General features: G+C 43.6%; 82 protein-coding genes and 2 pseudogenes (1 of these 84 running past the window's edge). 17 read left to right on the forward strand and 67 right to left on the reverse strand.

What is annotated here, in order from left to right; translation table 11 throughout:
• Window positions 1–105, forward strand: a 105-nt coding sequence (locus IFO66_RS24360; protein ID WP_192025633.1) for an IS3 family transposase, incomplete at its 5' end; no start/stop codon positions are given.
• Here the strand turns inward: IFO66_RS24360 and IFO66_RS13405 are convergent.
• The 9 genes from IFO66_RS13405 to IFO66_RS13445 all read right to left on the reverse strand — a co-directional run bounded on the left by IFO66_RS13405 (window position 89) and on the right by IFO66_RS13445 (window position 9,344).
• The gene (locus IFO66_RS13405) at window positions 89–286 is read right to left on the reverse strand and encodes a hypothetical protein (RefSeq protein ID WP_225445754.1); all 198 of its coding nucleotides are present in this window, start codon (window positions 284–286) and stop codon (window positions 89–91) included. The two genes, IFO66_RS24360 and IFO66_RS13405, sit on opposite strands and share 17 nt — an antisense overlap.
• A gap of 212 nt (window positions 287–498) precedes the next feature.
• On the reverse strand, window positions 499–1,443 hold the full coding sequence (locus tag IFO66_RS13410; protein WP_192025634.1) for a DUF5643 domain-containing protein: 945 nt from the start codon (window positions 1,441–1,443) through the stop codon (window positions 499–501).
• A gap of 1,003 nt (window positions 1,444–2,446) precedes the next feature.
• A complete protein-coding gene (locus IFO66_RS13415) occupies window positions 2,447–2,944 on the reverse strand; it encodes a hypothetical protein (protein ID WP_192025635.1) in 498 nt (165 codons plus the stop codon).
• Window positions 2,945–2,952: 8 nt separating this feature from the next.
• Entirely contained in the window at window positions 2,953–4,695 is a 1,743-nt protein-coding gene (locus tag IFO66_RS13420) for a sensor histidine kinase (RefSeq protein WP_337913042.1), read from the reverse strand.
• Window positions 4,696–4,709: 14 nt separating this feature from the next.
• Complete coding sequence (locus tag IFO66_RS13425; RefSeq protein WP_192025637.1) at window positions 4,710–5,390, reverse strand: response regulator transcription factor; 681 nt, start codon at window positions 5,388–5,390, stop codon at window positions 4,710–4,712.
• Between the two features lie 109 nt (window positions 5,391–5,499).
• Window positions 5,500–6,288 carry a hypothetical protein gene (locus IFO66_RS13430; protein WP_192025638.1) on the reverse strand — a complete coding sequence of 263 codons (789 nt, stop codon included), beginning with the start codon at window positions 6,286–6,288 and terminating at the stop codon, window positions 5,500–5,502.
• Between the two features lie 248 nt (window positions 6,289–6,536).
• Window positions 6,537–7,574, reverse strand: coding sequence for a DUF5643 domain-containing protein (locus IFO66_RS13435; protein WP_192025639.1), 1,038 nt, complete (start codon window positions 7,572–7,574; stop codon window positions 6,537–6,539).
• Between the two features lie 35 nt (window positions 7,575–7,609).
• A complete protein-coding gene (locus IFO66_RS13440) occupies window positions 7,610–8,788 on the reverse strand; it encodes a DUF4179 domain-containing protein (protein ID WP_192025640.1) in 1,179 nt (392 codons plus the stop codon).
• Window positions 8,763–9,344, reverse strand: coding sequence for an RNA polymerase sigma factor (locus tag IFO66_RS13445; RefSeq protein WP_192025641.1), 582 nt, complete (start codon window positions 9,342–9,344; stop codon window positions 8,763–8,765). The genes IFO66_RS13440 and IFO66_RS13445 overlap by 26 nt, the downstream gene beginning before the upstream one ends.
• Before the next feature lie 481 nt (window positions 9,345–9,825).
• Here IFO66_RS13445 and IFO66_RS13450 point away from each other — a divergent pair, with 481 nt between their 5' ends.
• The 3 genes from IFO66_RS13450 (at window position 9,826) to IFO66_RS13460 (ending at window position 12,521) form a co-directional block, all read left to right on the forward strand.
• Window positions 9,826–10,698 carry a LysR family transcriptional regulator gene (locus IFO66_RS13450; RefSeq protein WP_192025642.1) on the forward strand — a complete coding sequence of 291 codons (873 nt, stop codon included), beginning with the start codon at window positions 9,826–9,828 and terminating at the stop codon, window positions 10,696–10,698.
• Window positions 10,699–10,764: 66 nt separating this feature from the next.
• Window positions 10,765–11,988 carry an MFS transporter gene (locus IFO66_RS13455; protein ID WP_192025643.1) on the forward strand — a complete coding sequence of 408 codons (1,224 nt, stop codon included), beginning with the start codon at window positions 10,765–10,767 and terminating at the stop codon, window positions 11,986–11,988.
• Between the two features lie 113 nt (window positions 11,989–12,101).
• The gene (locus IFO66_RS13460; RefSeq protein WP_192025644.1) at window positions 12,102–12,521 is read left to right on the forward strand and encodes a VOC family protein; all 420 of its coding nucleotides are present in this window, start codon (window positions 12,102–12,104) and stop codon (window positions 12,519–12,521) included.
• Between the two features lie 413 nt (window positions 12,522–12,934).
• On the opposite strand, the gene IFO66_RS13465 is transcribed toward IFO66_RS13460, so the two are convergent.
• Window positions 12,935–13,891, reverse strand: a complete 957-nt coding sequence (locus IFO66_RS13465; RefSeq protein ID WP_192025645.1) for a DMT family transporter — start codon at window positions 13,889–13,891, stop codon at window positions 12,935–12,937.
• A 269-nt stretch (window positions 13,892–14,160) separates the two neighbouring features.
• Here IFO66_RS13465 and IFO66_RS13470 point away from each other — a divergent pair, with 269 nt between their 5' ends.
• Window positions 14,161–15,507: an aminotransferase-like domain-containing protein gene (locus tag IFO66_RS13470; RefSeq protein ID WP_192025646.1), complete on the forward strand. Its 1,347-nt coding sequence runs from the start codon at window positions 14,161–14,163 to the stop codon at window positions 15,505–15,507.
• 157 nt (window positions 15,508–15,664) lie between these two features.
• On the opposite strand, the gene IFO66_RS13475 is transcribed toward IFO66_RS13470, so the two are convergent.
• From IFO66_RS13475 to IFO66_RS13535, 13 genes are all read right to left on the reverse strand, one after another.
• Window positions 15,665–16,519, reverse strand: coding sequence for a diguanylate cyclase domain-containing protein (locus tag IFO66_RS13475; protein ID WP_192025647.1), 855 nt, complete (start codon window positions 16,517–16,519; stop codon window positions 15,665–15,667).
• Window positions 16,509–18,599 (reverse strand): cellulose biosynthesis cyclic di-GMP-binding regulatory protein BcsB, encoded by a 2,091-nt coding sequence (locus IFO66_RS13480; protein ID WP_225445758.1) that lies wholly within the window; start codon window positions 18,597–18,599, stop codon window positions 16,509–16,511. Before IFO66_RS13480 ends, IFO66_RS13475 begins: the two co-directional genes overlap by 11 nt.
• Before the next feature lie 19 nt (window positions 18,600–18,618).
• Window positions 18,619–19,869, reverse strand: a complete 1,251-nt coding sequence (locus tag IFO66_RS13485) for a glycosyltransferase family 2 protein (RefSeq protein ID WP_192025649.1) — start codon at window positions 19,867–19,869, stop codon at window positions 18,619–18,621.
• 10 nt (window positions 19,870–19,879) lie between these two features.
• Window positions 19,880–21,436, reverse strand: coding sequence for a hypothetical protein (locus IFO66_RS13490; protein WP_192025650.1), 1,557 nt, complete (start codon window positions 21,434–21,436; stop codon window positions 19,880–19,882).
• A 30-nt stretch (window positions 21,437–21,466) separates the two neighbouring features.
• A complete protein-coding gene (gene wsfD, locus IFO66_RS13495; protein WP_192025651.1) occupies window positions 21,467–22,960 on the reverse strand; it encodes a glycan biosynthesis hexose transferase WsfD in 1,494 nt (497 codons plus the stop codon).
• Window positions 22,961–22,988: 28 nt separating this feature from the next.
• Window positions 22,989–24,140 (reverse strand): glycosyl hydrolase family 8, encoded by a 1,152-nt coding sequence (locus tag IFO66_RS13500; protein ID WP_192025652.1) that lies wholly within the window; start codon window positions 24,138–24,140, stop codon window positions 22,989–22,991.
• Between the two features lie 31 nt (window positions 24,141–24,171).
• Window positions 24,172–25,152 carry a glycosyltransferase gene (locus tag IFO66_RS13505; RefSeq protein ID WP_192025653.1) on the reverse strand — a complete coding sequence of 327 codons (981 nt, stop codon included), beginning with the start codon at window positions 25,150–25,152 and terminating at the stop codon, window positions 24,172–24,174.
• A gap of 513 nt (window positions 25,153–25,665) precedes the next feature.
• Window positions 25,666–26,376, reverse strand: coding sequence for a lysoplasmalogenase (locus tag IFO66_RS13510; protein WP_192025654.1), 711 nt, complete (start codon window positions 26,374–26,376; stop codon window positions 25,666–25,668).
• A gap of 138 nt (window positions 26,377–26,514) precedes the next feature.
• Window positions 26,515–26,952: a GtrA family protein gene (locus tag IFO66_RS13515; RefSeq protein WP_192025655.1), complete on the reverse strand. Its 438-nt coding sequence runs from the start codon at window positions 26,950–26,952 to the stop codon at window positions 26,515–26,517.
• Window positions 26,953–26,991: 39 nt separating this feature from the next.
• A complete protein-coding gene (locus IFO66_RS13520) occupies window positions 26,992–27,897 on the reverse strand; it encodes a Gfo/Idh/MocA family protein (RefSeq protein ID WP_192025656.1) in 906 nt (301 codons plus the stop codon).
• A 246-nt stretch (window positions 27,898–28,143) separates the two neighbouring features.
• Entirely contained in the window at window positions 28,144–28,812 is a 669-nt protein-coding gene (locus tag IFO66_RS13525) for an ABC transporter ATP-binding protein (RefSeq protein WP_192025657.1), read from the reverse strand.
• Complete coding sequence (locus IFO66_RS13530; RefSeq protein WP_192025658.1) at window positions 28,809–30,461, reverse strand: ABC transporter permease; 1,653 nt, start codon at window positions 30,459–30,461, stop codon at window positions 28,809–28,811. The genes IFO66_RS13525 and IFO66_RS13530 overlap by 4 nt, the downstream gene beginning before the upstream one ends.
• Before the next feature lie 2 nt (window positions 30,462–30,463).
• A complete protein-coding gene (locus IFO66_RS13535) occupies window positions 30,464–31,558 on the reverse strand; it encodes a Fe(3+) ABC transporter substrate-binding protein (RefSeq protein ID WP_192025659.1) in 1,095 nt (364 codons plus the stop codon).
• A gap of 391 nt (window positions 31,559–31,949) precedes the next feature.
• Between IFO66_RS13535 and IFO66_RS13540 the strand changes: the two genes are divergently transcribed.
• On the forward strand, window positions 31,950–32,243 hold the full coding sequence (locus tag IFO66_RS13540; RefSeq protein WP_192025660.1) for an RNA polymerase alpha subunit C-terminal domain-containing protein: 294 nt from the start codon (window positions 31,950–31,952) through the stop codon (window positions 32,241–32,243).
• A gap of 72 nt (window positions 32,244–32,315) precedes the next feature.
• Here the strand turns inward: IFO66_RS13540 and IFO66_RS13545 are convergent, their stop codons facing one another.
• From IFO66_RS13545 to IFO66_RS13555, 3 genes are read right to left on the reverse strand one after another with little or no spacing between them, the layout of a single operon-like run.
• Complete coding sequence (locus IFO66_RS13545; RefSeq protein WP_192025661.1) at window positions 32,316–33,422, reverse strand: extracellular solute-binding protein; 1,107 nt, start codon at window positions 33,420–33,422, stop codon at window positions 32,316–32,318.
• A gap of 28 nt (window positions 33,423–33,450) precedes the next feature.
• Complete coding sequence (locus IFO66_RS13550) at window positions 33,451–34,887, reverse strand: HAMP domain-containing sensor histidine kinase (protein ID WP_192025662.1); 1,437 nt, start codon at window positions 34,885–34,887, stop codon at window positions 33,451–33,453.
• Window positions 34,884–35,561, reverse strand: a complete 678-nt coding sequence (locus IFO66_RS13555) for a response regulator transcription factor (protein ID WP_192025663.1) — start codon at window positions 35,559–35,561, stop codon at window positions 34,884–34,886. The genes IFO66_RS13550 and IFO66_RS13555 overlap by 4 nt, the downstream gene beginning before the upstream one ends.
• 262 nt (window positions 35,562–35,823) lie before the next feature.
• Here IFO66_RS13555 and IFO66_RS13560 point away from each other — a divergent pair, with 262 nt between their 5' ends.
• The gene (locus tag IFO66_RS13560) at window positions 35,824–36,423 is read left to right on the forward strand and encodes a DUF2238 domain-containing protein (RefSeq protein ID WP_192025664.1); all 600 of its coding nucleotides are present in this window, start codon (window positions 35,824–35,826) and stop codon (window positions 36,421–36,423) included.
• Between the two features lie 298 nt (window positions 36,424–36,721).
• On the opposite strand, the gene IFO66_RS13565 is transcribed toward IFO66_RS13560, so the two are convergent.
• From IFO66_RS13565 to IFO66_RS13620, 12 genes are all read right to left on the reverse strand, one after another.
• Window positions 36,722–37,690: a FecCD family ABC transporter permease gene (locus IFO66_RS13565; RefSeq protein WP_192025716.1), complete on the reverse strand. Its 969-nt coding sequence runs from the start codon at window positions 37,688–37,690 to the stop codon at window positions 36,722–36,724.
• 62 nt (window positions 37,691–37,752) lie between these two features.
• Window positions 37,753–38,850, reverse strand: a complete 1,098-nt coding sequence (locus tag IFO66_RS13570; protein WP_192025665.1) for a FecCD family ABC transporter permease — start codon at window positions 38,848–38,850, stop codon at window positions 37,753–37,755.
• 285 nt (window positions 38,851–39,135) lie between these two features.
• On the reverse strand, window positions 39,136–40,587 hold the full coding sequence (locus IFO66_RS13575) for an MDR family MFS transporter (RefSeq protein ID WP_192025666.1): 1,452 nt from the start codon (window positions 40,585–40,587) through the stop codon (window positions 39,136–39,138).
• A gap of 2 nt (window positions 40,588–40,589) precedes the next feature.
• Complete coding sequence (locus IFO66_RS13580; RefSeq protein WP_192025667.1) at window positions 40,590–40,811, reverse strand: MbtH family protein; 222 nt, start codon at window positions 40,809–40,811, stop codon at window positions 40,590–40,592.
• Window positions 40,804–48,024, reverse strand: coding sequence for an amino acid adenylation domain-containing protein (locus tag IFO66_RS13585; protein WP_192025668.1), 7,221 nt, complete (start codon window positions 48,022–48,024; stop codon window positions 40,804–40,806). The genes IFO66_RS13580 and IFO66_RS13585 overlap by 8 nt, the downstream gene beginning before the upstream one ends.
• 13 nt (window positions 48,025–48,037) lie before the next feature.
• Window positions 48,038–49,039, reverse strand: coding sequence for an isochorismatase family protein (locus IFO66_RS13590; protein WP_192025669.1), 1,002 nt, complete (start codon window positions 49,037–49,039; stop codon window positions 48,038–48,040).
• A 64-nt stretch (window positions 49,040–49,103) separates the two neighbouring features.
• Window positions 49,104–50,744: a (2,3-dihydroxybenzoyl)adenylate synthase gene (locus tag IFO66_RS13595; RefSeq protein ID WP_192025717.1), complete on the reverse strand. Its 1,641-nt coding sequence runs from the start codon at window positions 50,742–50,744 to the stop codon at window positions 49,104–49,106.
• A gap of 40 nt (window positions 50,745–50,784) precedes the next feature.
• Window positions 50,785–52,008 (reverse strand): isochorismate synthase DhbC, encoded by a 1,224-nt coding sequence (gene dhbC, locus IFO66_RS13600; protein WP_192025670.1) that lies wholly within the window; start codon window positions 52,006–52,008, stop codon window positions 50,785–50,787.
• A 102-nt stretch (window positions 52,009–52,110) separates the two neighbouring features.
• The gene (locus IFO66_RS13605; RefSeq protein WP_225445760.1) at window positions 52,111–52,881 is read right to left on the reverse strand and encodes a 2,3-dihydro-2,3-dihydroxybenzoate dehydrogenase; all 771 of its coding nucleotides are present in this window, start codon (window positions 52,879–52,881) and stop codon (window positions 52,111–52,113) included.
• A 28-nt stretch (window positions 52,882–52,909) separates the two neighbouring features.
• Complete coding sequence (locus tag IFO66_RS13610) at window positions 52,910–53,752, reverse strand: alpha/beta hydrolase (protein ID WP_192025672.1); 843 nt, start codon at window positions 53,750–53,752, stop codon at window positions 52,910–52,912.
• A gap of 10 nt (window positions 53,753–53,762) precedes the next feature.
• The gene (locus IFO66_RS13615; protein WP_192025673.1) at window positions 53,763–54,794 is read right to left on the reverse strand and encodes an ABC transporter substrate-binding protein; all 1,032 of its coding nucleotides are present in this window, start codon (window positions 54,792–54,794) and stop codon (window positions 53,763–53,765) included.
• Between the two features lie 44 nt (window positions 54,795–54,838).
• Window positions 54,839–56,056, reverse strand: a complete 1,218-nt coding sequence (locus IFO66_RS13620; protein WP_337913053.1) for an ABC transporter substrate-binding protein — start codon at window positions 56,054–56,056, stop codon at window positions 54,839–54,841.
• Between the two features lie 251 nt (window positions 56,057–56,307).
• On the opposite strand from IFO66_RS13620, the gene IFO66_RS13625 reads away from it, so the two are divergent.
• Together IFO66_RS13625 and IFO66_RS13630 are read left to right on the forward strand one after the other, a co-directional pair.
• Window positions 56,308–57,696: an MATE family efflux transporter gene (locus tag IFO66_RS13625; RefSeq protein ID WP_192025675.1), complete on the forward strand. Its 1,389-nt coding sequence runs from the start codon at window positions 56,308–56,310 to the stop codon at window positions 57,694–57,696.
• Between the two features lie 108 nt (window positions 57,697–57,804).
• Window positions 57,805–58,968, forward strand: coding sequence for an acyltransferase (locus IFO66_RS13630; RefSeq protein ID WP_192025676.1), 1,164 nt, complete (start codon window positions 57,805–57,807; stop codon window positions 58,966–58,968).
• A 156-nt stretch (window positions 58,969–59,124) separates the two neighbouring features.
• Here the strand turns inward: IFO66_RS13630 and IFO66_RS13635 are convergent, their stop codons facing one another.
• Window positions 59,125–60,789 (reverse strand): glycoside hydrolase family 19 protein, encoded by a 1,665-nt coding sequence (locus IFO66_RS13635; protein ID WP_192025677.1) that lies wholly within the window; start codon window positions 60,787–60,789, stop codon window positions 59,125–59,127.
• A gap of 437 nt (window positions 60,790–61,226) precedes the next feature.
• Here IFO66_RS13635 and IFO66_RS13640 point away from each other — a divergent pair, with 437 nt between their 5' ends.
• From IFO66_RS13640 to IFO66_RS13655, 4 genes are read left to right on the forward strand one after another with little or no spacing between them, the layout of a single operon-like run.
• A complete protein-coding gene (locus IFO66_RS13640) occupies window positions 61,227–62,729 on the forward strand; it encodes a spore germination protein (RefSeq protein ID WP_192025678.1) in 1,503 nt (500 codons plus the stop codon).
• 4 nt (window positions 62,730–62,733) lie between these two features.
• Window positions 62,734–63,900 (forward strand): Ger(x)C family spore germination protein, encoded by a 1,167-nt coding sequence (locus IFO66_RS13645; protein WP_192025679.1) that lies wholly within the window; start codon window positions 62,734–62,736, stop codon window positions 63,898–63,900.
• Between the two features lie 18 nt (window positions 63,901–63,918).
• A complete protein-coding gene (locus tag IFO66_RS13650) occupies window positions 63,919–64,158 on the forward strand; it encodes a hypothetical protein (protein ID WP_192025680.1) in 240 nt (79 codons plus the stop codon).
• 18 nt (window positions 64,159–64,176) lie between these two features.
• Window positions 64,177–65,268, forward strand: coding sequence for a GerAB/ArcD/ProY family transporter (locus IFO66_RS13655; protein ID WP_192025681.1), 1,092 nt, complete (start codon window positions 64,177–64,179; stop codon window positions 65,266–65,268).
• Between the two features lie 82 nt (window positions 65,269–65,350).
• On the opposite strand, the gene IFO66_RS13660 is transcribed toward IFO66_RS13655, so the two are convergent.
• The 5 genes from IFO66_RS13660 to IFO66_RS13680 all read right to left on the reverse strand — a co-directional run bounded on the left by IFO66_RS13660 (window position 65,351) and on the right by IFO66_RS13680 (window position 67,987).
• Window positions 65,351–65,905, reverse strand: a complete 555-nt coding sequence (locus IFO66_RS13660; RefSeq protein ID WP_192025682.1) for an NADPH-dependent FMN reductase — start codon at window positions 65,903–65,905, stop codon at window positions 65,351–65,353.
• A gap of 102 nt (window positions 65,906–66,007) precedes the next feature.
• Window positions 66,008–66,223 carry a hypothetical protein gene (locus IFO66_RS13665; protein ID WP_192025683.1) on the reverse strand — a complete coding sequence of 72 codons (216 nt, stop codon included), beginning with the start codon at window positions 66,221–66,223 and terminating at the stop codon, window positions 66,008–66,010.
• 25 nt (window positions 66,224–66,248) lie between these two features.
• The gene (locus IFO66_RS13670) at window positions 66,249–66,644 is read right to left on the reverse strand and encodes a hypothetical protein (protein ID WP_192025684.1); all 396 of its coding nucleotides are present in this window, start codon (window positions 66,642–66,644) and stop codon (window positions 66,249–66,251) included.
• Window positions 66,645–66,845: 201 nt separating this feature from the next.
• The gene (locus IFO66_RS13675; RefSeq protein WP_192025685.1) at window positions 66,846–67,448 is read right to left on the reverse strand and encodes a hypothetical protein; all 603 of its coding nucleotides are present in this window, start codon (window positions 67,446–67,448) and stop codon (window positions 66,846–66,848) included.
• Between the two features lie 128 nt (window positions 67,449–67,576).
• Window positions 67,577–67,987, reverse strand: coding sequence for a GNAT family N-acetyltransferase (locus IFO66_RS13680; RefSeq protein ID WP_192025686.1), 411 nt, complete (start codon window positions 67,985–67,987; stop codon window positions 67,577–67,579).
• Window positions 67,988–68,102: 115 nt separating this feature from the next.
• On the opposite strand from IFO66_RS13680, the pseudogene IFO66_RS13685 reads away from it, so the two are divergent.
• Window positions 68,103–68,225 (forward strand): annotated as a pseudogene (locus tag IFO66_RS13685) (DJ-1/PfpI family protein); the annotation flags it as partial.
• Window positions 68,226–68,315: 90 nt separating this feature from the next.
• On the opposite strand, the gene IFO66_RS13690 reads toward IFO66_RS13685, so the two are convergent.
• The 4 genes and pseudogenes from IFO66_RS13690 to IFO66_RS13705 form a co-directional block, all read right to left on the reverse strand.
• On the reverse strand, window positions 68,316–68,927 hold the full coding sequence (locus IFO66_RS13690; protein ID WP_192025687.1) for a flavin reductase family protein: 612 nt from the start codon (window positions 68,925–68,927) through the stop codon (window positions 68,316–68,318).
• Window positions 68,928–68,994: 67 nt separating this feature from the next.
• Window positions 68,995–70,068 carry an undecaprenyldiphospho-muramoylpentapeptide beta-N-acetylglucosaminyltransferase gene (locus IFO66_RS13695; protein ID WP_192025688.1) on the reverse strand — a complete coding sequence of 358 codons (1,074 nt, stop codon included), beginning with the start codon at window positions 70,066–70,068 and terminating at the stop codon, window positions 68,995–68,997.
• Entirely contained in the window at window positions 70,065–71,045 is a 981-nt protein-coding gene (locus IFO66_RS13700) for a polysaccharide biosynthesis protein (RefSeq protein WP_192025689.1), read from the reverse strand. The genes IFO66_RS13695 and IFO66_RS13700 overlap by 4 nt, the downstream gene beginning before the upstream one ends.
• 40 nt (window positions 71,046–71,085) lie before the next feature.
• Window positions 71,086–71,942: pseudogene (locus IFO66_RS13705) on the reverse strand (hypothetical protein).
• Window positions 71,943–72,137: 195 nt separating this feature from the next.
• Between IFO66_RS13705 and IFO66_RS13710 the strand changes: the two are divergent.
• Window positions 72,138–74,207 (forward strand): DUF5693 family protein, encoded by a 2,070-nt coding sequence (locus IFO66_RS13710; RefSeq protein WP_192025690.1) that lies wholly within the window; start codon window positions 72,138–72,140, stop codon window positions 74,205–74,207.
• Between the two features lie 198 nt (window positions 74,208–74,405).
• Here IFO66_RS13710 and gntK read toward each other — a convergent pair whose 3' ends face one another.
• The 15 genes from gntK to IFO66_RS13785 all read right to left on the reverse strand — a co-directional run bounded on the left by gntK (window position 74,406) and on the right by IFO66_RS13785 (window position 107,487).
• A complete protein-coding gene (gntK, locus tag IFO66_RS13715; RefSeq protein ID WP_192025691.1) occupies window positions 74,406–75,953 on the reverse strand; it encodes a gluconokinase in 1,548 nt (515 codons plus the stop codon).
• An 82-nt stretch (window positions 75,954–76,035) separates the two neighbouring features.
• Window positions 76,036–77,397 (reverse strand): GntP family permease, encoded by a 1,362-nt coding sequence (locus tag IFO66_RS13720; protein WP_192025692.1) that lies wholly within the window; start codon window positions 77,395–77,397, stop codon window positions 76,036–76,038.
• 92 nt (window positions 77,398–77,489) lie between these two features.
• Entirely contained in the window at window positions 77,490–78,167 is a 678-nt protein-coding gene (locus IFO66_RS13725; protein ID WP_192025693.1) for a GntR family transcriptional regulator, read from the reverse strand.
• A gap of 137 nt (window positions 78,168–78,304) precedes the next feature.
• Window positions 78,305–79,201 (reverse strand): phosphogluconate dehydrogenase (NAD(+)-dependent, decarboxylating), encoded by an 897-nt coding sequence (gnd, locus tag IFO66_RS13730; protein WP_192025694.1) that lies wholly within the window; start codon window positions 79,199–79,201, stop codon window positions 78,305–78,307.
• A 269-nt stretch (window positions 79,202–79,470) separates the two neighbouring features.
• Window positions 79,471–80,742 carry an APC family permease gene (locus IFO66_RS13735; protein WP_192025695.1) on the reverse strand — a complete coding sequence of 424 codons (1,272 nt, stop codon included), beginning with the start codon at window positions 80,740–80,742 and terminating at the stop codon, window positions 79,471–79,473.
• A gap of 297 nt (window positions 80,743–81,039) precedes the next feature.
• On the reverse strand, window positions 81,040–82,416 hold the full coding sequence (locus tag IFO66_RS13740; RefSeq protein ID WP_192025696.1) for an MATE family efflux transporter: 1,377 nt from the start codon (window positions 82,414–82,416) through the stop codon (window positions 81,040–81,042).
• Window positions 82,417–82,435: 19 nt separating this feature from the next.
• Complete coding sequence (locus IFO66_RS13745) at window positions 82,436–83,197, reverse strand: thioesterase II family protein (RefSeq protein ID WP_192025697.1); 762 nt, start codon at window positions 83,195–83,197, stop codon at window positions 82,436–82,438.
• Between the two features lie 25 nt (window positions 83,198–83,222).
• Window positions 83,223–91,214, reverse strand: a complete 7,992-nt coding sequence (locus tag IFO66_RS13750; protein WP_192025698.1) for a non-ribosomal peptide synthetase/type I polyketide synthase — start codon at window positions 91,212–91,214, stop codon at window positions 83,223–83,225.
• A complete protein-coding gene (locus tag IFO66_RS13755; protein WP_225445755.1) occupies window positions 91,207–93,429 on the reverse strand; it encodes an AMP-binding protein in 2,223 nt (740 codons plus the stop codon). Before IFO66_RS13755 ends, IFO66_RS13750 begins: the two co-directional genes overlap by 8 nt.
• A gap of 42 nt (window positions 93,430–93,471) precedes the next feature.
• Window positions 93,472–98,478 (reverse strand): non-ribosomal peptide synthetase, encoded by a 5,007-nt coding sequence (locus IFO66_RS13760; RefSeq protein WP_192025699.1) that lies wholly within the window; start codon window positions 98,476–98,478, stop codon window positions 93,472–93,474.
• Between the two features lie 80 nt (window positions 98,479–98,558).
• Complete coding sequence (locus IFO66_RS13765; protein WP_192025700.1) at window positions 98,559–99,287, reverse strand: VOC family protein; 729 nt, start codon at window positions 99,285–99,287, stop codon at window positions 98,559–98,561.
• Window positions 99,274–101,619, reverse strand: coding sequence for a Gfo/Idh/MocA family oxidoreductase (locus tag IFO66_RS13770; protein ID WP_192025701.1), 2,346 nt, complete (start codon window positions 101,617–101,619; stop codon window positions 99,274–99,276). Before IFO66_RS13770 ends, IFO66_RS13765 begins: the two co-directional genes overlap by 14 nt.
• Window positions 101,616–102,716: a saccharopine dehydrogenase NADP-binding domain-containing protein gene (locus IFO66_RS13775; protein ID WP_192025702.1), complete on the reverse strand. Its 1,101-nt coding sequence runs from the start codon at window positions 102,714–102,716 to the stop codon at window positions 101,616–101,618. Before IFO66_RS13775 ends, IFO66_RS13770 begins: the two co-directional genes overlap by 4 nt.
• A complete protein-coding gene (locus tag IFO66_RS13780) occupies window positions 102,713–106,300 on the reverse strand; it encodes an amino acid adenylation domain-containing protein (RefSeq protein ID WP_192025703.1) in 3,588 nt (1,195 codons plus the stop codon). Before IFO66_RS13780 ends, IFO66_RS13775 begins: the two co-directional genes overlap by 4 nt.
• A gap of 200 nt (window positions 106,301–106,500) precedes the next feature.
• Window positions 106,501–107,487 (reverse strand): helix-turn-helix transcriptional regulator, encoded by a 987-nt coding sequence (locus IFO66_RS13785; RefSeq protein ID WP_192025704.1) that lies wholly within the window; start codon window positions 107,485–107,487, stop codon window positions 106,501–106,503.
• A 310-nt stretch (window positions 107,488–107,797) separates the two neighbouring features.
• Between IFO66_RS13785 and IFO66_RS13790 the strand changes: the two genes are divergently transcribed.
• On the forward strand, window positions 107,798–109,549 hold the full coding sequence (locus tag IFO66_RS13790) for an ABC transporter ATP-binding protein (RefSeq protein ID WP_192025705.1): 1,752 nt from the start codon (window positions 107,798–107,800) through the stop codon (window positions 109,547–109,549).
• 1 nt (window position 109,550) lies between these two features.
• Window positions 109,551–111,338 (forward strand): ATP-binding cassette domain-containing protein, encoded by a 1,788-nt coding sequence (locus IFO66_RS13795; RefSeq protein WP_192025706.1) that lies wholly within the window; start codon window positions 109,551–109,553, stop codon window positions 111,336–111,338.
• Window positions 111,339–111,512: 174 nt separating this feature from the next.
• On the opposite strand, the gene IFO66_RS13800 is transcribed toward IFO66_RS13795, so the two are convergent.
• From IFO66_RS13800 to IFO66_RS13815, 4 genes are all read right to left on the reverse strand, one after another.
• Window positions 111,513–112,226, reverse strand: coding sequence for a GTP pyrophosphokinase (locus IFO66_RS13800; RefSeq protein ID WP_225445756.1), 714 nt, complete (start codon window positions 112,224–112,226; stop codon window positions 111,513–111,515).
• Between the two features lie 333 nt (window positions 112,227–112,559).
• Entirely contained in the window at window positions 112,560–113,984 is a 1,425-nt protein-coding gene (aspA, locus tag IFO66_RS13805) for an aspartate ammonia-lyase (protein ID WP_192025721.1), read from the reverse strand.
• 160 nt (window positions 113,985–114,144) lie between these two features.
• Entirely contained in the window at window positions 114,145–115,005 is an 861-nt protein-coding gene (locus tag IFO66_RS13810) for an amidohydrolase family protein (protein WP_192025707.1), read from the reverse strand.
• Window positions 115,006–115,008: 3 nt separating this feature from the next.
• Window positions 115,009–115,343, reverse strand: partial view of a GNAT family N-acetyltransferase gene (locus IFO66_RS13815; protein WP_192025708.1) — the final stretch only. 2,806 nt of this gene lie beyond the right edge of the window; 335 of the gene's 3,141 nt are visible here — the last part of the coding sequence; the start codon falls outside the window, past its right edge; it ends in the stop codon at window positions 115,009–115,011.

A 115,343-nucleotide genomic window follows, 5' to 3' on the forward strand; every position in this document is an offset into this window, starting at 1 on the left:
TTATATGACTATGTCAATTGGTATAACAAGCACCGCATACATGGAACATTAGGCTATATGAGCCCAGTTAATTACAAAAGAAAAGCCCTTAAAAAAGTTGTTTGATTTTGTGTTGACAGTCCAGATCATCACATACCACAACTACAGCGTACACAGAGTTAGCAATTGATCGCTCCGTCATTTCTATATTAGCGTTTCCCCAGCCTACTGCCTCCCATAATCTCTTATGTTCTAACACAGTTGGACGACGCTCGATAATTTCGTATTGTTTTTGTTTGTTGACCATTTATGAACCTCCTAAATTGGACAAAACAGATATCCTAGTTACTGGAGAGGACGAATATAATCGGCGTACTATGGAAAAAGGATTCGCAATCGCGAATCCTTAGTATAACTCGTAGATAACAATAAAAGAGTTCATTGTTCATTTCGATAATGGGACTACATTCACCTTCCATAATATCGAATAACATGCTCTCATTACATGTAATAAATGAACTAATTAACCGGAACCTCAAATTGCAGCTCTTGAATATATATTTTTCCAGGCTTTCCAGTAGTAGATTTCACACTCTCAACGTATGGCATAATTGTTATTGTTTTAGGCAACGACTTGAATGGTGAAAAATTCAATTTTAGCTTATATTCACCTGCTCCTTTGCCAAACCCGTAGTAACAGCCATTATTCATCAGATGATTACCTTGCTCGTCTATTATATCAAAACTCAAATCTATGAGACTATCAATTTCAGTAAAATCCTCACCTATATTTCCAACAAGCGGAAGAGGTAAATCCTTTACCTCACCATATCCAACTAAATCGATGGTTGTTGCCAGTGGGCTTATCTCCACACGTTCAAGAATAAATTGAAAATTTTTGTATGCTTTTATCATATCGGGCTTAAGTATAGTGCTTCCCTTGGATTTCATAGGTATTTTAATCGTGTATGGGTTCTTCATTTTACTTACTTTCAATTTAATCATGAGATCGAATTTGTCAGGCAGTGGCTTTTCTGTAACATATTCAAAAGTATAAATATTGCTACCCTCATCTAGTTTCATAGATTTCTTAATAAATCCATGCCGCTTCCCATTAACATAAAACTCTAGATTTTCTAGAACTCCTTTCTGGGAATGTTTCGTTTTACCATTTGGAAATTCTCTGCCAATCATAGTTGGAGATGACTTAGTTCCACCTTTACGTTCCAACTCAAAGGTCAACATTTTCGAACCATGAATTGCGTTTTTCACATAGAAAGTGAATCCGTCCTGCTTGTTACTGCTGTAATGATGTTGCACTTCTGCTTGTTTTCCTAACTTCGATTGCACTCCAGATGCATCTACCTGACCTATCCCCAGTATCGTGGATATAAAAAGTACAAGAGCTGTAACGCCAAAACCCACCTTTTTACCAAACGATAAGGACTGTTCTAGTTCAGTCATTCGTCTATCACTCCAAATTATCTAGTATGTTGTGATCAGGATGGATATGATTTGCCCCTAAATAACAGCAACGATATCGTTAGATGTTATCGCAAACAAATATAGACAAAATCATTATTCCACCACAATTTCCCACTCTAACTAATATATCTTATTTCGTCCCAATCGACCAGCCTATCTTAAAATATATCGATAATTTTTACTAACATTTATCCCCATCATTTAGGCGCAACCTCGATTGTCCGTGAAATAAACAATCAATTTTTCCAAACTATTTTATTGCATGAGTATTCGAATAGGACAGAATGAGGCAATGAACCGGACATAGAAGAGGCCATCCCACGTCTCATTCAGCAACTGCTGAAGGCTCAAGCCACTGATGGCTCATGGCGGCTTTGTTTTGAGAGTGGGACAATGACAGACAGCTGAATGAATATTGTCGTTCGCCTGTTGAAGCTAGATGAGGAAGATTTAATGAAGCAATTAAGCCAGCGCATCATATCGAGATAGCATTCGATGGTTATTGGCGTGTATATCGGAATGAAATAAACGGCATTGTATCAGTTACAGAAGAGGCCTAATATGCTCTCCATTATTCTGGGACGATGAAAAAATAATGCTATCCTAATAAAAGCAAAAGCATATATACGAATCATCGGTGAGATGCAGCAGGCTCATAGTGTGTTGACAAAAACGATGTTAGCAGCCACAGGGCAGCGCCCATGACCTCGCTCCTATACGATGCCAATTGAATTTCTACTGCTTCCCTATTCTTATCATGAGTAGTCTTACTGATACGAAAATACCTGAATGAGCCCCTTATCTTTCCGAATTTAATGTTGCCAAATAGAAGTTGGGACGACGTGGGCCTTGGATGCAATCATTGCTGTTGCTCCACAGCCAACTGATGCAATAGAACGTGGAATTAAGGCTCTATTAGAATAAAATAAAAGGCTGCTGTCGCAGGGAAAAACGCGAATAGTAGCCTTTTGTAAACGAATGACTATTTAAGTGTAATATTCTGTTTCCAAGTTAATTCTTCTTTATCGTCATTACGGAATACAAATACAACTTGGCCATGTTCACCCTTCATTTTATCATCATATATGAACCCAGAATATTGACCATTGCCACTTATATAAAATCCATATCCTTCTCCAGTCGCTCCATTTTTAGAGGCCTCTTCGGATGTACTTACAATTTGATGATTATCGGATATCCACTTCATTTCTGCTAATAAGTATCCTTCAGGAACTTGTTCAACGGTAAAGTAAAACATATTCCCTTCAAATCCCTCTTGTTTGGTCTGGTCAATGATCATCAAAATTGGCACCTGTTTGATAGGTGATTGTGTTCGTTCTTTCTTTACTTGTTGATCAGCAGGCTTTTGTTCAGCTGGCGTAGAAGACGGAGCCCCGGATTGCGGCGCATTTCCACATGCGCTTGTCAACAGTAATATAGCAACTGCTCCCCATACATAAATGAATCTTAATTTCTTCATCTGTATCATCAACTCCCATTATCGAGGACGGTGCTGTCACTCTTCTTCAAACTAAAATAAAACATAACGCCCTTACTCGTATTTTTCACCCCGTAATTACTGCCATGAAGCTCAAGAATATGCTTAACCATAGCAAGTCCAAGACCCGTACCACCTAATTTTCGATCGCGTGAACGTTCCACTCGGTAAAATTGATCCCAGATCCGATGCATGTCTTCTTCGCCAATAGACGATCCTTCATTTTCGATACAGGTCATCATTTGACCCGACACTGTTTCATACATATGGATTCGAATCATGCTTTGTGCTACTCCATGCCGAATGGCATTGCTCAACAAATTCACAATTACTTGCTCGATCCACTTAGGATCAGCATATATAAATACAGAAGCTTCTCCATTCATCTGTACCTGCAGCTGCTTACTTTCCAATTGACGAGTAAAACAAGCACACACTTTCTGTACTAGCATTGGTAGATCAATCGTTTGAGGTGCTAAACGAATGACTTTGGCCTCGAATTTGGAAAGCTCCAACATTTCCATAATTAGTACGTTCATGCGATCTACTTCATTCAGTATTAAAGATAAATAACGCTCTCGCTTCTCTTCCGCCACATCATCCTGCAGCCCTTCCGTAAACCCTTTTACAATACCCAAAGGCGTCTTTAGCTCATGCGAAATATTCGCGATTAGCTCTTTACGAAGCTGTTCTAGGCGTTGTTTCTCCACCATATCATCCTGTAATTTAGCATTCGCTACTGTCAGCTCATATAAGGCAGTATCCAAATTCCGCGCCATCGTATTCATGCTCTGGGAAAGTTCACCGAACTCATCTTTCGAATGAATAGCAGCTGGCATGGTGAAATCCAACTGCGCCATACGTGTAGCTGTATGGTTTAACGTCAGTAAAGGTTTCGACACAATTCTAGAAAATACAAAGGAAAGAAACATAACAAGCAATAATATCGGAAGCGCCAAATAAATCATATATTTATCGAGTATCACCACTGCTTCTCCAACAGGTTGTAGAGATGTAAGTGCAAATAAGTAACCTCTACTCTGATCTACGTTAGAAAATGGAAAAGTCACAACAACATATTTTACACCACTCCATGGATCCATCCATTCCGACTGAATAGGTTCTCCATTTTGCATACGAGACTCATCCAGATCTGCCTGTATCATCCAATCCCAAAGTGCATCATTTAAGAGCGTATCTTGGTAGTAAGGATTATAGGAGTGCTGATCAGGTAGCATCTTTTCAACAATTTTCCCTTCTATACGGACTAATCCATCTACTAATTCAAATTTTTGTGATTGAAATTTAACGGGTGACAAGATGGTAGATTGTTGATCCATAAAAATACCATCTACTGTAAGATTATCTCCGATGTGCAATCCTTGAGGAATATCTTTCATCGACATTGCTTCAATTTGAAGCCGAATCGTGACCACTTTAGTTGGAGTTTGAAGTTCGATAAAATACGGGTTTATTCTAATTCTATTCATCTGTTCATCTAGAATGGCTATACTTGCACTCGTTTCATTTGAAAACTGTCCTAGCAAATAGGAAACATCACGTTCACTCGCGTGCCCCTGTCCATACTGCTTACTTAACTGAATCATACTTTGTTTCAATTCACTAATTTTGAATTCGCGGTAATAACGTTCGAAGAACAGTCCTTGCGCTAGCATGATTAGCATAAATATAATGGCTATTAAGGCAGATGTCGCAATGAAAAGCTTGCTCACTACACCATATTTTCTCATGGCTCAAGTTCGAACTTATAGCCCGCGCGAATGACGGTACGAATATATCGTCCTTCATTTCCCAGCTTAGCTCGTAATTTTTTGATATGGGTATCTACAGTGCGCAGATCTCCGAAGTAATCAAATCCCCATACCGCATTTAAAATATACTCTCGCGACATCACCGCACCCTCATGCTTGGTCAGAAATAGTAGTAGCTCGTATTCTTTCGGTGATAAATTGATGATTTCTTCTCCTACAAATACCGTATGTGAGCGCTTGTTGATAGAAAGTTCGCCATAGCTCATCATATCTCCTTCACGACCGATCGATCCTTCTGATCTTTTCAGCAGAGCCTTCGCACGGGCAACCAGCACTCTTGGGCTAAATGGTTTCGTAACATATTCATCTGCACCTAGTTCATACCCCATCACTTGATCATCATCTTCCGTTCTAGCCGTAATAATGATGATAGGCACATCTGACTTCTGACGAATGCGCCTACACACAGTCCAGCCGTCAATTTCAGGCATCATGATGTCCAACACAACCAAATCCATAGAAGCCTGCTCAAACATCTCTAACGCCTGTCTTCCATCCTCAGCTTCGTAAACTTTCCATTGCTCTTTCTTGAAATAATCCGTTATAAATTCACGCATTAACGGATCATCCTCAACAAGCAATATGGTTCTGTTCATCGTCATGCACTCCGCATCTTCCTAAATGTTTATCATTCCATTTTATTGGATATGGGAGAAGCATGTCAAAAGATCAACTTCCTACATGTTGACCGAATACACCGCAATTCTATCGCAAATTGATCGCGTATACAGCAATTTTAGTTCCGAACTGGCTAATCCATATTTGCCCATCGCCAATCATGACACCTTCAGCATTAACAAATACACGATCTATTTTTTGTGCAAAAAGTTTTTGTTTCACTTCTTTCGTCATAATTTTGTTGTATTTTTTTATAAATTCCTGTTTTGATTTGATTTTTGTAGTCTTACCATTTTTGTTGACATTCAACGGGTAATCGATCATTTCTGCTACTGCTTTTTTGTTGCTGGCAGCTACTTCTTTTTTCAATTTGTTAAAAAACTGAACAAATGCCGTGGGGTCATCAATACCCGCCACCTCATATGGATTATCAAATGTGTTGATGGAGTATACGAGCATTTGATTGTTAATTTCACTCACCCACATGACACCTTCACCAATCATATAACCGTATTGATTATGGAATGTATGCTTCGCTTTCTGCTTGAGCAGCTGTTTTTTCACATCGCTAGTAATGATACGATCATATTTTTGTACAAACTGTTCCTTTGTAGAAATCGTTGTTTTCTTGCCGTTTTTAATTACAATTAAAGGATAAGACATCAAGTCGGCTACATCTTTATGGCGATCTTCTTTTACAGCTTTCTGCAAATTTTCAAGGAAGGATTCAAATTCCTTTGACACTGTATTTGTTTGAACGATGGGCTTTGTTGGTGCTGGTGCTTCTGTTTTCGTAGTTGTCGGTTCAGCCCATACTTGACCTACCAAGGTAGTTGCGGCAATGGCCACACTGATAAATAATGCTGTTTTTTTCATGTCATGATTCCTCCATTTCGTAGTTACAAGCTAAGTATAGAATGCTCATGTGACCGACGTGTGTACACGGTGTGATGATTAGGAGGTATTTTATCACCAGATACACAAATAAATGCCACCTCCTTCATGGAAGTCAACATTTTGAAATCTCCTCGATAGCAGCATAAAAAAAGCGACCGTCTCATTTGTGAGTACGATCGCTATGTATAACATTCATATCAACTTCCCGGTTACTCACTCTGCAATTTTTATAAATTCGATAACGACACTTTGTACTCCAGCTCTGGAATGAACTTTTTATCAACTTTCCCCTTTTTAGGATCAGTTACGTCAAATACATATGGCTTAATCGTTATCGTTTTAGGTGTAGATTTAAAAGGTGAATAGACATAGTTAAACTTGTATTCGCCATCCTTCTGAGCCCTAGCACCACCTAGACCAAACAAGAACGTGCCTTTCAAGTTTTGACCTTTTTCATCTACGATATCAAAATCCATTTGGATAAGCCCTTCATTGCGTTCTCCCTTTTTACCTCGATACTTTTGCGGTAAATCTTCAATATCTCCCATTCCCGTAAGATCAATATAGGTGGCAAATGAACTTACTTCCACCTGCTCGAGTGTTAATGCAAAGTCTCCATGTGCTTTTGTTATATTTGGTGAGATTATTGTGCTTTTTTCTTTACCTTTAACAGATGCTTTTAAGGTAAATGGCTTCTTTACCTTGCTAAGAGTCGCTTTAATGGTAAGTTCAAATGTATCGGGAAGCGACTTGTATGCCCCTAAATGTGGGTTAGACCGATCCGTAGCAGTTTGGTACTTTAAAATAACGCTGTTAGCATCTTTTCCAGGCGAATGGGAGCCGCCTGAAAAACGAAATAATTCGCCATTGATATATATTTCTACATCATCCAGAACGCCTTTTTTGGAGTAGTCCGTTCGGCCGTTCGGTAGTGGCTCTCCAAGGAGTGTTTTGGACAGATTGCTTCCCCCTGAACGATCTAGTTCCACCTCAATTTGCCTACCATCATGCTTCACATTTTTCATTGTAAGTGTAATCCCATCTTGGGTATTGCTTTGCTGCTTTGCTGCAATGGCTTGTAAAGCCGAATTCGTGCCATGAAGTTGCTCTGCAAACGATTCAAATCGCTTCGCTTCCTCATAAGATTCAAGTGCTGACGCGTACATCTGTCCGCTGCTCCACAACATGCCGCTAATTAGTACAGCACCAGATAGAACTAAAGTTGTTTTCTTTATAAATGAGTAACCTTTTTCTCGTTTTATCATTGCGTTATCTCTCCGTTTCATATGAAAGTGATAAGTCATTTCGGTACAGGTACGATAAATTCAAGATCAGGAATATATTTTTTAGTGACGGTATGGTTGGTTAACGTAATGGCCTCATACAAATATGGTTTAATGGTAATCTGCTTCGGCTTCTCAGAAAAAGGATTATACATAAAATCAAGGTAGTAGACCCCTTCGTAGAAGTTAATTCCTCCACCCATTCCATGGTAGCTCAAACCTTTCAATCTATTTCCATGCTCATCCACGATATCTGCACCCAGATTTAGTTTACCTTCGTAGTAATCACCTTTTGGAGCTCTATATATTTCTGGAAGTGCTTCAATGTCTCCCTTACCAACGAGCTGCATGCGGGTTGTAATAGGTGTGAGCTCTACTTGCTCTAAACTTAGACTAAAGTTACTATAAGTGGACTTCATGCTTGGCTTAAGCACTATATTTTCTGTATTTTTCTTAACAGGCACAGTCATAGAAAATGGAGTTATGATTTCTGTCAATGTCGCCTCAATTGTTAGATCAAATTGGTCTGGGAAACGCTTAATTGTTGTATCCATTCCTTTCATAGCACCAGGTGACAACATAGGGCGGGCATCATTAAATTTGACGATAATCGTATGTTCATTAACTGGATATAGCGAGGTTAGGCTCATAGAGCGTTCGTCACCGTTCACTTTGAAACGAATATGATCTAACACGCCTTTCCCCGCTCCAAACGTACGGCCATCTGCATCAAACTCACCGAGAAACGTTTCTGTAAAGCCATCTCCTGATCTTTCAAGAACCAATGATAGTCTACTTCCATCATAAATCATTTCTTTTGCTGCAAGCGTTACACCATCATGCGTTACACTTTGTTGAAGCGGTGCTACCAGATTTTTTTCTACTGCCCTTCTCAAACCAGCATCATTATGATTTTGGAACACACTTCCGATGAGTGGGATATGTTTCAATGCTTCTGCCATAACTGGTGAGATAAATCCACTCCCCAATAATATTCCGCCTACTAGAGCTGCTGCCGAAGTACCGATGAGGGCTTTTCTCCATATGTTCGTTTTTTTATGCCCACGCCTCTCTCCTATCTTTTTCATAATTTCATAGCTATACGTATCGACTGGCATTTGCGTCTCTCGAACGAGACGCTCGACATGCTTCATCCGGGTTTCCGCTAACTTATCCTGATTCGACCAGCGCTCCATTCACCGCAGCCTCCTTATTCGCACTTATCAATTTCTTGCGTATTCGTTCATATCGCTTCCGTATCGCTGCTGGATTGCTGTCCATAATGTCTGCAATTTCATTAAAATTGTACTGTTCCACTGCTTTTAACAAGAGCACATGTCTCTCTTCTAGAGTAAGGCATTCCAGCATCTCATCGATCATTTGCTCATGATGATTCGCATAGGCCGGCCGCAGCACAACTTCCTGTTTGTAACGAGAAAATAATCGATTCCAGCGATTCCTCTTCTTCATCACGTTCAAACTATGATGATAAGCAATCTTGTTCAGCCATGCGGAAAAGGAAGTCTTCTGCTCGTACTGCTCGATCTTGTCGTAAGCGATAATAAAAATGTCTTGCAATACGTCCTCTGCTTCTTCTCGGCTTTTAAGAAGATAGTAGCAGTATTGATAGATTTGCTTTTCAAAGTGTCGAATAATATCGGCAAAAGCTTGTTGGTCGCCAGCTTTCACTTGTTCAACCAGCCATTCGATATGCTGCTTGCTATCTTTCTCCCCGGGGATGAGATGTGCCAAAGGACCACCTCCTTGTTTATTTACTATATATAACAATATGAATAGGTCGATTTGTGACATTAGAAAAAGTTAATGTATATCCTGCAACAAATTTCTATGGAAATTTATAGCGCCTGCTGATTACACACAAATAATCATTTTCAAAAACATATCTCCGGATGCACTAAATCATCGAGTATCTGTGAAAGTGTCTGTAACGAGGGCCATGGGCGTTATTTGGGCAACGGTTACATTTCAAAATCTACTGATACCATAATATAGCCTCCGAAAAAATATTTATAGCAGTTGTTTCCATACTTTACTCTACAAGAAAGACACTTGACTATTTCCCAACACAAACACGAAACATCATGGTATGATGGGAGGCGACTATATAAGTAAAAAGTTACGTATATATGTATGCAAAATGCTATGTATCTTCATGCATCTACTAACGACGACCAACGAGTACTAACATCCCAATGGAGTGAGTGAGTAATCAATGAATACAGATTGGCTGCAAAGCTTTATTGAAGCTGCTAGACAAAAAAGCTTATCTAAAGCGGCTTATGCGTTGAATCTTTCTCAGCCTGCAATTAGTAAGCACATTCGCAATCTTGAACATCACTATAACGTGGTGTTGTTTCATCGAACGTCGAGCGGGATTGAACTGACGGAAGCGGGTGAACATTTTCATACCCGAATTGCACCTGTATTTACAGAACTACTCGACATACATCAAGAAATGCGGGAATACGATAAAACGGCACCTATCGCGTTAGGAACTCTGCCTAGTTTAGCGACCTATTATTTGCCGCAAAGAATGAATCATTCATCGTTACCGGATCAAGTCGTAAGCGTCATGATTCAAAACACTTCCGTTGAGCTTGTACATTCGTTAAAAGAAGGAAGACTCGACGCTGTATTGGTTGATCAAGGTTATGTCACTGCATCGCTTTGGAAAAAAGAGCTGTTTAATGAAGGTTACTACGCAGTGTTTCCTTTGAATCATCCATTTCATTCACGCAGTTCCATTAAGCTCGCGGATCTGAATCAAGAATCCTTGCTCGTACATCAATCGCCTTGTGATACGAGAACATTTATCCTTGCACAATTCGATGCTGCTGGTTATAGACCTCTTGCGATAACTGAAGTCGCCTCTGGAGACTTTATTTTTGGTGCTGTTGCAGCTGGAATGGGCATTACTATCGTTCCAGAATTGAATGCTCAAAACCTGGGGCATCTCCAATTGTTCGCGCTACCGATCGAAGACTTGGATGGAAGACGCTCTATTACATTGATTGCTCAAGATGCACAATTAGGATCAAAGCTCTACAATTGGATTACATCGTATTCGGAATCTGCGACTAAGTAGTTATACAGCGCTACTAGCTGTTCTCTGCATAGTCAAGAAAATAAACTTAAGGTGGCTTCACAGGTAATGGCAACATTTTTCTTACTGATTATTTATTTAGCCTTTATTAGCTTAGGTCTGCCGGACTCCTTGCTCGGGGTTGCATGGCCAATTATGCACAAGGAATACGATGCATCGTTCGAAACTGCTGGCTTCCTGTCTATGATCATTGCAGGCGGTACCATTGTCTCCAGTTCAATGAGCGGCCTCATGCTTAAGTGGTTAGGAACTGGAAAAGTAACCTTTATTAGTAGTCTCATGACCGCTGCTGCACTACTTGGATTTGCATATGCGCCGTCATTGATCTGGCTGATTGTACTGGCTATTCCTTTAGGCTTAGGAGCTGGTGCAGTTGATGCAGCTTTAAACAACTATGTAGCTTTGCACTACAAAGCCCATCATATGAGTTGGCTTCACAGCTTCTGGGGTGTAGGTGCAACAATTGGCCCATTCATTATGTCTTACTATATGGTTGGCAGTAGCGGCTGGAGAGATGGATATTTTACAATCGCGATGATTCAGTTTGCGTTGGTTGCTATTTTACTGCTCACTCTCCCTCTCTGGAAACGAGTTGTGCATAAAGAAAACGATGAGTCTCATACTGACACGACTGCTATTCATAGCGAGATTGATGTAACGATATCTGCTCACGATGCACAAAACAAAAAAGTCAGTCCTTTAAAAATGAAAGGTGTTAAAGCAACGCTACTTGCCTTCTTATTCTATTGCGGAACAGAAGCAACGATGGGACTTTGGGGCAGTAGCTTTCTCGTAAATGTGAAAGACTTACCCGCTTCCGTAGCAGCACAATGGGTGTCGATGTATTATGCAGGCATAACAGTCGGCAGATTCATCACCGGATTTATTACTTTAAAAGTGAGCAACAAAATTTTGATTCGTTCCGGACAATTAATAGCTTTGACGGGTGCAATCATGCTATTGCTACCGCTACCAACCACGTTTTCGTTGATTGGCTTTATTATGGTCGGCTTAGGTTGCGCACCCATTTATCCATGTATGCTCCATGAGACACCTGTACGCTTCGGAAAAGAGCAATCTCAACATCTTATGGGTTATCAAATGGCCGTCGCTTATACTGGTGCTACCTTGCTACCTCCTTTACTCGGATGGGCGGCGTCATTAACTACGATCGCGATTATGCCATATGTCGTCGTATGCTTTATAGTCGCCATGCTGTTTGGTTCTGAGAGAGGAAATGCTGTATGGAAAGGACTTAAGCAGAAAGTATAATAATACAATTTGACAGGCTCACCTAACTCTTGGATAATAAATGATATGAGAACGTATGTTTCATTTCTATTTGAAGCATACTATATCCATTGTTCCTAAGGAGTGAATCAACGATGAGCAGCAATTCCATGCAAAAAATTTCTACGTTTCTGATGTTTACAGGTCAAGCTCGAGAGGCTATGAACTATTATATGTCCATCTTCGACAATGCCGAAATCGTAAGTGCAAAGTACTATGGACCGAACGAGGATGGCCCTGAGGGCACGGTGATGCAGGCGATATTATCCATTCATGGGCAGCAGTTTATGTTCTTTGACAGTTTCGTGAAGCATGACTTTGGTTTTACGCCAGCTATCTCGTTATTCGTTAATTGCGATACAGAGGCTGAAGTTGACCACGCTTTCGAAAAGTTGTCTCAGGATGGAAAAGTGATGATGCCTTTAGCCGCTTATCCATTTAGTAAGAAATTTGCATGGGTGGCCGACAAATTCGGTGTAACATGGCAGCTCAATCTAGTGGATAGCGAAGCATAATTCCAACATAGTATGAACGATTAAGAACCGAGCAGCAAAGACAGTGTTGTCCTTGCCTACTCGGTTCTTTTGTTTTTCAATCTAGACAATGGAATAAAATAAAGGGATACTATCATCAATATTCGAATTCAAATGTAAAGGAGGCCTCACGATTTGATATCGTTATTAGCAGCATTACCTATTCTACTTGTCCTTGTGATAGCTGTCTGCTGGTTCATTTCAAGGAAGCTCAAACCCCTACAAGCCATTCTCTTAGGAATACAATTTACTATATTAGCAATATTCATTTTATTAATTGGGAAGTTTGTCTATAATGGCTCTGGCTTTCTTTTAGCTATCTCCATGTTTCTTTGTGTGTTCGGAACGACCTTGTCTGTTGTTCATATCTTTAAGAAAAATTAGCGTGAACTTGTTTACTTTACCGCATGGCTGGGTTGCACAACAATAGGCTGCTGCTGCACGCCTTTCTTTCTACCCAAGTAATTCGCTCCTACTACACCAGCAATAATAAGTACAGAGCCAATAAGATGATACACCGTTATTTCCTCACCTAAGAACATTGCTCCTGCCGCCATCGAGACAATCGTTGATAAATTCGAGAACACGCTCATTTTAGACGCTTCCATTTTCGATAAAATATAGTTCGCCGCCAACGCTGTACCAAGTGAAGATATGACACCTAAAAATAGAATCGATACGACAAATGTGCTGTTTGTGATTGGCGCTAAGAAATGAGCTGTAGTTCCAGCGCTGATATGCTGGACCATCGAAACGACTAAAAATGTAACAAATCCTACTCCAAGCATCAGATAAGTGAGTTCTGCGGGACTAAACTGCTTCGAAAGCGATCTTGCCATTACACTATATCCCGCGAAAGCAACACATGTCATAAACAATAGAAGCAATCCTGTCACATTCGAGAAGTCGATCGTGCTCCCCATCATTACGAAAATAAATACAACTCCGAAAACAGACAAAAATATTGAACATTTTTGCAGCAACGACGTTTTTTCTTTCAAAAATATCGATGCAAGAATTAGGGTTACTACAGGGGTGCATGCATATAAAATTCCACCTTCTGCTGAGCTAGCATATTGAAGCCCAAATGCTTGCAAAGTGAAAAATCCTAACGGGTACATTAATGAAAGAAGCAATGCTTTATACAGTGCCTTCCCTCGATATTGAAGCTTAATCCAGCCGAATACAACTGGTATCGACATCACGATAAAAGAAGCTGCAAAGCGATATGTCAATGTGTCCAGCGGCGCTGCGTAGTCCAATGTAACTTTGGCAAATAAAAATGAAAATCCGATAATAATGGCATTTATTACTGCTAGAAAATATGCGAGCTTAATCCCTGTTCTGTTCATGTGTATTCTCCCTTTCTCTCTGTGTAGCCATAACGGGAACAAGTGATATCCAACTCCCTTGTTCGTTACGTTTCACGATACAATAGATTCGATTCGCAGCCGAGAAGCAAATTGCGCAACTGTATCGATACACGTAACACGGTTATTACTGTCAGAATGGAATCAGCATGGTAACATATACACTAGAACGAAAATGCACACCTTTCGTTGCCTCACAAGTGCGGGCTTACGTCAATGAACTGCTAAAGGGCATACATAGAGGAGTAATTATGAAAAAATATCAGGCCATCACTGCGGATATTGAATCTAAAATCCGAGAAGGACATTACAAATCAGGTCAGAAGCTGCCATCTGTTCGCCAAGCCATGCAAATGTATCACTGCAGCCAAAGCACGATCACGCAAGCCTATACAGAGCTTGAACAACGACACGTGATTTATACGATTCCACAGAGCGGTTACTATGTAGTAGATCGATTCGGCTCCGATCAAACTAACAGAGGCAGTTTCAATGACGGGAACGGGATTGACTTTTCATCTGCATCACCCGATCTTCATTTATTCCCGTATCGAGACTTCCAACATTGCATGAACAAAGCAATCGATACGCATAAATACAACTTATTTACTTACGGCCATCCACAAGGACTCTGTTCCCTCAAACAAGCGCTCGTATCGCTCTTAGCGGATGATCAAGTGTTTGCACGTACAGAACAAATTATAGTTACGTCTGGCATTCACCAAGCACTAGAAATAGCAGCAAAAATGTCGTTCCCGAACCAACGCTCCACCATACTTGTCGAACAGCCTAGCTATGATCTCTATTTGCGTTATTTAGAAAGAGAAGGAATCCCAGTTCGCGGAGTTGCACGCACGGCACAAGGGATCGACTGGCAAGCACTAGAGGAAGCATTCAGCAGCGGAGAGATCAAATTTTTCTATACGATGTCACGCTGCCAGAACCCGCTCGGTACCTCTTACCGCACTGAAGAAAGGCGAAAATTAGCCAAGCTTGCCAGCACCTACGATGTGTATATTATCGAAGATGACTATATGGCAGATCTGGGCGTGGGCCGACAGTTCGATCCTATTTATTCATATAATCAGAGTTCTCACGTGATTTATTTGAAGAGTTTCTCTAAAATGATATTCCCGGGATTACGACTCGGCGTTGCTGTTCTTCCAGAGCAGTTAGTACAAACATTTCAATCCTATAAAAGTTATGGCGATACTTCCCTTTTATCTCAAGCGGCACTTGAAGTGTACATCCGAAATGGCATGTATCAACGTCATAAGCAGCTTCTAAGCAAAGAATATAGTGCCCGTATGCAGGCGCTGCATGCAGCAGTTAAGCGATATAACGATAAAGGACTTGTACAGCTTTCAGAAACAAGCTCGAGCATGTATACGCAATTCAAATTGCCACTAACGATCAATATGGATCAACTTATAAAGCGACTTGCAACAAAGCAAATTACAGTCGCTCCTGGGAACCCCTTCTATTTGTCTAGTTGGCTGAATCGGGAAAAATTTCTACGGATGAGCATATCCAGAACATCTATTGAACAAATGGATCAAGGGATAAAGGACCTAATGGAAGAGATACAACGAGGATAAACATAGTGTTAGACGACGCTCAAAGATAAGTGCAGCAGTAAGAAAACAACGTACACCTACCGCAAAAATCCCCTTTAAGCATGCATGTTGCAACGACATCATTTTGATGCGTCAGCTGCACGGCCTAAAGGGGATTCATTATGTTATTTATGAGCAGCTACACATCATACTCCAACTGTTTCCTTGCCTGAGCAATGAAATCCAACGGAGTCGAGACCGTCTCCGCCTCGTACTCAATCGCGCCAATTATCAAATCCAAATCAATTTTGTACTTGCCTGTAGATTCAACCGCATTAAATGCTGCTACTTTATCCTTAATTCGATTGATAACGATAGAAGCGCCTTCACGGTCAGTAAACAGCAGCAGCCCCCATGTCGGATCGTCGGAATTCAGCATATAGAGCGAGTCATTCATACGTATGCTTGTCTCACTCAATTTGGACAAATCGTAAATCAGCTCCGTCATTTGTTCCCTACTGACCATCTGCTTCAATTCATCCCAATACCTTACCTTTACGACAAGCAGCGTAAGCTCTATTTGATAACGCTTGGATAGCGCCATAAATATCGTCGCATCCTTTTGGAATGATCGACTGTTTTTTAGATCGGTATTTTCATCCATCGTTGCTAACGATTGATTTCTCTTCAGGAGCTGCTCATTCTCAGCCTGCATCTTCTGGTTACTAAATGTGATCATCCACGCAACAATCGTAAACACAGGTGTCATGATGAGCCAGAAATAATGATGACCTTCCAGCGCACTGCCTTGCATTAGTGTTTGATAAAGCGTGAATGTACCATAACCGAAAATAAACAGGACATTGAGGATAAGCCCGATGGTCAGCGATGTAAAGTACGTAATAATCGCAACGAGCAAAGCCACATTTAACAATATAATATTCAAGATATAACGGTTCGGATCTCCCGCAATGAATATGATACTGACAAACGTCATGACGATCCACAGTAAGAAAGCTCCATCGGACAGCAGATTACTTTGATTACGTTTCATTATTCTGCCTCCGCTTCTTTCTATATTTGCGAATCATGAAAATAAGTGATACGAGAATCAGCACAATGACGAGCATTACTGCAACCATAAAGCCAAGCACATCGCTGCGCTCCATAATATTACTTACAAGTGACTGTTCATTTTGCTCTGCCTGCTTCTTAAAGCGATGGGCAAATACTTGTCCATCCTTATCAGCTGCCACACTGTCTCCAAATACTTTCCACTTCTGTTCTTCGCTGGCGAGCAGCTTGGAAGCCAAGTAATAATATTCAGAGCTCGCTCCAGTGACCGCTAATAGTCCATGACCTTCTTTATACGGAGATTCAATGAGCTGCAATGTACCTAATCGCTTACCGTAATCCTGATCAATGCTCATTTTTTCATTCGAGATAAATCCCCCACCATCCGCAGCATATTGGAAGTAGAGCTTTGCATTCTGATCACGAATTACTTTATTGTTAGCATAGCTGCCAATCGCAATAACATTGTAGTCTGTCAACTCAGAAGAAGCTACGGTGTCGTCAAAGAAGCGAATATTGCCTGTGTTCCCCTCTGCATATTGCCCAAGAAGATTAAACATATTCGATAGTGCCAAATACGTATAGCTATCTCGCTCCTTTGGCATAACGACTGCAACTTGATTGAAGCTTCCATCGCGCAAGAACGGGCTTGGATAGTTGTTAAATAGTAATTCTGTCTTGTCCTTCGTATTCAATTGCAGTAAAGAATCCTTAGTAATATAAGCCCACGGCATCTCGTCCTGAGGTCGAATACATACACTGTGTTTCATTTCCAAATCAAATGCCACCGTCACCATAAAGTTACCTGATATATCAAGGTTTTTAGGTATTGGCAACGTTAGTGTGTCACTATTCGCCAGCTCAGAAGTCAGCTTCTTACTGCCTATTGGCTTGTCATTCACGTATACCGTCACCATAGAACGATCGAAGTCTAGATTTTTAGCGTAACGCATATCGAGACTAATCTTGCTGGCGTCTGCAATGGCGCGGTTAGCAGGCAAAGCGATAAAGTAGCTTTTTTCTTGGCGCATAGGACCTTTTAACTCATCGCCAGTTTCCGTTAGTGTTACTTGCTTGCTCACACTTACAACGGGTGTGTTAACATCCGTGCTTTCGGTGATTACTTTTGAGCTTGCGTTCAATTGCATCATAAGCTCTTGATTCGCAATAAATCGTCCTGCTTTAACGAGCAGATTCGCATCTTGAGAAGTTACAACAAGCGTTGGCTTCCCAGACCAGTTCACAACTTGAATAAGCGCTTGCTTACTAAAGTCCTGCTGCCCCAAAGATGCTTTGATCGTGGCTGGCAAATGATCATAAAGAGCAACAGCTACGATCCATTTTTTATGGTCCATCGATGCCGCATCAAACTTCTGCATCGGAATCGTGTCGTTCTTCCGTTTATTTGATTTTGCGAAGCCAGATAATGCGTGCACAGCTGCTTCCAATTCTGTCGAACTACTTTGTTCAGGGATCACAATTAGATTGGAATCAGTATGAACCGTGTCCATTCCCGTGAATCGCTCATTGAAATCTTGAATCGTGCCGCTAAATGCTTCCGTATCGTACTTTACAGCAATCGTAGAAGACTTATACAACTCTAACCAATTATCATGTCTATCTGGCGGTACACAGATTTGATCATTTTTAGTGGTCTCAATATTACCTGTCACAGATAATGTATTGTTGCCCTTAACAAGTAATTCCGCTGGAACAACTACTGCCAACTGCTGCTTCACTTGATCAGCAACTTTAGGTCGGAAGGAATAAAACTTAGTTCCATTCATCGACAATGTCACACTGGAGCGATCATTGATCGCTAACTGAGATGCTTTGTAGTCCAGTGTAATCGTAGCGTTTTTTGCTTTCCAATAAGGTTCGGTTTGAAATTGAAAATGTTTAGAGGTCATCACACCCGATAACGACGTGTTCGTGTTCGTCATCAGCGTCTCGTACACCTTTACATTGCTAACTTCAGCAGCAGCAACTGCCATCGGCTGAACAAGCTGTACGATCAGCATACATATACAAGTGATGCCGATAAGTAGACTTCTTCTCATCACACGCTTCTCTCCTATCTTAAAAACGTTCCGTTTTATACCATTTCACTTCGCGCTTGAAAATTTGGTCCTTAATATACGCATACAATCCATATGCTGCTACGACCATCCACATTTGGCAATAAGACACATACATAAGCAGTATGATCCATAAGTTAGAGAGGCGCATCTCTCCTTTTTCCGTAATGATCGTAATAAATGTTCCCGTAACAAATAGCGTTATCGCAAGCAACCATAGGAACATACTAAGCCCCGCAATCGTTGTATGAACATATCCCAAAGCATGTAAGATGAGTAAAATATCAGACATCACTAGCGACGTTAACAACAAAAAGTAAATGGATAAGAAATATAAAATATCAAAACGAATTCTTTTGGCTGAGCGGTCAAAGAGCAGCGGTATGTTTTTGACGATCACATAAATATTGCCCTTTGCCCAGCGAGTACGCTGCTTGAACCATACTTTAAGCGTTTGGGGCTCCTGTTCCCAGGTGACGGCCTTAGGCTGAAACTTAATCCGGTAGCCCATCATGTAAATACGGAAGCTGATCTCCGTATCTTCTGCGATTGCTTTTACATCCCATCCACCAATTTCTTCAACGATGTGACGTCGCATAATAAAGTTGGTGCCTGGGATGGTGCACAGCTTGAACAATTTCCATCGTCCTGCCTGCGCCATCCATTGAAACGATAACGTCTCGATGTTAATAAATCGCGTTAACAAACTTGCGTCGCGGTTCCGTGTACGGAACTTGCCAATAACAGCACCGAGCGAATCATCATTCATAATCTCGCCTACCAAATATCGAAGCGCTGTTTTCTCAGGTGTATTATCTGCATCATAAATGGCAATCAGCTCACCTTTACTGCGCTGAAATCCAATATTCAGAGCATTAGATTTCCCTTTGCCGCCAGTAATCTTATCCGTATTAATAATGATTAGGTTCCGGCTAGGATAGCGATCTTGCAAATCTGCTAACAGGACACTGCTATCATCTGATGAATTATCGTTAATGACGATAATCTCATATTTATGATGCGGATAGTCTAGAGCTAAAAGCGATTCGACAGTCTTTATAATAACCATTCCTTCATTGTGTGCCGGAACCATGATCGTAACGAAGGGCGCTTCCCCTTTGATGTCTGGCACCTTTTTGCCTTCAATATCGAGGTAATACAAGTAGCCTGCAATTATGAGAACCACATTGACAAGCAAGAGAGACCATATACAAACCACGGCAATCATCATTAGTATATCTGCAATCGTCATAGCGGCCTCCTCATTTGAAATACTTCCGTTTGTATAATCGGTGGCCAATAATGAAGAAGCCGCCAAACGCTACAATCGTCACCAATATGATAACGATAAAGACTTTATTTTGAACATTAAACCAACGCTCGAAGCTTTTTTCTACTTTAGGCTTGTACTCAAATTCCTCACTAACTTCCTCGCGTGCAGTTGCTAGATCGATCAATTGGTCATTGATGTACAAAGAACCTCCGCTTGATCGAATGGTGTTCGCTTGTGTTGTTACAGTATGATCCCCATATTTCAAGTCAGCAAATGTTACCCAACTATCGCGGAGCCGCTGAACCGCTTGGACCAACTGCTGTTCATTATCATTGAAGTCGAATGTAATCGCCGTATTCATAGGTAGATCAGCGATAGCTGTTTCTTTATATTCCAATGCGTCCAGAAAACGTAGCTGTAGACTATACAAAGAAGTAGGAAACGATAGTGATGAATTAACTTGCGACTTATGCATTAATTTCTCATTAGGAAATAAGACCGCTGTATCAAATAAGCCCAGCCCGGAATTGGCATAGTGTTGGTCGTATGTCCAATACATCTCAGCCCCGATTCCTAAAGGGGCAACTCCCTGCTTAGCCATCGCATCAATGAACAACTCAAAGCTCTTATTAAGATCTCTATCCAGTTGGCTTATAGTAGATGCTACAACAGGCACATTCACGACGACATTTCCGTTCCTGGATTGAACATATTTCAACGTTTCTAAATAGCGTTTTGTAGCAGGATAGTCTAAATTGCTAAAAACAGGTCTAACACTTACAATGAACGGAATCCCTGCTTCATAAAGCTCGTCTGCGAGCTTCTCCAGCCTTATCAAGTCAGAGAACGGATAGATTTCCTTGAATACCACATACGTGCTGCTCTGTTCTGACCAGCCAAGCCAATCACGCAGTACATACCCTATCGCAAGTTCACTCAGGTTACCTTGTTCAAAAAAAGATACATAAGCCATTTCTTCCCCAACAACACCATATGGAGATTGTCGGTCGCTGTTCCTTGATGCAATAAGACCATGGCTACTGCCTGAATGGCTGACAATATAAGAGAGGGAATCGGCTTGAATTGACGGCTCTGAGAAATGATCGATCGACAATCGAATCGTATCCTCGTTTATATGGTTCAAGCTCAGTCTGAGCTTATTCATTACAATAGCTGGAGCATTCGTGCCAATATGTAAGTAGCTACCCGTATACTCTTCAATATCATTTAAGAACGCCCTATTAGAAACAGCAATATCAGGAACATTATGAACCCCTATTACTTGCGAATATTGATCCAGTTCGCCTTTCTGATACGTGTCAAAAGATTGAAGCGTAACCTTTACACTAAAAGTGGCAAGCATACGTTGAAGTGCTTCCACATTCCCTGCTTTTGATGTGCCCTTAGCCAAGCTATCGTACAATAACAGAATGTGTACAGGTTTACTAGCTTCAGCATGAAGTGAGGGAACAGACGTGACTGGCAAAATAATGAGCAGCATAATAATAAATAGAAGTAATACTTTCTTTATAGCTTGTTGCAACATGCCTATCCCCTTCCATTCATCTTGTTCATGCTATTGAACGATAATATCCTGATCACTTCGCCACAAATATCCACGAATGGCATCTGCGATAGCAACAAATGTAACTAGGTCAAATGCCGCTGTAAATAAAAATTCATGCTTCGACAAATCCGCGTCTCCCGCTCCAATAATGGAAACAAGTATGCCCGATAATCCGAGTAACATGATACCTAGAATTAACGGCAGCCGTTGAATATGACGCATATGCTTGTCCTTTACAGCTTTAATAAATGAAGGCATATACAAGCCGATAATAATGATGACCCATAGCACGATGAAGCCGAATGTTTTCGGTGCTAATGCATGCTTGATTTTGCTATATACAGAAAAGAATGATGTCTGGGCAGCGAACTCCTTACCAGCAGACTTTTCATAGTTCCCCATCGCTGGTGGCCTTATCGTAAAAGCATGCTTTGCTGCGATATCCAGCATCTTAAATGCTTGTCCTGGATTTGTTATATAGTAAGCCAGTATCGATCCAAATCCATATTTGCTGTAGAAATGATCCTCCAATATTTTTGAATCGACGTCTACTGTTGTATATGGCTCATAATAGATACTTTTATTAAGAACGGCATATTGCTTATCGATGCCAAATGCTTTCAAAGTAGCTTCAGGATCCTCTGATTCCATCAAAACGCCGCGAGTCATGGCATGGTACTGGTTAATATTTACGAACTCCTTCGGAATTAACACATATGTCCCAACGCCAGCTAGGAACAATGCAACTAAAATTGCTGACATCCCTATGCGATAAGCTCGCTCTTTACGTACAAAAATAAGTACAAGGCCCGTAACTGCTAAAATGACACCTACTGGGGCGTTTTGCTGCTTGCTCGTTGTTAATAACAGTGCACTAACAAAGAAAATCGCCATTAGCACATAATCATTGTAGCGATTCCTGTACAACAATAATCCCGCTGCGAATACATAAATGAGCATGGTCCATACGATGCTTTCACTGAAAAACGAGTTAAAGAACGCCGTATACGCCGTATCTGCAAATAGAAATATGGCGATCAAGGCAATTGGATAGCCGTATTTTCGAGGAATCTTCCAAGTGAGACTTTCCACAAACAAATAAATGGCGATTGTATACAACACAATAAAAATAATGGTCTGAAACCGAATATCATACAATTGGTCATGATAAAACAACTCATTTAACCATATCGACAAACGAATAAAATACGACTGAGACGAAAATAAAGTTGCTCCATTTTCATTAAAGTGCTGAAAAATACCGTACTCTTTTATGAAGTAGCCTAAGTAATAACTATCATAGTTCGGCATATTGAAATATAAGCCGTTACTGTAGAGAATTCGAAAATAATCACCATTGTCTGCCATTCCAATATAGGGTGGAACGAACAGTGCGATGATCGTAATGAATAGCACTCCTAAGGCTGCGAGCATAGCCGGAGATACATACCGACTTAATGCAATAAGCTTGCTTTTTACGAGTATGCTCCCTTTCTCCGTCATAAGCCCTCACCCTTTCTTTACTTTCAATTTAATGTGCATAGGCCAATAATGCCATTAAGTTATCAAAGGAATAGGCTTGCTGTGATGCAGCGTCTCCATATCCCCCATCAAGCTTTGTGCCACTATTTTGTACCTGGTACTGTTCCATTCTGCGAATACTTGCTTCATATAACTCTTTATCTCTGAGTTCAGTACCAATCATGGCTGTAATCGCGTAAATAGCCGTCGATTGAATGTCTGTCGTCGCTTTTCCTACTTTGGTATATTGCCCAAACATTGTTCCTGCTTGCACATGTTCTTTTATATACTTGATACTTGACGGATGATGCTGATTCACCTCAACGAGCGATAAAATGGTCAATAACGACTCAACCATATTGATTCGTTCCGATTGATAGCTTTCCGTTTTGTAGCTGTATCTTGTCTCATAAAATGGAAACTCGTCTGACAAAAAGCCCTGATGCAGGATGTCGAGCATATTTTGCTGTAGTGTCTTACTTTCTTCTGATGAAATAGGTAGCAATCCTAATGAAGTAAGGTCGATGTAACACAGCGTAATAAAGTCATTTGTAATTTTATATGTTTCATCATAAAAGTCATACAAACGTCCGTCTCTAATGTTGTGTTCATAGAAACGCTTGCCGTATTGGTCTGCTTCTTGGCGGTATCGTTCATCGTTAAAAACATTCCCTGCCTCATGCAAGGCACGTATTAATCGCAGATCGTCAACTGCAGCATTCAACGTGTGGCGTTTATTTTGTTGTGGACTGTATCGATAACTGAATCCACTGGATAGGTCAAATGTCTGCTTTGCTCGATTCCATTCGTTGTCAAACGCTTGCTGTTGGCCTGTTCGTGTATAATAACGCATTAGTAATCCTGCTGATTCACTCAGTACCTCATGCCCAGTAGCTACATCAGCATTCTGATCTGTGTTGCTGAAGTTTGTAAATATGCCGTACTCACCATTCATCTGCTCATTTATAAACTGGTACAATTGTTGCTCATTTGCTTGTACATGTGGTTCATTTCCGTAGGTCTCTTCAGGAAATAGTGGAGCTGACACATTAGGTTTATCATCAGGTTGAACAGGACGTGCAACCTGCTCTGATCGATCACAGGAAGTGAGTAACAGAATAGATACAACAATTCCTGCACCAAGCATCATATTTTTGTTCATTCTATTAAACCTCACTTTCGTACCATACACGCTACATCACGGAAGGAACTTTCGCTTCATTTGACCGATTAGATGTCTGTATATGCTCAAAATTCACTTCATTTTGAACGATATACAACGGCCTACTCTTACTCTCGTCATATATTCTGGCGATATATTCGCCAATAATACCTAAAGAAAGCATCTGCACACCGCTGAACAGTGTAATAGCTACCATAATCGATGTCCAACCTGGCTCAGTTGGAGAACCAATAAGTTTGGCACATACAGAATAAATTAAAAGGCCAAGTGCCAGTATAACTGTAACAAAACCTATACGCATAATATATTTTAACGGCTTCGAGGAGAAAGAAACGATGCCGTCCGTTGCGAATCTCAGCATTTTTCGAAGCGGATATTTCGTTTCACCAGCAAATCGCTCATTCCGATCGTACTCTACATACGTTTGTTTAAATCCAATCCAGCTAATCATTCCGCGAATAAATCGATTTTTCTCAGACATGCGGTTGAATATATGTGCCACTTTGCTATCAATCAGTCTGAAGTCACCTGTGTCTTTTGGGATATCTACATCCGACATATAATTGAGGAACCGATAGAAGTACTTAGCTGTTACGAGCTTGAACCACGTTTCTCCCTCGCGTTTCCTCCTTTTGCCATATACGATATCATAGCCTTCCTCCCACTTCGCAATCATGCTTTCAATAACTTCAGGGGGATCTTGTAAGTCCGCATCTATAATGACAACCGCATCTCCATTAGCCTTAGCAATTCCAGCGGTTACGGCAGCCTGATGCCCGAAATTTCTTGCAAAATCGATGATCTTCACATTATAGTCGCTACTGGCAATAAGAGTTAATTTTTCCAATGTACGATCACGACTTCCATCATTGACGAAAATCAACTCATAAGCATAGTTCGTATGTCTCATTACACGCGTCAACGATTCATAGCAATGTTCAATAACTTCTTCTTCGTAATAAGCTGGTATGACAACAGATATTAGTTTCACGTTATCGCTCCTCTCATTCTAATTCTAATGAACAATATAAATAAGTCTGGACTCACGACCTGAATAGTTCAGCATTCCGTCAGTCTTCATAACTTCACAAATAATACTTTATACCTATGATTATCAGCAATTATGTGAAAATGATCAAGAATAAATAATACATATCCTTATGATTATAGTTCTACAGACTTAACAATTTCTGAACAAAATGATGTACCCATTGTAGTCCAACTCGAATCAGAAAATAAAAGGTAATACCTGTAACGTGAATTCAAGCCTATCGCTGCGCCATTTTTCCTTATACATGAGCAAAAATGAAGGCTCTCCACTTCTTAACGAAGATGGAAAGCCTCTGTATAAAATAATTCCCCCATCTTCTGGAAGCGAAAACTTTACTCGCAGCATAACAAAGCTATTATTAGTGGGTCTATTTTCCTATTCAGACTTAAGTTATAAGTTCTTCGTATATCCTCATAAAAGATATCGATAACCAAGTGTAAGCAGTAGCACCCGTTATTGCAACAGGTGCATAAGTGGTGCATACACAATGCAGATTTGAGCAATCCCGTATGTAATCCAAATCCATAAACGAGGATTTCTCAATTTTCTACCACCGATATCGAACCAACCAATTAAGAAGTCAGACCAAACAAATAGCAAGCCTCCTACAAGTGGAAGCAGCCACAGGCCTCCTACTGCTTGCCATAAGCCAGCAGCATATACTGCCGTGAAACCAACAAGCAGCCCATAGACCGCTGCTCCGTTCACAATGGCTCTTGGTTGTGTAGGTACATTCAGAATGCGTCTCCATACGTATAACTGCGTTACTACAAGAACAATTGCACCTGCGATGAAAGCCTCATTATATATCGTAAACCCATTTGAATTAGCAATTTGCGTAAAGGAAATCATGTAGCATACGTGTCCAAGACCAAATGTAATCATGCCACCAATGATAGGATGACGCCACGGTAATAACGCTGCCATTGATAAATCTCCAATAAAGGAAAGGGACATCCCTGCAGCCAGCCATACATAAGGAGTTGCAAAATCTGCCGATGCGGCTACAAGCCAAGAGGTTACCACGAGCAAGCTGCTGAATAACATGCACAGCATCTTCGGGAACTTACGTTGTCCCGAAACATCTTGCGAGGCTCGGAATGCTGCCGTACCAATCGTGCATAATTGCGCAATCCCCATTATTATCCACATTGAATTATTCAAGGTGATTACACCCTCCCAACATGTTATCAGATATCCTTTTTGCAGCATGTGACTTAAGGTTATTTTAACATTTCTAATTAATTACATTAAGTACTACATGTCCTATTTTGACCACGACAACCATTTACGAAATAATAGTTACGATTTCACAGCTCGACTCGCAAATGTTATATATTTATGGCCTACATAATTAAATATCGTGAACAAGCCCGAAGCAATCAATATAGAAAGATTTTTATACAAAAGAGGTGACATATATTGCTCAAAGCTCTCCGCTATTTGGATAATCCAATATCCTATATAGTAAGCCGTGAAATATGCCATGATATTAACAGCAATAAACTTGATAACGGTTGAAGTATTCGACATAGATGACTGCACTTGAAACGTATATTTCTTATTTAAAATATAGCTACAAATACCACCTATTACATTTCCAATTGCTGTAGAGGCCCAATAATTCAATGACACGACGTTAAATAAGACATAGATAGACGTCAAGCCAACTATCGTATTCATGACCCCTACGACTAGAAACCGGGCAAACATAAACTTTTGAAAAAAAGATCTCATCATATTTACAACCTACTCCAGTTAATTGAATCTGCTATAAGCCTATGAAAGCTCCGCTACGATCTTTTCGCACAGCTCATGTGTACGTAAAGAACGCTCCCCACTCGTTTCAAATGCTTGTCCATTTCTAACACAAGTAATGAAATGATCGATCATATCCACAAAGCCTCTGCGATACAACGTAGTCGTCCAATCGCCAAAAGGTTGGTACTGTTCCGTCTGATTCACAAATGCGGTCGTGTGCACCATGTTGTTGACTACAAATTTCTTTTGATTGCCCATCATTTCAAGACGCTCTTCCGTTATGCCAGTCTGGCGGTGCATGATGCCAATCCCCGTAGTGTCACCTGCGACTACATTTAAGATAATATAGTGCAACAATCCTTCTTCTATTTTTGCCTGCACGTGCATATCCACATCCGCTTCCCCAACATAAGCAAGCAAAGTATCTACCACATGAATATAATCGTCTAAAATGGTCGTACGAATGTCGGATAGTGGTCCCGTTCTATTTTTTTGCATCAAAATCGTTTCCGGATTATGTATTTCTGCCTTCAAATTCCGATACATTGGGGCAAATCGACGATTGAAGCCTACCATTAGTCCAACACCACGCTGCTTAGCTAGCGATACAAGGTCTTCGGTTTCACCCAATGTATAAGCAATCGGCTTATCGACAAATACATGAACACCTGCTTCGATGAGTTCACGGATAATAATCGGATGGGCTTCAGTAGCCGCATGAACGAAAGCAGCGTCAATCTTCGTAACTATCAGTTCTTGTACGGAAGCACATTTATGTGCAACTCGATATTGCTGTGCAACTTGATTCACAACCTCTTGATTGCGACTTGCAATCGATAATTCCACATCTGCTCTCGTGCCTAAAATGGGCAAGTATGCTTTCTTTGCTATATCTCCAATACCGATAACTCCAATTTTCATCATAAAAAAGCCTCCTAATATGAGGTGATAGTCATTATTATCATAACACTTTCGGACTTTGAACAGGTAGAAAGATCATTTCTTCTGCTTGTTAAAGAAGATTAGAAGATACAAGTTATCAACTACTTGTCTTCTGTATTTTTCACATGTCACTGTTCATCACAACGCAGAGTCTTGAAATATAAAAAAGCCAATCGAAGGCTGCATACCCTAGATTGGCTGTCGTTATTTACATACTCATACATATATTTAACACGAGCAGAAGTTACCTCCACTATTGGCGGTTATACAAAACTCCCGCTCGCAGATCGCCTCAATATCCGCTTGATCGTGAGAAACGAACAAACAGGTGATACCTGCTCTGCGCAAAATTTGCAGCAATTCCTTTCGAATGTTAGCTTTAAGATGCGCATCCAAATTGCTGAATGGCTCGTCCATCAACAAAATAGACGGCTTAGGTGCAAGAGCGCGAGCCATCGCGACACGCTGCTGTTGACCACCGCTCAACTCATGCGGGTATCGCTTCGCATAATCCGTCATCTGCACCAGCTCCAACATTTCTTGCAGCCGCTGCTTACGTTCCGAACGCTTCAGCTTATGCATCCCAAATCCGATATTGTCCGCCACATTCAGATGTGGAAACAACGCATAATCTTGAAACACCATACCAACACCACGCTGCTCCGTTTCCACCCAACATGTATCATCCATCATCATTTTTTGATCGACTTCGATGGTCCCCTGCTCTGGTTGTTCCAATCCTGCAATAATGCGCAGCAACGTGCTCTTTCCACTGCCGCTTGCCCCCACAATACCAACAATTTCTCCCTTATTCATTGCAAAGGAGAGATTATCGATAATCGGCGTCTGCCTTTTGTTGTAACGGAATGTTAAGTTTTTAATCGACACATACGTCATTTCGTCTTCTCCTTTTCAATATTCAGGATGCATAACACGGAGAACAAACTAATTGAGATGAGCAGTAAAGATGGCAGGGCTGCTTCATAAATTCGCTCATCAATGGCAAATTGGTATGTTCGTGCCGCCAACGTATCGAAATTAAACGGCCGCAGCAGCATCGTTATCGGCAGCTCTTTTACAATTTCCACAAAAGTAAGGATGAACCCAGTTACAATTGAGCCTCTTAACAGTGGCAGCTCAATCTTGAAAAAGGTGCTCGCAGGCCCATGTCCAAGCGTTCTTGCCGCTTCTGAGTAGCTTCGCGGAATTTTGTCATAGCCCGTTTCGATCGCATTATAGCCTGTTGCCATGAATCGTATGACATAACCTGCCAAAAGCATAAATAGTGATGTGCTTAACCAAAGCATTCCCTTGCCCATACCTAACGAAGCGTAAATGGGAAATAACCATTTATCCAATTGGATACAGACAGCTAGTACCCCTATTGCAATAATTGCACCAGGCACCGCATATCCTACTGTCATCAATTTCGTAAGCAAATAGGCTGGCCATGAAGACATCGTTCTCACTGTTTTTGCAGACAAAAGCGCAAGTATAAGAATGACAAAGGTAGCAATAGCAGCACCACTCAAGCTGTTCAGCGCCAACTCGATGAGATCGGCACTCCACATTTTCTCATACGTCCAAGTTGCCCATACGATTAGCTGCACAACTGGGATAACGAACGATAACAAAAATACGATCATGCAAAAAGCAGTAGCGCCAAATGCTGCCGCTCCCTTTAAAGGCTTCGGAGCTAGCGGCTTGTTCTGCTTCATCGATGTATTGTACTGCTGATTGCGACGCAAATATCTCTCCAGTACGAATATGCCAATAATAACAACCATAAGCCATGCCGCTAGCCTCATCGCGGAGTCAACATCATACATACTGAACCACGTCTGGAAAATGGCCGTTGACAACGTCTGTACACCGAAATAGTTAGCCACGCCATAGTCGCTCAAAACTTCAAAGACGACCAGCATTAAACCTGCAATAATAGCAGGACGTGAAATGGGAAGCACGACATTGAAGAATAAGGATAGTCGTTTATGCCCTAATAGTCTTGCATTTTCAATATAGACCGCACTCTGACGCTCTAGAAACATTTTCGCAATCATAAACACATATGGGAATAAGAATAACGTTAAAATGAACACAGCGCCTCGCGTCGACATAACCTCAATCGTGCCTGGAGTGACATGAATATCAAATTGATTGCGCAGCGTTGCTTGAATAAAGCCTGTATAGCTAGTCATCGTCGCATAGGTATATGCTGCGATATAAGGCGGCACTGCTAATGGAAGCATCAAGGCCCATCTAAACCATTTTCGCAAAGGAAACGTATATCCAACGACAAGCCAAGCAAGCACAACACCGATAGACGTAGCAAAAAAACCGGTGAATAGCACCAGTTTCAAAGAGCCTATGACATAGTCAGTCAGTAGGAACTGTTTTACGCTTTCCCAATTATCGTTAGCTGGCCGAATCAACCCAGACAATACATACAGGATGGGCAGCAGAATAACTGCTGCCCCTGTTAGGCTAACGATCGTCCATACATTCATTCTTTTTTGCAAATTGATGAAGAGACGTCGTTTGTTCATGTTTATTTCCAACCGACCTTATTCGCAATTTCAGCTGCTTTCGGATTTAGTTCACCATATACAGCGAAGTCCAAACCTTGATGCTTGAATGTTCCCCAGCTTTTCAGCAATTCAGGCATTTCTGCCTCTTTGTTTACCGGGAATTCGAAGTTTGCTTTGGAAACCGCCGTTTGTGCTTCCTTAGCTGTCAAGAATTCGATCAATTTCAATGCATTGTCTTTGTTTTTGCTATGTTTAACAAGTCCTGCACCACTGATGTTCAAATGCGTACCTGTCGTTTGCTGGTTCGGGAAGAATACCCCGATTTTCTCTGCTACCTTCACTTCTTCTGGATCATCAGACACAGTCATACGGCCTACATAGTACGTGTTCATAATTGCAACATCACCTGTACCTGCTACAACTGCTTTCGCTTGATCACGGTCGCCACCTTCAGGATCACGTGCTAGGTTAGCTGCAATGCCTGCTGCCCATTTCTCAGCTTCTGCTTCACCGTTAAGAGAAATAAGAGACGCCAGCAAAGATTGATTGTACAAGTTCGTTGAAGAACGAACAAGCAGCTTGCCTTTCCACTTATCTGTTGCCAAATCTTCATACGTAGACAATTGATTTGGATTTACACGATCTTTGGCATATACAATGACACGAGCACGCGTGGACAAACCCACCCAATGGCTATCTTTATCGCGCATATCTGCAGGAACTTGCGCATCAATAGCAGCCGATTGAATCGGTTGCAGCAAATCAGCTGTCTTCGCTGTATTGAGGATACCGCCATCTACGGTAATGAACAAATCAGCTGGTGTACTTGCACCTTCACGCTTCAAACGTTCGATAAGTTCTGGTGCCTTGCCTTCAATCACATTGACTTTGATGCCCGTTTGTTCTGTGAACTTCGCATATAGTTCAGCATCTACATCGTAATGACGTGCTGTATAAATGTTTACTTCGTTGCTTGCTTTCGTTGCTGGCTCTTTCGCTGCTTGTCCAGCATCAGGAGCAGTGGACTTGTTACCGCCAACACAACCTGCCAACAACGTCATAATCATGACAATCGTAAGCAGCATAACTGATTTTTTGAAGTTTCTCTTCTTCATCTTAGGTGATCCCCCTAGTCTGTAATTTACGTTCATCGAATGAATCTGAATGCTAGTTCGATAGTTCCAACACATCGTCCCTAACACTTTTGCTATCATTCTCACTCGATTCTCATTGATAATGATAATCATCTGCAATTTCTATTGTTACTATAACCAATGAAAATGTGAAAACGGTGTGAGAAATAAAATAATTACTCGTTTTACGAATTTTTTTGAATGTTTCATCTTACGATGTAAAGATCGTTTGATAACTGCGAATGTACGTTCTATAATAGTAAGGTGATTACATTTGCTAAATTATGCGGTCTACAACATACGATGTTTTCATTGCTGGTCGAATGTTAGAAGCGGCAATGGAGTCCAACAATGGAAAAGGAGATTTCTCAAAATGGCACCTTCAAATAAAACGCTAAGAACTTGTGAGCATGGACACAACTACTATAAAAGCAGCGATTGTCCAACTTGTCCTGTTTGTGCACAAGAAAGCAAACCCGAAACCGGATTTCTTTCACTTTTGTCCGCACCAGCAAGACGAGCCCTGGAGCACCATGGAATTACAACGTTGCAGCAGCTCGCCACGTATAGCGAGAAAGAAATTTTAAAGCTGCATGGTATGGGACCCGCGTCATTACCTAAGCTACGGGCTGCTTTGCAAGAAAGTGGACTCTCGTTTAAAAATTAAAATAAGGACCTCATTTTCCCCTATAGAGCGGAATTGAGGTCCTTTCGTTTACATTTGTCTAGCGTATTCGACTTACTTCCAACCTGCTTGCTGAAACAACTCCGCTACCTCGTGTTGATAATTACCAAGCTCCGCATAGTTAATAGCCTGCGCCTTAAATGAACCCCACTCCTTTAACAAAGGTGGCATTTCTGTTGTCTCGTTCACAGGGAACTCATAGCTTTCACTCGATAATAAGGTTTGTCCCACTTGACTCGTCATGTATTCAATAAGCTTTATCGCATTCTCTTTGTTCTTTGCATGTTTGGTCAGTCCTACTCCACTGACATTCATGTGAACCCCTGTCGTTTGCTGGTTCGGAAAATACACACCGAGGCGGCTAGCGGCTCTCACCTCTTCTGGTTTGTTGGAATTGAGCATCTGTCCAATGTAATAACTGTTCATCAGTGCAACATCCCCAACTTTATCAACGATAGCATACGCTTGGTCCCGGTCGCCGCCTTCTGGCTGACGTGCCATATTGGCAGCTATTCCATTAGCCCAGTGCCCCGCTTCTTCTGCACCGTTAAGCTTAATTAATGAAGCCAGCAGCGACTGATTGTACAAGTTGGCGGAGGAACGAACCAATACGCGACCTTTCCACTTCTCACTGGTCAAATCCTCATACGTAGATAGCTCCTCAGGCTTCACCCGATCTTTTGCATACACAATGACACGCGCACGAGCTGAAATAGCCGTCCAATGATCATCCACATCCCGCCAACGCTCATCTACTTGCTCGACTAGTGCAGTTGAGCGTATAGGCTGAAGGACATTATTTTGCTTCGCAGCTTGCAGGGAACCACCATCCACAGTCATAAACAAATCTGCCTCGGTATGCTCTCCTTCTCTTTTCAACTGATCGATCAATTCGTCAGCTGTCCCCTTCACTTCATTGACTTTAATGCCAGTAGCTTTTGTGAATTGTTCATATAGCTTTCGATCAACCGTATAATGCCGCGACGTATATACATGAACAACTGACTCTTTATTCACAGCTGCCTGTTCTCTCTTGTTAACGAAGAAATTATCGTTTGTGTTCTCTCCCGTCCGATTCACTATGACACCACTGATAGCACCTATCAAAAGGACAACCAGCACCACCAGTGAGACGGTTATGACGGAAACTTTCTTATTCATTCGCACATACCTTTCACTCTTATGGTATTCATTCTGATGATTTACTTCGTGATGCAATCGGTAATGAAATGGTCACTTCCGTCCCTTTCGAATACTCACTTTGAATCATTAGCTTACCATCATATTTCTCTACGATTCGCTTAGCAATGGACAACCCGAGACCATTCCCACCACGTTCACGGCTTCTCGCGCGCTCTACTCGATAGAACCGATCGGTTACATGAAGCAGATCTTCCTTCGGAATACCTATTCCTCTATCTTTGATGACAATCTTTAACATATCCATATCTTTATGTGCCGTTGCCTTGATATGGATATTAGTTTCGTTGGGTGAATACTTAACAGCATTATCTAAAATAATGAGCATCACTTGTTCAAAATGCTGTTCACCTATAGCGAGAGGCGTCTTCATCACTGATTGTACCTCGGTTTCAAATTGAAACGATGGATGGATGAGAGTAAGCTTCTGAATAAGCGATTGAATCCCTTCACCTAGCTTGGATACCGTACGATATGGCTCTCCGTCAAGATGCTCTGCACGATTCAGCTCCAACAGCTCTTGAACCAGCCCTTTCAGCCGAAGCAATTCCTGCGTAGACGCTTGCAGTGATTCTTCAAGTACAGTAGGCTCATTCTTGCCCCAACGCTGAAGCAATCCTAGATGTCCTTCAATTATTGCAATTGGCGTGCGCAGCTCATGCGATGCATCTTCAACAAATTGCGTTTGCTGATGGAAAGATTGCTCCACTTGATCCATCATCTCGTTGAACAGAACAAGGAGCTTGCCAACCTCGTCACCCTTATTTTGAATCGGAACGCGTTCTTGCAACCCTTTTTGCTTAACCTTGCTTATCGTGAGGGCCATGGATTGTATTGGTTTTAACATTTGCCATGCCAAAATCCCTCCACCAAGACCACACAGTACCACCGCACCTAGTCCAAACACAAACATCATTTGAGCATATGCAGCGCTTAGCTGCGTAAAGTCATCCATACTCTTTACGATTTCAATCGTTCCGTTAAATTGAAACACCGTAATTGGGCTTCTCATCACCAGCAAGGAACGTCCATTCCCTTCCGTTAGTACGATCTCCGATTGCGTCACAGGCTCAGGCTTCAACCATTCATCAGATACATGATTTGAAACCGTAACGATCGTTTCCCCACGCTGATCCATTAAACGGATCAATTGGTTTGGTGCATTTACCCTATAAAATAATTGACGGATGCTAGAACGCGACTTGTTTTGCAGCGCATATTCATTTTCAAGCAGCTCATTAAGCAACTGATTCATATTTGCTTGAATCTTTACTTTCTCTTGACCCATCATCCACTTTTCCATGTAAACATATTGAACAGCATTGTAGGCCATAAAAAGGACGAACAGGATAAAGGATGACCAGAGCGTAAGCTTCCACTTAATTGGCATTCGCGAGAAAAAGTTAATCGTAGATTGCAGCTTCATTTGCGCATCACGTAGCCGATACCACGCAATGTCTGAATATAGCTATCGTGACCAACGGTATCTATTTTTTTACGCAAATATCTTACATAGCCATCTACTACATTCATATCAACTACGGCGTCGTAGCCCCATACTTTATTCAACAACATTTCTCTGCTTAGCACACGATTTGTATTTTCCATCAATGCAACAAGCAAGGCATACTCTCGCTTCGTTAGCTCGATTTCGGTAGCGCCTTTTTTGACGATTCTTGCATCGAGATTAATGGTTAAGTCTTTGAATACCAATTGTTCATACGGCGTTTCTTCATGATCCTCTTGTCGACGGAACACAACGCGAATACGTGCTAGCAGCTCCTCAATCGCAAATGGTTTCGGAATATAATCATCCGCTCCACTGTCCAATCCTTCGACGCGATCAGCTATACGATCTTTCGCTGTTATCATAATAATTGGTGTTCGACTGTGCGCACGAATCTGTCGGCACACTTCAAGTCCATCTATACCTGGAAGCATCCGATCCAGTAGAATCAAATCCCAGTGTTCTTTCATGGCAAGTTGAAGACCATCTTGACCATTAGAAGCAGTGCCTACCGAAAACGATTCATGCTGCAGCTCTAGCTCGATAAAGCGTGATAGGTTTTTCTCGTCTTCAATAAGCAATATTTTTTTCATTATCGGTTCCTTTCCTTACATGATGTACATGATGTACAACCTGACATCATAATTCGACATCATCTTCTATATGCTGTAGTATATATCAGTATTGCTATATTGAGAATCCTTATCATCTATGTTCATTCGTTTAGTTATGTACATAAGCAGTTTAGTCGAGCAGGCAGAATCGGAATAAGTGGCTCACACGTGTTGTTCTCCATCCGTATACTAATATCCAACTATTTATTGGGTAACAATTTAATAACGAGGTGATTCCTATATGAAGCAAAAGAAAAAACTCACGTTCAACGACTTTTTTGAACTAAGTTTATACCTGATTTGTACGGTAACGTTTGTTTATTATTTGGTGATCGGAAATGGCGGAAAAGTATTTCAATCCGGTTTGATTATTGTCGTACTGCTGCTGCTGCGCGGATTAATTACATGGACGAAAAGCGATCTTCCCTTTGCACTACGCTTCTCGATTCTGTTTTTTATCGCGCTTGCGATGTTGGTCGCCAACTTGTTTAATATGTATGGTGTGATTCCGCATTTGGACAAAATCGAGCATTTGCTTTCTGGAGTCATTCTTTGTTTCGTCGGACTGTTTATTCTGGGAAAAAAGGTACGCCACCATAAAAGCCAAATAGCTCCCTCTATTGCAATCTGGTTTGCTTTTTTCTTCTCGGTAGCAATGGCAGGCGTATGGGAGATCTATGAGTTCACCGTTGATGGCTTGTTAGGATTCAAATCTCAAAATGGAAGTTTGTACGATACGATGCTGGACATTATTTGTGGAACTGTTGGCGCGATCGCTACTGCTTTCTATCTTGTGTACAAAGTTAAAAAGAACCCAAATTCTCTTTTCGACTCAAAATAGCACAACGTGAAACTGTGAGTATATATGACTCACCATCAAGCAACGAAAGCTGGTCATGCAGCACCCATTCCACTGCATAAACAAATGAACATTGTAACAGTGATAAGAACGAAACGGTATGTTCGTGGATTCTATGTTTTCTGATTTCGGAGTATGGAACTGGTTCGAACAAAAAAAGAGGCTGCTAACCTAACATTCAGTGCTAGGTAACAGCCTCTTTGTTCGTATTCTCATGTTATAATCTAACAATATCGTGCTCTGTAACAAATGTAAATTCCATCTGACTAGTTCAAATCCATTACGATTTGGATTTCGCTAATAAGTACAAGAAATACGGTGCTCCAATAATAGCTACTACGATACCTGTTGGCACATCTGTTGAGAAGCTGCGGCTGATCGTATCTGCCGCAATAACAAGCAAGGCCCCTGCTGCTGCTGCGGTTGGCAGAAGAAATTGATGCTTCGGACCAATAAGACGCCTAGCTAGATGCGGACCAATGAGGCCGACAAACCCGATGCTGCCGCTTACCGCAACACAGGTGCCAGCTAGTCCAACAGAGGCAGCAAGCATAACGATCTGTTGTTTGGATACATGAGCACCCAGTCCAGTCGCTGTCTGTTCCCCAAGATTCAGTACATTTAACATTCGTGATTTGTAAAATACATAAGGCATAATTACGATAATGAATGGAACTAGTGCCAACACGTAGTTCCAAGTCGTATGCTTCATGCTGCCTGCCAACCATGTGGCCACGAACTGATAATTGTCTGGATTCAGTTTAAGCGTAAGTACAATCATGGCGGAACTAATACCTGCTGCTACCGCTACCCCTGTCAATAACAGACGGGTCGGTGATAGATTCTGATGTCTTTTCATCGATAATAGAAATACAAGCGCAGCTGCTATTCCTGCTCCACCCCATGCCACTACTGGCATCATAAATATGGATGCCTGACTACTCGTTTCATAGAAGGATATAAACAGCATAACTGCTAACCCTGCCCCTGCATTAATACCCATAATGCCTGGGTCTGCTAACGCGTTGCGAGTAACAGCTTGCATAATTGTACCCGCGACAGCTAACCCCGCACCTATTAAAATCGACATGACCATACGGGGAAGTCTGAATTCAAATAAGATCAATTCCTGTCTGTCTGTACCTGATCCGACTGCTGTCCGCAGCAGTTCAAGAGGAGACAGACGAATATGGCCTGTATTCATACTTATAATAAATAAGACTACGATGCTAATCGCTAACACAGCCATAACCGTACGATAGCGTCTACGTTTCAACTGATCCGCTATTTCAAAATAAGCTTGATTCACGCCTACATCCCTCTCCTCTCTTTACGAGCCAAGTATAGAAAGAACGGTACCCCAATTAAAGCAATAAGAGCACCAACCGGAGTCTCGTGAGGCGGATGAATCATACGTGCTGCCAAATCAGCAAAAACGACAAGCAAGCTCCCAATTACAGCGGAACATGGAATGATCCAACGATAATCAACCCCTACTAAATATCGTGTAAGGTGTGGAACAATCAACCCTACGAAACCAACAGCGCCTACTACCGATACAGCTGTTCCCGCCAATATAAGGACGATTAGCATCCCTAGCGCTCGAATCGTGCGAACATGATGCCCTAATCCTTTTGCCACATCTTCACCGAGGCTCAATATCGTTATTGAGCGAGACAGCATAATAGCTCCGATTAATGCTGCGCATACCCATGGAAACATAATTTTGAGATGATTCCAATCTGTCCCTGATACTCCGCCTGCATACCAGAACGCTAAGTCTTGTCCAATCCCAAATTGCAGCGCGATCCCTTCACTAGCTGCGGACAGCAATGCTGTTAAGGCTGAACCAGCCAGCACAAGCCTTACTGGTGTCAGCCCCCCTTTAGCCATTGAGCCTATACCATATACGATACCAACTGCTATTCCTGCTCCAATAAAGGAAAACAAAATGAGATACATATAAGGCAAACTCGGTAAAAAGGCAAAGCAGACCGCCAGCATAAAGGCTGCCCCAGCATTTAAACCAAGCAGACCAGAGTCTGCAAGTGGATTGCGAGTCATTCCTTGCATCATTGCTCCAGCGACGGCAAAGCATGCGCCTATCATCGCAGCGCCAAGTATGCGTGGTAATCGTACATCCTGAATGACATGATGCTGACTTACATTCGGATCAAAATGAAAAATAGCATTCCATACGGTAGCAAGTTCAATATTAGCAGCTCCAAAGCAAATCGAGATCGCCATACCTAAAGGCAGCGCGATAAGTCCACCAATAAGAATGATTGATGCGGTCCATGGACGAGTGCGAATCTTCGTTGTCGTTGTTGTAGTTAATTCTTTAGTTGTTGTGGCCTGTACTGGTGTCGAAACAACGGTGTCTGAATACGAATTTGCTCTTTGACTCATACCTGTCACCTTCACACCTATCCATTATGATATTGATAATCATTTTCATTTACACGTTTATTATTCTAATCTTAATTCCTGAATATTACAATCCATCAATGAAATAATTTTATTGTGAAAAGTACGACTTGTTCAGCGAATCTTTATTTTTTCAGATTACCCATGCTTTACTTTATGTTGATTTAAAAGCACGAAAGAAGCTGCCTTGACAAAAATCAAGACAGCCTCTGCTCTTTGTCAATAACGAATTAACGAATAAATCAGATGAACGATCATTCCCCTGCTTCAGCTTTCAGCGGGCACAGGCTGTTCCTTCGCCGAGTTTGGCTTCACAGGTTTGCGAATCGTAGCAGCGGCATCACTGTCTCGAATAAGCATCGCTATGCATGCTCCTAGAAGCAGGAACCCGGCTGCTACTAGCAATGCAACGCGATAAGCCATTAGATTCGGCTCAACCTGCCCTACAGCGTTCACCGTACTTGTGCCGATGAATGCTAGCGTTCCAGAGAGAATGGCAAGCCCCAACGCAGGTCCAAGTCTGCCCTGCATCGCAAACCAAGTCGTTGCGCGTCCCATCGATACTGGAGGAATCGTTGCAAAGGCAGCGATTTGTACGGAGCCCACTGTTTGGCCGAGGAAAATACCTACTCCAAACAATAATCCACGAATAAACCATGGATTCGTATTCGCATCTACCGTACTAAGCGTAATGAATATAAGCGCTGTTACTACAAAGCCCATGACCATGACACGCTTCGGGCCAAGCCTTGGATACGTCCACGGTACTAACTGAGAAGCAATCATAAGCCCGATTGCCTCTGGAAACGTCGTTAATCCCGTCTCTAATGCAGAGGCATTCAGCGCATTTTGATACATCAGTGGAAACACGTACAGCATCCCAAGCAAGCCTGCTGACGCACAAATGGAAACAAGTCCCGTTGTGCGGAACAAATGATTGCCCAGCAGCCGCAAATCCAATAGCGGCTGACTAACCTTTAGTTCTACTTTAACCAGCAGAGCTAACAGTACGATTCCAATTGCTCCAGCCCCCCATACTGCTGGTGAACTCCAACCCTGGATTGGTCCTTGGGTAAGAGCATACATCACAAGGGCAAGACCTGGTGCAGATAAAAGAAACCCTGGCACATCTAACTTTCCGACATTCGGCTGCTTATTCTCCTTCAGCCAGAACAGCCCGAACAATAATGCTGGAATACCGATGGGCAAATTCACATAGAAAATCCAACGCCAAGTGAAATGCTCGACTAGCATTCCGCTTACTATAGGCCCAACCGCAGGAGCTATCGCGATTGGCAGTATGAGTGAGCGGGATACTTTCGCTCGCTCTTCCGGTGGAAAGGTGCGGAATAACATCGCCATCCCTACTGGCGTGAGCAAACCTCCCCCGATTCCTTGAATGACGCGGAATATCGTCAGTGTCGTTAAATTTTGCGCAAAGCTGCACAATGCTGAGGCTCCAGTGAAAATGGCGAGCGCAAGTAAGAACGTTCGCTTCGTCCCCCACTTGTCGCCAAGCCAACCCGCCATCGGTAGGACGATGGCGAGACTGACTAAATAGCCGACATTCAAAATCCCAGATGCAGCTGGCGGAACATCAAGCTCTTGGCTTATCGTCTGGAGCGCTACGTTAAGTACGGTCGCATCCATCGCCACCACAAACATCGCGGCGACATAGACGATGCACATTACTTTACGCGGGTTTAACCACGCGCTCATTGCTAACTTCCTGCAACTTGCTCTTCCTTCGCATACAAACTGCGCGGCCGCAAGTCAACCCAATTCTCATTAATATAGGCTACGCATTCCTCGCGTGTCTTTGGCCCAAGCACTTGACTCCAACCATTTGGCACGACCGCGAAAGCTGGCCAGAGCGAATATTGCCTTTCGTCATTGATTAATACAAGATAAGTTCCGTCCACTTGCTCAAATGGATTACTCATAGATCAATTCACTCCCTTTCGAAGGTGTCTGTCTTGTTTGTGAAGCCGCCTCAAGCTTGCTAAAAATAACTTTTCCGATATAGTCAAGCGGTCCTGGCTGACATAAATCTTTATGGCGACACTCGATATCATGACGCTCTATCTTCCCTCCTAAATACGGGAGCCACATTTCCGGATCAATTGGCTCGAACCAATCAGGAATAATCGTCGAGTGGAAGAACAGCATATCGCCCTCGAACTTTTTAGGAACGAACGCTTTTAGCAGTTGTACAGAATTCTCATAGGTCGTCTTCAAATTCAAAATCGTCTCAATCTCAAGTGACGCCAACGCACTGCTTTCATTACGTAATAGCTCAAGTGCACCAGTGATCGTTAGCGGCTCGCCTCCCAGCTTTTCTTCAATCAGCTCTCTATCAAATCCACCGAGCGCAAGCAGCGCTGTCAATGCCTCATCTTCATCGGGTACATCTTTGATCGGTAAGTAATGACTTGGGAATGCGTCAAGAATAGCGAGCAATTCGATTTCTTCTCCCGCTTCTTGCAGTTGCACCGCGATAGCTTGCGCCACGTTGCCACCTAGTGACCAACCAAGCACGCGATAAGGACCCTTAGGCTGAACACTGCGAATATGAGCAATGTAGTCCGCTGTCATTTCTTCCAATGACTGTGGCCGTGCTTCATCTTGAGCAATCCCGCGTGCTTGCAAGCCATATATCGGATAATTCATACCGAGATGTTTCATTAAACCTGCGTAGCACCAACTTAGGCCACCAGCAGGATGCACGCAGAACAACGGGATTTGATCGCCATGTGAACGCAATGGGAGAAGGATTTGCAGAGCACTGTTGCCACCGCTCATTTCCAACTTATCAATAAGTCCTGCTACCGTAGGCGCTTCGAACAGCACAGCAATGCTAAGCTCTTTCCCTAATGCTTCACGTACTCGGCTAATAAGCCGAACCGCCAACAAGGAGTGTCCACCGAGCTCAAAGAAACTATCGTCGATACTTACTCGCTTGACGTTCAAAATCTCAGCAAACAGTTCGCACATGACTTCTTCCTGCGGTGTTCTTGGATTACGACCATCTGTGTCCAATGTCACATCTGGAGCTGGAAGTGCTTTTCGATCTAATTTACCGTTCGTCGTCAAAGGCAGCTTGTCCATAAATATGAATGCCCACGGAACCATGTAATCCGGTAGTGACGCGGCTGCAAATCTCCTCAGCTCAGCTGTATCAACAGTCTCATTAGACTCGCTAACCACATAAGCAGCTAAGCGCTTGTCACCGGGCTGATCTTCTCGCACAATGACCGCTACCTGAGCAACCTCTGGATGGCGAATTAGAACCGATTCAATCTCGCCAAGCTCAATACGGAAACCACGTATTTTCACCTGATGATCCGATCGTCCTAAATAATCTAATGATCCGTCTGCAAGCCGCTTCGCTAAATCGCCTGTGCGATACATTCTAGTTCCCGGTGGACCATATGGATCTGCTACGAATCGATCAGCCGTCAAGTCAGGGCGCCCCCAATATCCGCGCGCCAAACCTGCACCTGCCACATACATCTCTCCGATTACGCCGCAAGGAACTGGCTGCAGCTTATTATCCAGTACGTACACTCTAAGATCAGGTATCGGCACGCCGATAATACTACTCGCCCCTGGAACCGCACTGTATTGGTTCAGTTCGATATAACTAACATGGACGGTCGTCTCTGTAATACCATACATATTAATTAAGCGTGGTGCATCGTCAGCATGACGGCTGTACCAATCCTCTAATCTACCAAGCTCCAATGCTTCTCCACCGAATACAACATAGCGCAGTTTCAGCTTCTGTCCCAGATCAGGTTGTTCACGATCTGCCTGCATCAATTGATAAAAAGCAGACGGCGTTTGGTTCAGTACCGTTACACCTTCCTCCACCATCAAGCTCAGCATTTCATCCGGTGCTCTACTTATGCGATGAGGGACGACGACAAGACGCCCACCATACAGCAATGGTCCCCATATTTCCCATACTGAGAAATCGAACGCATAGGAATGGAACAACGTCCATACATCCGTGTCATCAAAATGGAACCAATGCTCTGTCGAAACAAATAAGCGCACAACGTTTTGATGAGGTACGAGCACACCTTTCGGTTTTCCTGTGGAACCTGAAGTGTAAATAATATAAGCAGCACTCAACGGCATGAGTATACCGTTACGCTCGCTGTTCGTTGGATTCTCATTTGAATAACGCTGTAGACGTACAGCTACTTCTAAATCATCCACAACAATGCGCGGCAAGCTCGACGTATTAGGGATTTGATCACTAACATGAGTGCTTGTAACCAGACACGCAGGACAGGAATGCTCCATCATGTAAATAAGTCGATCTTCTGGATAATCCGGATCCAGTGACAAGTAAGCAGCTCCGGCTTTGAGTACTGCTAGTATGCCGACGACCATCTCAATCGATCTCGGCAGTGCCAAGGCAACAATTTGCTCTGTACGTACTCCTGTCTCGATTAGTAGACGAGCAAGTCGGTTAGCGCGGTCATTCAGCTCTTTATAGGACAGGGATACTCCTTCGTAAACGATAGCTGTCGCCTGTGGAGTACGAGCAACTTGGGCTTCGAACATATCTGGAATCGTCGTCTGCTCCGTAACAGGCAATGGTGTACTCCATTGTTGAAGCAGATCATCACGCTCTTGAACGGTCAATATATCAAGTTTGCTTATTGGTTTGCTCGGCTCACTGACCGCACTTTGCAATACTCGCATATAACGTTCAGTCATCGCCTCAGCCGTACTTCGCTTGAATAAATCCGTACTGAATTCGATTAAGCCGTCCACTCCATCTGGAGCCCCATGTGCATCGCGGCGCTCTGTCAGTTCCAGCGTTAAGTCAAACTTCGCTGTGCCTACGCTCTGCAATTGCAACCTTGCCTGCACGCCAGGCAGCTTAAGCTCAGCGTCTGGTGTATTTTGCAGAACAAGCATCACTTGGAATAGCGGGTGTCTCGAACGAGAACGAGGTGGATTCAATGCCTCTACTAGTCGTTCAAATGGCACATCTTGATGCTCAAAGGCTGACAAACTCATCTCACGCACTCGTTTGAGAAGCTCATCGAAATGTGGGTCACCTGACGTATCGACACGGAACACAAGCGTGTTAATGAAGAAACCGATCAGATTGTCCACATTGTCATCGTTACGACCCGATATTGGACTACCAATAGGAATATCCGTTCCTGCACCAAGATTCGTGAATAAAGTCGCTAATGCGGATTGGAACACCATAAACAAAGTGGCACGATTGCTGCGAGCAAGTTCATTCAACTGTCGATGCATGTTGCGATCGATATGGAATGCTACCGTATCACCTTGATAGCTAGCAACATTAGGACGCGGATAGTCCGTTGGAAGCTCTAGCTCCTCAGGCAAATAACGAAGCTCATTCGTCCAATAATCCAGCTGACGAGCGATAAGGCTATCATCATTTGAGCTACCAAGCAGCTCATCCTGCCATATTGCATAATCTGCGTACTGCACGGACAACTGCGGCAATACAGGGGCCTTGCCTTCACAACGTGCCGTATAAGCCACGGACAGCTCTCGCGTCATTGGAGTGAGCGACCAGCCATCACCTGCAATATGATGCAACAGCAGCAGAAGTACATGCTCCGTATCATTTAATTTGAATAGCTCGACACGCAGCGGTGTTTCTGTTGCGAGTTCGAAGCTGTATCTGACTGATTCCATCAACTGCTCTGACAACTCTTCCTCACTCGTTACGGTTACGCGGACCTCAGGAACAGCCCGTTTAGCATCTAAGATGAGCTGTCTTGATGCGCCCATCTCATCAGGGAAGACAGTTCTCAGTACTTCATGTCTAGCAACAACATCACCGAGCGCGGCTTGCAATGCATCCAGCTTAATCTCGCCTGACAAACGCGCCACGAGCGGGATATTATATGTCGGGCTTGGACCTTCCAAACGATACAAGAACCATAACCGCTGCTGGGCAAAGGATAATGGAATTTGATCAGGTCTCACAGCAGGACGTATAGCAGGTCTCGCTGCCTGGGCATGATCAAGCAGTTTGGCCAAATCGGCTACCGTTGTTGCCTCAAAGAGTCTGCCAATGCTCATCTCCACGTTAAATGCTTCGCGGACTCGAACCATGACTCTCCCAGCAAGCAGCGAATGCCCACCAAGCGCAAAGAAATCATCGTCAATGGTGATGCGCGGTATTTCCAGTACTTCTTGGAAAATCGTACAAAGCATTTCCTCCTGAGGAGTACGCGGAGTACGTCCCACCGTCATTAAGCTCGGATCAGGAGCAGGCAGTGCTTTGCGATCCACTTTCTTATTCGGTGTCATCGGCAGCACATCGAGCATGACGATAACGGATGGAACCATATATTCCGCCAGTTTACCTGCTGCAAAACGACGAAGCTCGTTCGCGTCTACAGCGTTCGCACAATCAGCACGCATCACAACGTAAGCTACTAATCTACGATCACCGATTCGATCCTCACGTACGATGACAGTAGCCTGTTCGACATCAGGATGGTCGATCAGGACAGATTCAATCTCTCCCGTCTCAATACGGAAGCCTCGCAGCTTGATCTGATGATCTGCACGCCCCAAATAATCGATCCAGCCGTTATTCATCCATCTGGCAAGATCTCCAGTTCGGTACATTCGTGAACCTGGTGCGCCGAATGGATCAGCAACGAATCGATCAGCCGTCAAGTCAGGTCGACCTATATAACCTCTGCCTAGACCAGACCCTGCTATATACAGCTCACCTGTTACACCCGGCGGTACAGGCGATAATGACGAATCGAGCACATATAACTTCGTATTCCCAATCGGCTCACCAATCGATGGCTTTTCACGCTCACGATCCAATAAAGCAGCCGTTGAGTAGATCGTCGTTTCTGTCGGGCCATATTGATTGTTTACTTCACAATTCAATTCTTGCAGCGCAAGCTTAAGCCCAATTGGCAGTGCTTCTCCACCTGTAATTACCTTCAACTGCTCAAACTTCTCAGGTTGACTCGAAGCAATCGCCTGCCACAGCGTTGGAGTGGCTTGCATAATCGTCGTGCCCGTCTCCCTAATTCTGCTTATTAAAGCAGGTGTATCTAGAATGGTATCCTTTAATACGATATCAAGTGTCGACCCACATATAAGCGGCAGCAATACTTCCATAACCGATATATCAAACGAAATCGTCGTAACAGACAACCAGCGATCCTGCTCACCAATCGCGATACGCCCACGCATGTCAAACAGCAAGTTAGCGAGACCTTCAAACGTCAACATGACTCCTTTTGGTCGTCCTGTCGAACCTGAAGTATAAATAACATAGGATGGGTGAAGCGGCGACAATTGCGCCGTACGGTCAGCTGCTACTGGATTTACAACAGATTGTGCCGCTAGTGTAAGAATCATGGCAGGATCATCTAGCATGACAATAGCATCAGATGGAATGACATCCACGAAGCTCGAAGCCATCTCCTGTGAAGTGATTAGGCACATCGGCTTCGCATCTTCCACCATATACATGATTCGTTCGGTTGGATAATCAGGATCAACTGGTAAATAAGCTGCCCCCGCCTTATGCACGGCTAAAATAGAAATAATCATATCAACCGAGCGTGGCAAGGATAGAGCTACGATTTGATCAGGCCCTACACCTCTGCTAATAAGCATATGAGCAAGACGATTTGCTTGTTTGTTCAATTCTTCATAGGTAAGAACGGTTTCTTCACAAATGACCGCGATGGCCTGCGAAGTGCGAGCCACTTGTTCCTCAAACCATTCAGACACACTCGATGAAGGAAGAATTTGAGTCGTATCATTCCACGCATATAACACTTTATCCCGTTCTTCAGGCAAAATAATAGATAGACGCCCAACTGGTTCAGCAAGATTAACTTCTGCAATAGCGTTAAGCAAATACAAGAAACGCTGTAAATGCGATTGCACTTCAGCTTCACTGTATATCGCTGGATTTGCATCTACACTAATGCTAATTCCCTTGCCATCCAAGCTTCCGTGTACATTAAATGTCAGATCGTCTACCGGTCCAGCAGCAACATTGCGTACTACGCCTGTATGCCCTCCAAAACTCAATTGTTCTACAAACGGCATGACATTAATAAGTGGTCCGAATAGCCTGCGATTATCACCTAGTAGTTTCAAATCCCGTCGTATGTCCTGATGTCTATAGCGTTGATGTCTTCTAATACTGCGTATTTCTCGGGTTACTTGCTGTAACAATCCCTCTAAGCTCATCACTGGTGACACGTTAATCCGAAGCGGGAGCAAGTTCATAACCATACTTGGAACACGTAAGGAAGAAGAGCCCAAGCGACACATCACAGGCAACCCTAGTACAACATCACTAGTACCCGTCATGCGATGTACATAAAGTGCAGCAGCCGCAACCATGACATCCGGCCAACTTGTCCCCGATAATTGTGCCGATTCCTGCCAGTGCTGCAGCAGCCCCTCTGGAAGCTCCGCTGATCGACGCAAGAAGCTTCGTGCTGTTAATTGTGCGTGTCCTCCTAAGCTTACAACCTCAGGCTCATCAGAAAAGCGATCTTGCCAGAACGCACGGTCTTTCTCATACTGCTCCGAATGCTGATAGGCGATATCTTCTTCCAAGCTCAAGCGATAGGAGCCAAAGCCACCTTCGACCAGAGATTCCCCGCTTACGAAGCCCGAGTAGATTTGTGCGACTCTTCGCATAAGGAGCGAAACAGCAAAGCCATCGATTACAATATGATGAATGCGCTGATACCAATAATATCGATCAGCTGCTATTTTAAAGAGCGCTTCCGTAAACAAAGGTCCTACGCCCAAGTTAATAGCTGTCGCGACATCGTGCTCCATCCATGTTTGTGCAGTTTGATGTGGATCAGCTTGCCCGCTTACATCAATGACATGAAACTGCCAATCGGATGATGAATCGATAAACTGCCAAGGTCCATCCGCATCTTCTCCAAAGCGAACATGCAATGCTTCTGCTTCCATGACGGTTTGACGTACCGCTGCCTCGAACCGAATCGGATCAATAGCTCCGTGAATCTCCACACATTCTGCAGTATTGAATATCGGATTGCTCGGATCAATCTGCTGTGCGAACCAAATGCCTGCCTGTGCGCCAGACAGGGGCCAACGTTCCCTCTTCTGTTCCAGCATAGAGTTATCTCCTTTACACGGTATAGTAATCATAATTAGGAAGCGGCATATTCATTTTCTGCGACAATAGCTTCCACCAGCTAGCCAAGGTAGGCTGCTCCGCTAGTTCCACAAAACTGATAGGGATACCAGCACGACGCCAACGCTCAGCCAAACTCATCATTCGAATCGAATCTAGACCCCAATATTCAATTAAATTATCATCAACACCGATATTAGAAGGCTCTTCCTGTAACAGTGCTGCCACGTCCGCTTGCAGCGAATGCTCAGAAATAAGACTGTTTTCAACTTGGGAAACAGGTTGACCCGGCTCTTTAACACCTGTACGTACCGCCACGCTTGGCGCATCCATGCACTCTGCAGAAGCAGCAACCTGCGCTCGACTTGTAGATAAGATAAGACGATCTGTCGTAATCGTAACCGCACAGCGTTCCGCAGCATAAGTAAGTGCCATGCGATGCTTCTCTTCTGAAAAATCAGCAAGCGCATCGGCGATAAAGAACGGTTGAATATCCTGCATAAATGCTTCACAAGCCGTAAGCAAGCATCCAATATGTGCATATATTCCGCATATCATAAGCTGATCGCGACCTTGCTCGCGCATCAGTTCGGTCAAATTTGTCTTTTGAAATGCACTATATCTCCATTTCGTGAGCAAAATATCTTGTTCACTTGGAGCAACTGCATCCACAAACTTCTTCTGATAAGGACCATCATTAATGCCAGAACCCCAGAAATCTTGCAGCAATCCGCGCTGTTCAATTGTCTGGCCGCCCGGTTGCGCCGAATACACAACTGGGATTCCCTGCTCCGCGCAGTAGGCTTTCAACTTCTGAATATTCGCGATTAGTTCCACCACAGGCGATTGCTCAGGTGTAAAGGCATCTATGAAATATTGCTGCATGTCATGAATAAGTAATACCGCACGATTAGAATCTACGGTCCAAGCAACCTTATTTTTAGGCAGCTCACTTTCTAAAGGCATTGGATAAGGCAATATAGTAGGAAGAGCCATCAAATCTCCTCATTTCTGCAGTATATTGAATAAGTCATGTAATAGATTATTTTCGAGCTAGGTATCAATGTGTTAAGACGTTCTGTTTGGCGGCTATGAACTCACGCAAACTCTTTTTGCTTACTTTACCTACTCCCGTTTGAGGGAACTCGTCCATAAATTCTACCCGATCAGGTATTTTATAAGCGGCAAGTCCTCTTTGCCTAAGGAATACTTTAAGCTCGTTACCTGTCACTGCTGTATCGTGAGTAATAATGAAGGCACAGGTTCGCTCACCAAGAAACTCATCGGGCATAGCAACGACAGCCGCATCATGCACAGCTGGATGAGCAAGCAAGTGATTCTCAACTTCCTCAGCTGCTACTTTATCGCCACCTCGATTAATTTGGTCTTTGGACCGCCCTTCAATTACTAAATAACCTTCAGGAGTCATACTAGCTAAGTCACCTGTGCGATAAAATCCATCTGCGGTAAAGGCTTTCTCATTATGTTTCTCTGCCTTATAGTAGCCTCGTATCGTATAGGGACCACGTGTCAACAACTCGCCTACTTCACCGATTGCAACTTCGTTATCATCTTCATCTACGATCCGCACTTCATCATAAGGGGACATAGGGCGTCCTTGCGTATTTATAGTAATTTCGTGTGAATCATGTAAACGCGTATAGTTAACAAGACCTTCAGCCATGCCATATACTTGCTGCAGCTTGCAGCCCATTACAGAACTGACTCGCTTGGCTAATTCCGAACTGAACTTGGCGCCGCCCACTTGAAGGACTTCAAGCTTCGATAGTTCATGGCGACGAGTTTCCGCCGCATCAAGCCACACAATCGCAAGCGGAGGGACGAGCGCCGTAATCGTCACGCCCTCGTTGGCGATAAGTGGAAACGCCACATCTGGACTTGCCCTCCGAGCGAGTACAACCTTTCCTCCCGCATACAAAGTTCCTAGCACACCTGGTGAACTGAGCGGGAAATTATGCGCAGTAGGCAGTACAGCCAAATATACGCTGTCCTTGCTGAGCTCACAAATTTCCGCACTCATGCGCAAACTGTACATATAGTCATCATGCGTTCGCGGGATAAGCTTAGGCAGCCCCGTCGTTCCTCCTGACAGCTGAAGAAATGCGACGTCACTCGATTGGGGACCTTCAGGCTCCCCATCTTGCAGCTCCTCTCCCTTGTCGATATACAGATTATGCATGGCATGGAACTCGTCCGAACTCGGTTCACCTGCAACAATGACATGGCGCAGACCTGGAACTGCTTTTTTCACTTTGGCTGCCAGTTCGCAATAGTCATAGCCCGCATCCTTGTCTGGGATGATATAAGCAGCTGCCTCACTGAATTCGCATAAGTAAACAATTTCATTTTCACGATGAACGGGCAAGGCAAATACAGGAAGCGCTCCAATACGAAACAAAGCAAATATCGCATCGAAAAATTGGGCAATGTTCGGCAATTGAACGATAACCCGATCCTGCTTCCTGATTCCTAATTGCCGAAACCCAGCGACTAAACGATCCACTCTATGATCAAGCTCTGCATAGCTCACTTTTTGATCACCGCAAACAACTGCGATATGCTCGCCAAGAGCTAATGCTCGCTGACTCAACATTTCTCCAAATGTGATCCCTTCCCAGCATCCGTTTTGACGATAACGCTCTGCATATTCTTCTGGCCATGTTGGGCACCCTGCCAGCATCATGTATCCCTCCTAGGTCCTAACGAGTACTTTTCGGTTCTTATTCATTCAAGCCCATTGCAGCCAGCATTGTGCGGAACTTAGCCGACGTTTCGGCAAGCTCTGATTCAGCACTAGAAGCTGCAACAATTCCCGCTCCCGCGTACACTTTCATCGATAGCCCTTCCGTATCCGCGCAACGAATGGTTACAGCCCATTCACCGTCACCATTCTCATCCGTCCATCCTACTGCACCTGTATAAAATCCACGATCAAATGGCTCGATCTCCTGAATAACGTCTCGAGCCAAGTCAGTAGGCGTGCCGCATATGGCTGGTGTTGGATGCATCGCCAAAGCAAGATCAAGTGATGTGATCGATTCGTCCTTCAATACCCCAGTTAATTCTGTAGAAAGATGCCACATTGCTTTCGTTTGTACAAGCGATGGTTCTGAAGGAACCTCCAATTTGCTACAATATGGTTCAAGCGCTTTTGCAACCGCTTCGATCACGATGGCATGCTCATATCGATCTTTTGTGGATGCCAATAATGCTGCGGCCCTCCGCTCATCTTCAATTGGATCATTACTGCGCGCAGCAGAGCCTGCTAATGGATTAGCCTTAATTTGAAGCCCCTTCTTCGTTACAAGTAGTTCAGGGCTAGCCCCAACTAGCGTTCTAGCTGATTCAGTTGAAACAGTACCAGAATTCGATGAAGATGATTGCTCAGGCACTAATGGGACGGCAAATGTATAACCATGGGAATGATAAAAAGCTAAATGAGCTAACAATTGGGGAATTTGCAAAGCTTGAGGTAAAGATATATGCAGCGTTCGGGAGAGCACTGCTTTTTGAAGCACACCTGCATGAAAGAGCTCCAACAATCGATTGACACCTTGCTTGAATTGTTCTGGCTCTGGGACAGGCTGTACTTGATAATTGGATATTTGCGGCCTTTCTGGTGCCCGATCTGATGCAAATTTCAGAGCATCATACATTTCGACGGCACCTGGTATAAACAGATGCGCTGGCTTGTTCGTATGAAAAGGTATAGCTCCTACGACGATCGATTGCGTTCGCCCTGCTCGTTTTGCTGTCTCCAGCAGTTCTGCTACGCGTTGTGGTAATGGTTTGGATTCAGAACCTGTCGGATAGGATAGTCTTGCATATTCACCTTGGGTTAACAATGTTTTGCGTGGTGAGGAGAAGAAGAAAGACGAGCCTGTTCGATATTGTTTAATCAGTTGTTCGGCATCAGCAACGGTTAGCGTTTCAACATTCAACATAATCAGAATCTCCTTCCTGTATGTGAAATTTATGAATTTATCATTTGGGGTAATATCGCGGTCTTTACCGAAATCAAACTACTTCGAAGACGTCGATTTACGTCAAGAGCCTAAAGTAGCGCCACCATCAACACAAACATCATGCATCGTAATATGTCCTGCGCGAGAAGAAAGGAGGAAGAGAACGGAATCTGCAATATCAGCAGGAGTTGCAATCTTGCCTAATGGTATGCCCACTCTATACGATTCCAAAGAGCCATCAATAATTGGCTGTGCTCCATTCTCATCTTTCCACAACAGACGCTGCATCTCTGTGTCCGTAGAGCCAGGCGATACTACATTGCATCGTATGTTGTCCTTGGCGTACTCCAATGCCAAGCACTTGGTGAACATTGTCGATGCCGCCTTGGATGCTACATAGGCAGACATTTGTGTACGAGGAACTTTTGAGGCATTCGAACTAACTGTCACGATAGCTCCGCATTTGCGGGCTGCCATACGTTGTACCACAGCTCGGGAAGTGTAAAATACGCCATTCGTGTTAACTGTAAAGTGCAATTGCCAGTCCTCGTCACTCAGTGACTCGATTGCTCCCATTCGCAGCACACCTGCCACATTTACCAAGATGTCAATTGGACCTAGATTTCGCTCAATTTGTTCGACAGCAGCCTCAACTTCAGAACTACTTCCTACATCTACAGTATAGGAGGACACGTTGGCCCCAATTCCTGTTAGATCAACGACGAGGCTGTGCAATCCAGCCTCGTTACGATCTACAGCCGCTATCCTTGCACCTTGTTCAGCAAGAGCCCGCACTACTGCTTCACCGATACCTTGAGCAGCACCAGTGACAAGTGCAACTTTCCCTTCCATGCATGGATAATTCACTGCTGAAACCTCCTTAATGTTCAGGATGCAAAGCAAATCGCAATGCTCGGGCGATCAGAACCGGCAGCACCGATACATGGCCCTCGCCTTCAAATTCCTTGTATTCCGCATGAACACCATAATCGGACAAAAATGCTAGCCGCTCAGAGAGCTGACATGCTTTCGCGCAATTGCCTGCTACATGCGTTTTTTCCAGCTCGCCCGCACCAAGCATCAAGCGTATGTGATGTGGCTCTTCCTTTACTCGAGCACTAAAGTTTTGTTCCAGCTCTTGCAAATATTCTTTATTCCAATGAATAGACGGGCTGCCTGCAATATAATATTGAAAGGCATGCGGCCTGCTAAACATGGCATACAAGGTGAATAACCCACCGAGCGAATGGCCAAATAACGCCTGCCGATTACGATCAATGTTGAATTCACTTTCGATTTGAGGCTTTACTTCTTCCTCTACAAATTTCAGGAATGCCTCAGCACCACCCTGTTCAGGCAAGGGCGATCCATCCGATTTGTTCAAAATACTCGTGTTCGGAAATGGCGTATAATCATAGAAACGATCAGGTGAGAACTGACTCTCTGTTTCATACCCTATTCCAACGATAACCGCAGGAACAACACCTGTTTTCTCTGGACGACGGCATTGCAAGCGTAAAGCTTCTACCATCGTGTTAAACACGCAATTTCCATCTAACATATAAATAACCGGGTATCCTGATGGTGGAGCTTCTCCCAGTGGTTGTGCCACAATAATGCGATATGTGCGCTGTTCAGCCTGCGAACGCATGACCCAATGCTCCGCACGAGGCAATTCCAATCTACGACGCATCATATCAATCGAAACCGTACGGTTGCTCATGATATCCTCCCTATTTGCTCGTTAGTAATCGAACCGTATCGTCAATAATCTTTTCATATGCAATAAGACCGCTTCCGAGCCAATGCTGATTATTAACTTCATATACATGACCATTTTTGACAGCTGGCATGCTCTTCCAAATATCGCTTGCCATCATCTCTGTCATGCGCTCTGTTCCTTGATCATAAGCATTGATGACAAATATGAAGTCCGCATCCAATTCGGGCAGTATTTCTAATGAAATATTGGCCGCTGTTTTGTTCTCAACGAGCTTGGACATACCAAGTCCCAAATCTTGATGCAACGCATATCCACAAAAATATTCGCCACCCATCAAACTGACGCCCCGAGGTGCAAAGCGGATAATCGCAACCTTTTTATCGCCAACCACGCTGCTCAGCTTGTCTTTCGCTTCACTCACTTTTTGCTTGTAAGCTTGTACAGCCTGTTCTGCTTCGTTAGACTTGCCAAGCAAATCTCCTAATGTAATTAGGGACTTCTCAATATCTCCAGCAGCATTCTTGAACACATAGGTCGGGGCAATTTTGGCATAATTCTCATACGCTCCGTTCTTGGCATATGACTCCGCATGCAAAACAATAAGATCAGGATTATGAGCCATTAATACTTCAGGTCCAGGAAGCCCTCCTGAGTGGTCAATCTTAGGTACATCCTTCAGCTGATCTTGCAAATAAAAATGTCCCAACTTTCCATTCGACCATTGCGCAACAGGGCTCACGCCCAATGCAACTAACGAATCTTCCATGTTCGGAGCAAAGACACTTTTCACCTCTGCTGGCAGCTTAACTTCATTGCCAAGTTCATCGGTTATCGTTCGCTCACTAGGCGCAGCACTTTGCTGCCCAGCAGGAGCAACTTCAGTAGTGGATGCATTCGAACTCGATTGCTTGGCAGATGCATCTTCTTTGCTTGGGCTATCTCCACAACCTGCCAGCAATCCAACTATAATTGCAGAGCACAAGATTACTGATACCCGTGTCCTCCAAGCATTCCTTCCTTTTGAAAAACTGTCCAACACCATTCATCTCCTCTTTGATAATAATTCTCAATTAAGTCGAGTATATATTAGGTACCAAACGATACACCATGGCTATTATCCAGAAGTGCATTTGGACAATCTCCTGTAAAGAGGAGCAACGCTTCATCAAGCATCCTGCTAATAGCTAGTGCAGAGTATTCAAACCAAGGATCAGAAGAAATCATATATACATTGCGATTCGCAACCGCTTTTAGCTTTCTCCATTCGGCAGAATGCTGCAATCCAAGCCAGTATCTACGAGAAGAAGCTTCTGGACATACCGCAATAAATATGCGATCCGGATTACACTGCAGCAGCTTCGTAATCGTAATCTGCTGATTGTTCCTAACGCTTATTCCATAAGTAGGTTCCAGCTGCAAGTCTTCGTAAAGTACCTCCTCTAAACCACGATTGCTGTACACATGAATGCTGGACCCAAATATGCGCAGCGTCAAAATACTCTCCTGACCCACTACTTGTTCAATTTGTGAGCGTGCATATTGAACTCGTTGTTCATACTGCTCGATCCACTGCTGTGCTTGCTCTTCTTTATTTAAAAACGCAGCTATCATCGTTAACTGCTCTCTCCATCCTGCGTGGGCTGGAACAATAAGTGACGGAGCGATATGCTCAAGCTTGCTAATTTCGTCTGCTGATAGATGATCCATTCCAATAATGGCATCAGGCTTGGCTTGAAACAGTTTATCTGCATTTTCTTCGAAATTACTATCGTGATATGGTGCGGTAAGCTTTAAGTGGGATTTAATCTCGGAGTGGTAAACATTGTAATAATATGGTGTCCATTTGGCATCGAGTGGTGCTACTACAGGCATTACGTTCAAAGGCAGCAACTGTCCAATAATGGAGGAAGAACAAGTCGCAATCACTCTGCGCGTATTTTTGGCAAAGTCAGATGGTGAAATGCCGACTTCTTTTTTAAATTTACGACTAAAGTAGAATTCATCTTTATATCCAACTTTGACTGCGATGTCACGCAGTAAACAGTCTGTTTCGGCTAAATATCGTTTCGCATGATTAATGCGGACGTTCGTAACATAATCCATTGTGCTTTGGCCAAATGTTTTTTTGAATAAATCAACAAAGTATTTCGGACACACATTAGCCATCTCTGCCAGCAATCCAATCGAAATTGGTTCATCAAAATGCTCATCGATAAATGCTTTTACTTCTATTAAACTCGTTTTTCGGCTGTCACCTGAAGCAATTGAGCTTCTGTCTAGTTGTAACTCTATTTGTGAACCCACGTAGAACCACCCCATCAATATAATCAATTGCACAGATAAAAAAGCGCATGTATAATAATTAATTGATAATGATTATCATTGTCGTTTTTAAACTACCATACTGCCTCTTTTTCGTCAATCTTCAACAGAACTTGTTTACACTCACACACTCCATGTAAGAAGAGAAAATCTCTTCCATTATCTTTCAAGCTCATACTCTCAACAAGGAACTTAATCACTAAGTATTTTCATAAGAAACGGAGTGATTTACGATGGAAAGTGCAATTGTAAGCGAAAAAAATCGGCAAACCCATTTTATACTGAATGAGAATGTGTGGAAGGTTATGTATCAGCTGTCTTGGCCAGCTATTATTGCCATGGTGCTCTACGGTTTAAATGCGGTTATTGCAGCTGTATTTGTCGGTCATTACATCGGTGAAACCGCACTTGCAGGTGTATCCGTCGCCTATCCCCTCACTCAACTTAGTACAGGATTAGGTTCATTAATTGGTGTCGGAGCAGGTTCCGTCCTTAGTATCGCCATCGGTCGCCAAGACCACGTCACGCAAGAACGCTTACTTGGAAATGTCAATTACATCACGATCATCATAACCGTCGTTTATACCGTGTTAGGACTAATCTTCTCTACTTCACTAATTAAGATGATGGGCGGAGAAGGAGAAGCACTCGCTCTTGGGGATAGCTATTTTAAAATTACAGTGCTCGGCTCGTTCTTCTGGATTTACGGTCTTGCCGCCAATATGATTGTTCGCGCAGAGGGAAAAATGAAGTCAGCCGCTGTCGTGATGGGAATTGGTCTTGCGGCAGATATATTATTTAATTATGTATTCGTTGCCCTGCTGGATCTCGGTGTTGAAGGCGCTGCATGGGCTACTAATATGGGAATGGCTGTTTATACCCTATTAGGTTGGATTTACTTTGTCCGTGGATATGCTTCTTTCAAAACAAAAGTATTTTCCTTTCATAGAGATATCGCAACGATGAAGTCCATCATTGGGCTTGGCATGTCTTCACTCATTATGATGCTGATGAATTTTGTGCAGGCCGTCGTTGTCTTCAATGCTCTTTCTAGACATGGTACCGTAATGGATATTGCCTTCTATGGTGTTGTTTTTCGCGTGTTTACGTTTTTGCTGACTCCTATTTTTGGCTTGATGAGGGCCTTACAGCCCGTCATTGGCATTAACTATGGGGCTGGTCAGTATGAGCGGGTCATTCGTGCTTACTATATATTTGCGCTTGCCTCCATGCTGCTGACTCTTCCTTTTTGGATTATTTCCATGATTGCACCAGAGTTTGTGCTTAGCTTTATGCTTCCAAACCAAGCCTTTAGTGCTGACAATCTATTGTACTTCCGTATTTATATGGCTATATTGCCAATGCTATCGATTCTATTCATGGCGATGACGTTCTTCCCTTCCATTGATAAAGGTAAACCGGCTGCTATGATCGGAATTGTAAGGCAAGTAATCTTCTATATTCCGGTCATGCTGATCTTACCTGAATTTATCGGTGTGTCAGGCATATATTGGGGCTCACTTGCCATAGATGCAATCATGGTACTGTGGATATTTATACTAATAAAGAAGGAATTCACGAGACTTCGTTCACAAGAAAAAGCAATCGCGGCTTCCTTGTAATTTTGAGTTTAGACTGGGAATGCTCATATCTTTATACAAACGTAAGTAAACGTAGCGATACCAAAAATTCACCTAGTGTCAAATCTCATTTCTCGCTATAATGAAACAATGAAAAAAGAACATATCGAAGAAATTCATTATATTAGAGCATTTGCCTTTCTCGCTGTTGTCCTGCAGCACTCCATCGGGCATTACATTTTTGTCCCTGAGGCTCATTTAGCAGACGGTGTTGCCTTCACCTTTTTACTGCTAATTTCTAAATTCGCCGTACCCATGTTTATTTTTATAACAGGACTCGTTCTATTTTATAATTACGATGGTCGACTGAATTACTGGACATTTATGAAGAAGCGGTTTAGCGACATTATCGTACCGTACTTATTTTGGTCTTTTATTTATTTGCTAATTCAAAATCATATGGACGTGCTATCTGCAATCAATAGGTTTGGAGAGGTATTTCTGACAGGTAAAGCATCCTACCATCTTTGGTATGTTATCATGATTATTCAGCTGTATATTACGTTCCCTATATCTCGCTTTATCATTATGCAAGCAAAGAGATGGATTCGTACACCACTTGCTGTCTATACAGCCTTCTCTATATTGGGAATCGTTTATATCCTATTAATGACGTACCCGATTCATGTAACGGCTGCGCGATGGAACATTCCATTGATTACACCTATTTTGACTAAATATGCGGATCGAAATGCACTTAACTTCTTCTATTACTTTGCTCTTGGCGCATTGGCCGGTCTGACGATTACACACTGGAGAGCATGGTTAAGCCGCCATGCTGGATGGATATATTCCTTGTTTATCGTGATGAGCGGTATTATGGCGTATCGTACCATTTCAAGCTTTGGACTTCTTCCAGCGTTGAAAACAGAATACAGCCAACTACTTCTGCTGCGACCTGTCACGGCGCTATTTTTGATAAGCTCCGTATTCGCTACTTATCTATTTTGCATGCGTGTAAGCAACATTGCGAACAGCCCCACGCGTCGTGTCGTTACGTTTATTAGTCACTATTCTTATGGTGCGTATCTCGTACATGCGTTTGTGCTGGGACTATCCTATTGGCTGCCTGACTATTTCTCTAGTTCTATAAATGTAACGCTGAGAACCATTATTGCCTTTGTGATCGCTTCGTTCTTATCTGTCATGTTAACTTATGTATTGTCCAAACTGCCTATGGGGCATATAATGACTGGCTTGAGAAGAGTGCAATCCAAAACTCCAAAAAGCAACTCTACTTCAGCAACGATGTAATCATACTTTCTAACTATATAAACGAGTGTAAGCGAGGAGCCAATTACAGCTTCCTCGCTTATTTTTTGCTGCTATTTACGTCTACTCCTGACGAACGAATTGAAGCAAATGAAAACGACGGGTTTCCCCGTCGCTCTCGATCATGTAAATAATAGTTTAGAATGCCTGCATACCAAGTGTATTCAACTTTTCACCTTGAATGTTAACGCCAGCACGACCCGTAATTTCGATGTAGTGAGCTACACGGCGGCCTACACGAACATCGGACTCATCGCGGTTACCTTCTTGTGCTCCATTAATAACCATGATTGTTGCACCGAAGCCAGGCACAAGTCCTTTAGCAAGCTGTGCTGCTGTCGGTACATAGTTGCCAACGATAATGTCATGGCAAGAAGGCTTAGGATCTTGCGGCGTCATCCAGAACAAAATAGCTGTCATAAAGCCAAGTCGTCCATCATCTGTAATTTTCTCAGGGTTATTCAGCAATACATTCTTATCCCCGAAAATAATGGAGCCGATCAAACCATAGTTGTAGTTCCAGCTCAACTGGATCGGACCACGACCATGATAAGATTTGCCTGCTACTGGTGGATAATCACTGTTGCTTTGCACATATCCAATTCCGCCTTGACCATTGACATATTTAACTTCTTCGTTAAAGAATAGTGCCCAGCTTAGTTCTCCACCTGGGGCTCCTGGCCAGCCTCCACCTGTTTCATGCGAAATATTTGCTAGGAAAGCAGCAAGCTCACGCTTACGGTTCACTTCCGTTCCTTCTTTTAAGAACGTACCGAAATCAATAATTCTGGAACGTGTTGGCTTACCGATGTTCCACTCTGCATTAAACTCTTTTTCTTCAAACAAGAGTGTTTCTGTCTTCGTAGTCTTGTCCAAACGCCAAATTTGCTTCGTCCAGTTGCTTGGTCCACGGTAGACTTCTTTATATTTGATATTCGCAACATCGCGAACAGCCGCAATCAAATTATCATAAGAATAGTAGTCTGTTTGTCCAGGTTTGTAATATGGCTTGCCTGCCGCTTTTTGATGCCATCCTGGCGTACCTGTACGCAATGGGAACAACGTTTCATACTCTGCTTTAGGAAGAGCAGCATTTACTGCTTGGGCCGCTTGATCTGGTGAATACTGTGGATCAATACCACCCCACGTTTGTTGAATTTGCTGATCTGTAATGACACGGCTTCCACCAACCGGGAGGAGTGGACCTTCACCAGTTCCAGTATTCGATGTTGTTGCAGAAAGAGCTGTACTTGCAGCTGAAGCATTGCCTGCCGCATCTAGCGCTTTAACGGTATAACTGTAAGCCGTATTAGCTGTCAAGCCATTGTCCGTATAGGAAGTTGTCGTCGAGGAACCTACTTTGACCGCATTTCTAAATATATCGTATTTGGCGACGCCAACATTATCGGTCGATGCAGTCCAAGACAATGTGAGGGATGTTGAAGTCGGGTTGGATGACACAAGTCCTGCTGGTACGCTTGGAGCTACTGTATCATTTCCACCGCCTGGGTTTGGCTCCGTGGTTACCAGTTTCCATACACTAGAAGTTTCGGGATTTTCGCCTTGCGTCCACCACTTCGCTTCATATGTTTTACCGTTATAACTTACTTTAGCGCCTGCAGTGTAAGCTGTGCTCGCATTCCAAGCAGGTGCCGTAACTTGAGCTACAGCGAAGGAATTGCTCGATGCTGCATACGCTGCTCCTCCTGCAACTGGAGTAGATACGATCATAGCTGCACCAAGTACTGCACTAATATTACGCACCATATTTTTACGTTGAGATGATTGTTTGTTCGATTTCATAATGAGCCTCCTCTACATTTTTGGTTTCTCTCCGCACATTCTAGATGGTTTCGTACAGAACAAAGCTGCGATACCTGCTGAAAAAGTCGAATGCTAGAATCTGATCGCCAATAAAAAAATAGAGCGCTTACAAAAAAATCTTAAAAAACGATTTAAAGCGTACGTTATATCCCCCATTTCCATATATTAGTCAACACTTGTATTATAATTTGATAGACGGCTCGTTGTCACTATTTAATTTTTTTGTAAACTGATGCATGTTCATAGTTTTGCTCTACTAAACGATTCGACAAGAAAAAAAGAGAATCTCATTCTACACGAAATGATCATACTCTCCGCTTGCCATAAATTCACCACTGTTTAAATCGCTGGCATGAACTTACATTTGAATAAATCCGCTATGCTTGAAGAACCATATTTGGTGAGGTGATCCAAATATGCCTAACCAATCTAATGCGCACGCAGCACAAGAGCAAGCCAATATTAGCAAACAGGTCGATGTCAATTTGTCGACATTGTCTGCGTTTTTTACAGACAACTCCAACTATAGGCACCGCATCTTGCAAATTTCGGATACAGAATCAGCCCTTGCCATATGCTATTTGGATATTCTAATCGACGAGAAACATTTGAACTCACAGCTGCTCCAACTGAATCTAGATGCGATAAACGAAGACACAGTCATGGAATGCTTGTCAACAATGGGTAGCGTACAGACATTTACTGATCATCAAGCTATCGCTACCTTCTTGTTTAACGCTGGCTTCATTTGCTTGGTGCAAGGTAAAGAAGAAGCGTACGGTATACCTATCCCAGGCTACCAAACACGCTCCATCGAAGAATCGAAAACAGAGCCTGTTGTGAGGGGGCCGAGAGAATCTTTTAATGAGCAAATTCAAACGAATCTTGCAATGATTTATCGACGATTAAAAACACCCTATTTAAAAACGAAAAAGTACACGATTGGCAGTAATAGCAATACGGAGGTTCAGGCTGTTTATTTACAACATCTTGTAGATAAAATGGTGCTCGCGGAGTTTGAACGACGAATCGGACAAGTCAAGCTGGATACGTTGATCGAAAGTGCTCAATTAGAAGAACAGATTCAAGATCATGTATTTACACCATTCCCACAAATCGCGATGACAGAGCGTCCTGATCGGATTGTCGCTGCATTAAATGAAGGTAGAATTGTTGTTTTGGTAGATGGGACACCTTCCGTCCTTATTATCCCTACGCTGTTCACGGACTTTTTACAGGCAAGTGAAGATTATTATGAGCGCTTTTATTTTGCAAATGTAACTAGAGCTTTACGGATTCTTGCGCTTGTCATTTCTTTATTAGGGCCTTCTTTGTACGTGGCGCTTACCACGTTCCATCAAGAAATGCTGCCGACTCCGCTGCTGCTAACGTTCAGTGCAGCCAAGTCTGGAGTCCCCTTCCCGACGTTTATTGAAGCGTTAATTATGGAGATTGCGTTCGAACTGCTTCGTGAGGCTGGCATTCGCCTGCCTCGTACGGTAGGACAGACGATTAGTATCGTAGGAGCGTTAGTTATCGGGGAAGCAGCGGTGCAGTCCGGTATCGTATCAAGACCGATGGTTATTGTCGTTGCTACGACAGGCATTGCTTCATTTGCGATTCCTGCGTTCAATGCGGCAATTGCTTTTCGGATTATGCGCTTTCCGATTATGTTTATTGCGGCCGCTACAGGTGTGTTTGGCATTGCCATTTGCAGTCTATTGCTTATTTTGCATGTAAGCTCACTACGTTCATTTGGAGCTCCTCTGTTGTCACCAGTTGCCCCGATGCATTGGAGAAGCTGGCTCAAGAACATATTTATTGTTCCTTACCAAGTAAGAGAATCGAGGGGCAGTGGCGCATCGCTTCCTGAATATCAAATGAATCAGTTAGACGAGTATTCGAAAAGTAAGGAGTAATATTATGATGCTATGGGATCGCCGTTTTGTTGCCTATGCTTTCATCTGCTTATACCTGCTCCTCTTGTTGTCAAGCTGCTCCACGGATATTCGTGAGCTGAATCAAGTTTCGATCGTCATGGCAACCGGCATCGATTGGGATCAGGACACGAACAAGCATCAGATTACCGTATATACGCTTCAGCCTACGAGTAAAGGAACGAACGCAACGCAACAAGATTCACTCAACGAATGGCTCGGTTCTGCTACAGGCAATTCAATTATGGAAAGTGCCCAACATTTACGATTTCGAGCTAGTAAAAAACTGTTTTGGTTTCATAATCGCATTTTCATCATCAGTCGAGACGCGGCTCGTCATTCGATGCCCGAAATTATTGATTTTTTACAACGCAATCGAGAAATTCGAAGTACCAGCCTTGTGCTAATCAGTGACGTGAATGCAGAACAAATATTGAAAACGAAGCCCGAAACGCAAGATTTAGTCGTTAATGAACTGTTTGGCATGATACGCAATCAAGATGAGACTGGCAACAGCTTAGGTATTTCCGTAAAAGATTTAATAAACAAAGATGCAAATCCAACACAAGGTTATATAACAGGGCGAGTCGTTACGAGAACACCTAAAGAAAAGTCAGAACCCGTTCTAGCACTGCATGGATCGGCTCTTTTACAAAAGGGAACGTTCGTTAACTGGCTCTCCAGCGATGAGACCGCAATCGTGCGCTTATTGACGGACCCGGACAAAGACAAAGTTCAAACTACCTTTGTTGTGAAGGATCAGGAACATGACTTTGACAGCATTACGGCTCAAGTCGCTATTAAGTCGAGAAAAATCCGCTCGTACTTTGTCGGTGATCAACCAGAGATGGATATTTATTTTGACTTCACCTGCATCATTAATGAACTTAAGCATAATCAAACTGCGAATCAAATGAATATACCCGCTTTAGAAAAGGTTATTAAGAAATCAATCCAACAAAACTTCCAACACGTCATTACAAAGGCGCAAAGAAAAGTAAAAGTAGACTATTTAGAATTCGGGAACCACCTATATCAGCATCATCCCAATAAATGGAAACAAATACAACCTAAGTGGAATACTGTATTTGAAAAAATGCCTGTACACGTCACGGTCAATCTAACAATATGGAATACCGGTAATGTTCAGTAGTGGAAAGGAGCCAAATTGGTGAACCTGATTTACATCATTCTGATCCTATATTTCTCTTATATGGTTGGGGCCATTGTTCATTTACGGAAGAAGCATGAAAAACGCAGACTGTTCGTTTTTTCGTTCGTATCTCTATTGGGCATCTTGTATACGGTTGCCATCATCGCGGATTGGCCCATGCCTACCCCAGAGAGCATAGAGCGTTTACTATATCGTCCTGTCTCGGACTACATTAGACAGCATGTATTAGGACTTTAATTCAAGGGAGTACATTTCATGGGCGACAATGGAAAAATTTCGTCACTGCAACTTGGGTATTTAATTTTCACCTATTTATCAGGATTCGCTACGCTATATATGCTGGAAATTAAAATGCTGGGGACAGACGCTTGGATGTCTATTTTTTTGGCGATGCTTGGCAGCTTAGTGCTGTTAGGGATTCTACTGTACATACAACGACAATTCCCAGAACAAACGATATTTGAATATACAGAGCAATTGGTTGGAAAATGGATCGGGAAAGGTTTCATGATCGTGTTCCTCTACTATTGCTTTGAGTTATGTACGCTAACGAGTAAAGCATTGACCGTGTTCTATACGACGGCCATTATGCCAAAAACACCAAGCTATGTATTTAATCTGCTCATTTTTATTGCCATGACCTACGCCGCTTATTTAGGCCTCGAGACGATCGGCAGAACCGCTCAAATTATACTGCCATTAGCTGTTATTTCACTAACTGCGGTATGTGTATTAATAGCTAGCATCATCGATACAAATCCATTCTTGCCTATGTTTCAAAGTTCGGCGAAGCAGCTTGCCTATTCATCATTTAGAACGTACGCTTTTCCATTTAGTAAAATTATTGTATTCGCAGCCGTGTTTGCTCGCGTCAAAGATAAAGAAGCTGTTTCACGAAATTCGATGATCGCCATTATTTTGGCGGGGATCTATTTCTTTAGTGCCACTTATTTAACGATAGGCTCTATTGGCCCATATCTAGCTGAGATTAAAATGTATCCATTTTTCACAGCTATTAGTATGGTACGCATCGGGGATGACATTGAGCGGTTTGAAATTGTATCCATAGGCTTTTGGACGATGCTCGTTATATTTGAAGGTATACTCGCGTTGTATGTAGCTATGAAGTGCATCCAATATTTATTTTCTTTGCCTGATACGAAATGGCTCCATGTCCCGACCGCCTTACTCTTGTTCGGATTGAGCGAAAAAAGCTTTACGAATGGCTCGGCGAGTATTATGAAATACGACTATACAACCTATCCTTATACGAGTCTTATACCAACAACGATCATTCCTTTGATCTTGCTTGTCATGACCATTGTAAAAAAACGCGCAAAAAAGTAAGGCATCAACTGCATGTCACATGCTAGCTGATGCCTCTTTTCATGTCTTATCTTAGTCGTGAATTGCCTGTAGCTACTAGCCTTTAATTAGAGCGATGTTCAATCCATTTTACAAAATGCTCGATGTAGCTTTGAATGTTCTGCTTGGTGCGCTCATCCGAAACGATTTTCAGCTCGGCATTTACTTTTTCATGTACCTGCGAAATACGCACTTTTTGAAATGGCAGACAAGGAACTTGCATCGCTTCAAGTGTATGTCGAAGCTGTACTTGAGCTAGTGCCGTGCCTAACCCACCAGGTGTCGCCCCAATAATCCCTACCGGCTTTCCTTGCAAGGCTCCAGATCTTGGCGGGCGAGATGCCCAATCCAACGCATTTTTGAGCACTCCGGGAATACCCGAATTGTACTCCGGCGTGACAATTACAATACCGTCCGCATCTCGGAGCCCATTATTAAATGTCACTACGGCTGCTGGCAGCTCCCCCGCTTCCAAATCTTCGTTATATAGAGGGAGATCACCAATCTCAATCCAATGAAAAGCAGCAAGAATGTTCAAATCCACAATCGTATTTGCAATGATGCGATTATAGGATTGTTTTCGCAAACTTCCACATATAAGCCCAATCTTCTTAGACATGATAAGCCCCTCTTCCTGAAATGTTATTTCTTTACTATTTCCTAGAAGGCTGTACTTATGCGATATCAAGTTATATAAAGGGCCACTGCTATTAGTAGTAACTTATTTTTCAGCTATATTGCATACATAGAAGGAAACCGCAGTAATTTTTACTGTTTCACCTGTATGACGAAGCGCAGCACCCTGTGCCTCAACTAGGTCGAAATACTTCGTATATATTTTTGCTTCATCAAGCTTTTCCGTTGCATATGGCGCCTCTTCTATGTAATAACGCCCATCCTCGTATTTTAAAACATGACCGTTTCTCTCTATTGACATGTGCCACCTCTTAGAAATTAGTATGCTATGTATTAGACAACATAAGACTATGATACCATGTTGTTAACGATAAACTAAAATCTCTATTCATCTTTTCATATTGCTCCATGTCCTCTTCAGAAATCGAACATATTCCCATAATAAGATACCCATCTAATTCTCGTGTAATAAACTCATAAATTTGTTCATAATCTCGTCCGTCTCTAAGCAATCTGATTAAATTTGTCGTTAAACGATCGTATACTTCATTTGGAGAACCGTCTGCAATTAATTCTAATGGATCCCATTCAGTAACTAGATATTTAACCTGCATAAATAAATCTTTACATTTGCTATTTAACTTTCTCAAATCAGCAGCACGTGATGAAATAATCTGTGCATCAACATATCTCTCAATCAATCCTTCGTCGTATTCTTTCACTCTAATACCATATTCGGTACCTCGGTGTGGTAACTTCCATTTTACACAAAACCAGCATGGGCCTTTTCTTTTTTATCTGTCACACTTCATTTTACAATCCGTCATATAAAAAAGACCATAGCAGCAACGCTTGGTCTTTTCATAAAAAATATCAATTATTGTATGTCTAAATCCAGAATAGCATTGTAACTAACATGATAATTACTTACCTGCTTTATGTATCATTTCAAAGTCATGGAAACGATCCTCAAAATAACCAATTGAATCCCAACAATCTCCTAGATCTATATAAAGATCATCAATTGTCTTTTTTGATGAGCCGAACCTCTTCATTAAAGATTCTTTATATTCCTCCATTGTATTACCGTCGAATACATAATCGGTTGCACAATATTTATCACCCATGTATATAGCCTGTATTTCACCCATATAAGACGCTATTTCATAACAAATCATTCTCATTTCATTTCGATGCTCAAGATCACTTAAAAAAGAAAGCCACCTAGTAGCAGAAGACAGCTCGACTATATGCCGATTGAATAACAAATCAAATCCCCCTGGTCCATCCAGCTCAATATATCCGTCAGCCTCTAACTTTTCTTCAATCGTATTTGTTACAGAGTGCTCATAGCTAAAGTAGCTCCATTTCCATATAGTATTTAGATGCGGATTATTTTTCACTATTTCTTCGCTAAACTTTTGTAGTGTCGGGAACTTACTACCTTGATTTAGATCATCACATAACTGATACATATCTTCTGAACTAAGTGTGTTACGAAATACTGCGGAGAAATTCACTCCCATTGCTATCCATCCTCCATATAAATGTCATTGTAATTTCCACAAGTTTCGCTATCAAAGGGGCCATTTGCACTACCTTACTTATACCATGCAATGCATGAACAAGAAACAGAATACATCAACAAACAAACTTACCCAAATATCTGAGCCGCTATTCCATATAAAGTACTGTTGCGTAATGGTAGCTGCTTTGAATTTTTAATCATTATCGGAGGCTGATTTACTTTAATAAATCCGCATTTTTCTAAATGCGCCATTAATCTGTCGTTCCCAGATGGAATATCAATTCTTAATTTACCGACATAATGGTTGCACAATTTATCAATTAATAAAGCTGCTATGTAATCATCCGGGGCGACGATAGGTCCTAGAATCAAGTTAACAGGTCCTAATATAGATAAACCAAAGCCTATAATAGTTCCATTAGAATCTCTGACAACTAGTGCTTCTTTTGCTTGCTTTATCCGATGGATAAGAAGGTTTTCTCGTTCCAATCCCCTATTCTCATACATAGGTATTCCTTCGTTTGTCGCAATTAACATTGCGCAGGATAAAACTCCCTAAAATGTACAATAAAAATGCTATTCGCACTATGAAAATAATGGAGGATTCAGTATAAAAATTGCAATTGTCTGTTTCGATAATTTCGCTGACCATTCAGCTAGGCTGTTTACAGCACAAGAACTCTCGGCTTGGATGATTAAAACATTAGTTCATGAAGAAATGGTCGACATTGTATTAGAAACGGTTCAGCCTGTAGGAAAGGATTTATACTTTTAAATGCATGAAAAAGACCAAGCGTAGAAAACGCTTGGTCTTTTATGATCAGCTACTAATGAATTGGATGTACCATAGTCTGCAACCAATACATTACTGTGGACGCTCAATCGAGAACAATTTCCCTAACGACGAATAATAGCTCCCGGCCATTCGGCTCACAGGCTGCAGCTGCTCCGCATCAATACGTCCGTCCTCGTAGATATCATCCGCAATATGCGCAAGAACGACGCGAGCAATGAGCAGATCACAAGCAGGTGTTTCATCCGCACCACCTAGTGGGATGGACTTCTCAAGCACACACTCCATGCGAATTTTAGATTCTGCTATCCCAGGTACACGGATCGATTCGCTTTCAATCGGAGTTAAGCGAGCAAGTTCAACTTCACTCACATATGGCGGCACGTTTGCAGCTGTTTCGTTGACAGCCTTTACGATAGCTTCATCGACGATATGGATAACAAGTTCAGCAGATTCAATCGCATTTCTCGCTGTATCCTTCATCACGCCTGCTTTGCGCTGAACCGATACAGAGAGCATCGGTGGATTGCTGGATACGATAGAGAAATAACTAAACGGAGCTGCATTCAGTACACCTTCTTGTGACAGCGTCGTGATAAAAGCAATCGGCCTTGGCACAACACTGCCAATAAGCAGCTTATAAGCATCTTTATCCGTAAGTTGTGTTACATCTATCGATATCATAACTGATCTCCTCGCATTAAATTATCTTGAATTAAAGATAATTTAAAACAACGATTCTGTCAACTTGCTACTGCTGCAGCACATCGTCAATTAGAGTTATTACCTTATCCACCGCTTGATTCGTTACACTTTTCTTCATTGCTTCTATATAGTATTCACGCTGTTCATACACGTCGAGCACAACACGGACAAATTGCTCCTCTGTCATTTCTTCCTGACGCAGCATAGTCGCATACCCTTTATTACAAAAATACTGCGCATTGATCAACTGTCCCGTCTTTGTCCCGCCTACCGTATGAGGAATGAGCAGCATTGGTTTTCTCAGTGCCAACAGTTCATGAATCGTATTGGAACCAGCCCGAGACACGACTACATCAGCCATTGCCACAAGATCCGGGTATAATTGACCAACGAACTCAAACTGCTTATAGTCATCATGATTTATCATGGCATCCAGCTTCCCTGCCCCACAAATATGAACCACTTGAAAGTGCAGAAGCACATATGGCAGCGTACTTCGCACAATATCATTTATGCGCTGTGCCCCTTGACTTCCTCCGACAACAAGCAAGATGGGCTTGTCCTTCGTAAACGCACAAGCTGCACGCCCACGCTCTGCGCTTACATGCTGCAGCTCTTCTTTTACAATAGCACCAACATGAACGGTTTTATTCGATGGATATTGCGTAGCCGTTTCTTCAAATGTCGTACACATCTTCGTACACAATGCATAAGAAATACGATTTGCCAATCCCAAATTCACATCAGGTTCAAAAATCACAATAGGCACCCTACGGAGACGTGCACCGATGACGACAGGTACAGAGACAAAGCCCCCTTTGGAAAATAAAATATCGGGTTTTACTTTTCCGACAATAAAATAAGCTTGAATTATGCCCTTCAGCACGTTGAACATGTCTGTTAGATTGCTCCAAGACATATATCTTCTTAGTTTACCCGTAGAAATACAGTGATACGTAACGTCCTCATACTGTGAAATCATTTTACGCTCTATTCCATGCTCTGAGCCAACATAATGAAGTTCACATCCTTTAGCAGCAAACTTCGGCAGAAGTACCGTGTTAGCAGTCACATGCCCTGCCGTCCCGCCACCAGTAAAAAGGATTCGTTTTCTTTTCATAGAAAACCGCCCGAACGCAGCATCTTTTCCGTTTCCCCTTTGCTCATAAGCATATGCTCCGAATCATACTTGTCAAAGGAAACTCGTTCAAATCGTTCATAATGCTTTTGCAGCCCTGCTATTGGAAAATTCGGCAGAATGACAAAATACTTCTCATTGAAATGCATCGATGTTTCACTTTCGCATTCGGAGATTAGCATCTCGTGCAGCGTTTCTCCTGGACGAACTCCTGTCTCTATAAGATGTAAATCTGGCTTTCCTTGCTGCTCCATCAACACTTTCGCGATATCAATAATTTTGCAGGCAGGCATTTTAGAAACAAATATTTCACCGCCATATCCATGATCGGTTGCCGTTAGCAGCATGTCCACTGCTTCTTCTAGGGCAATAAAAAATCGCGTCATCCGCATATCCGTAATCGTAACATCCAAGTTCTGTTCAATCTGACGCTTGAAGATCGGAATCACACTTCCTGTCGAACCTAGCACATTTCCACTTCGTACGGAGATGAATTTCGTTGCCGTACTTTTTTCATTGGCATGGATAATAAGACGTTCTCCAAGGGCTTTCGTCATTCCGTACGTATTCGATGGATTCGATGCTTTATCTGTAGACACATAGATGACTTTGCTAATCTGATTCTCAATCGCAGCATCTATAACATGCTGTGTGCCAATCACATTTATTTTAAATGCCATATCTGGCTGCTGTTCACAAATCGGAACATGTTTAAGTGCAGCTGTATGGTAGATATAATCCACGCCTTTGCTCGCTATCATGAGCTCATCTTTATTTCGAATATCACCAATGATAAACTTCAACCGAGCATCACGAAAATGCTGCTTCATCTCTACCTGCAATGCTTCGTTACGTGAGAAAATGCGAATTTCTGCTGGATTCAACTCCAATAGTTTGTAAACAAGCGCATAGCCCCAAGAACCCGTGCCTCCTGTAATTAAAATCGTTTTGTTGAACATGGTTTCTCCTCCGTACCCATATGAATTCTATGTCTAGTAACTATTTATTCAATTCCTTTTTAAGTACATCCCAGATTGGGCTATTGTCGTTGCCGTATACATATGGCACACCTTTTTCTTGCGCCTCCCAATATTTCCAATGAGGCTTGCCTGTACCAAGCTCGTAATCCATGCCTTCCCATGTATCTTCACGAAATGCATAGAAAGACCAGTGCCATCCATACTCATCGAAAATAGAAATCAAATCAGCCAAGTACTGATCAGCACCACTTACCATTCGGTTAATACCGAATTCAGCTGCAATGATACGATTAGCCGGAATTTGATGCTCAGCTGCCCATTTTGCAACAGGATCTAAAAATTGCTTCAAAGATTCACGATTAAACTCTTTTTCCTCTTTGTTTTCCCTACCTTTACTTTTCCTGGGTAAGCGTAAGTAAAGCCCTTGCGCTGAAGTTTAGCAAAATCCTCTTCAACAATGCCTTCATATCCGTTTGCGCTGCCAATGAGGAAATCCTTTTCTGGTTCAGGGTCAGGTTTGTCCTTAAAGAAAATATCAGAGTCCTTTCCCCATTTGTCTGGCGCGAGACGAACGAACTCGATATTATTTTCTTTCGCAGCTGTATAGTTTTCTGGTAGTGATGTAGAGTTCATAAAATTCGTACCTTTGCGCTGCTCGTTCCAAAAACTAATTTTTCCAGTCTGCTCTTCTATTTTCGTTTCCGTTTGTATGTCTGGTGCTGGGACAGGCCCTGTCTTCTGTGCCGTCGACGTACATCCCGTAGTAAACATAAGGCATATCGCCAATAGTACAAATGTATGCTTTTTCATTTTTTGTGACAATACCCATTTGCTACATTTTGATTTACTAGTTGATTTCATATTTTCACCTCGCATTCATCATAATTCGCTTCTGTTACACCAATGTGACATTTACACAGAAACTGTTTTTTCACTTTTTATATGAATACAGGAGAACAGACGGTTACATAAAAACAACAATAATCATGGTAAATGTAGACATCTTGGCTGATATTCATTACAATCCAAATGTAGAACATCCCTATCTCATCATGCATTGGAGCTGATAATATGAATCTATCTCGAAATGATAGACTGACACGCTGGATATGGTGTTTTGTCATCATTGGCATGCTGGCAAGTATCCCCTTGGTATATCAACGTGTGGCAACGGAGAACACGTCACACAGCACCCAATTTGTCATGCATTATAGAGATCTGCTGCAAATATCGGATACACAGCTTCACCCCGCTTCGTTTATCCAAGAACAGCTGAATACGATGAAGGAAGCTGGTATTAACGCCATTGCAGTACATGAAAGCACACTTCAAGAGCTCCTGTTAAGCCGAAAAATAGATATGTATTCCTCACGCGAAGTCAGCGTGCTGACCTCCCAACCCATTTCACCTCAAGAAAACTTCACCTATATCCTTTTTACGGATTCGAATAGTCGAACTCAAATGAACCAGTTCATTGAACAGCAAGCACAACGTTTGAACATTACCACCCATCGTTGGACATTGAACGAACAAGATGGACTCGTCTTAGAAATACCAATAAAAGATGCTTCCATCATGCCGCTCGATTACGATCCTCTCACCTTACAAATGCTGAAGCAGCAGCAGTTCGACATCGTTGCTTATATATCCAACCGCCGTCCATTTGACGCTCATTCTCTCGACCAAACGCTAGCCATGCTTCGCAGTTATGGAGTAAATACGTTGGTGATTGATGGAGAATCTGTACCTGGTGTAACAAAGTCCATCAGCGAACTAGACGACAATATTAAGCTTACAGCTGATTTAATGCGCAAGCACGGTCTGAAACTCGCTCTGCCCGAACTGCAAAAGACCGAGCCCATCGGATTGCAGGCACTCGCTTCCAAGCTGGATAATCAGATCATTCGCACACATATTTTCAGCGACTTCGATTCGAGTAAACTAATGAGTACGCTTAATGACAAGCAGCTCGAAGCACTCATAACCAGATTTACAGATCGGCTAGTGCTTGCGGTTAAAGATCGCAATATCCGCACGATTCTCATTTCCGCCAAGCCAGCTGTAAGTACGAGTACAGGCACCTACGACAATCCACTTGTACCGTTGTATGCTATGTTGCATGGAGAACAAGGAGTTACTTCACGGTTAGCAAAGTTCGGCATTCAGGTCGGACAAGCTCCTGTATTTGAGGTGAAAGAAGTCCCTGCGCAGCTGCTATGGAAGTGGCTTATGATTGGGGTCGGTATTGCTATTATCGCTTTACTTATTGGATGCTTCTATCCCCCTCTCCTACTGCCGAGTTTGCTGCTGGGCATCGCTGCTGCTGTTGGACTCTATGTACTATCGCCTTTATGGCTCTACAAACTAATTGCGTTAGGCGCTTGTATTGCCGCACCTACCGTTGCTCTCATCTTGGCCATCCGCACATTACGCAATAAGCAAAGCTTATCCCTATCTCCTACACAACGCATCGTAGCAGGCGCAGCTCTATTTATCCGTACTTCGATCATCTCCCTTATCGGAGGAATGGTAATCGTCAGCTTGCTAAACGACATCGTGTTTCTATTAAAAGTCGATCAATTCCAAGGTGTAGGGCTGGCTAGTATTATTCCAATAGGTTTTGTCGCGCTTTACTTACTATTTTTTGATAAAAACGAGCTATCTTTACGAGAAAAAGCTCAATTTGTTAAACGTATTTTACTTACGCCAATCACGATACTTTGGTGTGTAATTGCAGTAGCCTGCTCTGCCGTTCTTCTTTATTATTTTATTCGCACAGGAAATTCCGGCGTCGTTTCACCGATCGAGTTATTGTTCCGTGCTTTGTTAGAGCAAACGCTCGGTGTCCGTCCACGTCTAAAGGAATTTTTGTTTGCGTATCCACTCTTCTTCCTCGGTGCTTATTTAGCATTAAGCAAGGTGAAGGCTGGCATTATCATTTTCTCGATTAGCATTATTGGTCAAATTTCTCTCGTAAACACATTCGCCCATCTGCATACACCGCTTATCATTTCCTTTATCCGTGTAGGCTTAGGTATGGTGCTCGGAATTATAATGGGCATACTTGCTATAGCGGCTTGGCATATCGTTTGTTTAATTTGGAACTATGGGAAAAAGCGTTGGTCGATCCTTACAAATTAACGAGTGAGAGTCAAGAGCAAGAGCTAGAACCATGCTTCTCTCAACGACAAGGGCCGTCTCTGCGTGGAGCCTCCATTTGTTAGAACCCATCAAAAGGGTTAACATTTTGGAGGACAATTCCCACGTGAGACAGCCCTACTTATACATAAATATTGAAATAACGATACATCTATCTGACATTACTACTAATTTGCTAGGCTACTCTTCCAACAAATTTCGCTGGAATTTTGCCATTGCCGCATACTCCTCTTCTAACCTACGTGGAAGGGAAATAAAGATCGGAAGCAACTGGTGATACAGCTTCGCATGCTCTTTAACAGGCTTATGCTCATGAGATGCGCCTACCATCGTCGAAACAATATCCAATGAGTCTGTTCGCCCCGTTGCATAGAGCCCCAGTACAACCGCACCCAAGCAAGAGCTTTCATAACTTTCTGGAATAACCACTTCCTGATCGAAAATGTCTGCCATCATTTGTCGCCACAGCTCCGAACGGGCAAAGCCACCAGTCGCATGAATGCGATGAGGTCGACCAATCTGCTCCTCCATCGCCAAAAGCACCGTGTACAGATTGAATATGATCCCTTCCAGCACCGCACGAATCATATGCTCTTTACGATGATGCATCGTCAAGCCAAAGAAGGAGCCTCGCGCATCCGCATTCCAGAGCGGAGCACGCTCACCTGTGAAGAACGGATGGAACAACAATCCATCTGCTCCAGGCCGTACACGCTCAGCAATTTGCGTGAGCAGATCATACGGATCGATGCCTAGGCGCTTCGCAGCTTCCACTTCCGATGCGGCAAGCTCGTCGCGTACCCAGCGGAACAGCATACCACCATTGTTTACAGGGCCGCCTACTACCCAATGCTTGTCTGTTAACGCATAGCAGAACGTACGTCCTTTCGGGTCAGTAACAGGCCGATCGACTACCGTACGGATCGCTCCGCTTGTCCCGATTGTAACGGCAACCACTCCTGGCTGAATCGCATTGACACCTAGATTGGACAATACGCCATCACTAGCTCCCACGATAAAGGTTGTCTCTGGATCGAGCCCCATCTCACGGGCATAAGCCATATCCAATCCGTTCATCTGATGCGTAGTTGGTACAAGCTCAGACAGCTGCGCTCTACTTACGCCAGCAATTTGGAGTGCTCCCTCATCCCAATCAAGCTTCTGCAAGTTAAACATACCTGTCGCAGAAGCGATGGAGTAATCTACTACATATTTGCCGAACAACTTCGCAAATACATACTCTTTAATCGAAATAAATTTGGTTGTCTTCGCAAACAGCTCCGGCTCTTCGTCACGCAGCCACATTAGCTTCGTAATCGGCGACATCGGATGAATCGGTGTTCCTGTACGACGATACAGCTCATGTCCGTTCATCTCCAGCTTCAAGCGCGCCGCATGAGCAGTACTCCGATTGTCTGCCCATGTAATGCATGGTGTCAATGGAACGCCTACCTTATCAACGGCGATAACACTATGCATCGCAGAGCTAAAAGAAACGAATAGGATATCGGATGGAGAGACGCTGCTATTCGACATGACCTGTTTAACCGATTGGATGACCGCCTGAAAAATCTGTTCCGGATTCTGCTCTGCAATCGTAGCATTAGGCGTAAATAAAGGGTACTCTTCCCCGCCTTTTGCTACGACTGTGCCATCTTCCTGAAACAGAACTGCCTTCGTACTCGTTGTACCAATATCGATACCGATCGTATATAGAACTTTGCTCATAACATAACCCTTCTTTCCTTCCACTGCCTTTATTGCATATTCAAAAAGTCCGTGATATCCGGACTTTTTGAACTGCCTCTATCTAAACGAACATGCTGAGAGCAAGAATAAGACCAAGTGCTACAACAGATAGTATCGTCTCCATTACCGTCCAAGACTTCAACGTCTGTGTAACTGACATGTTAAAGAATTCTTTAACCATCCAGAAACCTGCATCGTTAACGTGAGACAATACGATCGAACCAGCACCTGTTGCCAATACAACAAGCTCAACATTTACACCAGGGTTCATCGCTAGTACAGGAGCTACAATTCCAGCTGCCGTTGTCATCGCAACCGTTGCGGAACCAGTAGCGACGCGAATAAGTGCTGCTACTAACCAAGCAAACAGAATAATATTTACATTAGCTTGTGTTGCGATTTGCGCAATCGCGCCACCTACTCCACTATCAATAAGCACTTGCTTGAATGCTCCGCCACCACCGATGATCAAAATAATCGTTGCCGTTGGCGCCAAACATTCGCTGCTGAAGCGGGAAATGTCTTCCTTCGTAAATCCACGAGCAAAGCCAAGTGAGTAGAAGGAAAATACGACCGATATGAGCAAAGCAATGACTTCATGACCAATAAATTCAAAGAATATCGTCCAACTGCTTGTTGCTTCTGGATCTAGAATCAACGCCGCAGAGCCAGCTAACATTAGAATAACGGGTAAAAGAATCGTAAACAACGTAATTCCGAATCCAGGCAGTTTAATGTCGCCTTTTACAGCAAATTGCTCTTCTAAATTTGCAGGAGGCTGTACTTGAATACGCTTACCAATATATTTACCGAAGATAGGACCAGCAACAATTGCAGCTGGCAAACCTACGATCAAAGAATACAAAATTGTCATCCCAAGGTCAGCGTTGAATGCATCAATCGCAATCATCGGTGCCGGATGCGGAGGCACAAGACCGTGTACAATGGACAAACCTGCAAGAATCGGAATACCAATTTGCAATAGTGACATATTCGTTTTACGTGCAACGGTGAACACAATTGGAATCAATAGAATAAGACCAACTTCGAAAAATACCGGAATACCAACGATGAAACCTACAAACATCATGGACCAGTGAACGCGCTTCGCACCAAACTTATCAACGAGTGTCGTCGCAATTCGTTCTGCACCGCCGGACTCTGCCATCATCTTACCAAGCATTGTTCCGAGACCGATAACAATGGCGATCTTACCTAACGTACCGCCCATTCCGCCGATGACAGACTTCACGACATCCAACGGATTCATACCAGATAGAAGGCCGAGCATTAATGCAGCCAAGAGTAAAGTAACAAAAGGATTCCACTTATACTTCGCAATAAAGACAATCAAGAATGCAATGGATACAAAAGTCCAAACAAGCAATGTTGCTTCATGACTGAGACCGAAAATCGTGCTCATCAGAATGCCCTCCCTTGATGTACGTTCAATCTGAATTTTACTGTATACTAGTCGACAACTTTGCCCGCACCTTATTATTGCCTTACCTCCGTTTATTCGGGAGGAAGGCTTGTAACAAGGGTTTGACGTGAATCGGCAAAATATTGTTCGACGCCGCGCTTAATGACTTCAATGTCCTTCGATTGCAGTCCCTGCAACAACTCTCTATGCTTTTCAATCACATTTAGAAGTTTCTCTTCTCCCATTGAGAATACTTCCTCAGTCGTAATCAATAGGACAGTCAATACGATATGACGGATACTGTTCCACAGATGTTGGATTCGACGATGCTCTGCTGCCGCTATAATAGCTTCATGGAATGAAATATCCTGATAAGCAAATTCAACGACATCGTTATACTTGACCGCAAGCTCCATTTTATCAATAATCTGATTTAGTTGAGTGATCAACCGCTCCTGATCGACATCAGCTAGACGCTGCTGCACAAAGCTCTCAATCAAATATCGAACATCATACAATTCCTTAACGTCATCCAACGTCAACCCAATTACTACGGCGCCCATTCGTTCGAGACGAATAAGCCCTTCATTGGATAACGCTTTCAATGCTTCTCTAACTGGAGAACGACTCGTTCCAAAGTCAGCAGCTACCCGATTCTCGGAAATAACCTCGTCTGGCTTAATCGTTCCTTTAATAATTTGCAAACGCAATTCGCATGCGATACATTCACCTAATGAGGCTCCTTGAAGCCATGTTGACGGATAGTGCATATGATTCAACTCTTCCTAATGAAATAGATGATGCCGAAATCCAATCTAACGGCATGTCAGCTCTATCTTATCATATGCTCGCTTATCCAATCCATTTTGGTATGAAAATAGGTTGCTTAGTTGCTTTATCGCGTTAGTTATTTCGATACGACAGCATGACCTCCGAATTCGTTACGCAGTGCTGCGACTACTTTTCCATGGAAAGCATCTGTGTCGAGTGAGCGATATCTCATCATTAACGACATGGCAATGACAGGTGTGCTTGCTTGAAGATCAAGCGCTGTTTCCACTGTCCATTTCCCTTCACCAGAGCTGTGCATAACTCCACGAATGCTGTCCAACTTCGGATCTTTAGCAAAAGCATTTTGCGTCAGATCCATGAGCCAGCTGCGAATAACAGAGCCGTTCGACCACACACGAGCTACTTGCTCATAATCAAAGTCAAAGTCACTCTTCTCAAGTACTTCGAAGCCTTCTGCAATCGCTTGCATCATCCCATACTCAATACCGTTATGAATCATTTTCAAAAAGTGACCGCTTCCAAGTTTACCTGCATACAAATATCCTTGATCAACCGCCATATCGCGGAACAACGGCTCCAAGCACTTGAACACTTCAGCGTCGCCGCCAATCATGAAGCATCCCCCATGCTCAGCCCCATCTGTACCACCAGATGTACCAATGTCAAAGTAATGGATACCATGTGCTAGCATTTTTTCGCCACGAGCTATCGATTGCTTATAGTGCGAGTTCCCGCCGTCAATGACGATGTCTCCTGGAGACAATATCGGAAGCAATGTATCGATAACACTGTCTACGATCTCGCCTGCTGGAACCATCATCCATACGATACGTGGAGCATCAAGTTTATGTACAAGCTCCTCAATCGTCGCTGCTGGAACCGCACCTTCTGCTGCCAACTTCTCTCTTTGTTCAGGATTCACATCATAGACAACAGCTTCATGATCGTAACGCATCATATTGCGTACTAGATTGAATCCCATTTTGCCAAGACCTATCATGCCTACTTTCACTACATGTTCCCCCTTGCTAGCCTTTTTACTACAAGTATACTTGTATACAAGTTATCGCGTTGTTTGTATGATAACGCTTTCTTAGAAAGTTGTAAATAGTTTTTTAGAAAATTTAATATGAATATTCCATTTTTTTCGCAAAGAAAGACTATACCTCACTCGTTAAAAAGTACACGCAGGTATAGTCTTCTTAATATTCTCAACGATGCTATTATGATAGGAACTAAATTAAATGCATGTATGCTCCCAACACTACGTCACGCTTTTTTTCAGCTGGCAGCTGCTTTCCCTTGACTCCTTCTAATGGCGATTAATACAAATGAGAGTATCGCTATACCGATTGATAAAATAGCCGATCCTTCAAAGAATGGCAGGATCGATAAGACGAGCAGCATCATTCCAAAATAGAACAACCGATCTCGCACTGTCTTGTAAAATTTAATCGCTGCACCATAAATAAATAAGTAGATGATAAAGAAATTAAAATTGGTCATTTGAATCAAGTAGACTTCATCCAATTGGAAAAATGCTAACACAAGCAAAATAACCCCATACAAAACAGCTAACAAAAGATATGCATAGACAGGTACATCGTTCGATTTTGTTTGTGAAAATAACGATGGCAATACTTTTGTCTCAGACAGCGACACGATAACACGTGATGCACTAAATACCCACGCATTGGTAGCCAGCATGATTAGAAAAATCGCCAACGCATTGTATAAATACCCGACATGCTCACCTACGATCCCCTCAAGCAGCAAAGGCAGTACCGTTTGCGTGTTTCCATAGGTTTCATCCGGAATTCTTGCAATCAAAGCAACAGCAAGTAGAACGTATAACACACCTACAATAAGAACCGCTAGAGGAACTGCTTTCTTATACGCTGATTCGGGCTGCTTCACATCACCAGCAATGTTCGTCGCATTTTCCCATCCTAAAAAGGAATAGAAGCAGACTGTTATCGCAGAAAACACCGCCGTATAACCATGGGGGGCAAATGTACCTGTCTGTTCAAAGTCTGCATGGAAAAGCGCAATGCCTATAATTGCAGTTAAAATGATGGAGAGCACGAGAAAAGAAATAAACTGAATCCGGTTACTCATTTTAACCCCGAACATATTTAGTAGAATGGATGCCAGCATAAAGAAAAAGCCGTACAGCAGAACAAAATGATCGTCATAGCCAACGATAATTTGCAAGTATCTAGCAGCGGCAATGCCCATGATTGGATTCCCAATAACCATCGTGAACGCCAACAATAAATTAAGGCTTTGACCTACTTTTTCACCAAATACATCCCCTACAATCAGCATTAACCCGCTAGATTGAGGGCGTTCTACAATTAATTTGGAGAAGGAGCGAGCTACAGGATAAGACAATAACGCTAATATAACCCAAGAGAGCAAGGAAGCTGGACCAGCGATTCCATAAGCGATCCCAGGAACGATAAGAATGCCAACTCCAATGATTGAGGTTACGTAATATACCATTAATCCTTTCGTATCGATAAGTCTACTTTGTTGGTCACGTTCATTCATCGTCTGCATCACTCTTTCTGATAACTTGATTGAGTTAAAATATAGAGTTATTGTAAAATAAGGAAATATCGGAGTGAATAACGCAGCTAAACGATTCTTTATACTAATCTACATCATCGTTCACTTAGTGCAAAAAATATGTCATTTTCAATGTTTTGTCACGTACACGCCAATGATTATTTGCCTATAAATCAACAGTCCTCATCATATAAACGAACGCCACCTTACTCCATTTCACATGAAGTAAGGTGGCGTCTACATCATTACAGTTCCATTTCCATCACATTCCCGTTTGTATCAAGTGCTTGCATTGGCTTGACGATTTGAATATTCAGCCGCCTTCAGCTTCTTGAATGCCTTCAATACATATACGAGCGCGATGGCAAGGGTCGCTAGATCAATCAGTGCCGATCCCACATACACCCAATCCAAGCCAAACATTCTTGGCATAATAATCATGATTGGCATATAGAAGATAACCTGACGAACAATGCCCAGCACCGTTGCTGGCTTGCTATGGTCAATGGCTGGAAACAGCGTCATCGCCATGAATACAAAAGAAAGCAGCGGCAGGATAGATAGAAAAATTTGCGCATTAAGCAAGCTCGCGTTCGTTATGGTCGACACATCGAACATTGTCCCGAGTATCGTCTGTGGGCTAATCATAAACATAGCCCAGAACGGAAGAATGAACAGCATGCCGGCGGCAACGAATATCCAGAACCCCTTTATGACACGGTCGTATTGCTGCGCACCATAATTAATGCTCAGTACAGGCTGTAATGCTCGCATTAAACCAAAGATCGGCGTCATTAAAAAGTTAAAAATACGAAATACTGCCCCGTAAAATGCGATATCGTACAAAGTCCCGTGCTTTGACAATACATCAAACACGACAACAGCCTGAATCGCAATCATAATGTTCATAATGAGTGATGGCATACCCATCGAGACTATTGATTTTACAATCTGCTTGTCGCGATGCACGGCAAAAGGATTGGACACCGGAAATGTTGCTTTGCCCTTTTTAAAATACAAAATACCCATCAACGTGTATACTAGCATTCCGATATTCGTTGCCCACGCAGCTCCACTTACACCGTACTCTAGCAATACGATAAATATATAATTGAAGAGGATATTGATTAACAGCCCCGCTCCCATCATGACCGCGGCAGACTTCATCTTCCCTTCTGCGCGCACGAGCATATTGGCGGCAAGTCCATAAATCCAGAACACGGAGCCGATGACCGTTATTTTGTAATACGCAACTCCCATTTCCAGAGCTGCTCCGGTACCTCCCATTAATTTTACTAGAGGAACTGCAAATACGAGCCCAACGATCGTATACACAACTGAGACCACAATCGTTATATAATTGACATTGCCGATTAGCCGTTTCTGTACGTGCACATCGTTGGCACCAAGCGAGATCCCGAGCAAAGAACCCGCTCCCACTCCAATCAGTGAGCCCAGCCCCAGTGTCAGCGCCGACAATTGATAAGCGATGGACACTCCTGCAAGCGCATCTTCCCCTACAAATTTGCCAACAAAGATGGCATCTACGATCATGTTTAGACCATACAGCACCATAGCAACAATTGCAGGCCATGAGAGCTTCCACATCACTGACCACAAATTGTCTGACAGAATCATTCTCTTCTGTTCATCCATTCCTTTTTTCTCTCCTCTTTTACAAAGGATATAACTCCTTATGCCTTACCTTGTTGATTAATTCTGAGAGGTATTGTTCACCTAATTGTTGTACAAAAAAATGATTGCCCTCGTATGCCTGCAGCTCAAATTCCCCGTACGTTACGTCTTTCCAATATTGCATGATCGATGGATTAGCATCATGGTCGTCCTTGCCCGCATGTGCAATAATCGGAATATTTAGCTTGTGTCCCCTATAGTTGTAGCTCTCATGCAGCTTGTAATCGCTTCGTATCATCGGGAGCAAGAACTGCATGATTTCGCGATTGTCCAATATTTCTTTAGGGGTTCCATTCAATCTTTTCATCTCATGAAGTAAATCCTCATCACTCATATAACTTTTGAACAAAGATGGGTCAGGATGCTGTGGAGCATGTCGTCCCGCGACGATGAGTTGTTCAGGTTGAATTCCGTACCTATGCTGCAACTGATAGGCTGTTTCAAAGGCGATCGCCGCCCCCATGCTATGTCCGTAAAAATGAAACCGACGATAGTCAAGTACTTTAATAAGATTTGCAACCAGCTGCTCTATAAGTTCGTCAAAGCTCTCCATACAAGGCTCCGACATTCTTGTCCCTCTACCTGGAAGCTCAACCGGAATAAATTCAACTGGCAGTTTTGATGTTGTCCAACGCTTGAATGCAGAAGTACTACCGCCTGCATAGTGAAAGCAGATGACTCGGTCTACATTGTCCAAATTACGATTACAGCCGAAAGGAAACCATTTGTTATTTAATTGCATTCAATCAACCTCAATTCTTATCGTGTTAGTAATGTGTATAATGTGTGCAACTGCTGACCGGCAGAGGCACCGCGAATACGTTATTCCAGTCTTCTTCAGCAATGAGAAGCTGAATGAGATTGGTGTACGAAGTGAACATATTTTCAATCAGCTTGTCCTCGAATGCATCTTCGACTACATCCCAAATCAGTGCCATAGAACCATTTCGTTCATATGCCTGATGGTCGATAGCCACCTGAGGGGTCTGACTAATCGCATACACTTCCTTCAGATCTGGTGGCAAAGTATCCTCGTATGTTCCTGCGGAAGACTCTCCGAATAACAGACTCGTGAACACGATCGGCATAATGGTTTTGCCCGTCGAACCCTTAGCCAGCTTGCGCAGCAGATCAAGTCCATTGTGCGTACGATACTCAACTGCGTTCCAGAGCTGATTGTGTACGTCCGCTAGTTCTTGAACAAAAGTATGGCTCTCGTTATGCAAATAAGAAATAAGCGTAATATTCGTAAAATCACCGAGAATTCGCGGCACATCTTTATGCAGCGGCAGTCGATTAAATAACGTCAGGTTAAGCGTAATGTCTGGATGAGTGCTCCAATGAGATAAAACTTTCATATATGCTGTACAAATAACTGCTGAAGGCGTGAACTGATACTTTTTCATTCTTGCGCTGAATAGACGTGTATCCTCTTCTGATAACTGCATCTTCAACCTACGGAAACGAGGCTTCTCGATGTCACTTAATTTCGTTTTGAACGGAAGTTCTGGGGCAGGCGGAAGCTGCTTCATTCGCTCTTCCCAGTACATTCGAGCTTCTTCATGATACTTTTTCTCTCTTAACCAACTCTCTTCTTGATTCATATACTCCCTGAACGAAAATTTGGGCTGTACGATAGGCTTACCGGCGTACGCGCTAAATATTTCACGGAACATCATCTCCGCGCTCCAGCCATCTACGATTAAGCAATCAAAGCTAAAGTGAAGAATGGCAGATTGATTACTCAACTGACTGACTTGCACATGGAACATTGGCCACTTGCCTAACTCATAACAATGATGCGACCACTCATCACGAATAGCTGTAAGCTGCTGTTTATTTTGAATATCATTCACCGGAACTTCAAAATAAGGAACGTCCAACAATACTTGCTGTGTCCCATTTGCATAAACGACCGTTCTAAGCATTTCATGTGCTGCAATCACTTGATTGACGGCTTGTTCAAGCTTTTCGGGATTCATACTGCCGCACTCGAACTCAGAGTAATAATGGGCGCTTGTGTTTCCGAGCTCATATGCTGGCGAACGTCCCATCACATAAGCAAGCTGAATCGGGGTCTGACGGAAAGTACGTCTGGAGTGCAATCCAACTTGTATGCCGCTTCGTTCCGATGTTTCCTGAATGTATCCGATTAAGCTTGCTTTATTTTCCTTAAGCTTCAACTGTATATCAGCAGTCATCGCTCCCTGCGGAGCCTTGAATTTCAAGCGTCCATCTTCTACCCAGAGCTGAATTTTCTTCACAAGGCATCGTTCAATTAATAGCTCCAGTTCATTCATCTCATACTCATCTGCCATCGACTCAGATCGTATATGCGGTTCTTGCTCCTGACTGCCACTACTAGTAACGTTGTAAGTATTGGAGGCAGCGGAAATAGAAGCTTTATCATGATCGTTGTAAAAATAAATCAACTCCGACACAGAGCCATACCTCAGCATATCCCCGACCGATGGACGCTCACCGTACGCCGTTTCTAAATGATTGGCTAGCCGAATCATGTCAACGGAAGACACGCCCTTGGCACCGAATTGGTCTGCGGATGTTAAGTCCGGTACATTCAAAATTTCTCGTACCGTCTGCATCACGGGATGCTGCTCCAAAGCAGCAGTCGCTAAGGCATTGCCCTTAACGATCGAATGACCGTCGTGGACCTGTGATACTTGAACAGTGAGCTCATTATATTGCTCCAGCAGCTTAGCTCGATCGATTTTTCCATTTCGCGTAATTGGAAATTGCTCAACGGCTATCATTTTGTCTGGTACAAAATAACTAGGTAAATACGATTTTAGTCGTTGTTTAAGGTCAGATTCGTTAAAAGATGCTGGATTGCCTCTTACATAAACGACCAGTTTTTTGCTGTCCATCCGATCTCCGATGGGCAAAATAACAGCATCTCCGGCAATGCCGCATTTTCCAAATGCTGATTGAATCTCACCAAGCTCGATTCGATAGCCATTCCGTTTTATCTGGCTGTCTCTTCTACCGAGAAACTCAATAATACCGTGCGGCATATAGCGACCATAATCACCGGTATCGTACAATCTCTGCTTGAGCTCTGGATGGAAAATAAACGCCTTATTCGTTAGCTGCTCTTCGTTCAAGTAGCCTGCAGCTAACCCTTTTCCTGCAATGTATAGTTTCCCTTGCACCCAATTCGGGCATCTTCTTCCGAATTCATCAAGAATATAGAAAAATTGGTTCGCAAGTGGATAGCCGTAAGGGATCGATGTCCAATCCGATTGAACAGCAGTAACCTCATAATAGTTCGACCAAATGGAGGCCTCGGTAGCTCCACCCATGCTCATCAGTTTTGCATGTGGCAATGCTTGCTTAATTTTGTCGAACAACCCAAGCGGTATCCAGTCTCCAGACAAAATGATATGTCTAATTCCAACATCTTGTCCGTGCTGATCATTTCCTAGCATATAATCCACGTAAATGTCCATCAGCGCCGGAACCGAATTCCACAGCGTAACCTCATTCTGCTGAGACAGTGTTCGCCAGCAGATCGGGTCCAATCGTTCCGATTCCGTTGGCAGTACAAGCACTCCTCCTGCTGTCAACATCCCGAAAATATCATAGACAGAAAGGTCAAAGCTGAGCGAGGATAGACCAAGCATGCGATCCTGTTCCGTTACGCTAAGTCGTCTGTTCACATCTATAATCGTATTCATCGCTGCGCGATGCTCAATGCAGACACCTTTTGGCATTCCTGTCGATCCAGATGTATAAATGACATAAGCCAGTTGGGAAGGATCAATTTGAACCTCATTCCACAAGCCTTGTTTCCCATCTAATTCCGCAGGTGTAACCAGGTTCACGCTTTCATCATCCATGCGTACATCGTCATCGACGAACAATACGCTCACTCCCGCAACGCGAACAATGTCCAACGTTCGATGGAGTGGATGATCATATGCAAGTGGAATGTAAGCAGCTCCAGCTTGAACGATGCCAAGCACGACAGCAATCTGTTCAAATGACTTTTGCATTTGCAGCGCAACTTTGTCTCCGTTGCAAACGCCTCGCTCTTGCAGCAATTCCGATACCTGATCGGCACGTGCGATCAACTGCTTGTAGCTGTATGACGTTCCTCCGTACTCTACGGCGGTTCTGTCTGCATCGGTAACAGCTCGATGTCGAATCTGTTCATGCAGCAGCGCATCATTCCAATCCAAGAAATCGATGAAAGTATGATTCGCTTGCTCATGGGATTGACGCTCGCTGTCCGTGCGCAAATCGGCTAACGTTTCCGACCAGAAGCGTTGATCGGTTGCTGCTCTCATCACAAGCGTGACATACGCTTCAAACATGGAATCGACTACCCCAGGATGGAATACAGCGTCCAGCGTATCCCATGACAGAGTAACGCCTCCTTGTTCATCGTACACTTGATGGTCCATCCACACTTGTGGAGTAGAAGATACCGACCATCCCATACGATCTAGGAATGCTTGCTGTACCATGCTATCGTGCATCTGCTCCATGCCAAGCGCACTTGTAAATACGACAGGATACATCCGTTCCTGCGACTGATCCCAGCTGTTCAGCTCTTTGACAAAATCAATGGCCGAATAACTGCTATGTTCAATATCCGCTTGCATTTGCGATTGAATCGTAGCGGCATTGACAGCGACCGTGCTAGCCGCACGATGAACTTCAACAAGCGATAGCTGTGTAAAGTCACCGATCACTTGATTCATCTCTGGGTGAACATTCTCTCTACTAAAGACAGTTAACATAATCGCAAAATGGCTGCCCGCTCCCCATGCAGACAGAACTTCTGCATAAAGACTGAGCAGTGCCGCCGAAGGAGTTAACTGCTGCTCAGCAGCCGAACGAACGAATTGCAGCCACGTCTCACGATCTACCCATTGTTTCCGGCGGACAAATCGGCCTTGGGTTGTTCTTCCTTCTGCCAAATTCAGCGCAATCGCTGGCGCAGCCGGAAACTGCTCGACTCTGCTCAACCAGTATTGCTTGTCTCGTTCATATTGTCTCGTTTGCTTGCATTCCATTTTGTAATTTACATAGTCTCTAAATGTCGCCTCTAGTGCAGGCAAAGATTGACCCGCATATAAGCGGTCTAAGTCTGTCCAGAAAATATAAAGACTCCATGCATCTGCTATCATAAAGTCGATGCCAAAATGAATCCGCCACTCCCGCTCCGCAACCTCAGTAAGCCGCACATCAAACATCGGCTGTCCAAGTGGAATAACTTGCGTAGAAATCTGCTCTCTTACCCGCTCCAGATGCGCAGACAAATCGTCAATCTGCTCCTTGCGATAAATCGTAAGCGGCAGCTCAATGTTTCGTACAATCTGCTGCGTTCCATCCGCTGAAATTATCGCCCTAAGCATGTCATGCCGTTCAATCAACGCAGTAAGCGCACGTTCGAACTTGATGGGGTCCAACTCGTCCACGTCCAGTTCAAAGCTGGTGTAGCAACCGACTCCGCCCCAATCCAGCTCTACATTTCTTCCTACCCAGTACGCATATTGCACCTCGTTAAGAGGGAACCCTTCATATCGCTTGTCTACATATGAGCGGTACGGAACGATTGCCTCGTTCGCGTGAGTACCCTCACTACCTTCTAGCCGTAATTGTTCCAGCATAATGTCTGACCATTTGTTTATCGTGCACTGGCTTAAAAACATTCCTGCGTTTAAGGGCACAGCCCATTCTTTTTTCCAATCTGCCATTAGTCTTGTGAGCACGATAGAGTTCAAGCCGTAGAGCAGCAAATTACAATCGTCGATTAACTCGTCCTCTTCCACTCTTAGTTCTTGGATTAACGCTTTCCGAATGTATGCTTTCACTTCATTTTTATTTGCAAATGTTCGCTGATACGACTGACCACCCAAAATACTAGTAGTGCCCTCTAGCTCTCGCTCACTCTCTTGCGCGTCTTCTTGTTTCCCTGCTTGTTTACCTGCTTGTTGCGCCTCATTCACTTGAACCTTTCGATCTTCGTATACTGGCTCTAGACCAAAGTGCTTCTCACTAAACTGATAGTTCGGTACGGGTATTCTTTTTAGGCCTGCATCGGCATAATACGCTTTCCAATGAATAGCTACTCCGCAGTTGTAAAGATGAAATAAACTTGCTTCAATTTGGTTCGCCGCACTCTGTTCAGATAGATGAGAAATGACGCAATCCGCTTTCTCGCCACAAATACGTTCCACCATCGTACTTAGCACAGCTCCAGGCCCGATTTCTAAAAACACATATTGCTCTGGATGTTCGATTGCTTGGACGCTATCATAAAATTTAACCTCAGCCAGTATATGTTGGCTCCAATACTGCCACGACGCGATCTCCTCGCCGATCACCTTACCCGTTACGTTAGAAATAATCTGTTTCACAGGCTTAGAAAAATTCACTTTTTGGGCAATCGCCTCAAATTGATTCAGCATTGGTTCCATAAGCGGTGAGTGGAAAGCGTGCGAAACTTGTAAGAAGACCGATTTGATTCCTGCTTCCTGTAAGACGCGACAAAATTTCTCCACTTCTTGACTCGATCCAGATATAACCGTCTGATCCGGAGTATTCGTAGCTGCTATCGATACGTCTATCTGATAATTACCTTCAACCATAGGCAGCATTTGAAGCCTACGAAGAACAACATCCTTAGCCGCATGAATGGCCGCCATTTTGCCATGCTGAGGAAGAGCGTACATTAGCTCACCGCGAGCTGTAATTAGCTGCATCCCATCCTCAAGGCTGAACACCCCTGCCAAGCATGCTGCCGTATATTCCCCCACGCTATGTCCAAGCATTAAGCTCGGTTTGACCCCATATGCAAGCCACATCTGTGCCAAACTGTATCCAACAGCAAACAGAGCTGGCTGTGTATAACGAGTTTCGTGCAAAAGACTATCCGCATCAAAAATAATATCCGTTAAAGCTTGGCCTGTAATTTTTTCATAATAGTTGCTGCATGTATTCATATAAAATTGAAACATACGGTTCGATTGATACAACTCTTTGAACATGGCAGGATACTGTGAGCCTTGCCCTGTAAACATAAACACAATCTGCTTGTCCTGTACTCCTCCCTTCACAGAAGGAAGTGCTCGACCTGCGAGCGTCTGTACGATGTTCTCTTTCAATTCACTTGCACGGTTGGCCCAGATCACCAGTTTTTCACTTAGATCTGCTTTGGACACGTTTTGACTGAAGCTAAGTTCGGGCAGCTTGATGTCACCAGCTCGATCATTATGCTCCAAAAAGGCCAAGAACGACTCTAGTTGATTGCGCAGTCCTTTTTGCGATACTGAGCTGAACTTGAAAGGCCATGCCTTCTCCTCGTCATAACTGTGGCCACCCGTAATGTGATCCGACTTCTCATACAGATGCTGTTTATTGTACTGAGCTACTACGACATGTGCATTGGTTCCGCTTAAGCCGAAGGAGCTCACTCCAGCAATTCTCGGCTTACTATCAGGTTCCCATAGGGTCGTCTCTCGTGGAACTTGTACAGGAAGCTGTTCCCAGTCAATATGAGGGGATGGTGTGGCAAAGCGTGCGTTACCTGGTATTTTCCCGTTCTCTACAGCAAGAATAACTTTAATGAGTCCAGCTATGCCTGCCGCTGCTTCAAGATGACCGATGCTCGACTTTACCGTCCCTACGTACAGTGGATGAGATCTATCCTTCCCGATTACATTTCCCAATGCCGACATTTCGATCGGATCGCCCAGCTCTGTACCTGTGCCGTGCGCTTCAATATAGCCGATATCGCGAGATTCAATTCCACAGCGAGCCCACACATTAGACAGCAGTTGTTCTTGTGCTGGCCCGTACGGAGCGGTCATTCCAGAACTAAGCCCGTCCTGGTTGACACCACTTCCTTGAATAATTGCGTGAATGTAATCTCCGTCTCTTTCAGCTGCTGACAACTTTTTCAGTACGACAACTCCGCATCCTTCCCCCCTAACTGTACCGTTCGCATGAGCATCAAAGCTGCGAAGCTCACAGTTGGGAGACAATATATTCAATGTGGCGAGTAGCTCCGTCGTCTCTGGTGAATACATCAGGTTTACCCCACCAGCAAGCGCCAGCTCGCAGTCTCCTGTCAGCAGACCTTTACAAGCCTGATCAACCGATACAAGCGAGGCTGAGCAAGCGGTGTCCACCGTAATGCCTGGGCCCTGAAATCCAAAGTAATAGGACGCTCTGCCAGACAAAAAGGAGAAGCCTTTACCCGTAACATCATTAGGTTCAAGCACGGCATTCTGCTTACTATGAGCATGCGCTTGTTGAATATAGTCTGGTAGTGTAACTCCCGCATACACTCCGGTTAGCGATCCTCGAAGTGAATCGGGAGCATACCCTGCATTCTCTAATGCTTCCCAGCACACTTTGAGAAAAAGTCGATGCTGCGGGTCCGTCCTTTCTGCTTCTTTTGGCGAAAATCGGAACAGACGATGATCGAATGCTTCAATGTCTTCCGTCAAAAATCCGGCCTTGTGCAGAAACGGAGATAGTGTGCTATTTTTTTCACGAAATGTGTTCCATCTCGTCTCTGGAATGGGCTGAATCATATCTTTCATCTCTACAAGCGCATCCCAATATTGCTGCGGGCTAGTTATCCCTCCTGGAAAATGACAAGCCATGCCAACGATCGCAATAGGCTCGTGCTGATAGCCTTGCTTGGCTTGTAGCTCTTGCTTTAATCGTTTAATTTCCAGCAGCGCTTGTTTGATGATGCTGCTCTTAGAGGCTGACTCAGACATGGATCTGCCCTCCTAATTCTTTTTTCAGTAGTTCAAATAGCTCTTCCTCAGAACAGTTATCGAGTTCTGCATCCGACAGTTCCATACGATTGCCCTCAATTACAGCTGGCGCTGATAATGTATCCCTACTGCTGCGGCCAGCAGCAAGCGAATACAAATATTCACTCATCTGTTCTACCGTGTTGTAGTTAAAGAGTGCAGCTGCCGGGACGGTGCAGCCTAGCGCTTGTTCCAGTGACTCGCGTATCGAAAGCGACATCATAGAATTAATGCCAAGCTCCGTGAACGGGAGACTGCGACTGACTTCGGTCGTTGGAACAGCAAGCTGATGTGCCAGGAGGGCAACCATATATTGGGCCCAATCTTCTTCACTGTGAATGCCAGATACGAATTCATTCAGCGTCACAATCTCTTTTCGTATTTCTTCCGCTGAAGAAGTCCCCAGAACTTTACTCCATTCATTGTTGATGTACATATTCTTCGCTTTACTCCGCTGTATTTTGCCGCTCGTTGTGCGCGGCACGTGCATTGGCGGAATGAAGACGATACATTCCACGGGAATGCCGTGCACATGAAGGACGTCTGCCCTAATTTGCTGCGCCCATGTATCGCATTGCAAATGCCGGACAGCTGAACGGCTAACCTCTTGGATAACAATCAGCCGCTCTTCGCCTCCATCGTTAATAGAGAATGCAGCAGCACCGTCCGTCCGAAGATCAGGATCAGACAAAAATGAGGTTCGCTCAATATCTTGAGGATAATAGTTCATCCCACGAATAATGACCAAGTCTTTCATTCTACCCGTCATATACAGTTCACCGTTCGTATCTGTAAACCCTAAGTCACCTGTCCGTAAATATACTTGACCACTCGGCTCATCATGTACAAACACACGCTTCGTATCCTCATCACGATTCCAGTAACCTTTTGTCACCGAAGGCCCAGAGAACCATACTTCGCCTATCGCATGATCGCCAAGTACCGTACCATTTTCACAATCTCGAATACTCAATTGATGTTCATGAATAACAAATCCATTCCCCACCAAATACATCTCATTCATTGTGGATTCATCTGGCAGAGGCACTTCGAAATGGATTACACCTCGATCAAGTATAGACACCGATCCACGTTGCAGCTCTGTTCGATTCAGTTTGATCCAACCTACTTGCTGCTCAATAGAATAGGTGGACACAACGAGTGAAGCCTCTGCTAACCCATACCCCGGGCATAATGCATCTTCTCTAAGTCCAAATAACTTAGCTGCCTGAATAAATTGAAGCAGCGTATTCAAATGAATTGGTTCTGCCCCACAAAATGCTCTTTCCAAGCTTGATAACGAGATGCCTTCTAATTCATGAGACGGACTATCTACTAATCTCTCAGCAGCTAATTCATAAGCGAAGTTCGGTGCCCCGGTATGCGTTGCCCCATACATTGAAATGGCTCTAAGCCAACTGAGCGGCTGCTGCATAAAATCAACAGGCTTCATTAAAATGACTTTATAACCTGAGTACAACCCCTGAAGAATACCGATAATTAAACCCATATCATGATAAAAAGGCAGCCAACTTACCATAATACTGCGCTCGTTAAACTCAAATTTAGCATCGAGCTGCTTCAAATTGTTCAATAACGAGGAGTGGGTCACCATCACTCCCTTTGGGTTTCCAGTAGAACCGGAAGTATATTGCAGCAGAGCAAGCTCGTTATAACCTTTAACGGTCTCCCTATCTGAAGCGGCACCTTTCTGCTCCACGAAAATAGGCAAGCTGCTCAACCGTTCGCTCTTCTTAAAGCTCGATTCAATTGTGTTTATACTGTTCGCATCCGTTACAATACATGTCACCTGAGCGTTTGCCGCGATACTCTCCCACTTTGCAAGTGATTTACTGCGATTAACCATGTTACACGGAATAGGAATTGCACCGATACGATGACAAGCTAGAAACGATACGATAAAATCAATTCCTTGTTGAAACATGAGCAGACAGCGCTCACCTTCAACGACATACTTCATTGCGAGTTGAGCTGAACAAGCGCACACTCTAGCAAATAATTCAGCATACGTTATGTCCGTTATATTTAAGTTGACGTCTAGCATGCCATAAGCGATTTGATCGGGGGTATGTTGTGCCCTAACTTCCAAAATACGAACAAGGGAGGCGGCTTCATCTTGTGTCTTTTTTATCAGATTCGTAGTCATCTCGTTCATGTCGTTCTCCTTTTCAAAATAGGATCATACTCCTTCTGAAAATTAGGCTTGTACGAGTACATTTCCAATCACATCTGACAAATCGGATGCATTTCGCCCATCTTCAATACACGTGTAATGATTGCCCGCTATTTCTTGCACACTAAATTCCCCAAGACAAATATCCTGCCAGTAGTTCAGCGTCATCTCATTCGTTCCTGGCAGCAGCGTAAACGCTTCTTGTGCGAGCAGAAAACGAATATTTCCTACATACGGCAGCGGCGTAAAGCAAGCTGATTTCAAACTTTGGCGGTACACTTTAAATAAACCTTCTGCCATCTCAACTGGCATCGTTGCTCCGTTATAGGTCGCCACCGCATCCGAGTAAGCTGTAAAGCGCTCTCGCAGGGTTAAGCTATCTAGCTTTCTAAACAGTGCGCCAACTCGGTCAAGACCTTCGTCTCCACCTATTGATAGCGTAGCACCTGCTGGCACACTCTTACCGTGGGCTTCAAACATATGCAGTAATCCGCGCTCGAAATCTCCTGCCTCCACACCACTAAATCCTGCTTGCTCTAGCGAAATGTTCAAGTTCGGCACAAATAAAGACTCAATGACCAAGTCGTCTTCAATTTGATAAAGCACAGGATGGCTATCTATTAGCACCAAATCGACTATATCAATGCCTTTTTCCATCAGCCTTCTAGCTACTTCAACGGCGATTAAGCCACCTAGACAATAGCCGATTAATTGCACTTTCACATGGCCCAAAGCTAGTAACCGTTCAGCATAATCCTCTGCTAAATGTTCTATCAAGCTTGAATGCTCTATCGTACAATATAGCTCAGCATCCTTTACGGTGATGCCCACCACAGGCCCGAGCTGTTGTTTATCAAGATGAGCAAGCAGCAAACGGAAACAGTTCATCGTTCCGAGACCTGCATGGAACACGACGCGAAGCAATCCGTCATCCCCACCGCCATAAGGAGTAAGCACGGCATTGCTTGAGCTATCTGTCTCCTCGATAAGTTCAAGCTCGTTAGAGGCAAGCTCCTTCTTCTTCATGTGAGGACGAATAAATTGTGCCAACTCCGCCACGGTCGGATAGTTGAGCATTTGTCTGAGTAAAGCATCAAATGGAATGTCTGTCCCGAATGACTCACTGGCAAGCCGTTCACGCAGCTTTCCGGCAACTTGAGCCATAATCAGTGAGTCGGCCCCACGTTGATAAAAATTGTCTGATTGGCCGATGGTCGAGAGTCCCAAAGCTTCTGCCCATTGCTGTGACAAAAGAGTTTCCAACGGATCTAGCGGAACGTTGTCTGTTGGTGCAACAGCAACACCGCTAGTAGACTGGATGTTCCATTTCAGCAGCTCACGTCTGTCCATTTTGCCGTTGCTCGTTAATGGCATCGAATCTACAATCTGAATATTCGTCGGCATCATATGGGCAGGTACATAATTGGATAGAAATTTTACGAGATTCGGAACATATACCGCGACTCTATCCAGCTTCACGCGCTTAACCAACAGCTGCACGTTCCGTGCTGGGCACATATATTTCCACACCTCGTCAGCCATAACTTCTGACTTACCTATTGGCCAATCAGATAGTACGGCTTGATCCTCTTTAGCTGCGCTCAAGATCATCCAGCCACCAGGACAAAGGAGCTCGTTTAGATTACGCTGAGCCGTCGCAGGATCCTTGGCTCCATTACATGTGAAGTCGGTAATCACAATATCAAAGTTATTTGACGCGAAGCCTTGTGAGCGGTAATCTTCCTCGGCATTTAGCACACCGTAACGAACATTAGAAGTTATTTCAGATTTAGCGTTTGCTTGTGCTTGAGCAACAAGTTCCGAAGACACGTCTGTGTACCAGAAATGCACATCGACTCCTTCTAGACCTGCAATCATTTGCTCCAAGCTCATGCCTGTACCAGCTCCTAGTTGTAACATACGCAGTGGTCGATCTGCTTGCTTGCTGACGACCCGTTGAAGCAGTCGTGTTACGGATTGCTGCATCGCATTTAACGCAGCAGCTTCGTTCCCCTGCCCGTCCACTTGAACGAAATATTGCTCAATACCATCTACCATTTGCTCCAATAGCTCGACCTCTTGCTCCCGAGAGCAATCTTTTTTACGAGCTGTCTCCACGTAACCTAGGAGCGACTTATCATCGCCCACACCATCTACGACTACGGCCGCTGCCACAACTGCAGGATGCTTGGTCAGTGCAGACTCAATCTCTCCCAGCTCAATACGGTGACCCTTTATTTTCACTTGATTGTCTTCACGGCCAATAAATTCAATTTCGCCACCAGGCGTGTATCTTCCCAAGTCTCCCGTACGGTAGAGACGCTGCCCATCAACAGGATGATGTAAAAATCGTGCTTCTGTCGTTTCTGGATCTCCGAAATATTCTGTCGCAAGACCATGTCCCGTAATATACAGTTCACCCGGCACCCAGACTGCGCAGTCACGCATATTCGCATCTAATATGCGGAAGCCTTGATTGGCAAGCGGCCGACCGTACGGTATGCTGCTCCAATCCTGTTGCAACCCCTTATACGTATGGAAAATAGACCAAATTGAGGCTTCCGTTGCTCCGCCGAGACTAATAACTTGCACAGATGGTACACGCGTAATCAACGTGTCTGGTAGACTCATAGGTATCCAGTCACCAGACAGCCAAGCGAGCCGGAACTTCGGCAAGCTAATTTGCGGCTCAACTTGTAAATAAGCAAGCAGCATCTGCATGAGAGCCGGAACGGAATTCCACATCGTCACTTCGTGTTGCATCATCAACTCCGTCCAATGCGACGGATCGGTCATTCGTTCGACGGATGGCAAAATCAACGTTCCACCAGCCGACAACATTCCAAAAATGTCATACACAGACAAGTCGAAGCTCAGTTGCGCAAGTCCAAGCATCGTATCATTAGGCCCCACATGAAAACGGCTGTTCAAACCTGCTATCGTGTTAGCAGCGGAACGATGAGTAATAACTACACCTTTGGGCTGACCTGTTGAACCAGAGGTGTGAATGATGTAAGCTGGCACATCAGGATTTCCTTCAGCCATAAGCGTATTTTCATGATGTGGTTCCAGCTCGTCCACTTCAATCACCGTTATGTGATCAGGCCATTGGATGTGGCTTGTTGTACAAGTCAGCACATGACGAGCTTCCGTTTTATCCAAAATAGCGTTGCGCCGTAATTCTGGCTGGTGTACATCAATAGGCACGTAGACTGCTCCGGCTCCCAATACGCCCAATACTGCTGCAAGCTGATATGCTGATTTATCCATCACGATTGCGACAAGGTCTTGCTGCCTACAACCGGCAGCTTGCAATTGTTCACGAACTGCCGAGGCTAGCAGTATAAGCTCTCTATATGTGAACTGCCTCTCACTGTCAACTACAGCAATTCGCTCTGGAGACAGAGCTACCTGTTCCAAAATACCGCTATGCAGGAGATCAGTCGGTAACGGAGCCGCGGTATCGTTCATTTGCTTACGCTCATCAATCTGCCATTGTGGCAGCGCGATACACACCTCTTCATCCCATGCTTGCTCGCTTTCAGCCAATAGACGAAGCAGCGTTTCAAACACAGCGAACATATCTTCTGCCATCCCGGTTGGAAAGACGCCTTCCCGAATATCCCAATTTACTTGCAGTCCCGATGCTCTATCCATCGCTTGACAGTCGATAAATACTTGCGGCGTTTGGCTAATCCCTTGCCCCTGCACTTGCCCTTGCAATTCATTACCTTCTGTTGCCTCCACTAGTCCAATCGCACTCGTAAACACAAACGGCATCAATGCTGCGTCCCGTCCACGTCTGCGGGATATTTCTCTTAACACCTCGACACCGGAAAATAGTCGATGGTCTAAATCAGCAAACAGCTGGCTGTTTATCGCTTTCGCTTGCCCCTGAAAAGTATTGCCTGCCATCCAATCTACAGCCAGGAGACTGACTGAAGTAAAATCACCCACGATCTGATTTACTTCAGGGTGCAGAGGAAGTCTGTTCAGCACAGTCAGATTCAGACAGAACGAACGATTCCGGCTCCAACGCTCAATAACAGCCGCATATGCGGTCATGACAGCAGTCGTAGGCGTTAAGCCACGCCGCTGTGCCCGTTGCTTGAAGCTGTTCCATGTCGGGGCATCCATTTTCAGATAGCGCCGGATAAATTGCGCCTTGCCTGCATCATTGTGCTGCCTTGCTAACGGCAAATCCGGCGCGGCAGGCAGTGTATCCAATCTACGGAACCAATAATCTTTGTCCCGAGAATAAGCAATACTTTCTCTTAGGCTGCGCTCAGCAATCAGATAATCTCTGAATTGGAGCGTATACGTTGGCAGTTCTAGTTCACGGTTGTAATAGAGCGCTTCAAATTCCGAAAGAAGCAGCCAAATACTCGCCCAGTCAGCAACTAGAAATTCAATCGAAAAATGCAGGACTGCATGGTTAGGTGTATGAGTCACAGCTACATCAAATAATGGCCAGCTGCTTGTATCGTAAACGCGGTGTCCCATCTCAGTACGCATGTGTTCAAGGCTTGCTTCAACTTTGTCATAATCCCAGTCACTCGCATCTGTAAATCCCACTTCAAAGCGCGGCACATGTTCCATTACTTGCTGATAGCTGTTCTTATCGATGACCGCGCGCAGCATATCATGACGAGCAATTAATTGATTCCATACCGCTTCCACCCTGCTGTGCTCCAAATCGATGTAATTGAGCTCCAAATAAATGTGGCAAGCGACACCACCATAGCCAAACACATCACTACGACCAAGCAAGTAAGCAGACTGAACATCGGTCAATGGGAATGGCTCATATCTGGAATCAGGATCACATTCGACTGTAATCGGTTTGTGTTGCAGTTCAAGAAATTCTAGTATCGCGAGTTTGTTCTCTTTTAACGTCTGTAGGTCATTCGCGGCAAGCACTCCCTGTGGTGCTCTGTATCGCAGCTTGCCGTCCTCTTCCCACAGCGTTACTCCCTCTCCTTGCAATCGTGCCACCAAATCCCTAACGAATAATGAGCTGTTTTGTGTCATAACTTAATTCTCCTAGTTCTATAAGTTTATTAAGTTCTGTTCGTTCACTACGTGCAAGTCGAGCTATTATTCAAAATGTGTTAACGATTAGCCGCAACAAATCGTGCTCCATGCAGCAAATTGGTATCCAGAGACTGATTCAAACCTGACAGCGCCACTTCGATGACACCCTGCTGCGAAACAGACTCTGCCCGCAGCCACTTATCATGTGCCAATAGGGATTGAAAAGAAGTAGAAAGTTGCTGTGGCACCCCCATTTTCACCCATTCGATACCAGTAGCGCCATTTGGATGTTCGATTCGTTTAGGCCGCTGCGGTGGATCATAATGGGAAACCATAAATGGGAGACCTGTCTCGTTAGGTGCAAAAAGACTGTATCGGACCATGCTTCCATCGGGACGAATTCGCTTGCCATTAATAATCCGTGATGTTGGAATTCCAGAATGATTCATTGTCTGTCGTATCTCTTGTAACTCCATACGATTACGTTGTGCACTCAACATCTCTACATTTGGATTGCGTGCGGGTTCCAAAGCGACATCGCACCACCCCTCTGAGAGACTGGACCAATGCTTAAATCGTTTCCCTGCACCACGTCCGTAGAACACACCCAAGGGCAAACTCAAGTATGAAAAAGATGTAGGAATTTGGAAAAGTTCAATAAACGGCCCAGCTTCGAACCACAGCAGTGCATTGTGTGCCCGTTCTGGCGCGCTGCCCCATTGCATCGTAAAGCCAAGCGACTCGTAATCACGTACGGCTGTTGTGATATCGGCAACCTTGCATATAATATGGCTACATTTCAGCATCGTTTTTTTTCCTCACTGCGAAAAATTGTTGTCCAAGCGGAGCGAGCAAATGTTCCTCATCAATAAGGGTCAGCACTTCCGCAGCATCCGCTCGATAGAATACATCTTTCCATTGCTTAACGGACATAAAGGTGGATTGCGAGTTCTGTCTATCATCCTCTGGATGTGTCATCATAAATGCTTGTGAAATTAAAATCTCGGGAAATTCACGGACAGGCTCCGTTAACAGCAGCCATCCACCGGGTACGAGCAGTTCCAACAGTCCAGCAACCGTGGCATCTGTATCGAAGGCATTATTCATAACACCCGCCGCGATGATGATATCTGCACATGCAGGTTGCAGTCCTTGCTTTGTAAACTCTTTATCAATATCGACAACCTGAAAATCCATCCAAGGCAGCTCTTGATATCTTTCTTTTGCTGACGCGATAAAGAATTGCGACACATCCGTGAACATATAGCTTGTACGGAGCACATCCGCACATGCAGCTAATCTGGGAACCACAACATCCGTAGTTGCACCTGTGCCAGCACCTATCTCGATAATTTTAAGCGGTTGTTCGGTACGAACAACTTGATCAACTGTAGCTACATGGGCATAGTTAGCATGGTTCACAGCAGCATTCTGCTGTTTGGCAGCCCCGATGCGAATAACCGCTTCAGACACGGCCTTGTTGAGGTAGCGGGCCGTTATCGTTTCACGATACAACGCATTGGCGTAGTCCATTTTCCCCTCTGGAAACAGCAAGAACGCAGCCTGCTGTTCACCACTCATTAGTTGCGTCAGCTGTTCAGCATTGCTAATCAAATAATCCATAGTAAGCGGTGAGCCAAATTGGCCGTCCCATATGTCTCGTACGACATTCCAGCGTTCAGTGAGCATACTATCTGTCACAATATTGACTCCGTATACATAATCGCCGTAACGCTCGATATAGCCACGGTCTGCGAGCAACACCAACCAGCGCATTACTACACTATGGTGCTGGGGTGCTGTATTCGACAGAGACAGAAGGTCAGAAACGTTGTAGGCTCGCACCTTTTCTGTGAGCAGCCCTACTTTTTGAAATGCATGGATCATCGAACTAAACACTGCGTGATCTAAGTTCCGAACGAACGAAATCACACGCTCCGTATCCAATCCAGACAGTTCGTTTTGAGCGTAAGCGGTACAAGTAGAAATATCTATTTGCTGCTGATAACAGAACGACATCACATCATGCTCGCTTTTAGCACTAACATTGTCATCTTCTGCTTTTAAGGCAGCTTCTTGTAAAATGTGAACAGGAAGCGGTTGATGTGTGCAGCCCGAGCGAAGAACAGGATAACCGAGTGACGCTGTCATTTCATGCCACTGTGTGGAACATAACAGATCTTGCTGAGCTCGCATGTTTGCAATGGAACGGTCTAGGCTAAGTTCTTTCATCTGTAACAAATCCCGAGCAATTGCTTGCGGCCATTGCTTTGTAAGAATATGTTGATAGCTTGTAGTCGTCGACGCGCCTAACATTTCTGTACTATGTTCGAGCACGTGCGTAGGACCTACTTTGTTTAATTCTCCAAGTATGTTCATGTTGTCAGGTATATGTAGGCGTGGATGCCAAACGACAGGACCATGGGTATCTGACAGAGAAAGTCTTCCTCCTTCTGTACCGATAGTCATTTGATGTAGTAAGTGAAGGTAATTGTCTGGGTCATTGGGATCGACTTCGTTATGGACTCGCAATGTAATAGGAACTTGACCAAGTGTGCCCGTCAGTACATGGAATGGCCCACCCTCCCTGCTTACAGAGTTTATTTTCCATGGGCGGATGGACGGCAATACTTCCGTAAAAATGTGCATCATCGGATATGACACTTGCGACGCAAACGCAGCGTCAATGTACAGCGCCTTCTGATGTTCAAATAACGCTTTTGCACATGCAATAAACTGCCGCACTGCAGGCAATTGAACATACAAATCACCTGTATAGAATAGGACACCATGCTGACGGGCCTTGCGGACACAGGCTGCCATGTCTTTATGATGAACAGGCTGTTCTTGAATGACATGAATGCCGCGTTCCAGTAGTTGTAGAGACAACTCCGTACCTTTTCCACCAAGAACACCTGAGCGCAGCACGACACAGGCAAGATCGATATCAGGCGGAAGTTGATCAATTCCGGTAAATACCTGTATTCCGTAATATGCAGCGCAGCTCCTTGTACGCTCGCTCCCCTGACCAAGTACACCTACTATTTCAAAATGATCAGGCAGCAATGTCAGAGCCTCAAGATAAAACTGCCCGAACGTAGAGCCACATACGACAGTACGCCATCTCTTCTTATTCATAGTTCTCCCTCCACGGTTTGTAACAGGTCGTCAATGGAACATTCCAGCACGTTAAATTGTGCATGGATGGCTGAATGACTAATTCGGTCAATGATACTGTGCGGCTGACTAATTTCAGCAAGCGGACGAACACCGACTGGAATTTCTCCCTCAAGTACGGCAATGGCTGCCGTAGCCACTGTCCAACCTGTCAATTGTGAGGAACTTTGTGCTTGCAGCACTATTGTGCGCACGATGTCTAGACCATCCTTCACGCCGCTGAGCTGCACGATAAAGTTGACATACTGCTGCCGTCCTGCTGCATCAAGCTCTGTAGCTGTACACAATCTCTTGATCGCATGACCTCGGTCAACAAGAAACTGGGCGCTCACTTCTTCAAGCACATTCGGCACATGTTCCCCATCGATTGCAAGGTACCATTCCCCATCACGAAGTGATAACGAAGCTGCCACAAACGCTGCTTCCTGATCGAAATAAGGATACAATGTTACTTCGCGAGTAAAAAAAGGAAGCGTTGCTTTTGTTTTACGATTAAGCGCCGAAGAGGAGCGTGAGCTATTTTTCCACGCAGCCATAGGTTCGTTGTCCTCACTTACAACTCCTACGAGGTAGTCTTCAGCTGCGGAGAATGTGAATTTGTCCAAGGCTCCCGTGTAGTAGCGCAAGGCATCAACCCTATCAAAAGATTCGGCGAGCCACCTTGGCAGCAAACCTGACAATCCAGGTGTTGCCCCTGCTGCATACAGCACCACCTTGTTGTGTTCAGTTTCACGCAGTTGCTCAAAGCGCGGGTCGACACCTGCATCCACATGATGGCAGCCTAACGACATGCACATCGCAGCCACTCGTGCAGAGGTCTGATGAGACGGCCCAGCACAGTTCACGACTACCACACAGCCGCGTACAAATGATTCTAAGCTTTCATCATCCTCAATAGTAACGTTGACCCATTCGGCCTGTGGCCACTTATGACCGTGCACAATTCGGGCTGGATCAGGATTTCTGCCGCCAATCCGCAGCGGCTGTTTTCCCCATTGGTACAGCATATTGACTGCTGATAATCCCACTTCACCATAGCCGCCTATAATTCCAATCATATTTCCCCTTCTTCCATGTACACAATTTCAGCGTGTTGTTCAGCCCGCTGTTGTTCAATACAAGCAGCTATTTGATCCAATGCTGGCGTTTCAAACATTTGCCGTAATGACAGTTCAACCCCATAATGCTCCTTCACTTCCGTAAGAAAACGTGTTGCAAGAAGGCTGTCACCGCCCATTTCAAAAAATCCCTGCTTGCGACCGATTGAAGAATTACCGAACAGTTTCATCCACATCGCAGAAACTTCTTGCTCCATTCCCTCATGGGGCTGTTCACCAACCATTGCATCAGGCTGAGTCTCACACACATGCAGCACAGCTTTACGATCGACCTTGCCGTTCGCGCTCAATGGAAGCCATGGTAATACTTCCAAATTCTCTGGAAGCATATGCGCTGGCAATTGGGTTGCAAGCTGCTGCAGTATTTCATCCGGGTACAACTCCGGCCGTGATAAAGGACAATCGGCTTCTATCATTTCTGAGAAAGAATGGTCCACCGACTTGCAACTTACAGGATGAAGTCCTGCTTGAATGAACAATTTAGCCCACTGCTGGGCTGACAACATCGGGCTGTATGCCTGACGTCGAGCATGGTCAAACTCAATAAATCCTCGATCCAACACAGCTGAGGTTACGAAGCCAAGCGGTGTAAGCTCACTGTGCTCTAGTGCAAACAACTTCCCGCCGCGTCGCAATAGCAAGGAGGCTACGGCTGCGCCGTGATACGGATCGTGATAACGATGAAGCGAATTAATAGCCAGCACCGCATCAAATACATATCGCAGCTGCTTCGGAACAGAACGGTTCGGCAGACGAATACAGCTGATTTCATGCGGTAGTCGACGTAATCGATCTTTTGCAGCTTCAACCATAGATGGAGCTGCATCAAGCAGCGTAAACCGAATTTCAGTTGGGTCAAGCAGTTCTAACAACTTAAGGGCAATCATGCCGCTTCGCCCACCGAGTAATGCGGTTTCGACAGGTTTTCCGCTGCTTTTTGCCATCCACTTGATTCGTACTTCTATTCGCTCAATTCCTGCGTTTGTTCCATCATCAAATATGGCTAAACGTTCGGGCGACAAAATATCATCTTCGAACAGCGCCATAGCTGATCGTTCTCCGCTTAAAATGCGGCGATAATCGTCCAATCGGTCAAACAGTCGCTGCTCAATGCACACGAGTTTGGAATCCTTCTCTGTCATTTCGATTGGAGTTGTCACATTCGTCGTCAATTGTGCAGCATATTCTAGCACACGTTCGAGTCGTACTCCTGCACGTATATAGCCTTCGTCCTCCACAATGACGTTGCGCTCACCTAGCCAGTGAAGCCACATGTGAAGCAATGACTCATATTCATCAGCTACATCCGGCCTCTTACATAAAGTTAAATCGCTTTTATTTTTGTCACATAATGTTTCGAAGCTTAACATGTTTACGAGTGTAGCCTCTACCATCTGAGCCTGTAATTCTCGTGATGCATCCTTAGCTCGAACATGCTCGATGGACTCTGGCACATATAGAACGTCTTTGAACGGTGTCGATGACGAATCAGCAACAACCGCCGCTATAAGCTGCTGTATTCCAGCATTTGAGGAAATGGTAGCTACAGCTTGACCGACTCCAACATACTGACGTAACGCAGCTTCAATTTCTCCCAGTTCAATTCGGTACCCGCGCAGCTTAACTTGTTGATCGGCTCTACCAAGGAATTCGATGTTACCATCAGGCCAATAGCGACCCAAATCCCCTGTTCGATACCAACGCTTGTCCTCACTTTTTTTAAAGTGTCTTTCAGTCAATTCTTCATTTCCAAGATAGCCGTGAGCCACCCCGTCTCCGCCGATCCATAGTTCACCAATGACCAGATCTGGACAATCACGTCCCATATGATCCACCACGCGGTAACATTGATTACTCAACGGCGTTCCGTAAGGGATTGAATTCCAATCTGGGTTTATTGATTTCACTTCGTAGTAATTGGACCAGATAGCAGCTTCGGTTGCTCCTCCAAGCGCAACGAAGCGGCAGTGTTCCGATTTCCGCATAAGACGATCATAAAGATCGAGGCCAACCCAGTCCCCCGATACGAGCACAAGACGCAGCGCAGTTAATACATGAGTCTCACTCGACGCAATCAGCAGCATTTCGAATAAAGCAGGAACAGAGTTCCAAACTGTCACTTTCATTCTACGAATTTGATCAAGCCAGACAAGCGCTTCTCGTCTCGTACGCTCAGTAAGTAAGGCAACCCTGCCGCCAACGGATAGAAGACCAAATATATCGTAAACGGAAAGATCAAAGTCAAGCGCAGAAACAGCCAGTACCGTGTCACATTCGTTCAAATTAAATCGAGTATTTATGTCAAATATCGTATTATGTGCCGCTCTATGCGTAATTTCTACACCTTTCGGCTCTCCTGTTGAGCCAGAAGTAAAAATAACATACGCCAACGTATCAAGCTCGGCAGCAACCGGATACGGTAGTGGTAAACTTGTAAGCGCTTGCTCAATATAAATGATCGTCATATCAGTTGGTTCCGCTACCGGTAAAAATTCAACTTTATCCATGATCGCATAGCGGATGCCACCAATTCGATATATCCGATCGCGTCGTTCAGCCGGCTGGCTTATTCCAATTGGTACATATGCTGCCCCAGCAGCTAAGACAGCTAACACCGCAACAATCTGATCGGCTCCTCTTGGTAGTGTAATAGCGACTAAATCTCCTCGGTGAACACCTTTAGCTATGAGAAACGCGGCCAGTCGCAAAGCTTTATCCGACAGTTCACCATAAGTCATAACTTGTTCGATTTCATTCTCGTCCCAAAGTAAAGCCTTTCGCTTCGGATTGTCATGTGCTTGCGCAAAAAAATCGGCATGAATAAGTTTTGCATCAACTTGGACTTGCGTAGCATTTACCCGTTCACGTACGAGCCTTTGAGCTTCAGGAATCATATCTGGAAGCTGCTCTTCTCCTTCTATGAATCTACTCACAAGTGAGGTAAAAGCTTCTACCATGCAAGCTGCCGTTTCGTGCGAAAACAAACTATTTCTCACATCCCAGACAACGTCTACCCGCTCCTCTTGCTCAGATAAATGGCAGCTAACGCTAACTTGTGACAATACGTCTAACTCAGATGAACGCTGTTGATCACCATGTGCTCCACTTGGCGAATGCTCAAGTGAATCTGCTTGACGTGGACTGTAGGATGCTGTGCATCGCAGAGGAGGCAGCAGCGAATCAACTTCAGGTTGTGAATGGTGAAGTTGATTGTCCCATGTTCGACAAAGGTCACTCCACTTCTGATCCTGAACCGGTGTATATGCAATCGTCGATGCCGAACGTAATCGGTCTGTGAATTGCCTAATCGGGACAGCACTTGACTCACGAATCAACTTCATGGTCAAATCAGAACTCGAGCTCCATCTGCTGACAACTTCGCTGCATGTAGCAAGCAGTACTGATGCTGACGAAACCGAATACGCCTTTGATAAAGTATGAATCTTGTGCCACTGTTCCTTGCTTATACAGCATTCCTTGCGAATGAATTCAGTGTTGTCGGTAAACATTGCTCCCAATGACATACCATCACCTCTCTATGTAACAAAAAATAACAGCAAACATATGGAATCATAGTTGAATATCCGGAAAGATCGGAAAGGATATCCATACTATCCATTAGTAATGATAATCATTATCAATATAAGTTTGCTGTTTAAAAACTACCCTATATCATTTTAGCTGTCAATACATTTCGAGGTAATTTCAGGTATTTTTTGTGTCGTCAGGTTTCATTACTAGAGTTAGACCTTAAACGATATTCACTCGGTAACAGGCCGGAACTTTTGCGAAACGCGGTTGAAAAATTACTTGCTTTTTTGTATCCAACTGCTTGTGAAATGTGCTGAATGCTGTATTCAGTATGTTGCAGCAACTTCTGTGCATGACTCATGCGTTTGCTATGTATATACTCGAAAATCGTACACTTATACACTTTCTTGAACGTATACTTTAGCTTGGTTGCACTCATACAAGATAATTTAGCTAATGAATCTAGTTGAATGTCGAGTGCAAAATGGTCGTTAATGTATTCCATTACGTTAGCAAGGTGTTTCAAATCATGCTTGCACACGCACACTGATGAACCATTTACTGCTTGCTGGTTTGTATGTGTTCGGTGAACGATGAGTGACAGTGCCTCTGCTACTTTGCTTTCATAGAACAGCTTTGCCCATATTCCAGTAAGATTGCATGTCTTAATTTGCCCTAATAAATTCATCAGTTCAGGAAAGTGTACTGCACCATCAATGCTTACAAAAGCATCACGCGGATCCTCGTATTCTCCCGGAAACCGTGCCTGCAAGTAAGTTTTGTAATACTCAGGCATAATATAAATAGCCGTACAGCGAATCGGAATATTTTTATGATAAACGACCTGATATAGATCATTGTTGCCGACATGCCCCTTAATACAAGAACAGTTCAGTCGTCTAGTAGGATTAAGTTCCTCACCTGATACAGAATCATAACAGCTTACACATAAATATTCGGGTTGAGCAAACTCCATATACATATCTTCATAAACGATGCAGTCCTGTACCGTAATGGCAAACAGATTGTCATACGTATATAACCAAAAGTCCCCCTCCCCCTTCTCGCTGGAAAGTGAATAGCGCGCACCTTCCAGGTTGAATCTTGTATCACACTCATCGCGCTGAAATCCATAATGTAACAGATGTGCCTCGAACATCTCTATCTTTTCATTTTTCATTGTTCATCTCCCATACCCACGCAGGACAAACATACACCCGTCCAAGACTAAATCTTGTCCTCATAATTGACCGTTGACTGCATGAGTTTATAGTATTAAATGAGCTGCTTTGGTATCCATAATTTATCATTTCACCAATACATGCACAAGTCATTGAGAAAGATAATCATTATTAACAACTGAATTAAAGGGGGCTAATGACATTCGGGCATGTCAAGACAATTAGACAACAGACTGCCCGTCATATGGACATTCGTGACAATCTTGAATGAGAACAGACATAGAGATGAGCGGAAGGGAATGTAGAGAGATGAAAGAATTAATGAGCGTGTATTCGTATGCCAAACATTTCAAGAAAGATATGTATAAAGCGATCGGCTTTTTGACGGCCAGCATTATTTTGGGCGTTATTCCCTACTATATCATTTATCATATTATTATGCGGTTTACGGAGGAACAGGCGATGTCTGTCCTTTATTTGTGCAGTATGGCGGGGCTTATATTAATCTGTCTACTGCTGCGTACTCATACACAATACGCAGGATTGTCCGCTTCGCATCACCTTGCGTACGATACGTTGATGGGTATGCGCAAACGAGTGGCCGACAAACTACGCATGATGCCCATGGGTTCCATAAAAAAACATAGTACAGGCAGCTTGAAAAAGAATTTCGTTGAAAACATCGAAGATATGGAAATTATTTTGGCGCACGCTATGCCTGAAGGCATTTCTAACCTGCTCACGTCCCTTATTATTGCCTTGACGCTGTTTGTGCTCGATTGGCGCATGGCTTTGTTAGCGTTAGCTGTATTTCCGATTGGCATCCTTCCAGTCTTGTTAATGATAAGAGACGCCTCTACTAGAATGGGACCGTATTATCAGTCTTCCAAGGAAATGAATGAAAATATTATCGAGTATATTTCCGGTATGGAAGTGATTAAAGTATTTAATCAGACAACTTCATCGTTCAAAAAATATATGACATCTGTAGACAACTATAAAACGAGCACACTCGACTGGTTTAAAGTGTCATGGACCCACATGACCGTATACAGCATAGTACTACCGTCCACGTTGTTATTTCTTCTACCATTCGGGACGATGTTCTACATGGACGGAACCTTGACGCTCGGCACATTTGTATTGTGTATTTTGTTGGCTATGAGTATGGGGCTCCCACTGATGCGTCTCGTTGAATTTCTGCCTATTTTTCCGAATCTTCAACAAAAAGCACAAAAGATCGAACAGTTATTTGATGAAGAAGAAATGGTTGACGGTCATTCGCATGCTGCACCTCAACATTACTCGGTTTCGTTTCAGAACGTGGCCTTTGCCTACGATGACAAAGAAGCGATTCACGACGTTTCCTTCACTGCACGAGAAAATACGGTAACTGCACTTATTGGGGAATCAGGTGCTGGTAAATCGACATTGGCGAAGTTGTTAGTAAGGTTCTGGGACATTAAACGCGGTGAAATCCGTATTGGCGGTATCAATGTTAAAGATATGACTTTTGAAACGTTAATGAATTCGATTAGTTATGTATCGCAAGATATATTTCTATTCAATACGTCGATTATGGAAAATATTCGAATGGGTCGGCCAGACGCCTCTGACGAAGAAGTTATGGAGATGGCCAAGCTTGCGCAATGCCACAACTTTATTCTAAATACGGAGCATGGGTACCACACTGTCGTTGGAGATGGCGGAGACAAATTGTCTGGCGGACAACGCCAGCGAATTGCAATTGCTCGTGCCATGCTCAAAAATGCTCCTATTATCGTGCTAGACGAAGCAACCTCTGCTACTGACCCTGAAAATGAGGATAAAATTCAACTGGCACTAAGCGGTCTTATTCAGGGGAAAACACTGATCGTCATTGCACATCGGTTGTCCACGATCGTTGACGCTAACAATATTATTTTGCTAGATAAAGGTCAAATATCTGCTCAAGGTACACACCATGAGCTTCTTGCCCTCTCACCTCTTTACCAAAAAATGTGGCAGGCACATGCAGAATCAATGAATTGGGACATTGCCACAAAAGAAGGGAGCAACTAACGTGCTTCGTTTTATTCGGAGAATGCTTTTACTTGCTGGCGAAACGGCAGGAAAAATTAAACTGGCGTTTGTGTTAAGCTTTGTTGAGAGTTTGCTATCCAATGTACCTATATTTGCGGTGCTGTACATATTCACGAAAATACTCGATCAGTCCATTGTGCCGATGGATGCATGGTTTAGCGGTGGCATTATGCTGGCCGCTGTAATCGTAAGATGTATTTTGCGTCGCATATTCGTTGCCCTGCAAAGTGGAACCGGCTATGATATTTGCGCCCGGGAAAGAATTAGCATCGGAGATCGATTCAAACGCTTTCCGATGAGTTATTTTACGGAAGGCAATAAAGGTAGTGTGACCTCAGCTGTTTCCATTGACCTGTTATTTATCGAAGAACATGGTATGGGCGCATTGGATAAAGTCATTAACGGGTATATCAGTATTTTTATTGGTGCAGTACTGCTGTTCGTCATGGATTGGCGCATTGCGCTTGTATCATTAGCGATGTCCCTTATTTCATTGTACGCGCTCGAAAAAGTACAGCTCGTCGGCAAGGTGCAGTCCAAAATTAGACAGCATCAGCAAGCAAGCCTGACATCGGCGGTGCTCGAATACGTGCAGGGCATATCGGTCATTAAAGCATTTAACATCAGCGGCGATCGAGCAAAGGCAGTCAAAGACACAATCGAGCGCACACGCGACCATGCTATTGACTATGAGGAAAAATTCACACCTCCTAGCTCACTTTATCAAGCTTGCTTCTCTATAGCGACAGCACTAATCGTTTTACTGGCAACCGTATTTTGCTACCAAGGTAGCATGGATATGTCTGTGATGCTCATGCTGCTCATCTATGTGTTCTACATGTATATCCCGGTTAAAGCCTTATCGACGCTGACCAGCCAAATTCGAGTGATGGAAGCAGGTCTGAACCGTTATGAGAAACTGCTGAACGTCCCTATTATTGACAAAGACGGTCGAGATATTGCATTGAATCGTTTTGATATTGAATTTAACAATGTTACATTTGCTTATGCTGAAGAACAGAAAGCAGCCCTAACCGATATTAGCTTTACTGTCCCGGAAAAAAGTATGACAGCCCTTGTAGGCGTATCAGGATCGGGAAAATCTACGATTGCAAATCTAATCGTTAGATTTTGGGATGTCCAGCAGGGTGAAGTGCTCGTTGGTGGAGTCAACGTTAAGGAAATGACATGTGACAGCTTGCTTAAAAATATGAGCATGGTATTTCAAAAAGTGTATTTGTTCAACGATACGATTATGAACAACATTAAATTTGGCAAAGCAGATGCGACCTTTGAAGAAGTCGTCGCTGCTGCTAAACGAGCACGCTGCCATGATTTTATTATGGCGCTGGAAAAAGGATATGATACGGTCGTAGGAGAAGGCGGGTCAACCTTATCAGGCGGAGAAAAGCAGCGCGTTTCTATTGCAAGAGCAATTCTCAAAGACGCGCCTATCGTCCTGTTAGATGAGGCAACAGCTAGTGTGGATCCCGATAATGAAAAGCATATCCAACTAGCCATTAACGAACTCGTTAAAAATAAAACACTTGTCATTATCGCCCATAGACTGTCCACAATACGAAATGCAGATCAAATTCTTGTCATCGACAACGGTACACTTGCTCAGCAAGGGACGCATGACGAACTGATGAAACAAGGTGGTCATTATCGTAACCTGTGGGATAAGCGATCCATGGCACGCAGTTGGAAAATTAACGCTGCTGCTGAACTTCAGCTCGACAAGCAGGCGGTATCCAGCACAACGTAAATGCTATTCGTTGTTCAGCATATTGGATAGAGCTTGGTGCTAACTTCTAGTTATTAGTAACGAGCATGGCTCTAACTTAGTTAGGTTAGGTTAGGTTAGCTGCATATGAAAGAGTAAGGGGCATCTATTGGCACAGGATTGTGCGAGTAGATGCCTCTTTTCATTGATGCTGCATTATTTCAGCAATTGATTACGCAATAATGACATTTGCTTGTCCATCTGGAATGCAGATGCTGCCAAGTCAACAAGCTGCTGCTTCGCATCATCCGGTACTTCGCCGTCCTCGTATTTATAGTTCAACTTATGCTCAGTCGCAGCCCAGAAGTCCATGGATGAAGTACGGAGTTGAATTTCTGCTGGCACCCACAATATTTCATTAGCCAAAATAACTTTTGTCTGAACGACCAAATGCAAACTCTTATATCCGCTCGGCTTCGGGTTTTGAATAAAGTCTTTCACTCGCATGACACGGATATCTTCCCGCTGCTCGATATGCTCCTTCATCATGTACACATCGTCAATAAAGGTCGTTACGATACGCATTCCTGCAATATCAAAAATTTTCTCTTGTACCGCTTTTTGATTAAAGGGAATGTTCTTCTTTTCAATCTTTTTCAATAAAGATAGTGGATTTTTGATGCGAGATTTCATATGTTCAATCGGTGAATAACCGTATCTTGATTTCCAGTCGAGATCAATAATTTGGAAGTCACTTGTTAATTCATTAAGTGCCATTTGGTATTGACGGAAATAGCCGCCCCAATTTTTTTGCAGCAATTCGAATATTTCGCTTTTACTTTTCTCTTTTGTTATTTCCGCAGTTATGTCTAATTCCGTTGTTAGGTCTGTAGTTATATGATCCGCAACCATATTTTCTGTAGTTAACATTAATGTGCCCCCATGATGAGTAATAGTATGTGTTACTACTATCATAACGATTCAAGATGAAAAGAACCTGAAATTTAGCAAATAAATTGATTAAATCAAAGTTGGCATACAATAGCACATATATATTTCCTAAGACACTACATAATTTGAATGTAAATAATCACAGAGATTAGTATACTGGATCTTCACCTTCTTCGCATTTCAATAATGTTGGATAAACAAGAAAAAGAAGCTGTCCCACGTCTACATATGTGGAACAGCCTCTATATTTGGATTGTAGTGTGCCCTACAGTACTTTATTGAACTAGTAACGCAATAGCATTTACTACTAAACTACTCGCGATCGAACAGTGTCGCCCCTGCAATACCTGGCTTGGTCATTTCGTATGGATTAAGGATAATATCCAGTTCCTCTTCTGTCAGTACGTTATACATGAGACACAGCTCTTTAACCGATTTGCCCGTCTCCGTCGCCTGTTTTGCAATACGTGCAGCTACCTCGTAGCCAAGGTGCGGGCTAATCGCTGTAATAATACCCACGCTCTGCTCCACATAGTCACGGCAACGCTCTTCGTTCGCTTCGATACCTTCCAAGCAATTTGTACGGAAAGCTGTAAATACATTGCTCATCATGCTAAGCGACTGCAATAGGTTGAATACAAGAACTGGCTCCATCACGTTCAATTCTAGTTGGCCTGCTTCAGATGCAAGACAGATTGTGTGGTCGTTACCGATGACTTGGAAAGCGACTTGGTTCACAACTTCACACATTACAGGGTTCACTTTACCTGGCATGATGGAGGAACCAGGCTGACGAGCAGGCAAGCGAATCTCACCAAAGCCAGCGCGCGGTCCAGAAGCTAACAAGCGCAAGTCATTTGCCATTTTGGACATGTTCATCATACAAACTTTCAGTGCAGCAGATACTTCTGTATACGCATCTGTATTTTGAGTTGCATCAATAAGATGCTCTGCACCCACAATTGGGAAGCCGGATAGCTCAGCTAACAAAGCAACAACCCGCTCAATGTATCTAGGATCAGCGTTCAAGCCTGTTCCTACTGCGGTTGCTCCCATATTTACTTCATATAAATGTTCTTTCGTACGCTCAATACGCTTAATATCACGTGCCAACATACGGCTGTAAGCTTCAAAGGTTTGGCCAAGTCGAATCGGAACCGCATCTTGAAGATGTGTTCTGCCCATCTTAATAACATGGTCGAATTCGGCTGCTTTCACGCATAATGCTTTATGCAGTTCATGCATCGTAACAAGCAATTTATCTAAATGAGTAAGTACGGAAAGATGAATCGCTGTCGGGAATACATCGTTCGTGGACTGCGAACGGTTAACATGGTTGTTCGGGCTTAACGATGCGTATTCTCCCCTAGGCTTGTTCAACAATTCCAACGCTCGGTTAGCTATAACCTCATTGGCATTCATATTAATAGAAGTGCCCGCACCGCCTTGAATTGGATCGACGATAAATTGTTCATGCCATTGACCTGCAATGATTTCATCCGCTGCTTGCACGATGACATCGCACATGTTCGGCTGAAGCTGCTTCACTTCCATATTGGCAATGGCAGCCGCCTTCTTAACAACCGCTAAGGCACGAATTAATTCCGCATCCATGCGGTAACCTGTAATCGGGAAGTTCTCAACTGCACGTAACGTTTGAATGCCGTAATAAGCATTCACTGGGACTTCCTTTTCCCCTAGAGAATCTCGTTCTACTCTGGATTGACTCGTAATCATCATGGGAATCCCTTTCTTTCTCTCTCATATTGTAAAACGCTTACTCTGCTAAAAATATAAAATCATGGTTAATTACAACTTCATTATATATCTATTGATCGTAAATATCTATCTGAAAATTAATATTTATTAGCTAATTTTTTAGCTATCTATTCAACCATTACGATTCCACAATAGGCCTAATCTTAGGGAATACCTGCAGTGCTGTATCATAAAATACAGCTTGATGATACGCTGCTGGAATCAGCTCTTGTACAAATTGCAAATAGGGTTGGATAGGAGCCAAAGGCCAGTCCGTGCCAAACAGCATTTTCTCATAATGATCGCAATACGTGACCGCATGACGTAAATGCGAGAAGAAGAGCGGCGAATCCTTCAAACGTGAACATTCTGCTGCATCCCCCACCATCAAACCTGACAAATCAGCGAATACATTACGGTTTTTATAAACAACCTCTGCTCCATCCAATACCCACGGATCACCAAAATGAGCCATCATAAAATTAACTTCACGATGCTGCACCGCTACTTCATCAATCGTCAACGGATGAGCATACTTCAACAAACCACGTTCTGAATACGTATCCCCTGTATGATAAACGACTGGAACTTTATATTGCTTGGCCAGTTCATATACAGGTTGGTACACGTCATCGTAGGCGAAGAACGGATAATAACCTAAATATATTTTAATTCCTACCGCCTCAGGTCGCTGCAGATCCAGCTCCAGTGCATCTAGATTGGATTGATCCAGCTTAAAAGGATTCACACCCGGACAATATACGAATTGTCTTGAATATTGCTCCAACATATCCAACCCCATAGGCGTATTCGCTTCCCTGTCGGGGAATCCGCCAGCAGCCGTCTCCGTTACGCCCATCCCAATGCCGAGAACTACGCCATTCTCCTCGTATTCTCGCAGCAGTCCTGATACCGAATAATCGACGTGAGAACGCTCAAGCGCAGTCGTTCGGAATGAATCGATATGTGATAAGTGCATATGAGCATCAATAATTTTCATCTGCTACACTCCTTTATCGTCTAGCTCACAAGGTTGTGGAAATGTAAGATTTCGCAGCTGCGCCAACGATGTACGCGGAAGCAGCTGATCATGAAAGGCAAGAAATACAGGCGAACTACGCGACATACTTCCATGCGCCAAGCTCATTGATTTAGCGATAGATAACACCGTCACATCTTGGTTGGAATACATATGAGGTTTTAGAACGGATTCATCTGTTACCACATGCATAATATTGCTGTCGTCTGCTATGCCGACCGCATATTGTTCATGCTCACTCACATCCAGTTCCCCCTCGCCAAGACGGTAATAAATGATTTCCCCGTCGGCTTGGAATG

The organism is Paenibacillus arenosi, from assembly GCF_014841135.1.
In the GTDB taxonomy this organism is placed as follows: Bacteria; Bacillota; Bacilli; order Paenibacillales; family Paenibacillaceae; genus Paenibacillus_B; species Paenibacillus_B arenosi.

Bases quoted from the DNA above. Each gene is read 5' to 3' on its own strand.
- IFO66_RS13405 (WP_225445754.1), bottom strand. From the start codon at position 286: ATGGTCAACAAACAAAAACAATACGAAATTATCGAGCGTCGTCCAACT.
- IFO66_RS13410 (WP_192025634.1), bottom strand. From the start codon at position 1,443: ATGACTGAACTAGAACAGTCCTTATCGTTTGGTAAAAAGGTGGGTTTT.
- IFO66_RS13415 (WP_192025635.1), bottom strand. From the start codon at position 2,944: ATGAAGAAATTAAGATTCATTTATGTATGGGGAGCAGTTGCTATATTA.
- IFO66_RS13425 (WP_192025637.1), bottom strand. From the start codon at position 5,390: ATGAACAGAACCATATTGCTTGTTGAGGATGATCCGTTAATGCGTGAA.
- IFO66_RS13430 (WP_192025638.1), bottom strand. From the start codon at position 6,288: ATGAAAAAAACAGCATTATTTATCAGTGTGGCCATTGCCGCAACTACC.
- IFO66_RS13435 (WP_192025639.1), bottom strand. From the start codon at position 7,574: ATGATAAAACGAGAAAAAGGTTACTCATTTATAAAGAAAACAACTTTA.
- IFO66_RS13440 (WP_192025640.1), bottom strand. From the start codon at position 8,788: ATGGAGCGCTGGTCGAATCAGGATAAGTTAGCGGAAACCCGGATGAAG.
- IFO66_RS13450 (WP_192025642.1), top strand. From the start codon at position 9,826: ATGAATACAGATTGGCTGCAAAGCTTTATTGAAGCTGCTAGACAAAAA.
- IFO66_RS13455 (WP_192025643.1), top strand. From the start codon at position 10,765: ATGGCAACATTTTTCTTACTGATTATTTATTTAGCCTTTATTAGCTTA.
- IFO66_RS13460 (WP_192025644.1), top strand. From the start codon at position 12,102: ATGAGCAGCAATTCCATGCAAAAAATTTCTACGTTTCTGATGTTTACA.
- IFO66_RS13465 (WP_192025645.1), bottom strand. From the start codon at position 13,891: ATGAACAGAACAGGGATTAAGCTCGCATATTTTCTAGCAGTAATAAAT.
- IFO66_RS13470 (WP_192025646.1), top strand. From the start codon at position 14,161: ATGAAAAAATATCAGGCCATCACTGCGGATATTGAATCTAAAATCCGA.
- IFO66_RS13475 (WP_192025647.1), bottom strand. From the start codon at position 16,519: ATGAAACGTAATCAAAGTAATCTGCTGTCCGATGGAGCTTTCTTACTG.
- IFO66_RS13480 (WP_225445758.1), bottom strand. From the start codon at position 18,599: ATGAGAAGAAGTCTACTTATCGGCATCACTTGTATATGTATGCTGATC.
- IFO66_RS13485 (WP_192025649.1), bottom strand. From the start codon at position 19,869: ATGACGATTGCAGATATACTAATGATGATTGCCGTGGTTTGTATATGG.
- IFO66_RS13490 (WP_192025650.1), bottom strand. From the start codon at position 21,436: ATGTTGCAACAAGCTATAAAGAAAGTATTACTTCTATTTATTATTATG.
- wsfD (WP_192025651.1), bottom strand. From the start codon at position 22,960: ATGACGGAGAAAGGGAGCATACTCGTAAAAAGCAAGCTTATTGCATTA.
- IFO66_RS13500 (WP_192025652.1), bottom strand. From the start codon at position 24,140: ATGAACAAAAATATGATGCTTGGTGCAGGAATTGTTGTATCTATTCTG.
- IFO66_RS13515 (WP_192025655.1), bottom strand. From the start codon at position 26,952: ATGATGAGATCTTTTTTTCAAAAGTTTATGTTTGCCCGGTTTCTAGTC.
- IFO66_RS13520 (WP_192025656.1), bottom strand. From the start codon at position 27,897: ATGATGAAAATTGGAGTTATCGGTATTGGAGATATAGCAAAGAAAGCA.
- IFO66_RS13525 (WP_192025657.1), bottom strand. From the start codon at position 28,812: ATGACGTATGTGTCGATTAAAAACTTAACATTCCGTTACAACAAAAGG.
- IFO66_RS13530 (WP_192025658.1), bottom strand. From the start codon at position 30,461: ATGAACAAACGACGTCTCTTCATCAATTTGCAAAAAAGAATGAATGTA.
- IFO66_RS13535 (WP_192025659.1), bottom strand. From the start codon at position 31,558: ATGAAGAAGAGAAACTTCAAAAAATCAGTTATGCTGCTTACGATTGTC.
- IFO66_RS13540 (WP_192025660.1), top strand. From the start codon at position 31,950: ATGGCACCTTCAAATAAAACGCTAAGAACTTGTGAGCATGGACACAAC.
- IFO66_RS13545 (WP_192025661.1), bottom strand. From the start codon at position 33,422: ATGAATAAGAAAGTTTCCGTCATAACCGTCTCACTGGTGGTGCTGGTT.
- IFO66_RS13550 (WP_192025662.1), bottom strand. From the start codon at position 34,887: ATGAAGCTGCAATCTACGATTAACTTTTTCTCGCGAATGCCAATTAAG.
- IFO66_RS13555 (WP_192025663.1), bottom strand. From the start codon at position 35,561: ATGAAAAAAATATTGCTTATTGAAGACGAGAAAAACCTATCACGCTTT.
- IFO66_RS13560 (WP_192025664.1), top strand. From the start codon at position 35,824: ATGAAGCAAAAGAAAAAACTCACGTTCAACGACTTTTTTGAACTAAGT.
- IFO66_RS13565 (WP_192025716.1), bottom strand. From the start codon at position 37,690: ATGGCTGTGTTAGCGATTAGCATCGTAGTCTTATTTATTATAAGTATG.
- IFO66_RS13570 (WP_192025665.1), bottom strand. From the start codon at position 38,850: ATGAGTCAAAGAGCAAATTCGTATTCAGACACCGTTGTTTCGACACCA.
- IFO66_RS13575 (WP_192025666.1), bottom strand. From the start codon at position 40,587: ATGAGCGCGTGGTTAAACCCGCGTAAAGTAATGTGCATCGTCTATGTC.
- IFO66_RS13580 (WP_192025667.1), bottom strand. From the start codon at position 40,811: ATGAGTAATCCATTTGAGCAAGTGGACGGAACTTATCTTGTATTAATC.
- IFO66_RS13585 (WP_192025668.1), bottom strand. From the start codon at position 48,024: ATGCTGGAACAGAAGAGGGAACGTTGGCCCCTGTCTGGCGCACAGGCA.
- IFO66_RS13590 (WP_192025669.1), bottom strand. From the start codon at position 49,039: ATGGCTCTTCCTACTATATTGCCTTATCCAATGCCTTTAGAAAGTGAG.
- IFO66_RS13595 (WP_192025717.1), bottom strand. From the start codon at position 50,744: ATGCTGGCAGGGTGCCCAACATGGCCAGAAGAATATGCAGAGCGTTAT.
- dhbC (WP_192025670.1), bottom strand. From the start codon at position 52,008: ATGTTGAATGTTGAAACGCTAACCGTTGCTGATGCCGAACAACTGATT.
- IFO66_RS13605 (WP_225445760.1), bottom strand. From the start codon at position 52,881: ATGGAAGGGAAAGTTGCACTTGTCACTGGTGCTGCTCAAGGTATCGGT.
- IFO66_RS13610 (WP_192025672.1), bottom strand. From the start codon at position 53,752: ATGAGCAACCGTACGGTTTCGATTGATATGATGCGTCGTAGATTGGAA.
- IFO66_RS13615 (WP_192025673.1), bottom strand. From the start codon at position 54,794: ATGGTGTTGGACAGTTTTTCAAAAGGAAGGAATGCTTGGAGGACACGG.
- IFO66_RS13625 (WP_192025675.1), top strand. From the start codon at position 56,308: ATGGAAAGTGCAATTGTAAGCGAAAAAAATCGGCAAACCCATTTTATA.
- IFO66_RS13630 (WP_192025676.1), top strand. From the start codon at position 57,805: ATGAAAAAAGAACATATCGAAGAAATTCATTATATTAGAGCATTTGCC.
- IFO66_RS13635 (WP_192025677.1), bottom strand. From the start codon at position 60,789: ATGAAATCGAACAAACAATCATCTCAACGTAAAAATATGGTGCGTAAT.
- IFO66_RS13640 (WP_192025678.1), top strand. From the start codon at position 61,227: ATGCCTAACCAATCTAATGCGCACGCAGCACAAGAGCAAGCCAATATT.
- IFO66_RS13645 (WP_192025679.1), top strand. From the start codon at position 62,734: ATGATGCTATGGGATCGCCGTTTTGTTGCCTATGCTTTCATCTGCTTA.
- IFO66_RS13655 (WP_192025681.1), top strand. From the start codon at position 64,177: ATGGGCGACAATGGAAAAATTTCGTCACTGCAACTTGGGTATTTAATT.
- IFO66_RS13660 (WP_192025682.1), bottom strand. From the start codon at position 65,905: ATGTCTAAGAAGATTGGGCTTATATGTGGAAGTTTGCGAAAACAATCC.
- IFO66_RS13665 (WP_192025683.1), bottom strand. From the start codon at position 66,223: ATGTCAATAGAGAGAAACGGTCATGTTTTAAAATACGAGGATGGGCGT.
- IFO66_RS13675 (WP_192025685.1), bottom strand. From the start codon at position 67,448: ATGGGAGTGAATTTCTCCGCAGTATTTCGTAACACACTTAGTTCAGAA.
- IFO66_RS13680 (WP_192025686.1), bottom strand. From the start codon at position 67,987: ATGTTAATTGCGACAAACGAAGGAATACCTATGTATGAGAATAGGGGA.
- IFO66_RS13690 (WP_192025687.1), bottom strand. From the start codon at position 68,927: ATGATATCGATAGATGTAACACAACTTACGGATAAAGATGCTTATAAG.
- IFO66_RS13695 (WP_192025688.1), bottom strand. From the start codon at position 70,068: ATGAAAAGAAAACGAATCCTTTTTACTGGTGGCGGGACGGCAGGGCAT.
- IFO66_RS13700 (WP_192025689.1), bottom strand. From the start codon at position 71,045: ATGTTCAACAAAACGATTTTAATTACAGGAGGCACGGGTTCTTGGGGC.
- IFO66_RS13710 (WP_192025690.1), top strand. From the start codon at position 72,138: ATGAATCTATCTCGAAATGATAGACTGACACGCTGGATATGGTGTTTT.
- gntK (WP_192025691.1), bottom strand. From the start codon at position 75,953: ATGAGCAAAGTTCTATATACGATCGGTATCGATATTGGTACAACGAGT.
- IFO66_RS13720 (WP_192025692.1), bottom strand. From the start codon at position 77,397: ATGAGCACGATTTTCGGTCTCAGTCATGAAGCAACATTGCTTGTTTGG.
- IFO66_RS13725 (WP_192025693.1), bottom strand. From the start codon at position 78,167: ATGCACTATCCGTCAACATGGCTTCAAGGAGCCTCATTAGGTGAATGT.
- IFO66_RS13735 (WP_192025695.1), bottom strand. From the start codon at position 80,742: ATGAATGAACGTGACCAACAAAGTAGACTTATCGATACGAAAGGATTA.
- IFO66_RS13740 (WP_192025696.1), bottom strand. From the start codon at position 82,416: ATGGATGAACAGAAGAGAATGATTCTGTCAGACAATTTGTGGTCAGTG.
- IFO66_RS13745 (WP_192025697.1), bottom strand. From the start codon at position 83,197: ATGCAATTAAATAACAAATGGTTTCCTTTCGGCTGTAATCGTAATTTG.
- IFO66_RS13750 (WP_192025698.1), bottom strand. From the start codon at position 91,214: ATGTCTGAGTCAGCCTCTAAGAGCAGCATCATCAAACAAGCGCTGCTG.
- IFO66_RS13755 (WP_225445755.1), bottom strand. From the start codon at position 93,429: ATGAACGAGATGACTACGAATCTGATAAAAAAGACACAAGATGAAGCC.
- IFO66_RS13760 (WP_192025699.1), bottom strand. From the start codon at position 98,478: ATGACACAAAACAGCTCATTATTCGTTAGGGATTTGGTGGCACGATTG.
- IFO66_RS13765 (WP_192025700.1), bottom strand. From the start codon at position 99,287: ATGCTGAAATGTAGCCATATTATATGCAAGGTTGCCGATATCACAACA.
- IFO66_RS13770 (WP_192025701.1), bottom strand. From the start codon at position 101,619: ATGAATAAGAAGAGATGGCGTACTGTCGTATGTGGCTCTACGTTCGGG.
- IFO66_RS13775 (WP_192025702.1), bottom strand. From the start codon at position 102,716: ATGATTGGAATTATAGGCGGCTATGGTGAAGTGGGATTATCAGCAGTC.
- IFO66_RS13780 (WP_192025703.1), bottom strand. From the start codon at position 106,300: ATGTCATTGGGAGCAATGTTTACCGACAACACTGAATTCATTCGCAAG.
- IFO66_RS13785 (WP_192025704.1), bottom strand. From the start codon at position 107,487: ATGAAAAATGAAAAGATAGAGATGTTCGAGGCACATCTGTTACATTAT.
- IFO66_RS13790 (WP_192025705.1), top strand. From the start codon at position 107,798: ATGAAAGAATTAATGAGCGTGTATTCGTATGCCAAACATTTCAAGAAA.
- IFO66_RS13800 (WP_225445756.1), bottom strand. From the start codon at position 112,226: ATGTTAACTACAGAAAATATGGTTGCGGATCATATAACTACAGACCTA.
- aspA (WP_192025721.1), bottom strand. From the start codon at position 113,984: ATGATTACGAGTCAATCCAGAGTAGAACGAGATTCTCTAGGGGAAAAG.
- IFO66_RS13810 (WP_192025707.1), bottom strand. From the start codon at position 115,005: ATGAAAATTATTGATGCTCATATGCACTTATCACATATCGATTCATTC.